This is a genomic window from Kitasatospora sp. NPDC004614 (genome assembly GCF_042873675.1).
GTDB lineage: Bacteria > Actinomycetota > Actinomycetes > Streptomycetales > Streptomycetaceae > Kitasatospora.
In genome coordinates this window covers 1-111,095 of the sequence record NZ_JBIALR010000002.1, presented here as the reverse complement: position 1 = coordinate 111,095, position 111,095 = coordinate 1, and the positions used below count along the sequence as shown (strand labels likewise).

Below are 111,095 nucleotides of genomic sequence, written 5' to 3'. Positions count from 1 at the left end.
TCAGAGAACTCCCAGGAACTGGCCCATGCCTGGGCAATTGCTTACTAAAGAACAGTCAACTGTGGAACGGCGGAAGGCTTTTGTGAATGAACAGAGTTCCGTCCGGGGAATTCAGTGAATAAGCATCAGGGGCGGCCCAGCCAGTGGCTGAGCGCGGCCCGCAGCTCGCCCCGGGTCGGATCGACACAGGCCCAGGCCGCGTAGCCGTCCGGACGGACCAGCAGCACCGTGTCGCGCAGCTTGCCGTGCGGGTCGGCGGGCGCGGCGGTGACCACCCGGTCGGACCACGAATCCGCCACCGACAGCTCGTCGTTGCTGATCAGCACGGCCTTCCCGGCGCGCAGCGCCTCGTGCAGCCGGGACGGGCCGCCGGGCACGTCCACCGCCAGGCGCAGGTCCGGGACGCGGCGGCCGGCCAGCGGGTGGGAGCCCTTCTCGGCGGGGTAGCTGTAGCCGATGCCGGAGATCTGCTTGGCGCCCAGCTCGGCCAGCGGGCCCAGCGCCCCGGCGGCCGCGCCGATCGCCGAGCGCAGCGCCCGGGTGGAGGCGTGCCGGCCGAGCGCCAGCCGCACCAGGGCGCCGGAGCTGCGCAGCACCGCCCGGCCGATCGGGTGCCGCTCGGTCTGGTAGGTGTCGAGCAGCGCGTCGGGGGCCCAGCCGCGGACGGCGGCGACCAGCTTCCAGCTCAGGTTGGCGGCGTCCTGCAGGCCGGTGTTCATGCCCTGGCCGCCGGCCGGGGAGTGGCAGTGCGCGGCGTCCCCCGCCAGGAACACCCGGCCGGAGCGGTAGCTGGTGGCCTGGCGCTCGTCGCTGTGGAAGCGGGAGGTCCAGCGGGGCTCGGACATGCCGAGGTCACGGCCCGTCACCTCGCGCAGCAGGTCGGCGAGTTCGGCGACCACCACCGGCTCGGAGTCGGGCACCTGGTGGTCGCGGTCCCAGCCGATCACCCGGTGCCAGCCGTCGCCGTACGAGGCCAGGAAGACGAAGCCGCGCTCGTGGGCGCAGGCCGTCAGCGGCTCCTCCGGCTCGTGCTCCAACTGGACGTCGGCCAGCATCACCGAGCGCACCACCGACTCGCCGGGGAACGGGATGCCCAGCAGGTCACGCACCGCCGAGTGCACGCCGTCCGCGCCGACCGCGTAGCGGGAACGCAGCCGCTGCTCGCCCTCGGCGGTGCGGACGGTCAGGGTGACGCCCTGCGCGTCCTGCCGCAGGCCGGTCAGCTCGGCGCCGCGGCGCAGCTCCGCGCCCGCCTTGACGGCCCGCTCGCGCAGCACCCGCTCGGTCCGGGACTGCGGGGTGACCAGGGTGAACGGGAACCGGGTGGGCAGCGTCGAGAAGTCCACCCGGACCTTGCCGAAGGCCTGCAGCGAGGGCAGCGTCCGGCCGGTGGCGATCAGTTCGTCGGCCAGGCCGCGGGCGTCCAGCATCTCCAGGGTGCGGGCGTGCACCGCGAACGCCCTGGTCAGACTGGACTCCTCGGCGCGCTTGTCGACCACGGTCACCCGCAGCCCGGCCGCGGCCAGATCGCCCGCCAGCAGCAGGCCGGTCGGGCCGGCCCCGACCACTACAACATCGGCGGTGAACTCCGTCTCGGACATCCGTCTCTCCCGTCGTCATCCCTCGTCGGCCGGTGCTCAACGGACCGGAGTCCCACGGCTTTCGGGTTCTCAGCGCGCTTTCAGACTGCCATCATCGCGGTCCCGTCCGGGGCTGTGAACCTCCTGACAGCCAACGGGCCCGGACGCCGTCGTGGTGGGACGGCTTCCGGGCCCGCTGGCTCTTGTGACGGTTACTTGCGGATCTCGACGGTGCGGAACCGGTTGGCGACGAACGCGGCGTCGCAGTACGCCGAGTTGGCGGCCGGGTTGGCGCCGGTGCCGTGCAGGTCGGAGAAGGCCGCGGTCTGGTTGACGTACACGCCGCCGGTGAGGTTGAGCGAGAGCGAGACGCCGGCGTCCAGGCAGGCGTCGATCAGGGCGGTCTCGACCTCGGGGTCGGTGGTGTACGCGCCGGCGGTCATCGCGCCGTGCTCGACCGTGGTGCGGTGCAGCAGTTCGACGGCTGCGGCGGTGGACTCCACGGCGACGGCGAACGCGATCGGGCCGAAGCACTCGGTCAGGAAGCGCGACAGGTCGTCCGGCTTGTCGGCGTCGGCCTTCACCAGGGCGGGCGTGCGGATGGTCGCGCCGGGGAACTCCGGCGAGGCCACCACCCGCGGCGCCAGGGCGAGTTCGCCGAGTTCGCCGCCGGCCGCGGCGGCGCTGCGCTGCAGCACCCCGGGGTTGACCACGGCGCCGAGGATGGCGGCGGCGCGGGCGTCGTCGCCGAGCAGGCCGTCGACGGCGGCGGCCAGGTCGGTCACCACCTGCTCGTAGCTGCGCTCGCCGTCCTCGGTGCGGATGCCGGTGCGCGGGATCAGCAGGTTCTGCGGGGTGGTGCACATCTGGCCGCTGTACAGGCTGACGGAGAACGCCAGGTTGTTCAGCATGCCGCGGTAGTCGTCGGTGGAGTCGACGACGACGGTGTTCACGCCGGCCTTCTCGGTGTACACCTGCGCCTGCCGGGCGTTGTTCTCCAGCCAGTCGCCGAAGCCGGTGGAGCCGGTGTAGTCGATCAGCTTCACCTCGGGGCGCACCGCCAGCACCTGGGCGATCGCGGAGCCCTCGTGCTCGGCGGCCAGGCAGACCAGGTTGGGGTCGAAGCCGGCCTCGGCGAGCACCTCGCGGGCGATCCGCACGGTCAGCGCCAGCGGCAGCACGGCCCGCGGGTGCGGCTTGACCAGCACGCCGTTGCCGGTGGCCAGCGAGGCGAACAGGCCCGGGTAGCCGTTCCAGGTGGGGAAGGTGTTGCAGCCGATCAGCAGCGCGGTGCCGCGCGGGACGGCGGTGAACTCCTTGGTCATCACCAGCGGGTCGCGCTTGCCCTGCGGCTTGGTCCACTGCGCGGAGCGCGGCAGCCGGGTCTGCTCGGCGTACGCGTACGCCACCGCCTCGACGCCGCGGTCCTGGGCGTGCGGGCCGCCGGCCTGGAAGGCCATGCCGTAGGCCTGGCCGGTGGTGTGCATCACGGCCTGCGCGAACTCGTGCGAGCGGGCGTTGATCCGGGCCAGGATCTCCAGGCAGACCGCGGCGCGGGCGGCCGGGCCGGCCTTCGCCCAGGCGGGGCGGGCGGCCTCCAGCGCGGCCAGCAGCGCGTCCGGCTCGGCGTGCGGGTAGGCGATGCCCATTTCGATGCCGTACGGGCTCGCCTCGCCAGTCACCGGCTCGCCGCCGTCGGGGTGGCCCGGCAGCTCGAACTCCCGTCCCAGCAGGGCGTCGAAGGCGGCCTTGCCGTCGGCGGCGGCGCTCTCGCCGTACGCCTTGGGGAACTCCGGGTACGGCGACCAGTAATCGCGGGACCCGGCCGCGGCTACTGCGCGGTCGAGGGTGTCCTGGTGGCGGGCGATCAGTTCGGCGACCGGCAGGGGGGTCGCAGCGGCCATGGTGCGCTCCTCACGGGGGCGGGGCGGGACACAGCTCAGCGTAACCGAACGATCGGTCGGTGCAAGAGGTTCTCGGCAGGGTCCGCCGCCCGCGCCGGATCGGGTCGCCGCCCGCGCCGGAGCGGTCCGGTACGGGCGGCGGCTCGGTCGGTTACGGAATGCCGAGCTGGAAGATGACGTAGCCGGCGAACCAGCCGGAGGACAGCGCGGCGACACCGAGCACGGTGGCCAGGTTGCGCAGCCGGACCCGGGCCAGGGCCACCGCGAGCGGGATCAGCAGCGGGAAGATCGGCAGCACGAAGCGCGACAGCGTGCCGAACATCTGCTGGCTGCCGAGCACCATCACGAGCGTGCCCAGCGTGTAGACCGTCAGCACCAGCGGCGGGCGCTTGGACAGCAGCGACACCAGCAGGATCGGCAGGGCGAGCAGCACCACGACCGCGATCAGGTCCTCGGTCGGGTAGGCGAACAGGTAGTTGGTTTCGCCGCGCAGCACGTTGGTGGCGGCCCGCAGGGTGTAGCGGCCCCAGTCGAAGAAGTGCAGCCAGCCGCCGCGCTGCAGGGTGATGTAGCCGTCCAGGTGACCCATCCGGTAGCCGACCCAGCCCAGGTAGCCCAGACAGCCGATCGGTGGCAGCACGATCGCGGTGAGCGGCCCCACCACGCCGTCGGAGCGCTTCCACAGGGCGATCGCGGCGGCCAGCGCCACACCGGCGATCAGCGGGACCGAACTCGGCCGGGCCAGGCCCGCCATGAACGTCACCACCGCGGCGCTCACCCAGTTGCGGTCGACGGCGAAGTAGCAGGCCCAGGCGGCCAGCGCCACGAACACCGACTCCGAGTAGACCGCCCACTCCACGCCGGAGCCCGGGAACGCCGCCCACAGGCCCGCCGCGATCACGCCCGCCCGGTGGCCGTACAGCCGCGACACCACGGCGAAGATGCCGGCCGCCGCGATGAACGAGGCGACGATCGACACCAGCATGCCGGCGCCGTACAGGCCGAGGCCGGTGTTCGACACCAGCCGGATCAGGCCCGGATACAGCGGGAAGAACGCGGCGGAATTCTGCTTGATGGTGAAGAAACCCTGCTCCGGAATCAGCTGCGGGTCGTAACCGAGCTGCGCGACCTTCTGGTACCAGAGGCCGTCCCAGGTACCGAGCACATCCCACGGGTGGGTGCCGCCGCCGAAACGCGGGTCGGTGGTCCGGTAGTGGCCGCTGGTTTCCAACAGCCACATGAAAGCGGCGAATCCGGCGAGTTTCACCGCGCCGAACAGGGCGAGCGCGGGCCCGAATCGCTGCGCGGTGCGGCGGAATCCGTAGCCCGCCCTGGGGTCGGCCGCCGGTTCGTCCGCCGTCTCCTGCGGTGCCCGGCCGTCGGCCTCGACCGGGGTCTCGTCCTCGGTCGTGATCCCGCTCTCGGCGGAGGTCGGTGGACGACCCGCCATCCCTTGCCGGACGACACCCACGGGCCGCCTCCATCCTGTGCCATTTCGGGCCGCCGGGGGCGGCGGTGCGGATAGTGTAAGGCTGCGTCAGACCTGGCCACAGGGCCTCGCGGACGGGTGCGTCGCCCCCGGATCGGCGGCGCCTGGGCCGCGGCCGAACCACCCCTGGTGGGGGCCGTACCAGCGCCGATCCGCGGCGTGGGCGACGGCTGCGAATCAATGCGGAGAATTCCCGCGGGAAACCCGGCACGTATTGGCAAATCCGACCGACTTGACCCGCTATTCCTGATCTTTTGGGCCGATATCGGACGGCCGGGAACCGCACCCCGGCTGACGGGACGGTGTGCGCGGCGCGATACTCGTTGCCATGGCCGAAAACCTCACGCGCGCCTCCTACACGGTCGAGTCGCTGCTCGCCGTCACGGTGCGGGTCTTCAACGAGCGCGGTTACGACGGCACCTCGATGGAGGACCTGTCCCGGGCCGCGGGGATCTCCAAGTCCTCGATCTACCACCACGTGCGCGGCAAGGAGGAGCTGCTGCGGCTGGCCGTCGGGCGGGCGCTGGACGCGCTGTTCGGCATCCTGGAGGAGCCGCGGGCGGTCGAGGGGCGGCCGGCCGGCCGGCTGGAGCACGTGGTGCGCCGCACCGCCGAGGTGCTGCTGGCCGAACTGCCGTACGTGACGCTGCTGTTGAGGGTCCGGGGGAACACCGTGACCGAGCAGTGGGCGCTGGAGCGGCGGCGCGACTTCGACCACCGGGTGGCCGAGCTGGTCCAGCAGGCCGTCGAGGCGGGCGAGCTGCGGGCCGATGTGGAGCCCCGGCTGGCGACCCGGCTGCTGTTCGGCATGATCAACTCGGTGGTGGAGTGGTACCGCCCCGGCCAGCGCGACTCGGAGGGTCTGCCGGACGCCGTCGTCCAGCTCGCCTTCGACGGGCTGCGGGCCCGCTGAGCTGCCTCAGGGCCCGTCGGTGGGGATGTGGTCGGCCTCCTCGAAGATCAGCATGGTGCGGGTGCTGAGCACCTGCGGGATCGACTGGATGCTGCCCAGCACGAGCTCGCGCAGCTCCCGGTTGTCGGCGGTGTGCACCAGCATCAGCACGTCGTAGTCACCGCCGACCAGCGCGATGTGCGCGACCCCGGGCAGCTGCAGCAGCTGCTCGCGCACGGTGCGCCAGGAGTTCTGGACGATCCGCAGGGTGACGTACGCGGACGCGGTCTGCCCGGCCCGCTCGTGGTCGACCCGGGCGGTGAAGCCGCGAATCACGCCGTCCTCGACCATCCTGGAGATCCGGGCATAGGCGTTCGCCCGGGACACGTGCACCCGCTCGGCGACCGAGCGGATCGAGGCGCGACCGTCCTGCCGCAGCAGCCGCAGGATCGACCGGTCGACACGGTCGAGTCTGGACACCTGTTCAGCCGACATGGCCCCCCACCCCTCGCGATTGGACGTGCTGGCCCCAGCAGACCGCCCTTTCGGCCGACTGTCCACCGTCTTGACGGGGATATGGTCAAGATGAACAGACGACCGAACAATCGGTAGGGAGCCCCCACCACCCCGGAGGTGCCCCACATGACCGTTCTGGACCATAGGGATCAGGCCGATCCGGGCGTCGTGCCCGGCTGGCTGCCCGGCGCCACCGCGCCCCGCACCGACCCCGCCCCGTTGCTGCCCGACGACGAACCGCTGCGCGTTCTCGGCACCCCCGCCGCCGACAAGGCCGACCCGGACCTGCTGCGCGAGCTGTACCGCCGGCTGGTCGCCGGCCGCCGCTACAACCAGCAGGCCACCACCCTCACCAAGCAGGGCCGGCTCGCCGTCTACCCGGCGTCCACCGGCCAGGAGGCCTGCCAGATAGCCGCCGCGCTCGCCCTGCGCGAGGACGACTGGCTGTTCCCCTCCTACCGCGACACCCTCGCCGTGGTCGCCCGCGGCGTCGACCCGCTGCAGGCGCTCACCCTGCTGCGCGGCAGCGCGCACACCGGCTACGACCCGCGCGCCACCCGCACCGCCCCGCTGTGCACCCCGCTGGCCACCCAGGTCCCGCACGCGGTCGGCCTCGCGCACGCCGCCCGACTGGCCGGCGACGACACCGTGGCGCTGGCCATGCTCGGCGACGGCGGCACCAGCGAGGGCGACTTCCACGAGGGCCTGAACTTCGCCGCCGTGCTGCACGCCCCCGTGGTGTTCCTGGTGCAGAACAACGGCTACGCCATCTCCGTCCCGCTGACCAGGCAGTCCGCCGCGCCGACCCTCGCCCACAAGGCCGTCGGCTACGGCATGCCCGGCCGGCTGGTGGACGGCAACGACGCCGCCGCCGTCCACCAGGTGCTCACCGAGGCCGTCGAACGGGCCCGCAGCGGCGGCGGCCCGACCCTGGTCGAGGCGCTCACCTACCGCGTCGAGGCGCACACCAACGCCGACGACGCCACCCGCTACCGGCAGTCCGATGAGGTCACCGCCTGGCAGGCGCACGACCCGATCCGGATGCTGGAGGACGCCCTGCGCGAGCGCGGCCTGCTGGACGAGGAACTGGTCACCGAGGCCGGCGAGGAGGCCGAGGCGATGGCCGCCTGGATGCGCGCCGAGTTCCATACCGACCCCGACCTCGACCCGATGTCCCTGTTCGCGCACGTCTACGCCGAACCCACCCAGCAGCTGCGCGAACAGGCCGCGCAACTGGCCGCCGAGCTGGCCGCGGAGGCCGAGGTGCACACCCGATGACCACTGCCACCCGCGAACAGTCCGGACTGCGCACCGGCACCATGGCGCAGGCCCTGAACACCGCACTGCGCGACGCGATGCGCGCCGACGCGTCGGTGCACGTGCTCGGCGAGGACGTCGGCGCCCTCGGCGGCGTCTTCCGGATCACCGACGGCCTGACCGCCGAATTCGGCGCCGACCGCTGCCTGGACACCCCGCTGGCCGAGGCCGGCATCCTCGGTACCGCCGTCGGCATGGCCATGTACGGGCTGCGCCCCGTGGTGGAGATGCAGTTCGACGCCTTCGCCTACCCCGCGATGGAGCAACTGGTCTCGCACGTCGCCAAGATGCGCAACCGCACCGCCGGAAAGCTGCCGCTGCCGATCACCGTCCGCATCCCGTACGGCGGCGGCATCGGCGGCGTCGAGCACCACAGCGACGCCTCCGAGGCGTACTACGCGCACACCCCCGGCCTGCACGTGGTCACTCCCGCCACCGTCGCCGACGCGTACGGGCTGCTGCGGGAGGCGATCGCCTCCGACGACCCCGTGGTGTTCCTGGAGCCCAAGCGGCTGTACTGGGGCAAGGCCGAGTGGGACCCGGCGGCCGGCGTGGAGCCGATCGGCAAGGCCGTGCTGCGCCGGCCTGGGACCTCTGCTGTGCTGGTCACCTACGGGCCGTCGCTGCCGGTCTGCCTGGAGGCCGCCGAGGCGGCGAAGGCCGAGGGCTGGGACCTCGCGGTGCTGGACCTGCGCTCGCTGGTGCCGTTCGACGAGGCCACCGCCTGCGAGGTGGTGCGCTCGCTCGGCCGGGCCGTGGTGGTGCACGAGGCGAGCGGCTTCGGCGGGGCCGGGGCGGAGATCGCCGCCCGGCTGACCGAGAAGTGCTTCCACCACCTGGCGGCGCCGGTGCTGCGGGTCACCGGGTTCGACATCCCGTACCCGCCGCCGATGCTGGAGCACCACCACCTGCCCGGGGTGGACCGGATCCTGGACGCCGTCGCCCGGCTCCAATGGGAGGAGTGATGGCGATGCCGGTGGTCCGCGAGTTCACGCTGCCCGACCTCGGTGAGGGACTCACCGGGGCCGAGGTGGTGCGCTGGATGGTCGAGGTCGGCGAGGTGATCGCCGTCGACCAGCCGGTGGTGGAGGTGGAGACCGCCAAGGCGGTGGTCGAGGTGCCCTGCCCGTACGGCGGGGTGGTCACCGCCCGGTTCGGCGAGGTCGGGCAGGAGGTGCCGGTAGGCGCGCCGCTGGTCACGGTGGCCGTCGCCCCCGGGCACGTGCCCGAGGACGAGGAGCCCGCGCCCGAGGCGGAGCGCCCGCTGGTGGGCTACGGGGTGGCCGAGACCCGCCGGGCCGGCCGCCGCCGGGTCGCGCCGGGCGGCGGCGCCGTCGAGGCGCCCGCGCTGCCGGTCGCGCCGGTTGCCGTGGCTGCGCCCCCCGAGGCGAAGGCCCCCGCCGTGGCGGCGGCTCCCGCCGTGCTGGCGGTGATCTCGCCGCTGGTGCGCCGGATCGCCCGCGAGCACGGGCTCGACCTGACGAAGGTGCCCGGCAGCGGACCGGACGGGCTGATCACCCGGCGGGACGTCGAGCGGGCGATCGACGGCACCGCGCCGGTTGCCGAGACGGTGGCGGTTCCACGGGGAACGGACGAGGACGAGCTGGTCCCGCTGCGCGGGCTGCGCCGCACCGTCGCCGAGAAGCTGACCCGCAGCCACCGGGAGATCCCGGCGGCGACCTGCTGGGTGGACGCCGACGCGACCGAACTGATGGCACTGCGAAGCCAGTTGAACCAGGTGCCGGGCCCGAAGGTGAGCGTGCTGGCGCTGCTGGCGCGGATCTGCCTGGCCGGTCTGGAACGCTTCCCGGAGCTCAACTCCAGCGTCGAGGGCGAGGCCGTCCGCCGGCACCGCGCCGTCCACCTGGGCTTCGCCGCGCAGGGGCAGCGCGGACTGGTGGTGCCGGTGGTGCGGGACGCCCAACTACTGGGCACCGAACGGCTGTCGGTCGAACTCGCCCGGCTCACCGAGGCGGCCCGGGACGGGTCGCTGGGCCCGGCCGAGCTGACCGGCGGGACGTTCACGCTGAACAACTACGGCGTGTTCGGGGTGGACGGCTCCACGCCGATCCTCAACCACCCGGAGGCGGCGATGCTCGGGGTGGGCCGGATCACGCCCAAACCCTGGGTGCACGAAGGCCAGTTGGCGGTCCGTCAGGTCACCCAGCTGTCGTTCACCTTCGACCACCGGGTCTGCGACGGGGGCACCGCGGGCGGGTTCCTGCGGTTCGTCGCGGACTGTGTGGAGCGCCCGGGGATGCTGCTGCGGGGCCTGTGAGCCCGCCCTGGGTGCGGCTGGTTCGTACCGGCCGCACCTGGGGCTGTCCGGCCGGGGGAAGGGTAGCGGGTGGACCCGTCGGATGTCCGGAATTTGCCGGATTCGACGGATCTGGTGTGCGGACGGTGACACTGTGCTGGCGGCGTCAGCAGACCGTCGACCGGAAGCGGAACGATTCCCTTGGCTACTCGTCAGCTCGAACTCGGCAGTAGGCCGCTCACCCCGGTGCCGGCCGTCCCGGCGAAGCCCACCTGGCCGCCGACGGTGCCCGCGCCGGCCGTGCCCGCGCCGACCGTGCCCGTGCCACCGGCGCCGGCCCGGCCCGCGCCCGTCGAGTCGCTGTTCGTGCCGGCCGCGCCGCTCAACTGGGTGGGCCCGGGCGACCGTTGGACCCGGGCGTGGGGCGTGCCGGCGGCCCGGCCGCAGCCGGTGGTGGCGGTGGAGCGGACGGCCGGGGCGGTGCAACCGCCGGACCCGGCGGAGCTGGCGCTGGTCCGGGCGGTGCTGGCGGCGGTGCAGCCGGTCGCGGACCGGGCGATGGCGCACTTCCACGCGCTGATGTTCCTGCGCCACCCGGAGCTGCGGGCGATGTTCCCGGCCGCCATGGACGAGCAGCGCGACCTGCTGTTCCGGGCGCTGCGGCAGTGCGCCCGGGACGCCGACGACCCGGCGGCGCTGCGCGGGTACCTCGTCCCGCTGGGGCGCCGGCACCGCACGTACGGTGCGCTGCCCGGGCACTACGCCGCGGCCGAGGAGTGCCTGGTGCAGGCGCTGGCCCGGTACGGCGGCGATGCCTGGGACGAGCGGGCCGAGGCGGCCTGGCGGCGGCTGCTGGCGCTGGTGTCGCGGCTGCTGGTCGAGGGGCTGGAGGAGCAGGCGCGGTCCGCCCCGCCGTGGTGGCAGGCCGAGGTGGTGGGGCAGCGGCAGGCGGCGGAGGACGTCGCGGTGCTGACGCTCCGGCCGGACCAGCCGTACCCGTTCCGGGCCGGGCAGTACGCGCCGGTGGAGACGCCGTGGTGGCCGCGGGTGTGGCGGCCGTACTCGTTCGGTTCGGCGCCGCGGGCGGACGGGCTGCTGACGCTGCACGTGCGGGCGGTGCCGGCGGGCTGGGTGAGCAACGCGCTGGTGCACCGGGCGCGGCCGGGCGACGTGCTGCGGCTGGGCCCGGCGGAGGGCGGCATGACGGTGGACCACGCGGCGGGGGAGAACCTGCTCTGCGTGGGCGGCGGCACCGGGATCGGGCCGATCGGCGCGCTGGTGGAGGAGGTCGCCGCGCACGGGGCGGCGGGCCGTCGGGTGGAGGTGTTCTACGGGGCGCGCCGGGAGTCCGGGCTGTACCGGCTCGCCGAGCTGCGTCAACTCGCCTTGCAGCACAGCTGGTTGACGGTCCGCCCGGTGTTGTCGGAGGGAGCCGGACCGACCCTGCCGGAGGTGGTGGCCCAGCACGCCCCGTGGCCCGGCTACGCGGCGTACCTGAGCGGCCCGGCGGCGATGGTGCGCGGCGGGGCGGCGGCGCTGCGGCGCTGCGGGCTGCCGGCCGGGGCCGTCCGGCACGACCCGGTGGGGGAGCAGGCCTGAGCGTCAGCCGAGGTCGTCGGCGAGCAGGGCGCGGACGCCCTCGATGTTGGCGGCGAGGTAGGCGCGCAGGCTGGGAGGGACCAGGTTGACCGAGGTGACGCCCTCGCGGGTGAACGGCACCCGGACGATCTCGTACTCGCCGTTGGGCTGCTCCACCTCGGGGCCGTGCCGGCGGGCCGGGTCGGAGTCGGTGAGCCGGCAGACGAAGAAGTGCTGCACCTTGACGCCGTGCGGGTGGGCGGGGGTGCCGTCGTCGTGGTGGGAGTGCGCGACGGTGTCGACGAAGGCGGGCACCACATCGGTGATCTTCCCGCCGAGTTCCTCGTCCACCTCGCGGTGCAGGGCGGCGACCACCGTCGGGTCGCCGGGCTCGACGCCGCCGCCGGGAGTGATCCAGTACGGGTGCGGGGAGCCGGGGCGGACCCGGCGGATCAGCACCAGTGAGGCGGGCGCGTGCGGGGCGGCCGGATCGAACTCCAGCAGGATCGCGCGGGCGGTGCGCTTGACGACAGGACGGACCGGGCCCGACATGGCTGTTACCTCCGGGGCACGAGCGTTGTGCGGGAGTCTCCCGCACACCGGTGGCCGCGAAACTCGCACACGGGACCGAATCGGTGGATTTCGTTCCGCCCGGCTCGACCACCTCGCCCGGCACCGGCCCGCCGCGTTGTTCACCATTTGAAAAAGCACGCCTTGTCCACATCGCCGCCAAACCTGGACGATGAGGTCCGAACGGGGAATTGGGGACAGAGAACCGACAGAGAACCGACAGCGAACCGACAGAAGCCCGACCCCACCGCTCGACCCTCGGCGTACCGGGCGGGCAGAACGAGAGGTACTGGCGCATGCACAGCACGGTCCAAGCCCACATGGCGATGCGCCTCGTGGTGTCGAGCGAGCTCTCCTTCCGGATCCTGGCCGACCTGGAGTACGACGGCGGCGACCCGTTCGCCGTCCGCTGCACCTTCCACCTGCCCGGCGACGAGCCGGTCACCTGGGTTTTCGCGCGCGAACTGCTGGTCGACGGGCTCAGCCGGGCCAGCGGCGAGGGCGACGTCCACATCCACCCCGTCGGCGAGGACCTCGCCGAGGCCGCCCTGGTGCTGCGCTCCCCCGAAGGCGACGCCCGGATGCACGCCGACGCCGCGCCCCTGCTGGCCTTCCTCGCCCGCACCGACCTGGTGGTGCCGATCGGCCAGGAGACGGCCGGCGGCGACCTCGACCAGGAGCTCACCGGCATCCTGTCCACCACCGGGCACGAGAACGCGGGCTGAGTGCTCGCGGCGGAGCTGAGACCGCAGCGCGGTACGGGAGTTGAGCCCGCAGCGCGGTTTGTGATCATGCTTTGAGATGACCGGCCGTCGTGCAGCAACGGGGCGCTGTCCGGTGGCCGGTCAGCCGCTCTTCCGCGGCGAGCTCAGTCGTCGTCGCCGAAGGCCAGGTGCAGGCCCCAGGAGACCAGGCTGATGATCAGCGAGCCGAGCAGCGCCGCCCAGAAGCCCTTCACGTGGAAGTCCAGGTGCAGCTGGTCCGACGCCCAGGACGTCAGCCAGAGCATCAGGGCGTTGATCACGAAGGTGACCAGGCCCAGCGTGAGGATGAACAGCGGCAGCGAGAACAGCTTCACCAGCGGCTTGATCGCGAAGTTCACCACACCGAAGATCAGCGCCACCGCGAGCACGGTGACCGTCTTGTGCTGCCAGTCGCCCCCCGCGAGCGTGATCCCGTTGACGATCCAGGCGGCAATCCAGATCGCCACCGCGTTGATGAGCGTTTTGATCACGAAATTCTTCATGCTGCGGATGGTGACAGCCCGCCCGGCCGGGCGGAAGCTCTCCCGAACAACCGTGATGTGGAGTGTTGTTGAATGGGCCCGGACCGAGAGGGGGCCGTGGCCCGATGAAACTGTTCCGGCTGGACGAACTCGACGCCGAACGCGCCGCCAATGACGGCGCGTACCTGCGCTTCCTGAAGCAGCCCACGATGTCCGCCGGGCTGTACGCGCTCTCCCCCGGCGACACCGACCCGCAGACCCCGCACGCCCAGGACGAGATCTACCTGGTGGTCAGCGGCCGGGCCGAGTTGACCGTCGGCCGGGAGACCGCCACCGTCGCCCGCGGCAGCGTGGTGTTCGTTCCCGCCGGGACGGAACACCGCTTCCACCACATCACCGAGGAACTGCGGGTGCTCGTGGTGTTCTCCCCGCCGGAGGACTGACCGTGGCCACCCGCACATCATGAGGAGCAGCCTGTGAAACTCACCGACGAACTGTGGACGGCCATCGAGCCGATCTACGGCCGCATCCTCGACCACCCGTTCCTGGCCGGCCTGACCGACGGCACCCTGCCGCGCGCCGCGTTCCGCCACTTCGTCGTCCAGGACTCGCACTACCTGCGCGACTACGCCCGGGCACTCGCGGTGTGCGCCGCCAAGGCCCCCGGCGAGGACGAGGTGCTGGCCTTCGCCAACGACGCGGTCGGCGCCATCGCCGCCGAACAGGAGATGCACGCCGACTTCCTGCACGCCTACGGCGAGGACGGCGCCGCCGCTGCCGCCGAACCCGTGCTCCCCACCACCCGCGCCTACACCAGCTACCTGCTCGCCACCGTCTACGGCGGCTCCTTCGCGGAGGCGCTCGGCGCGGTGCTGCCCTGCTACTGGATCTACGCCCGGGTCGGCGAGGAACTGCTGCGCCGCTCCTCCCCCGAACCGCTGTACGCCAAGTGGATCGCCGCCTACGGCGGGGAGGAGTTTCAGGCCGTGGTGCGCCGCGTCCTGGACCTCACCGACCGGATCGGCGAGGACCTCTCCGCGGCCGAACGGCGGCGCGTGGTCGAGCATTTCACCACCACCTCGCGGTACGAGTGGATGTTCTGGGACGCCGCCTGGCAGGGCGAGACCTGGCCGGTGTGACCCACTCGGTCTCCGGGCCCTGAGGGTTCTCCCGGGGCCCGCGTCAGGGGTCGATCTCCGGGTTCTCTCCGGGCCCGGAAGCCTCGTTTCGGCCTTCCGGGCGGCCTACGATCGAAGTGTCGAGATCGAGGGAGCGGGAACGCAGCCGGAACTACCGGCACCGACCCCGAGGGGAGAAGGTACGGACATGGCCGAGTTCTGGAAGTCGCTGCCCTCGTGGGTGCGCAACGTCGTCGTCCCGATCATCCTGCTGGTGATCGCCTGGAAGGTCTTCTGGACCATCGTGGGCACCGTGCTGGGAATCATCGGCTTCGCGGTCAACGTCCTGCTGCTGGTCGGCATCGCCGCGGCAGTGGTGATCCTGATCAAGAAGGCCGCAAGGAACTAGCACTGTCCGCCCAGTAGTCGGGCGAGATGGTGACCGAGGTCCCGGTCCGGGGTGAACCCCTGGAGCCGGGACTTCGTGGTGTCCAGCACCACCGGCCGGGCCAGCTGGTCCAGCGCGTACCCGGTCACGCCTTCGCGCCGGCCGATCGCCAACCGGGCGATGCGGTACGGGACATGGAGCAGCCGGGCGTTCCTGCCGTGGGCCGCCAGCACCCGGCGCAGCGCCTCGTCCCGCCGGTACGGGGCGGCGTCGGTGATGTTGTACGCGCCGGGCGGCCAGCCGAACGCCGCCAGGCAGGCCGCGGCCAGGTTCTCCACCGCCGTCAGGCTGAGCGGCACGTCCCTGCCGGGCAGCGCGAGCACGCCGCCGCGCACCGACGCCAGCAGCCGGGGCACCAGGTGCGGGTCCCCGGGCCCGTACACCGCGCGCGGGCGCAGCACCACCGCGCCTGCGGCGAGGGCGAGTTGGTCCGCCTCGGCCTTCGTCCGGCCGTACGCGTTCAGGTGGCCGCCGGTGGTCGGGTGCTGCTCGGTCACCGACGTCCGGTCCGGGCGCGGGTCGTAGACGCTGGCGCTGCTGACGAACACGAACGGGCGGCCGCCGGCCGCCGCCAGCAGGCGGGCCGTCGCCTCGACGTTGACGGTGCGCTGGAGCCGTTCCTGCGGGGAGCCCGGCGGGTGGTCGCCGACGGCGGCCGCGCAGTGGATCACCGCGTCGGCGCCGGACAGGTCGGGAACGTCGGGGGCGGTGGCGTCCCAGGGCAGGTGGGTGCCGTGCCGGGCCGGACGGCGGCCGAGGGCCAGCACCCGGTGGCCGCGGGCGGCGGCGAGGGCGGCCAGGTGGGCGCCGCAGAAGCCGGTGGCGCCGGTCAGGGCGAGGGTCATCGGGGGCACGGGGCGGCTCCGGGCGGGGTCAGCTGGGTCGGCGGGCCGGGATCGTTCCCAGCAGGCAGCTGCGGTAGGACGGCAGGGCGCTGCGGGAGTGTGCGGTGGTGCGCAGGACGCGGGGGCGGTGCGGGGCCAACACGGCGAGCAGGTCGGCGAGTTGGGCGCGGGCCAGGGCGGCGCCCGGGCAGGCGTGGCGGCCCAGGCCGAACGGGGCCTGGGCGGCGAGCGCGGGGTCGCCGGTGGGGGTGTCGCGGTGGGCTTCGGCGGCGTGCCGGGCGACCAGCAGCAGGCGGTTGCCCCGGCGGACGGGGTGGCCGAGGACGGTGGCGTCGGCGGCGGCCGCCCGGGGCAGGACGGGGGAGGCGGCGGTCAGCCGGAGCAGTTCGGCGGCCAGCGCCGGGGCGTCGGCGACGGCCTGCTCCCACCGGTCGGCGCGGGCGCACCAGGCGGCGGCGCGGGGCAGCGCGGCCAGTGTGGTGTTGACGGCGGCGACCGCGAGCATCGCGTCCCGGGGGTCGGGCAGCAGCGCGGTCAGCTGACCGGCGGCTCGGCGGGCCCGGCGTTCGGCGCCCGGGCGGGGCAGCAGCGTGGGCAGGTGGGTGCGGGCGGTGGCGGCGGCGGCCCGCTCTGCGGCGGCGGCCAGCGCGAGCGGGTCGGCGGTGCTGCCGGTGAGGGCGACGGCGGTGGCGCCGGCCAGCCGGCGGACCACCGGGACCAGGTCGACCGGTCCGGCGGCCAGCTCGGCCTCGAGCCCGGCCAGTACGGTCTGCCAGTGCGGGCGCAGCGCGGCGATCCCGTCGGAGCCCAGCAGGTTGGCCAACTCGCGCCGGGAGCCCCGGTGTTCGGGGCCGCTCTGGTCGAACAGCAGGCCGCCGCCGGTGAGCCGGGCCGCGGTGCCGCCGGTGGTGTGTTCGGCGGTGCGGTCCAGTGGCACCCGGGTGAGGATCTCCCGGTAGGCCTCCGGGTGGTGGACCAGCACCGTCCGGCCCAGTCGCAGCACGGGGCGGCGTCGGGTGGCCGCGAGCAGCGCGAACAGCACGGGGTGGCTGCGCAGGTAGACCGTGCGGTCGGCGGCGCGGGCGGTCAATCGGTGTGGTCGCCTCAACGTGCCCGCCCCGCCTGCCCGTTGGCCAGCCGCGAGGCGCAGTAGCGGGCGGCGGCCGCCCGGTCGGGCTTGCGGGAGCGGCCGGTGAGGGGGACGGGGCCGAGCAGCAGGGCGTCGGGGCGGGCGGAGCCCATCCGGGCCAGGGGGTCGCGCAGGGCGGTGCGCAGGCGGTGCGGGTCGGCGCCGGGGCGGGGCTGGACGAGGGCGATCAGGCGTTCGTCGCCGTCGGGGTCGGGAATGCCGACGAGCACGGCGAGTTCGACGTCCGGGAGGTGCAGCGAGGGCTCGTACAGGCCGGGGTAGATGTTCTCGGCGCGGCGCAGCACCATGTCCTTGAGCCGTCCGGCCAGCACGATCCGGCCGCGCGGATCGAGCGTCGCGCGGTCGCCGGTGCGCACCCACGGGTCGGGGTCCTCGCCGAGGTAGCGGTCGCGGGCGGCGGGGGCGGCGAGCAGCAGTTCGCCGTCGTCGGCGAGCCGGGTGCGGACGCCCGGGAGGGGGTGGCCGAGGAGGTCGCCGGGGCCGTGGTGGGCGCGCTTGTCGCTCTCCTCGACGGCTGCCGCGGGGAAGAGTTCGGTGAGCGCGTACACGCCCCAGGCCTCGGTGGCGCCCGCGTTCTTGGCGCGGCGCAGCAGGGCGGCGTCGGCGGGGGCGGAGCCGGTCCAGATGCGGCCGGTGAGGTGGGTGAGAGGTCGCAGCTGCGGGGGCGTCAGGTAGGTCTCGTCGGGGGCGAGGCGGTCGATCTGGCGCTGCAGAACGCGACTTCGGCGAGCGGGGAGGGCGACGGTGGCGCCCGCGGCGAGGGCGGGGATCAGGACGAAGGTGGTGCCGCCGAGCACGGTGCGGCCGGGGCGGGGGCGGACCAGGGCGTCGACGGCGCGCATCCCGGCGTCGAGCGAGGCCCGGGTGTGGACGACAGCGCGCGGGGCGGAGGTGGTGCCGGAGGTGAACACGATCACCGCGTCGCCGTCCCCGTCGTACGGGGCCGGGGGCGGCCCTGGGTGGTCGCCGAGGGCGCGGGCGCAGCCCGGGTGGCGGGGGCCGACGGTGGCCACCGGGGCGAGGGCGTGCAGCGGAGGCAGTTCCAGCCGGGCGCGGCGGGCCAGCGGCCGGGCCCAGCCGGCGACGGCCTGCGCGGCGGCGTCGGCCAGGATCAGCGCGGGCGGGGCGAGCGCGAGCCGGGAGCGCAGTACGTCCGGCCCGGCGCCCGGGTCGAGGACGGCGACCCGCAGTCCGAGGCGGTGCGCGGCGAGCAGCACGGCCAGCCCGCGCGGCCCCGGGCGGACGGCGACCCCGAGGGTGTCGCCCGGCCGCAGGCCGTGCCGGTGGTGCAGGGCAGCGGCCAACTGATCGGTCGCGTCGGCCAGTTCGGCGCCGCGGGCGAGGACGCGCGGGGCGCCGCCGCGGGTCGTGCCGAGCAGGACCGGGCGGGAGCCGGCGTCGCGCAGGGTGCGGTCGAGCTGGTCGAGCATCGGAACTCCTTCGGCGGTGTGGGTCAGCGGACGTCGACCGAGCGGTGTCCGGCGCCGCGTTCGAGGTACCAGCGGGCGGTGCCGCGCAGGCCGTAGGCGCGGATCCGGCGGGTGGAGTTCTGCACCACCATGTCGGGGCGGTGCACGATCGCGGGGCTGACCCGGCGGACCTGGTTGATGAAGGCGCGGTCGGTGGGGGACGGGCGCCTGGGCATGCCGCCGGACTCGAGGTAGAGCCCGGCGGTGATGGCCATGTTGTTGCCGGCGTGCATCCGGTACGGCGTCAGGTACCCGTGCCGGCGGCGGTGCGCGGGGCGGATCCGGCCGAAGAACGCGCCGAGCGCGACCAGGACGCGGAACACGGTGCGCCCCACCGGGCCGTGCTCGTCGCGGCGGGCAGTGACCTTGCCGCAGACCAGGCCGCCGCAGCCGAGCATCCCGGCCCGGGCGGCCGCCGTCCAGCCCGGTTCGGGCAGGCAGTCGGCGTCGGTGCGGGCCAGCAGGGTGGCGCCGTGGTCGATGGCGTACCGGAAGCCGGTGTCGACCGCGCAGCCCACGCCCTTGGCCGGTTCGACCAACAGCCTTACCGGGAACGGGGCTTGATCGGCGAATGCCCGTACCCGCGCGCAGGTGTCGTCGGTGGAGCCGTTGTCGACCACCAGCAGGGTGAAGTCCAGGTCGCGCTGGCCGGCCAGGGCGCGCAGGGTGCCGCCGATCCTGGCCGCCTCCTGGTAGGCGGGGACGAGCACCCAGAGCGCCGTCACGACTTCTCCCAGACCATCGTCATCAGGCTGACCCCGCCGCCCAGGCCGACCATCAGGACCCGCTCACCCGGCTCCAACTCGCCGATTGTCCGGTCGAGTTGGACGCCGATGGTGGCCGAGGCCAGGTTGCCGAGCTCGGGCACGGTGACCACCAGCTTGTCGGCGGGCACCCCCGTCAGCTCCACGAACCGCTCCAGGTACGGCAGCGTGACCTGGTGCACCAGCACCCGGGCGTAGGCGTCCCAGCCGAAGCCGGTGCGGGTCGCCACCCGGGTCAGGATGTCCGCCCCGATCTGCTCGAAAACCCCGCGCAACTCCTTGCCGCCGCCCCGGAAGTAGCTCCACTCGTCGCCGCGCGGGTGCCGCGAGCCGCCGCCCGGGATGCCGCCGACCTCCCAGTGCTCGGACGCCGTCTCGGTCTCGATGTCGAGGATGCCGCCGCGCTCCACCCGCTCCACCACCACGGCCGCCCCGCCGTCGCCGAAGGTGTAGCCCGCGAAGCCGTCGCGGAACTCCGCCAGACCGGACGGGTCGCGGCGCATCGCCCGGCTCGGCGTCTCTCCCGTCACCACCAGCGCCCGGCTGGCCCGGCCGGCCAGGATCATCGCGCGGGCGGTGTCGATGCCGTTCAGGAAGCTGTTGCAGGCGTTGGAGACGTCCAACGCGTGGGCGCAGGAGCCGAGTTCGGCCTGCACCAGGTGCGCGGTGGCGGGCTCGCAGACGTCCCGCGAGGCGGACGCGAACAGCAGCAGGTCGACGTCCCCGGGCCCGATCCCGCGCGCCGCGAGCGCCCGGCGGGCCGCGCCCAGCCCGAGCGTGGAGGCGTACTCGTCGTCGCGCGCGAAGTGCCGGGTGCGGATGCCGGTCGCCTTCTCGAACATGCCGTCGGGCAGCGGCAGCCCGGCGCCGGCGGCCACCTCGTCCTGCAACTGCCGTGAGGTGACGGTCTGTTGGGGCAGGTACGAGCCGGTCGCGGTGATGCCGATACGAGGCAGGAGGTCCATGGCTCGATGCTGGCGCGGGCCCGGCGCGCGGGCGTGAGTACGGGTACTCACCCGGGGCTGAGATGTGCGGAGGGCGGGCATGGGGCCGCCCGGGGAGGTTGTTCCCTCGCCCGGGCGGAACTCAGCTGTCGCTGAGGTGAGTTACTTGCTGTCGGCCTCGATCGGGATGACCTGCGCCGGAGCGGCGGCTGCCGGGGCAGCGGCCTTGGTGGCCTCGCCGTTCTCAGCTGCCGGGGACATCGCGGTGAGCAGCTGGCGGGCCAGGCCGAGGCCGGTCCCGCCCATGGTGAGCGCCTTGGCGAACATCTCGGACATGCCCTCGGCGCCGTTCAGCAGCACCATGTGCTCGACGTTGCCGAACGCGTCCGCGCCGGCCCGGACGATGGCCGGCCAGTTCTCGGCGAGCTGCTGGGCGACCACCGCCTCCTGGTTCTCGGCCAGCGCCGCGGCGCGGGCCTTGATGCCCTCGGCCTCGGCCAGGCCCTGCGCCCGGGTGGCCTCCGCCTCGGCGAGACCCTTCGCCCGGGCCGCCTCCGCCTCGGCCAGACCCTTGGCGGCCTCGGCGGCGGCCTGCGCCTCACCGGTGGCCCGGGTGGCCTCGGCCGCGGCCAGACCGCGGGCCTTGGTGGCCTCGGCCTCGGCCGCGGCGGCGACCTTGACCCGGTTCGCCTCGGCGGCGGTCTTCAGCTCGGTCTCCCGGGACAGCGCCTCGGCGGCGGAGATCCGGGCGTCACGGTCGGCCTCGGCCTTGGTGCGGGTCTCGTACGCGCGGGCGTCGGCCGGCTTGCGGACGTCCGCCTGCAGCTGCTGCTCCTTGCGGTGCGCCTCCAGCTCGGCGACCTTGGTCTCCTGGACCACGACCTCCTGCCGGGCGGCGGCCTGCGCGAGCGGGCCGGCCTGCAGCGCACGAGCCGCGGCGGTGTCCATCTCGGCCTGGTAACCGGCCTGCTGGATGCCGGAGTTGCGGGTTGCCTCGGCCTTGCGGGCGAACGCCTCCTGCTCGGCCTCGGTGGCCCGTCGGTCCGCCTCGGCGGCGGCGATCCGGGCGTCGCGCTGGACGGCTGCGGCGTGCGGCGCGGCCAGGTTGGTGATGTACCCGGTCGGGTCCAGGATCTCCTGGATCTGCAGCGAGTCGATGATCAGACCGAGCTTCTCCATCTCGATGCCCGAGGCGGAGCGGGTCTCACCGGTGAGCCGCTCGCGGTCGCGGATCATGTCCTCGACCGTCAGCCCACCGACGATGGACCGCAGGTGGCCGGCGAACACGTTGTGCACCCGCTGGCCCATCATCTTCTGCTGGTCCAGGAAACGCCGGGCGGCGTTGGCGATCGACACCGGGTCGTCGCCCACCTTGAAGATCACAACGCCCTTGACGTGCACGGGAATTCCCTGCGACGTCACGCACTCCACGTCCAGCGCGGCCTCGTTCAGGTCCAGCGAGAGCCGGCGCACCGCCTGGACGCCCGGCACCACGAAGGTGCCCCGCCCGGTCACCACGCGGAAGCCCAGACCCTCGCCGTGCTTGGAACCCGAGATCACCAGCGCCTCGTTGGGTTCCGCCACGCGCCACATCAGCTTGAAAAGAACGATCAGCAGAACGAGGCCTGCGACGGCGCCGCCTGCGATGCCGACCAACATCGGCAATCCCCCCTTAGGAGCACACCGGTCCCGTGCTGCGCTTGGGTCGTGCAGAACTGGCGCGGAAACCGGCGGCAGCCGCATTCTCCGCCGTTCCGGATCAGGGGGGAAGGGTCTGGACGGTGGGAACTCTCACTGTCTCAAAAGTGTTGCGACAGGTTTGTGGAGGCCGTCTGACGTGCGATCAAAAGGGCTCGACGTACACCGTGCGCGGTGGCTGATATTCGACCACCACCACCATGGTGCCCGGCTGCAGCGGCTCGCCCGGTGTGGCGCGGTACGCCAGGAACGCCTCGGTGCCCAGCCGTTCGGGCACGTGCACCATCACCTCGCCGACCAGGCCCGCGCCGATCCGCCCTGTCACCCGCCCCGTCAGTCCGATCACCCGCACGATTCTCCCACCCCGTACGGGGCGTGAACAGCTCGGGCCCACGCGGGAGTTGCCCGCAGGGGGAGGCCCGGGCGCGGGAGTGCGCCCTGGACCGGCGCCGTGACGTGCCCTACGGTGAGGAACCGAACGCAGGCGGACGACGCCTGCGCGGAACGGGAGCTCGGAGCACCGGGCTGAGAGGGCGCTGACGGTACGCGGGCCCGCGTACCACCTGCTGCGCCGACCGCAGGAACCTGACCGGGTAATGCCGGCGTAGGGAGTTGAAGGTCCGATGACCGCATTTTCCGAGTACCAGTCTGCCCGCGAGTCGGCCGCCACCGGGTACCCCACCCCCGCCTGGCGCAAGGCCTACCGCCAAGGCAGCCGCCCCGACCTGCGGGTCCCCTACCGCGAGGTCCACCTCACCGACGGCCGCACCGTCCCGCTGTACGACACCTCCGGCCCGTACACCGACCCCGACCTGCCCACCGACGTCCGCCGCGGACTGCCCGCCCTGCGCGACGGATGGATCCGGCAGCGCGGCGACGTCGAGGAGTACCAGGGCCGCGAGGCCCGCCCCGAGGACGACGGCATCAAGCACACCGCGCCGCGCGGCGGCGACCTGCGCAACCTGGACGCCGTCTTCCCCGGCCGCCCACGCCGCCCGCTGCGCGCCAGGGACGGCGAAGCCGTCACCCAACTCGCCTACGCCAAGCGCGGGTTGATCACCCCAGAGATGGAGTTCGTGGCGCTCCGGGAAGGCCTCGAACCGGAGTTCGTCCGCGAGCAGGTGGCCCGCGGACGCGCCGTCATCCCGGTCAACGTGAACCACCCCGAGAGCGAACCGGCCATCATCGGCACCGACTTCCTGGTGAAGATCAACGCCAACATCGGGAACTCCGCCGTCACCTCCTCCATCGAGGAGGAGGTGGAGAAGATGACCTGGGCCACCCGCTGGGGCGCCGACACCGTCATGGACCTCTCCACCGGCCGCAACATCCACACCACCCGCGAGTGGATCCTGCGCAACTCCCCCGTCCCGATCGGCACCGTCCCGCTCTACCAGGCACTGGAGAAGGTCGACGGCCGGGCCGAGGAACTCAGCTGGGAGGTCTACCGGGACACCGTCCTCGAACAGTGCGAGCAGGGCGTCGACTACATGACTGTGCACGCCGGCGTCCTGCTCCGGTACGTGCCGCTCACCGCCCGCCGCAAGACCGGCATCGTCTCGCGCGGCGGCTCCATCATGGCCGCCTGGTGCCTGGCCCACCACCAGGAGAACTTCCTCTACACGCACTTCGAGGAACTCTGCGACCTGCTGCGCGCCTACGACGTCACCTTCTCGCTCGGTGACGGCCTGCGGCCCGGCTCCATCGCCGACGCCAACGACGAGGCCCAGTTCGCCGAACTCACCACCCTCGGCGAGCTCGGCCGGATCGCCCGCGCCAAGGACGTCCAGGTGATGATCGAAGGCCCCGGACACGTCCCGATGCACAAGATCCGCGAGAACATGGACCTGCAGAAGGAGATCTGCGACGAGGCCCCGTTCTACACGCTCGGCCCGCTCACCACCGACGTCGCACCCGGCTACGACCACATCACCTCCGGCATCGGCGCCGCGATGATCGCCTGGTGGGGCACCGCGATGCTCTGCTACGTCACCCCCAAGGAACACCTCGGCCTGCCCAACCGCGACGACGTCAAGACCGGCGTCATCACCTACAAGATCGCCGCCCACGCCGCCGACCTCGCCAAGGGCCATCCCGGCGCCCAGGCCTGGGACGACGCCCTCTCCGACGCCCGCTTCGAATTCCGCTGGGAGGACCAGTTCAACCTGGCCCTCGACCCCGAGACCGCCCGCGAATTCCACGACGAGACCCTCCCCGCCGAGCCCGCCAAGACCGCGCACTTCTGCTCCATGTGCGGCCCGAAGTTCTGCTCGATGAAGATCAGCAAAACCATCAATGAGAAGTTCGGCAACGGCGCCGCCTCGCCGGAGTACGACGAGGCCGCCGTCGAGGGCATGAAGGCCATGTCCGAGGAGTTCGCGGCCCAGGGAAATCGGGTCTATCTCCCCCTGGCCGACTGACGGCCGACACAGAACGGCGCCGCACCGGGAGGCAGGAGGGGGTCTCCCGGCGCGGCGCTTTGCCTGTTGGCGGGACTTCTCAGGCGATGCCGTGCCCGTAGCGGGGGGTGGAGATCACCGGGACAGTCAGTGACTCAATGAGGACGCCCTGTCAGCACCGGCTCTTAGGATGACGGTGGTTGGAGCCGAACTGGCAGGGGGCTGAGTTGACCAAGGTGCGCAGCACGCGGGTGCTCGAACGAGCGGGAGTGAACCAGTTCCGCTCTCTGATGGAGTCCGCCGGCCACATCGTCCAAGAGATCGATGGCGGGAACGATCACGGCGAGGATTGTTACCTGAGTCTCACCAGGGGCGGAGAGCGAACTGGCGAGATTGTGGCTGTTCAGATAAAGAGCGGTGAAACATATCGACGTCCCGTCGGATACGGCATCCGATGCGATAGGCACATCAGAGACTGGACCCTGAGTCGAATCCCCGTCATTGGCGTTGTTTACGATCCCGAGTTGCAAAAGCTCTTCTGGGTCAACATGAGTGAATTCCTTCTCGATCAGGTCAGTCTGGGCAGGACTCCGAAGAGCGTTCCGATCGGCGAAGATGCGATCCTTGATTCGGAGACAATTCACCTCTTCATCTTTAAAGTGTCCCGATTCATATCGGAAAATGACCGCACAGGATACCGGCCGCCTCCATCTATTCGCTCATCGATCGGTTCAATCTTGGGGCGGCTGGGTGATGCGAAATCTGACGTTGACGTGCCGATTGGTGGTGTGCCGTACGTTCTGGGTGTGCCGTCTGTCGATTTCCATGAACGGAATCCGAAGTTCGATGGTCGGGCGCTGAAGGCGTGCCTCTATGCCGCGATGCTCTGTGCTTATGCTCTCGCCGGTCCGGGCTTGTATCGCGCAGCGGAGCTTGAGAGCGGTGGGGAGTGGCTGCGAAATGGGTGGCTTTGGCTCGTCTGCTACTTTGGAACGCTGTCCTACCTGTACCTGGCCAGTGTCAAGGAGCCGCGAAGGAAGAGTGCGCGGCCCCTTCTGTGGTCGGCCCAGTTCCTCCTGATGTTGGGTCTCTATATCGGCATAGGGGAGCAGACATCTGCCTGGCCTGTCAATCCTACTTTCCGGTGGATTTTCATTGACATTATGCCCGCTATTGCTCAGGCGGCAATTCTGTATCTCGGTGGGCACTATGCGGCCAAGGAGCGAGACCGGAGAAGGAGGTTGCGGGCAGCGTATCCTTCGGGAGTCCCAAAGAGTGATGCTTAGCGCGCATCGCCGGAGATGCCCCGTTTTAAAGCAAAGGGGCCCCGGGGGCAGTGCTGGAGTCGGCGGGTGCACTGACCTTGCGACCGCTTCGAGGTCCATATTCGTCAGTGTGACGCAAACTTTTCGGAACCTACCTGCCCAACCAGCTCCGTCTGACATGCTGAGGGTCCACCGAGAGGGGCCGTCGCGATGCAGTGGAAGATCCACGGGGAACGTCCGATCTACGAGAACCCATGGGTGAACCTGTGGCTAGCTGATGTCGAGCAGCCCGACGGGCACCGGTGGGAACACCACGTGGTCAAGCTGCGGCACCTCGCGGTCGCCGCCTTGGTGAACGCTGAGAAGCAGGTGTTGATGATGTGGCGGCACCGCTTCATCACTGATTCGTGGGCCTGGGAGCTGCCCATGGGCCTGATCGAAGCCGACGAGACACCCGCCGAGGCCGCCGCGCGTGAGGTGCTTGAGGAGACCGGCTGGAAGACCGGGGAGATCAAGCCGCTCATCTACGCCCAACCGGCGAACGGCATCACGGACTCCGAGCACTTCGTCTTCCGAGCCGACGCGGTCGAGTACGTGGGGCCGCCGACCGAGCGCAACGAGTCGGACCGCATCGAGTGGATTCCGCTGGCCGACCTGCGCGGCATGATCGACCGCCGCGAGATCGTCAGCAGCGGCACGCTGGTCGGCGTGCTCTACCTGCTGCTGGATGAGGCCGGCCTCTGACGTCACCGAGTCGCCAACGCGCCGATCCTGCGGACCAGCTCCGAGGCGATCGGCGCGCTCTGGTACGGGTGTAGTAGTTCGCTGAATTCCCGGAGGTGGGCGAGCACCCTGGGCGACTCCACATCCGCCGCGAGATTGAGTGCCTCCGTTGCCGTCGCGCAAGCTAACTCGACTTCATGACGCTGGAGTTGAGTGCGGGCGAGCCAGAATGTGTGGAAGGCGCGCCCCCGGTGGTTGGCTGCTGCCTCCCCCTGTAGGGCCTCGGCGATGAGTGGTTCGGCGGCCTCGGCGTCGCCCAACTGCCCGAGGGCGATGCCGGTGTCAACGGTCAGTTTGGTGCGGTCGAAGTACTGGACCCACGCCGGATCGTCGTCCGTCGGGTCGATCCGCTCGAACTGGCGGAGTGCCTCGTTGATCGCACGGTGCGTTGCCTCCTGGTCGTGCTCGGTGGCGTGGCCGAACGCCTCGCGCATGGACAGCATCGCCATCAACCTGGGAGTGCCACCGGAGAGGCGGGCGCTGTCCTGGGCAGCCCGAGCGAGCGTGATGGCCTCCCTCGCCTGGTCCTGGTAGGTCGCCTGGAGGCTGAGGCAGGCCAGGACGTTGGCGACGAACGGGCGGTCGTCGATCTCGCGCGCCAGGCGGAGTGCCTCGACGAAGTACCCCCGAGCGGTGCTGTACTGCCGTGCGTCGAAGTAGGTCCAGCCGGTCAGTCGTGCGAGTTCGGCTGCGATGCCGTGGAGGCTTCGCCGGAAGTTGGGTTCGACGGTGTCGTGCAGTATGCCTTTTACGTACCTGAGTTGGCCGATCACCGCTGGCCGGAGGGCTTCGCCGCCGTGCTCGTCGTCGCGTCGCCAATAGTCCTCGATCGACGCTTGCAGTGAGCGCAGGACGGTGGGCGTGACTCTGGTGCCAGCTGCGAGGGCGAGGATCTCGTCCAACCCGGTGCTGGGCGGCGGGGATTCCGAGGGCAAGGAGTCTGCTGCCTGCCGGGGGATCGGGGCCGGTTGGCCCGCTGGGGGAGCCGCGGGGAGTTCCCAGCTCCGAGCGGCGAGGCCGAGCAGGTGCCCCGGAATCATCAGGCCGTCTGCGATGCGCTCGATCACGGTGATGTTGGTGATCTTCGGCTTGCCGTTCATGACCTCACCCACCCTGCTGGGCGTCAGCTCGCATGCCCGCGCGATCCGTGAGGCATGGAACCCGCCTTTGCGCTTGGCGAGTTGGAAGATCAGCGCGAAGTCTCGCGCGGCACAGGCCGCGACCATCTCAGGATCGGCAAGTAGTCGGCTTGGCAGCCCCGGTGACGCCGTGGAGTCGGTCATGTCCGGCACCCCCACCACCGGGTTGATCATCGCTCAGTGTCACGTGGGATAGCAGACCGCGAGTCTACCCATGGTGGGTACACACGCTGGCCTTAATCGGGAACGGGCTGCCCGGCAATCCTGTGAGTCCACCGGGAAAGCCCGGGGCACTCGACCAGTAGGAAGGCGGCCCGTGCGCATGAGCCTCACCGACACTGCCGTGTTCCCCACCCCTCAGGGCTGGGATGTCGAGCCCGATCCTGCCGCTGTCCCGCACGCGCGTCACTTGATCAGGAAGATCGCCGAGTACTGGCAAGTCCCGCTGTCGGACGGCGCGTTGCGGGACGTCGAGCTGTGCGCGGACGAGCTGCTGACGAACGCCATCGAGCACACCAAGGAGCGATGCCGGGTGACCGTCAGGTGGACCGGTGAACGCCTGCGGGTGGAGGTTGAGGATTCGAGCTTGCGTCTCCCTGACCGAGAGGCCGCCGAGGACACGGTCACCGGTGGCCGTGGGCTCCTCCTGGTTGCGGGGCTCGCGCACTCCTGGGACTGGTACCCGGCCGGGATCGGCAAAGTCGTGTGGTTCGAGGTCGCGGCCGACCAATTGGTGACGGGGGAGAGGCGTCTCGCGGTCCTCGTCAACGCCGCCCAGGTCCGCGCCACGCCGCTCGTCCGAACCTGATCGTTCCGCCCTGGTGGCTGTTGCCACCTCCCAATTCTCCCGCTGGAACCCCGGCGGGACTGTCCCAACAGAGAGGAACACGTCATGGTGCAGGACACTCCGGCGGCCCCGGCCGCTGAGGGCGGCCTCGTGGTCGCCGCTCGGAAGATCACCGCTGCGCGGGCCCGTACCGAGCAGCCGTCCGACGTCAGCAGCGGCCGTTCCGACGGCAACGACTGATAAGGCCGCCCACGATGCGTGACGCTGCTTCGTGGGCGGCGCGTCTGGGCGGGGACACGTTCCTCGCCCAGACGCTCAACCGCTCCTACGCCGTCTTCCCCGGGGAGGCCGCCGACGTCGCCGGCCTCCTGTCCTGGGACGACCTGAACAACATCCTCGCCACCCAGCGGTTGGAGCCCCCGCGACTCCGACTGTCCATGGACGGCGAGATGCTGCCCCTGCACCGGTACGCGCTCCCGGTCACCACCCGGCGCTCCGTGACCTGGCACCGCATTCAACCGGCCGAGCTGCACGCCCGGTTGGCCGAAGGCGCCTCGCTCGTCCTGGACTCGATCGAGAAGATCCACCCCCCGATCGGGACCGCCGCCGAGGCCCTGGAACGGTTCCTCGGCACGCTGGTGCAGGTCAACGCCTACGCCTCGTGGACCGAACGGGAAGGCTTCGGTACCCACTGGGACGACCACGACGTGGTGGTGGTCCAGATGTACGGGGCCAAGCGGTGGAAGCTGTACGGGCCGACTCGGACCGCGCCGACCTTCCGGGACGTGGAGTCCCCTGAGCCACCGGAGGGAGATCCGGTCGCTGACCTCGTGCTGCACCCCGGTGACGTCCTCTACCTGCCCCGTGGTTGGTGGCATGCGGTCACGGCAGATCAGGGAACGGCTTCGCTGCACCTCACCTTCGGCTTGGTGACCCATACGGGGGCGGACCTGCTGACCTGGGTGGTGGATCAGCTGCGGTCCCGTCTTGCGCTGCGGCTCGATGTTCCTCGGTTCGCCTCGCCGGGTGAGCAGGCGGCCTTCGTGGACGGCCTGCGCTCGGAGATGCTGGCCGAACTGACCGATCCCGGGCTGGTGAGCCGGTGGACTGAGTCGGTGGACACCACCCACTACGGTCGCGCGGCCACCTCGTTGCCGTACGTCGAGGGTCTGCCGGACCGCGCCGACGTGATGGTTCGGCTGACCGCTCCCCGCGCGAAGCTCACTGAGAACGACGCCCAGGGCACGGTCACGCTCGCGGCAGCCGGAACCGCGTGGGACTTCGCCGGGCAGGCGGCTCCGATGCTCCGTGCCCTGCTGAGCGGCAAGCCTGCCGCGCTCGGCGTCCTGGCGGAGGCGGCGGGCTTGGAGGTCAAGGACGTGGCTTCGACTCTCTCCGTCCTCATCGAGGGCCAGGCCGCCTCAGTCGTCTGGGCGGCGCTGTGACGGCGGCGCTCGGGCTGGGCACGTACCGGGTTCGCACTGGTCGCCAGGCGGCGCACACTGCCCTCGGGGCCGGAGCGCTGTGGGTCGATACGGCTCCCAACTACGGCCACGGACAGGCCCATCTCGATCTCGCCCCCGTGCTCGCCGAGTACCCGGATGCTCTGGTGGCGACCAAGACCGGGTTCCACAACGGAGCCCAGCGGCGTGCCGCTGTCGAGGCTGGCCAACTGACCGAGGCAACAGCCGTCCACGGACACAGCCTCTCCCCGGCCTTCGTGAGGTGGCAGACGGAGGACTCCCTCCGTGCGCTCGGGCGGGCGGACATCGTGTTCGTCCACAATCCGGAGCACGCCGTGCGTCGACTCGGGAAGGACGCGGCTCTTCGCCAACTGAGGCAGTGTTTCGCCGAGTTGGAGTACATCGCTGACAGCGGGCGCATCGGTGGTTACGGGGTAGCGACCTGGTCGGGGCTGAACGACGGCACGTTCTCGGTCCCTGGGCTGTTGGCGCTCGCCCAGGAAGCGGCCGGATCGCCGCACCACCACTTCAACGCCATCCAACTGCCGGTCAGTCTCGTCATGGCTGACCCGATCGCGGAAGCGCTCGACGGCGCCGGGCCGCTGGCAGAGGCCCACGCGGCCGGGGTGACCACCTTCGGGTCCGCCCCGCTGCACGGCGGGGAACTGCCTGCGCTGATGACCCCCGAACTGGTGAACCTCATCAGGCCGGGCCTGACTGCCCCGGCCGCTGCCGTGCTCGTCGCCGCGTCCTGCCCCGGCCTGGATGTGGTGCTCCTCTCGGCGAGCACAGCTGCGCACTGGGACGATGCGGCCAAGGCGCTCGCAGAGCCGCTGCCCGTTGACCGAGTCAGGAGCGTGATCGATGCACTCGCCACCGGATGAGGAGACCAGAGTCCGGATGGAGGCCGTACACAAGACGGCGGCCAAGTACCTCGGGCTGACCTGTACCGGCGGTCCGGTCTGGGGATTCCAGGGATGCACGCTCAGCCGGCAGGCCGGAGACCGCTGGCTCCGGGTCTCGGCCACGGCAGCAGCGAACTTCGGGCGGAAGGAGGGGGAGGGCACTGTCGGGGCCTCGGTGCGCGTGCCGGACGACGTGCCGCGACCGAAGCTGCACGACGTGCTCGACTGGACGGAGGGCAGTTACGCATACGCGGCCGACGTCCTCGACTTCATCCCCCACCCGGTGGTCTCGCCCCATCGCCCGGACCTGGACCAGGACCCCGGCCTGTCCGACGAGTGGTGGAGCACTCTGCGTCGTGCTCTCGCGCGACTGGGCCAGGCGACCGGGGTACGGACGACGATCCGGGACAGCTGGATCGAGAAGGCGTTCCCGCAGTTCCTCGGGATTCCCGGTCCGGGGAAGGTGGAGCGGACCACCGGCCACGGTGACCTGCACTGGGGCAACATCACGGCCCCGCTGGTGATCCTCGACTGGGAGCGGTGGGGCCTGGTTCCGGTCGGCTACGACGCCGGTCTCCTGCACGCCAACAGCCTGCTGGTCCCGGACGTGGCTGCCCGGGTCCGAGCCGAGTTTGCCCCGGTGCTCGACACTCCCGTCGGCCGCATCGGCGAACTCGCAGCCCTGGCCGAGATGCTGCAAGCAGTAGCTCGCGGTTGGTACCCCGAACTGGCGCCACACCTCGGGGCCCGAGCCACCGAACTCACGGGCGTGAAGCCCCCGGCGCCCATCACGTCCGAGATCTTGGCCTGAGAGCCAAGCCTGTAGTGCCCCTGCACCCTGCTGGTGCTGGGGCACTCGGCGCTTCCGAGCACCGCACCGCCCGCGTGGGGCCGTCCATAGCGGGGCGCGAGACAGGAGCGGCGGGCGGCAATCCGGCGGCGCGCGGCTCCGCGTTCCGGGAGCGCCTCGGCGGCCCGTGCGACCCGTCGGAGCCCGGCCGCGGGCAAATCTTCCGATCGACCTGTAAGAAGTGCGGGCCGAATCGCACAGACAGGGCATCAAATGCCTAACTGGGGAGCGAGGGTGAGCGGTGATGCGGAGGAGTTCCGTGCGCTGTACACGGCCCACTACGTGGCGGTGCTGCGGTATGCCTGGCGAAGGGTCGGAGCGGAAACCGCCCCCGACATAGCCGGCGAGGTGTTCGCCGCCGTATGGCAAGGGTTCGACCGAGTGCCCCGGGGCCGGCCGTTGCCCTGGCTGTACGCGATCGCCCGCAACATGGTGGCCGGCCATCACCGCGCCCGGGCGCGCGCCGACCACTTGAACGCCCTGGCCACCGCCGCCGATGACCTGTCGGCGCGCGACGTGGGGGTCCAGGTCTCCGAACAGGACGCGGTCCGCCGGGGTTGGGCCGCGCTCAGCGAGAACGATCGGGAACTGCTGGCGCTGATCGGCTGGGAAGGGCTGTCCATCACCGAGGCGGCAGCCGCCCTCGGGTGCTCCCCCGCCACCTGCTCGGTGCGGCTGCACCGTGCCCGTGCGCGGCTGCGCCGCCTGCTCGCCCAGCAACCCGTTGTGAGCGACCACGACAAGGAGGACATGCCATGCGTGTGACCCGAGAGGTGCAGAGCCTCATGCGGCCGGCAGACCCGGCCGGGACCGAAGTGGACCTGGAGCGGGCCGAACGGGAGCTTCGACGCATCACGGCCCACCCCCCGCTCTTCACGGGTGTGCCCCGCAGGACCGCCCGACGGCCCCGCCGGCTGGTGATCACGGCTCCGCTTCTCGCGGCCGCCGTGGTCGCGGCAGTCATCGTCGTCGGCACCGACCCCGACAAGACCGGGCCGGCACCTGTCGTCGCTCTCCACACCGGCACGACCGCCGACGCGATCGGCCTGCTGGACCGGATCTCCTACGCGGCCGCCGAGAAGCCCGACCTGTCGGTCGGGGACGGGAAGTACGTCTACGTCGAGAGCAAGGTCGCCTTCATGAGGACCAGCGGTGGACCGGGCACCGGTTCCCCGTGGGCGTGGTCGATGCAGCAGCCGCACACCCGCCGGGTCTGGTTGTCCGTCGACGGGAGCCGGCCCGGACTGCTCCGTGAGGACGTGCCGAAGAGCCTGTGGGACAAGATGCTCCACGGCGACGGCCGGCACGACCTCGCGCCGAACCCCGCGCCGAGTGTGAACGCGCCCACCTACCGCTACCTCGAATCCCTGCCGACGGATCCGACGGCCCTCCTGCAGCGCATCCACGCGGAGACCGGCGGCATGGGCACAAGCCCTGATCAGGAGGCGTTCACGGCGATCGGCGACCTGGCGAGCGAGTCCCTGCTCCCCCCGAAGCTCGCCGCCGCCCTGTACCGGGCGGCACAGCAGATCCCGGGCGTGGTGCTCGCCACGGACGTGGCGGATGCGCTCGGCCGTCACGGTGTCGCCGTAGCCCGCCTGGATCCGGTGACCGGCAGCCGGACGGAATGGATCTTCGACGAAACCACTCTGGACTTCCTCGGCGAGAGGAGCGTGCAGGTGAACCGGACCGCGGACAGCCCGGAGCCCGGCACCCTGCTGGCCACCACAGCCGTGCAGACACGCGCCGTGGTCGACCGGGCCGGGACCACCCCGGCGGCCGAGGCCAGCTGAGGGCGAGCGCCGTCCCGTCCAACGCGGGACGGCGCTCGGCCCCGAGCCTCGCGGTGGCCCAGCGCCCTATGCTCGGCCCGTGACGCTCTACTTCGACCCGGGGCCGGTGCTCGGCGAGGACCGCGAGGTGTTCCGCGGCCGCTGGGAGGACCGCCTCTGGCTGAACGTCCCCGGGCCCTTCTACGGAGGCGAGACCGACACCTGCCGGACGGGCCGGATCTCCGCGCCCCAGCACGTCCTCTACGGGGGCAAGTACCTGAGCGAGTACGTCTACCGCCAGCCCCGGATCCCGGCGGAGGTCGCCCGGCTGGTCGAAGCCGCCGACTGTGACCCGTTCCTCGGCTACGGCTGCGACGGCGACGCGCACTGGACACCGGAGACGGTCCGGGAGTGGTGGCGAGACCGCGGCCGGATCTCGCAGTACCTCGCCGACCATGACTGGGACGGCATCGACTGGGCCGGGCAGGGAGTGACCGCTGCCGTCCGGGACTACGAGACCTACCTGGCCGGCAGCCTCGCGACGGACCTGCGGATCTACCTCCACTGGCTGGAGGAAGGCAGGTCTCCCGCCCCCGGCGGGCGACTGCCCGAGCTGTAGCCGACAGCACCCCGAGGCGTGGCGTCACTTCCCGCTGTCGCCGAAGACCATGCGGTGGCCGCGGGCCGTGTCCATGTACTCGCGGACGCGGTGGATCAGGCCGTCGCGGAGTTCGAAGACCAGGCAGTAGTCGTTGGCGTAGTGGTTGCCGTTGGCGAGCGTCGCGGTCATGGTCTCCTCGACGACGACCCGGTCGCCGTCGGCGTGGAACCCGCGGAACGCGACGTCCACGTCCCGGACGAACAGGCGGCCGAAGTCCTCGGCGAGGAACCGGGCGATCGCCGCCCTGCCGATCATGTGGCTGGGGCAGTCCAGCGCGACGGCCGTCGCGTTCCCGGCCGGCGCCAGCCACTCGGCGTCCTCGGTGAAGACGGCGGAGATCCGGTCCGCGTCGTGGCTGGCGAACGCCTTCCACGCGTGCTGAACGATGTCGCGGCTACGTTGAGACATGACCACGAGGCTAGGCGGCCGCGCGGCGCGCGACCGGCGGATTTCGGACGTGGTCACCCGGCGGGCAGGGCCGGTGTCTCGCTGCCCAACTGCCCTGCCATCATGGGCGGATGCTGCGCACCGAAGCGGACCTGATCGCTCTTCTCCGCCGGCTGGACGCCCCGGAGTCGCCGGAGTTCCCGCCCGGCTACGACCACAGGGCGACCAGGGCGCTCTTCGACCGCCTGGTGGAGCGGCTGGAAGCCGACTTCGCCGCCCCGTGCTGGGCCGACCGGCACGTGCAGGACGCCAGTCTGCACGGAAGGGTGGAGATACCGGCGAGTGCGACCAAGCTCGGCGAGCAGATCGTCGTCTCGGTGAGCAACTTCGGATCGATGGCGGTGATCGCTGCCGAGAACCCCGGCGTCTACACCGACACCGCCGAGGCAGTCGAGGAGGGAGCGCTCGCCCCCGCCGACCTGGAAGCGGTCGAACGGGCGCTCACCGAACTCGGTTACGTCGTACTCCCGGAGGAACTGCTCACGCGACCGTACGACGGGGTGAACGAGGGATTCGCTTCGTACTACGGGGACGGTCTCCCCTGTGAGTGGTGGATCCGCTACTTCGACTACCTCTGACCGTGCTCGGCGGCCCGGGGACTCGTCGGCCGTCGCGAGGGCCGACCGGCCGGTAGCGTGGTGACGGCTCGCGATGCGCACTCCTGGAGGACAGATGAACCCCGACCATCTCGCCTTGATCGATGAGTTCCGCAGGTCGGCGCCGTCCAACTTCAAGATCGAGTTCTCGGGTGACGTCATCATCATGCAGGCGTCACCCTCTGCGATCCACGAGCGGAACCTCGCCGTCGTCCGCCGCCAGTTCGAGGCACACGCGCCGGTCGGGTACCTCTCCACCGGGAACATGGACCTGGTGTCGCCCCAGGTGACCAAGCTGCGGAACCCGGACCTGACGTACCTTCCGGAGGCCGCCATGGCCACCACGGCGAACCAGGTTCCGGCCGACCTCGCCCTCATCGCGGTGGAGATCGTCTCGCCGTCGAACCCGGAGAACGACTGGGTCGGGAAACTCCGCGACTATCCGCTGATGCAGATTCCGATGTACCTGCTGGTGGACGCCTCACAGAAGACTGTCACCCTCTTCCGCGAACCCGAGGCCGGCCGCTACCGGATGCGGGAGGACGCCGCCTTCGGCGAAACCGTCCACATTCCCACACCCTTCGGTTTCACCCTCGACACCACCGTCCTGCTGCCGTACTGAGGCCCGTTGCACCCCATGGTGTTATCTGCATTCTGCAGACATGCGAACTAGAATGCAGGCATGACAGCCCTCACGATCCGGGATGTCCCGGACGACCAGATTCAGACCCTGAAGGTTCGTGCGGCCCAGGCCGGGAAGTCGCTCCAGGCCTACATGCAGGAGCTGATCGCCCGAGAGGCGTCCAAGCCGACCATGGCCGAGATGATGGAGCGCCTGAACCGGGAGACCACCGCCGACGTCAGCGCCGCGGATGTCCTCGCCGTGATCGATGAGGGGCGGGTCGGGCGTTGATCGTCATTGACTGCTCCGCTCTGGTCGTGGTTCTGACAGCCCACGGCCCCGATGGCGAACTTGTCCGCGGCCGGGTGGCATCAGCTGCGGAGGTATACGCGCCGACCCTGCTGGACTACGAGATCCAGTCGGCCCTGCTCGGCATGCAGCGAGGCGGCAAGCTGACCGAGAGGGAGACGGAGAGGGCTGTTGCCGCGTACCGGATGCTTCCTCTCGCCAAGCGGGAGACGCTGCCCTTCTGGGACCGGGTGAGGAAGCTGCACGCCAACCTCAGCGCCTACGACTCGCAATACGTCGCCCTGGCGGAAGCCCTGGGCGTGCCCTTGATCACCTGTGACGCCAGGATCGGCCGCAGCGGTGCTGCGAAGTGCGAGATCGAGGTCTACGGCTAGGACCATCGTCACCGATGGGTGGCGGCAGGCCCCGGCAGCTCGCGTCGGGTGCGCAGCGGGGAGCGGAAGACCGGGACCCAGACGGTGGCCAGCACCGCCGTCGCGAGCCACAACGTCGTTCGGACGGAGGCGAGTTCGGCCAGCAGGCCGGCCAGCGCGGCGCCGAGGGCGAGGGAACCGGTGAGCAGGACGCGCATGGTGGCGTTCATCCGGCCGAGCAGGTGGTCCGGGGTCACGCTCTGGCGGAAGCTCACCGTGATCACGTTGTCGATGCCGATCTTGCAGGTGATGACCAGCCAGGCACCGGTCGCGAGCCAGAGCGCGGCGCCCCGTCCGGCCAGCGCCGGCAGCACTCCGCACGGCGCGACCGCCAGGCCCATCAGCCACAGCAGCCGTCCCGCCCCGAAGCGGTGGGCCAGCCGGCGGGCCGCGACCGAACCGATGAACACGCCGAGCCCGCCGACCGCGAAGAACAGGCCGACGACACCGGCGGACAGCCCGAGTTCATCGACGAACAGCACCGGCAGCATCGTCTGGTACAGCTGGATCGACAGGTTCGTGCCCGCCCCGGCGAGCGCCACGGCCCGCAGGACCGGGTGGCCGAACACGAAACGCAGGCCCTCGCGGATCTCACCGCCGAGCCGCCCGCCGAGCCGCCCGTCGCGCCGCCCGCCGAGCCGCCCGTCGCGCCGCCCGTCGCGCCGCTCCCGCGGGGACGGCTCCGGCCGCCGGATCCGCAGCAGCAGGAGCGCCGAGACCAGGTAGCTCGCCATGTCCACCACGATCACCACCGGGGCGGACAGCGCCGCCACCAGGAAGCCGCCCGCGCTGCGCCCGCCGATCTGGGTGAGGGCGTCCACTGTCACCAGGTGGGCGTTGGCCTCGGTGAGCCGGTTGCGGCCGACCAGGCCGGGCAGTTGGCTCAGCGCGGCCACGTCGAAGAACACCGTGGCCGCGCCGGACAGCAGGACCACCGCGTACAGCTGAGGGAGCGTCAAGCGGTCGAACAGCCAGGCGAGCGGCACCGATCCGAGCAGCGCGGCCCTGGCCAGATCGGCGGCGATCATCGTGGGCCGCTTGCGGATCCGGTCCACCCAGGCCCCGGCCGGCAGGCCGATCAGCAGGAACGCGAGGGTGCTCAGCATCGCCAGCAGCCCGACCTGCCCGGGGGAGCTGTGCAGCGCCAGCAGGGCGGTCAGGGGGATCGCCAGCGAACTCACCGCGGTGCCGAGCTTGCTCGCCACCGCGGCGCCGAGGAGCAGCCGGAAGCCGGGGTTTCGCAGGGCCGACGGATCCGGATCGGACGGCGGGGCGGTCGGCGCGGGGCCGAGGCGGGAGCTGGTCATGGAGCGAGGTTCCCGGCGGGGCCGGGCGGCGGGCGAGGAATTTAGGCTGCACTGAATCCTGCGGGGACGACGACCGCGACCACCACCGCAGCCATGACCTGCCACCGCGAAAGGGCGCGCACATGCTGGATGTGACCTTCTCCGTCCGCGACCTGGCCCGTACCCGGTTCGCCCTCTCCCCGCTGTGGGAAGTGGTGGCCGGCGTAAGGGTGTTGAAGCATCCCGCCGAACACCCGTTGCACCGCCCGTGGAGCACCCGGGCGCACCGCCGCCTCGCCGATTCCGGGCTGGACTGGCGCCTGCTCGCCGACCTGGTCCCCGACCCGCCCCGGCTGATCCCGGCCTTCCTCGCGCCGCCGCCCACCACCTCCGTCCCCGACCTGCGGCTCGAGCTCTCCGTCCTGCGCGCCACCCCGCCAGAACTGGTCCGCTCGGGCCTCGACGGCCCGCGCGCGCCGCGCTCGGAACGGATCGACCGGCTGCGGGCCGAACCGCGGCGCGGACTGGCCGAACTCGCCGAACTGATCGACGCCTACTGGGAGATCGCCCTCGCGCCGCACTGGCCCCGGATCCGCTCGCTGCTCGAGGGCGACATCCTGCACCGCGCCCGGCTGTTCGCCGAACACGGCGCGGACCGGCTGCTGGGCGACCTCGGGACGGACATCACCTGGGACGAGAACACCCTCTACGTCGGCCACCGTCACACCCGGGGCACCGGCCACCTCGCCGGACGCGGCCTGCTGCTCGTCCCGTCGGTGTTCGTCTGGCCCCGGGTGTTCTCGCTCATCACCCCGAACTGGCAACCGACCCTGCGCTATCCCCCGCGCGCCGTGGCCACCCTCTGGGAACGCCGCACCGCCCTTCCCGACCCCCTCGCCGCCGTCCTCGGCCCGACCCGCGCCCGCCTCCTCGCCGAACTCGACACCCCGGCCTCCACCACCGCCCTCGCCGACCGCACCGCCCTCACCCCCGGTGCCGTCTCCCAGCACCTCACCGCCCTCCGGAACGCCGGCCTGCTCGCCGCCCACCGCACCGGCCGCTACGTGCTGTACAGCCGCACCGAAGCGGCGGAGATCCTGCTGGCCGCAGCGGCGGGCAGTCCGGGTCGGGGCACTTCCCTTTGACCGGCCCTTGGCGGGCGCCTTTGACCGGCCCTTGGCGGGCGCGGCATCGCTGTATTCAAGGTTGATGCCGGCCTTGCCGAGGCCCGGGCGATCGCGGCGGTGCTGCTGGGCGAACCCGCCGCCGCCCGCCTCTGATCCCGGCCGCTGCGGTCAGCCCCCGTCCCGCTCGGGGGCCTCGGTCTCGCTGCGGTCGCCCGTCAGACCGCCCGGTCCGGGGCTGGTGAAGTCGGGCGAGGTGTAGCGCGGTCGGCCGTCCGCGTCCGCGAGGCGCTCGGGTCCGGGGCTGGTGAACCGCGGTCCGTCGCCGCGTTTGCGCCCTTGATCGTCCGTCAGGCCCTCCGGTCCGGGGCTGGCGAAGTCGGGGCTGCTGTGGCCCGGCCCGGTGAATCCGGCCGGACGTGGCGCGCCCTGATCGCCCGTCAGGCCGCGCCGTCCGGGGCTGGTGAAGTCGGGCGCGGTGTAGCGCGGCCCGTCGGGGCGCGGCCGGCCGTCGGCGTCGGTGAGCTGCTCGGGTCCGGGGCTGGTGAAGCGCGGTCCGTCGGTGCGCTTGCGCCCCTGGTCGTCGGTGAGGCCCTCCGGGCCGGGGCTGGTGAAGTCGGGGCTGCTGTGCCCAGGGCCCGTGAACCCGGCCGGGCGCGGCCGTCGCTGATCGTCCGTCAGCCCTTCGGGCCCGGGGCTGGTGAAGCCCGGGCTGCCGTACCCGGCCCGGCTGTAGCCGGGGCTGAGCAGGTCGGGCGGCGCGGTCCGGGCGCGCGGGACGCCGGTGTCGGGGGTCGCGAGGTGGTGGGCGAGCAGCCAGGGCAGCAGGGCGCGGTCGCGCAGCGCGGTGTGCCAGGCGGCCCGGGCCGCGGCCAGCTCGGCCTGCTGGTGCGGGTCGGCGCCGAGGGCCCGGGTGGCGCCGCGGCGCGCGGTGAGGACCAGCCCGGCGCCGCCGATCAGCAGCGCGGCGGCGGCGACGGCCAGCGCGAGCAGCCCGGCGGTGACGGCGGCGCGCCCGAACGCCAGCCCGGGCGCGGTGACCCGCAGCAGCCAGCCGAGTACCAGCAGGATCAGCCCGGTCGACCCGGCCAGCAGCGGCGTCAGCACCGTCAGCGCGGGGAGCAGCCCGGCGCCGACGATCGGTGGCGCGCTGTCCGGGCGCTGCTCGGCGGCCGCGGCGGCGGCGCGCAGTTCCAGGTAGCGGGCGTACTCGGCGGCGGCGGGCGCGGCGACGGTTTCGGCGTCCGCGAGGGCCCTGGTGTAGAGCTGTTCGGTGTTGAGGTGCACGCCGGGCTCGGCCAGGGCCTGCCGGACGGCGGGGTCGCGCAGCGCTTCGTCGAGCAGCCGGCCGAAGTCGGCGCGGTCCTCGGCGAGCAGGCGCGGCGGGTGGCTCATGGGTACCCCGTTCCGCGAGGTGGACGGAAGGTCACTGGCCTCGATGGTAGGCGTGCGCGGGAGCGCGCCGACAGGCTCTTTCCGGAACTTCGGCGCGCCCAGTTCCCTTGCGCCATCGAGCAGTTGTTCAGTTCAGCGGCAGTTGTGCGACCAGCAGCCGGCCGTCCATGGTGACGCCGCCGTCCATCGCGATGGCCAGTTCGTCGGCGTAGATGTACGGGCCGGGCACGTGCGGCGGGACGCCGTCCTCGGGGTGGTCGCCGGTCAGGTAAGGGATCGGGCTGTGGCCGTGCACCACCCGGTAGCCGCCGTACATGGCGAGCAGTTCCTGCGCGGCCATGGTGCCGGCCTGGCCGCGGAACGCGAACCGCTTGGTGAACTTGCGGAAGGCGTCCCACCATTCGTCGATGCCCTCGTCGGCGAGCAGCGCGTGCACGGCGTCGTTGACGTCGGCGATGGTCTCGCCGTACTCCAGGTACGCGGTGGTGTCGGAGTGCAGCAGCAGGTGGCCGTCCTCCAGCGCCATCGCGGGCAGCCGGGACAGCCAGCTGATGTGGTGCGGCTGCAGGCGCTCCAGGTCGTGCTGCTGGCCGCCGTTGAGCCGCCAGGCGGCGAGGAACGAGGCGGTGCCGGCGGTGGACTGGACGGCCTCGTCGCCGTAGCGGGCGGCGCCCAGGAAGAGCAGTTCGTGATTGCCCATCAGGGCCCGGCAGTAGCCGCCGGCCGCGGCCGCCTCGGCGGCCAGCTGCATCACCAGGTCGATGACGCCGATGCCGTCCGGGCCGCGGTCGGTGAAGTCGCCGAGGAACCAGATCCGGGAGCGCCCGGCCGACCAGTGGCCGTCGGCGTCGATCAGGCCCTGCTGGTGCAGCGCGGCGAGCAGTTCGTCGAGGTAGCCGTGTACGTCGCCGATGACGAACAGCGGGCCGGGGCCCTCGCCGGGTTCGGGCTGCGGGTACGGGAAGTGCACCTCGACGGGGGGCACCGCCTCGATCGGCGGGCCGAGTTCGATGGTCGGCGGGTCCTCGTGCGCGTAGTGCCCGGGTGCCTGCGGGGCGGCTTCGCCGAACTGCCCGGCGGGGGCCCAGTGCTGCTCCAGGTAGTGGGCGCCGCCGTAGGTGCTGTGGGTGTCCTCGTACTGGTAGCCGGCGGGTTCGGCCGGCTCGAACCAGGAGCCTTGGGGGAGCACGTCGAGGTCCTGGCGGGAGCGGATGCCCGAGTGCGGGTGCTCGGGTTCGCGGAAGAGGTCCTCGGGTGTCATTCGCCCATCATAGGAAGCGCACTCTCCCGCCGTCCTCACCTGGTCGGTATCCGTTTTCCCGGTTGACCCGCCGGGCGGCGGGCCGGCCGCCCGGTCTGCCCCGGTCCGGGATGGTCCGGACCGCCGGCCGACGCGGGCGGCGCGCGCTCACACCTCGCCCGGCGGGCGGGGCGGACTGACCGTGGTGCGCGGGCTGCGGCGCTGCGAGGAGGCCCGCACGATCAGCTCGGTGGGCATCAGGGTGCCGGGCGGCGGGCCCGTCCCGGCGGTGCGGTAGCGCGGCGGGAACAGCCGCCCGGGGACGGAGCCCGATCCCGCGTCGACTCCTTCGATCGCGTCGATCAGCAGGTTGACCACGGTGGTGCCGATCCGACGGGGCTTCAACGACAGGGTGGTGATCGGCGGTTCGGTGTTGGCGTACACGTCGGACTCCGAGCAGCACACCAGCAGCAGGTCGTCCGGCACCCGCAGTCCGTAGCGGCGGGCGGCGGCCAGCAGGTCGGTGCCGTTCGGGTCGAACAGTCCGTACACCGCGTCCGGGCGGTCCGGGCGGGCCAGCAGCCGGTCGGCGGCGACCGCCCCGGCGGCCGGGTCGTGCGCCGGGTACGTCTCGTACACCGGCTCCTGGCCGACCCGGTCGCACCAGGCGAGGTACGCCTCGGTGGACAGCCGGGTGTAGGTGTCGGTGGACGTGCCGGTGAGCAGGCCGATCCGGCGGGCGCCGGCCTCGCTCAGGTGCTCCAGGATGCCGAGCACCGCCGCCTCGTGGTCGTTGTCCACCCAGGCGGTGACCGGGCAGTTGCCCGGTTTGCCGTCGGAGACCACCGGCACGCCGGACCGGTAGAGCTCGGTGACCAGCGGGTCCTGGTCGGGTGGATCGATCACCACCGTTCCGTCGAGCGCGATGTTGCTCCACACGTCGTGCCGGGACGACGCGGGCAGCACCACCAGGGCGTAGCCGCGGCCCAGCGCGGCGCTGGTGGCGGCCCGCGCCATCTCCGCGAAGTAGGCGAACTCGGTGAAGGTGAACGGCTCTTCGCCGTACGTGGTGACGGTCAGTCCGATCAGGCCGGACCGGCCGGTGCGCAAGGTCCGGGCGGCGGCGGACGGCCGGTAGCCCAGGCGCTCGGCGACCTCGCGGACCCGGCTGCGGGTCTCGTCGGGGAGCCGGCCCTTCCCGTTGAGGGCGTCCGAGACCGTGGTGATGGAGACTCCGGCGGCCGCCGCGACGTCCCGGATGCCTGCCCGTTCCAGGCGCCGTGAGGCGGTGGCTCGGCGACCGTTCTGATTGGCTGCTGCTGTCATGGCGGACCGATCGTATGGCGCGTCACGGCGTTCTGTGACCGGATCACTACCCGGCGTCAAAGAACCGTTTCTCCCCGGCCGGATCCGGGGTGCACCCTTCGACAGCTGCGGTTTTCCGCCTTCAATACCTCTGACATGTGCCAAAGGAACCCGGCAGAATGGCTGATCTGCACCCGTAACCCGGACGAGCATCTCACCCGCACGGGTGAGGGGCGGTCGGTATCGTTCACGGCACCCGACCGGGGAGTGATCGGCGCCGCCGCCGACGAAGAGAAACGGAGAACCCCGTGGTTCAGCGTGAGCACGGCCCCCGGCTGCGGCCGAGCCTGGACAGCATCCCCAGCTACAAGCCCGGGAAGCCCGCCGGCGCGGACTCCTACAAGCTCTCCTCCAACGAGAACCCCTACCCGCCGCTGCCCGGCGTGCTGGAGGCCGCGGTCGCCGCCGCCGGCGACTTCAACCGCTACCCGGACATGGGAGTCGGCGCGCTCACCGCCGAACTCGCCCAGCGCTTCGGCGTCCCCGCCGAGCACATCGCCACTGGCACCGGCTCGGTCGGCGTCGCCCAGTCCCTGGTGCTCGCCACCGCCGGGGAGGGCGACGAAGTCATGTTCGCCTGGCGCTCGTTCGAGGCCTACCCGATCATCACCCGGATCGCCGGCGCCACCCCGGTGCCCGTCCCGCTCACCGCCGACGAGGCCCACGACCTCGACGCGATGCTCGCCGCGATCACCGACCGGACCCGGCTGATCTTCGTCTGCAACCCCAACAACCCGACCGGCGCCGCCCTGCACCGCGAGGAACTGGTCCGCTTCCTGGACGCCGTCCCCGCGCACATCCTGATCGTCCTCGACGAGGCCTACCGCGAGTTCATCCGCGACGAGGACGTCCCGGACGGCATCGAGCTCTACCGCGACCGCCCCAACGTCTGCGTGCTGCGCACCTTCTCCAAGGCGTACGGCCTGGCCGGCCTGCGGGTCGGCTTCGCCGTCGGCCACGAGCAGGTCGCCGGCGCGCTGCGCAAGACCGCCGTCCCGTTCGGCGTCAGCCAGCTCGCCCAGGACGCCGCGGTCGCCTCGCTGCGCGCCGAGGACGCCCTGCTGGAGCGCGTGGAGGCGCTGGTCGCCGAGCGCGTGCGGGTCACCGCCGCGCTGCGCGAGCAGGGCTGGACGGTGGTCCCCTCCGAGGCCAACTTCGTCTGGCTGCGGCTCGGCGAGCGCACCCTCGACTTCGCCGCCGCCTGCGCCGAGGCCGGCGTGGTGGTCCGCCCGTTCCCCGGCGAGGGCGTCCGGGTCTCGATCGGCGAGACCGAGGGCAACGACCTGTTCCTGGGCGCCGCGGAGGCGTTCCGCAAGGAGCTCTGACGAAGCAGCGACGGGCGGGGCGGGCAACGCGGTTGCCCGCCCCGTCGGCATGACCGGCCGGCGCCCGCCGCGGGTGAACCGGGGACGGGACTTTGCTGGGAGGTTCCCGGGAGTCCGGTCAAGAGCTGGTGGTCCGCCGGACAACCGACGGGCAACCGGCGGGTGATGTGCGCCGACTTGTCCGGATCGCCGGTCCCAGCGGGCGCCCAGGAACCGCACAGGGCGGTGAAAGAGCGCGGGGCGATGCTTCTGCGCCATGAAGGTGCTTCCGCGACGGCGTGGTGCCGTCCTCGTCAACTCCGCGCTCGGCGTGGCCCTGCTGGGCGGGGCCGCACTGGCGTACACCACCCTGGACAGCGGGACCAGCAAGGCCGCCGCCGGCTCCAAGGTCCGGACCGCGACGGTCGCCAAGGGCGCGGTCCAGGCCACCGTGTCCGGATCGGGCACGCTGTTCTCGCCCTCCGACGCCGGTCAGGACTTCACCACCGGCGGCCGGTTGACGGCGGTGAAGGTCGCGGTCGGCGACACGGTGAAGAAGGGCCAGGTGCTCGCCACCGTCGACACCACCACCGCCCAGCAGCAGGTCGACCAGGCGCAGTCCGCGCTGACCGCGGCGCAGGCCAACCTGACCAAGGCCGAGGCCGGCGAGACGGTCACCACCACCGTCCCCGGCACCGGCCCGTCGGGCGCCAGTAACGGCGGCAACGGCGGCTCGTCCGGCAACGGCGGCTCGGGCTCCGCGGCGGCCACCCCGCAGCCGCAGCCGAGCACCACGACCACCGTGAAGGTCGACCAGGCGCAGGTCGCGCAGGCCCAGCAGCAGGTCGACAACGCGCAGAACACCCTGACCAACGCGCAGACCGCACTGGCCGGCACCACACTGACCGCCACCACCGACGGCACCGTCGCCGCGGTCACCGGCAAGGTCGGCGACACCGTCTCCGGCGCCGGATCGTCGGGCTCCGGCAGCTCGTCCACCACCAAGTCCGGTGCCGGCAGCGCCAGTTCCAGCACCACCCCGACCGGATTCATCGTGCTCACCAACCCCTCCGGGATGGAGGTCACCGCGAACTTCTCCGAGCTGGACTCGCTGAAGCTGAAGAAGGGCCAGACGGCGACCGTCACCCTGAACGCGCAGTCCGACACCAAGCTCGCCGCCACCGTGCTGTCGGTCAGCTCGCTGCCCTCCAGCTCCACCAACGGCGCCGTGCAGTACGGCGCGACGCTCCAGATCACCGGCGACACCGCCGCGCTGCGCACCGGGCTGAGCGCCACCATCTCGGTGGTCACCGGCTCCGCCGACAACGCCCTGTCGGTGCCCACCGCGGCCCTCCAGGGCACCGGCTCCACCCGCACCGCGACCGTGCTGCACGACGACGGCTCCACCGAGCGCGTGCAGGTGACGGTCGGCATCGAGGGCGACAGCACCGTGCAGGTCACCGAGGGCCTCACCGAGGGCGAGAAGGTCGAGCTGACCGCCACCACCGCGGGCACCGGCAACGGCTTCCCGTCCGGCAGCTTCCCCGGCCTGAACGGCGGCTTCGGCGGTGGCGGCTACGGCGGCGGGGGCGGCGGTTCCCGAGGCGGCAACGGCGGCGGCAACGGCGGTGGCGGCAACGGCGGTGGCGGCAACGGCGGCGGGGGTTCGCGCGGATGAGCCCCGGCAAGCCCCCGGTGATCCAGATCCGCCGGGTCCTCAAGTCCTACGGCCACGGCGACGCCGTCGTGCACGCCCTGCGCGGCCCGCTCGGCCCGGACGGCGAACCCCTCGGCGTCGACCTGGACATCGCCGAGGGCGACTACGTGGCGGTGATGGGCTCCTCCGGCTCCGGCAAGTCCACCCTGATGAACATCCTCGGCTGCCTGGACGTCCCCACCGCCGGCCGCTACCTGCTCGACGGCACCGACGTCGGCCACCTCGACGAGGGCCAGCTCGCGCTGGTGCGCAACCGCAAGATCGGCTTCGTGTTCCAGTCGTTCAACCTGGTGCCGCGCACCACCGCCCTCGCCCAGGTCGAACTGCCGCTCGCCTACGCGGGCGTGCGGGCCGCCGAGCGGCGCCGCCGGGCGCTGGCCGCGCTCACCCTGGTCGGCCTGGCCGAGCGGGCCGGCCACAAGCCCAACCAGCTCTCCGGCGGCCAGCAGCAGCGCGTCGCGGTGGCCCGCGCCCTGGTCACCGCGCCCGCGATGCTGCTCGCCGACGAGCCCACCGGCAACCTCGACAGCCGCTCCACCGAGGAGGTGCTGGGCATCATCGACGGCCTCAACGCGCGCGGCCGCACCGTGGTGGTGATCACCCACGAGGACGAGGTGGCCCGGCACGCCAAGCGGGTGGTCCGCCTGGTCGACGGCGCGATCGTCTCCGACGTCCGGCAGGCCCCGGTCGACGGCCCGCCGCCGGCCCTGGCCGCGGAGGTGGTCGCGTGATCGCCTGGCAGATGATCCGCTTCGCGGTCGGCGGCCTGGCCGCCAACAAGGTCCGCTCCGCACTGACCATGCTCGGCGTGCTGATCGGCGTGGCCTCGGTGATCCTGCTGCTCGCGGTCGGCAACGGCTCCTCGGTCGCGGTGAAGGAGTCCATCACCTCGCTGGGCACCAACTCGCTGACCGTCTCCACCGCGGCCTCCCGAGGCTCCGCCACCGCCGCGAAGAAGCTCACCGTGGAGGACGCCAAGGCCCTCGCCTCGGCCACCGACACCCCGGCCATCAAGTCGGTCGCCCCGGTGGTCACCACCAGCGGCACCGCGCTGTACGGGAACATCTCCTACCAGCCCGGCCAGATCGTCGGCAGCTACCCGGCGTACTTCGAGACCGCCAACCAGAAGATCGCCGAGGGCGACTACTTCTCCGCCGACGACGTGCTGAACTCCCGCAAGGTCGCGGTGCTCGGCTCCACCACCGCCAAGGAACTGTTCGCCACCGAGGACCCGATCGGCAAGAAGATCACCATCGGCGGCACCCCGTTCACCGTCACCGGCGTGCTCGCCACCAAGGGTTCCACCGGCTTCAACGACCCCGACGACGTGGTGATCGCCCCGCTGCCGACCGTGCAGAACGCGTTCACCGGCTTCGGCTCGGTCAACCAGATCCTGGTGCAGGCGTCCTCCGCCGACACCACCACCGAGGCACAGGCCGACATCACCCGGATCCTGATGGGCACCCACGCCATCAAGGACCCCACCAAGGCCGACTTCCGGATCAGCAACCAGACCTCGCTGCTGAGCGCCCGCGAATCCACCACCAAGACCTTCACGGTGCTGCTCGGCGCTGTCGCCGCGATCTCGCTACTGGTCGGCGGCATCGGCATCACCAACATCATGCTGGTCACCGTCACCGAGCGGACCAGGGAGATCGGCATCCGCAAGGCGCTCGGCGCGCCCCGCGCGGTCATCCTCGGCCAGTTCCTCGCCGAATCCACCCTGCTGTCGGTGATCGGCGCCGGCCTCGGCGTGCTCGCCGGGATCGTCGGCTCGCACTTCTCGGTGGTCGGCATCAAGCCGGTGGTGATCCCCGAATCGGTGCTCGGCGCGTTCGCCATCGCCGTCGCCATCGGCCTGTTCTTCGGCAGCTACCCCGCCAACCGGGCCGCCTCGCTGCGCCCCATCGACGCCCTCCGGCACGAGTAGAAGGAGCCCTTTCATGTCGGACGAGCAGGAGTTGCTGGCCACCGCGCCGGACGCCCGCGACATCACCGCCGAGCTGGCCGCGCCGCCGCGTCGCAAGCTCCCCTGGCCCACCCTGGCGCTGGCCGGCGGCCTGATCGCCGTGCTGTCCTTCGCCGGCGGCGTCTGGTACCAGAAGGACAACAACACCGGCGGCAACGGCACCGCCCGCGCCTCCGGAGGCCAGAACCCCGGCGGCTCCGGCCAGCAGAACGGCGGCGGCCGCCGAGGCGGCGGCCAGGGCGGTCAGAACGGCCCGGGCGGCGGCGGCTTCACCCGCGGCACCGTCAAGTCGGTGGACGGCACTACCGTCTACCTGACCGACGCCAACGGGAACACCGTGAAGATCACCACCGGCGACTCCACCAAGGTCACCACCACCAAGGAGGGCAAGGTCGGCGACCTGCAGCCCGGCCAGAACGTCACCGTGATGGGCAGCAAGGGCGCCGACGGCTCCTACAGCGCCACCCAGCTCACCGAGGGCGGCGCGGGCGGCTTCGGCGGCCGCGGCGGCGGTGGTGGCCAGGGTGGCGGAACGGCCGGTACCGGTTCGAGCACAACCGGCTGACCATCCCGTTCTTCGTCCATTTGGCGTAGCCTGCCCGGGCTAGGGTCTGTCTGACGATGCTCGGTCGGGTGCACCCGGCGGACCTCGTCCGACCGTCCCGGAAACAGCCCGGGCCGGCCATTTCGTCCCGGTCCGGGAGGCGGAGCAGATCTTGTCAGGCGCATTGCAGTCGAGCCAGCCCGGGGCGACTCCGGCGGGCGGTGAACCGTTCCTGCTGGTGGTGGACGACGAGCCCAACATCCGCGAGCTGCTGTCGGCCAGCCTGCGCTTCTCCGGCTTCCGGGTGGCCTCCGCCGCCACCGGCCAGGAGGCGCTGGACGCGATCGCCGCCGAGCGCCCCGACCTGGTGGTGCTCGACGTGATGCTGCCCGACCTGGACGGCTTCACCGTCGTCCAGCGGCTGCGCGACCAGACCCAGCGGCCGGGCAGCCCCGAGCACGTTCCGGTGCTGTTCCTGACCGCGAAGGACGGCACCGGCGACAAGGTCCAGGGCCTGGCCGTCGGCGCCGACGACTACGTCACCAAGCCGTTCAGCCTGGAGGAGCTGATCGCCCGGATCCGGGCGATCCTGCGCCGGGCCGGCGGCCCCGCCGACGACGGCCGCCTGATGGTGGCCGACCTCGTCCTGGACCCGACCGCGCACGAGGTCACCCGCGGCGGCGTCCCGGTCTCGCTCTCCCCCACCGAGTTCAAGCTGCTGCACTACCTGATGGCCAACGTCGGCCGGGTGGTCTCCAAGGCGCAGATCCTCGACCACGTGTGGGCGTACGACTTCGGCGGCGACCTGTCCATCGTCGAGTCGTACATCTCCTACCTGCGCCGCAAGCTCGACTCCGGCCCGGCGCACGGCCCCAAGCTGATCCACACGGTGCGCGGCATCGGCTACGCGCTGCGCCGCCCGCCGAACAGCTGAGATGGCCCGCTTCTCGCTGCGGGTCCGGCTGCTGGTGCTGGCGGTGCTGCTGGTCACCACGGGCCTGGTGGTCAGCGACGCCTGGGTGCTCGGCACTGTCCGCGGCCAGCTGGTGGAGCGCACCGACCAGCAGCTGGAGCGGTACGCCGAGCCGCTGGCCCGGCGCGCGCCGACCCGCCAGCAGACCCCGATGTCGGTGTTCAGCCCGCAGGCGCTGAGCCGCCGCACCGGCCAGGCGCTGCCCAGCGAGTACGTGGTGCGCTACCTGGCCGGGGACGGCACCGTGCTGTCGGTGCTGCGCCAGCCGCTGACCGACTCCGAGCCGGCCCCGCAGCTGCCCGCGCTGACCTCCGCCGCGCTGGCGCGCCGGGAGGCCGAGCCGTTCACCGAGAAGGTGCCGCGCGGCGGCGAGTGGCGCTCGATGGTGCTGCCGCTGCAGCGCACCACCGCGGGCGACTTCGGCTCGCCGCGGTACGTGCAGGTCGCGGTGCCGCTGGACGACGTGCAGTCCACCATCAGCCACCTGCGCACCACCTTCTTCACCATCGGCGGCGCCGTCCTGGTGGGCCTGGCCGGCCTGGGCGCGGTCGCGGTGCGGGCCGGGCTGCGGCCGCTGCGCCAGCTGGAGGCGGGCGCGCAGCGGATAGCCGACGGAGACCTGTCGCACCGGATGCCGGAGCTGCCGGCCCGCACCGAGGTGGGCCGGCTGTCGGCGGCGCTGAACCGGATGCTGACCGACATCGAGACGGCGTTCGCCGACCGCGCCGCCTCCGAGCGCCGGATGCGCCGCTTCGTCGCCGACGCCTCGCACGAGCTGCGCACCCCGCTGGCGGGCATCCGCGGCTTCGCCGAGCTGCACCGGATGGGCGCGCTGGACGACGTCGACCGGGCGATGGACCGGATCGAGTCGGAGGCGGTGCGCCTCGGCGCCCTGGTCGAGGACCTGCTGATGCTGGCCAGGCTGGACGAGGAACGCCCGCTGAACCTGGCCCCGATGGACCTGCGCACGCTGGCCGCCGACGCCCTGCACGACCTGACCGCGCTGGACCCGGGCCGCCCGGTGGCCCTGACCGGCCCGCACGGCGAGGGCGCCCCGCAGCCCGCGCCGGTGCTCGGCGACGAGGCCCGGCTGCGCCAGGTGGTGAGCAACCTGGTGGGCAACGCGGTCAAGCACACCCCGCCGGGCACCGCGGTGCGGATCGGGGTGGGCCGGGTGGACGACAGCTGCCTGCTCGAAGTCGCGGACCAGGGGCCGGGGTTGGCGGAGGAGCAGGCGGCGCTGGTGTTCGAGCGCTTCTACCGGGCGGACGCGTCCCGGGTCCGCCGGGCCGGCGAGGCCGGGGGAGCGGGCCTGGGTCTGGCGATCGCCTCCGCGCTGGTGTCCGCGCACGGCGGCGAGCTGACCCTGCGCACCGCGCCGGGCGCCGGCGCCGCCTTCAGGGTGGTCCTGCCGCACCAGGGCTGAACCGGGCTGAGGTAACGTCAGTGAGGTCGGTGTCAAGCGCCGTTCGGTACAGCGTCGGCGCCCCGCTCCGGCTTGTGGGCGGCCGAACCGGCGGCAGATCATTTGAGTTGTCGGAGAACACCCCCCCCCGTGCGAATGCACTGATAAGCATCATGGATACTGCTCTTGTGAACGTGTTCACGTTCACAAGCGGACAAGCTTGGGCAGGTTCAGCGCGTTACCGTGCTAGATGTGCCTTTTTTGTTCGGTTTGCACATCCTGTGAGAGAGGGCGCAGTGGACCTAGCAGTCGCTCACGAGACCATCTCGCGATGGCAGTTCGGCATCACCACCGTCTATCACTTCCTCTTCGTCCCGCTGACGATCAGCCTGGCCTCGATCGTGGCCGGACTGCAGACCGCATGGGTGCGCACGGGCAAGGAGAAGTACTTCCACGCCACCAAGTTCTGGGGCAAGCTCTTCCTGATCAACATCGCCATGGGTGTGGTCACCGGCATCGTCCAGGAGTTCCAGTTCGGTATGAACTGGTCCGACTACTCCCGCTTCGTCGGCGACGTGTTCGGCGCCCCGCTGGCGATGGAAGCGCTGATCGCGTTCTTCTTCGAGTCCACCTTCATCGGACTGTGGATCTTCGGCTGGGACAAGCTGCCGAAGAAGATCCACCTCGCCTGCATCTGGATGGTCGCGATCGGCACCGCGCTGTCCGCGTACTTCATCCTGGCCGCCAACTCCTGGATGCAGCACCCGGTCGGCTACCGGATCGACCCCGTCACCGGCAAGGCCCAGCTCACCGACATCGTCCGGGTGCTGACCCAGAACACCACCCTGGTCCAGGTCTTCCACACCCTCACCGCCGCCTTCCTCACCGGCGCCGCCTTCGTGGTCGGCATCGCCAGCTACCACCTGTGGCGCGCCAAGCGGGGCAAGGAGACCGACAAGCGCAAGACCGCCTCGATGCGCACCTCGCTGCGCGTCGGCCTGGTGCTCGCCGCGGTGGCCGGCCTCGGCACCGCGATCAGCGGCGACACCCTCGGCAAGGTGATGTTCGAGCAGCAGCCGATGAAGATGGCCGCCGCCGAAGCGCTCTGGGACACCCAGGCCCCCGCCCCGTTCTCGGTGTTCGCCGTCGGCGACGTCTCCAAGGGCCACAACTCGGTCGCCCTGGAGATCCCCGGAATACTGTCCTTCCTCGCCCACAACGACTTCTCGTCCGAAGTCCCCGGCATCAACGACATCGCCGCCGCCGAAGCCGCCCAGCACGGCGGGAACCCGACCGACTACATCCCCAACATCTTCGTCACCTACTGGGGATTCCGGCTGATGATCGGCTTCGGCATGACGTCCTTCGTCGCCGCGCTGATCGGCCTGTGGACCACCCGCCGCAAGTTCTGGCTGGCCCCCGAGCACCGCACCGGCGAGGACGAGCCGCCGAAGCTGATGCTCACCAAGAACCGGGAGATGAACGTCTTCTTCACCCGGTGGAGCTGGCGGATCGGCATCCTCACCATGGGCTTCCCGCTGATCGCCAACAGCTTCGGCTGGATCTTCACCGAGATGGGCCGCCAGCCCTGGGTGGTGTTCGGCCTGATGTTCACCCGCGACGCGGTCTCCCCCAACGTCAGCGTCGGCACCCAGGTGCTCGGCCTCACCACGCTGACCGTGCTGTACGCGATCCTCGCCGTGATCGAGGTCAAGCTGCTCGCCAAGTACGCCGCCGCCGGCCCCAACACGGACGAGAAGCCGCCCGCCAAGGACCCGACCCTGCGCGGCCCCTCGGACGAGGACTCCGACCAGCCGCTCGCCTTCGCGTACTGAGGACGGATCACATGCACCTGCACGACTTCTGGTTCATCCTGATCGCCGTCCTGTGGATCGGCTACTTCTTCCTCGAGGGGTTCGACTTCGGCATCGGCATCCTCACCCGGCTGCTGGCCCGCAACACCGCCGAACGCCGCGTCCTGATCAACACCATCGGCCCGGTCTGGGACGGCAACGAGGTGTGGCTGCTCACCGCCGGCGGCGCCACCTTCGCGGCCTTCCCCGACTGGTACGCCACCCTGTTCAGCGGCTTCTTCATCCCGCTGCTGATCATCCTGGTCTGCCTGATCGTCCGCGGCGTCTCCTTCGAGTACCGGCACCAGCGCGAGAGCGAACGCTGGCAGCGCAACTGGGAACTCGCCATCTTCTGGACCTCCCTGCTGCCGTCCTTCCTGTGGGGCGTCGCCTTCGCCAACATCGTGCGCGGCGTCGCCATCGACCAGGACAAGAACTACGTCGGCACCTTCTGGGACCTGCTCAACCCGTACGCGCTGCTCGGCGGCCTCACCACCCTGGTGCTGTTCACCTTCCACGGCGCGGTGTTCGCCGCACTGAAGACCAGCGGCGAGATCCGGCACCGGGCCCGCGTCCAGGCCACCGTGTACGGCCTGATCACCGCGGTGCTCGCGGCGGCCTTCCTGATCTGGACCCAGGTCCACACCGGCAACGGCTGGAGCCTGGCCGCGCTGATCGTCGCCGTGCTCGCCCTGGTCGCCGCCCTCGGCGCCAACCAGGTCGGCCGCGAAGGCTGGTCGTTCGGCTTCAGCGGCCTGACCATCACCGCCGCCGTCGGCATGCTGTTCCTGTCGCTGTTCCCCGACGTGATGCCCTCCACCCTCAACGAGGCCTGGTCGCTGACCGTCACCAACTCCTCGTCCTCGCCCTACACGCTCAAGGTGATGACCGTCGTCGCGGTGATCTTCACCCCGCTCGTGCTGCTCTACCAGGGCTGGACGTACTGGGTGTTCCGCCGCCGGATCGGCGTCCAGCACATCCCCGCCGCCGCCCACCACTGAGGAGCACACCCCTGATGGAACGCCAGCAGCGGATGCGTCCGATCGACCCCCGGCTGCTGGCCTACGCCCGCACCACCCGCGCCTTCCTCGCCGGCTCCGTACTGCTCGGCGGGGTGGGCGCGGCCCTGCTGGTCGCCCAGGCCGCGCTGATCGCCGACCTGGTGGTCCGCTCCTTCCAGCACGGCCAGTCCCCGCTGTGGGGGCCGCTGCTCGGCCTCGCCGCCGTCACCCTCGGCCGGGCACTGGTCGCCTGGCTGACCGAACTCACCGCCCACCGCTCCGTCGCCACCGTCAAGTCCACCCTGCGCCGCCGCCTGCTCGACCACGCCACCGCACTCGGCCCCGGCTACCTGACCGGACGCCGCACCGGCGACCTCGCCACCCTCGCCACCCGCGGCGTCGACGCCCTCGACGACTACTTCGCCCGCTACCTGCCGCAACTGGCCCTCGCCGTCGTCGTCCCACTGGTCGTCCTGACCCGGATCCTCGGCGCCGACTGGGAGTCCGCCGCGATCATCTGCGTGACACTGCCGCTGATCCCGCTCTTCATGATCCTCATCGGCTACGCCACCCAGGCCCGCACCGACCGCCAGTTCGCCGGCCTGTCCCGGCTCTCCCACCACTTCCTCGACGTGGTCGCCGGACTCCCCACCCTCAAGGTCTTCGGCCGGGCCAAGGCCCAGGCCACCGCGATCGGCCGGATCACCGAGGACTACCGCCGCGCCACCCTGCGCACCCTGCGCCTCGCCTTCGTCTCCTCCTTCGCACTGGAACTGCTCTCCACCCTCTCCGTCGCCCTGGTCGCCGTCTCCATCGGCTTCCGGCTCGTCAACGGCACCCTCGACCTGGAGACCGGCCTGCTGGTGCTGGTCCTCGCCCCCGAGGTCTACCTGCCGCTGCGCCAGGTCGGCGCGCTCTACCACTCCAGCGCCGAGGGCCTGGCCGCCGCCGGGAAGATCTTCGAGGTGCTGGAGACCCCGCTGCCCCAGCCCGGCCGCCGCCCCGCCCCCCAGGTCGCCGGCGCCGACATCCGGATCGAAGGACTCACCGTCCGGCACGACGGCCGCACCCAGGACGCCCTGCACGAGGTCTCGCTGGTGGTACCGGCCGGACGCATCACAGTGCTCACCGGGCCCAGCGGCGCCGGCAAGACCACCCTGGTGGGCGCCCTGCTCGGCTTCGTCCGCCCGGACGCCGGACGGATCCTGATCGGCGACCAGCCGCTCGCCGACACCGACCTGGCGAGCTGGCACGCCCAACTCGCCTGGGTCCCGCAGCACCCCCACCTGTTCGCCGGCACCGTCGCCGAGAACGTCCGCCTCGCCCGCCCCGACGCCACCGAGCCGCAGCTGCGCGCCGCGCTCGCCGCCGCCCGGGTCGACTTCGCCGACCCCGACACCCCGCTCGCCGAGAACGGCCACGGCCTCTCCGCCGGCCAGCGCCAACGCCTCGCCCTGGCCCGCGCACTGCTCGCCGACCGGCCGCTGCTGGTGCTCGACGAACCCACCGCCCACCTCGACCCCGTCACCGAGGCCGCACTGCTGGAGACCCTCGGCTCGCTCCGCCGCACGGTGCTGCTGATCACCCACCGGCCCGCGCTGATCGCGCTCGCCGACCACCACGTGCGGCTGCCGGGTGCTCCCGTTCCGGTCGCTGCTCCGGTCGTTGCCGAGCCCGCCGTCGAGGTTGCGCCCCGGCCCGCGTACCGGGACGAGGCGGTGGACGCCGCCGAACCGTCCTCCCGGGTCCCCGGGCTGTGGCTCGCCGTGCTGCTGGGCTCGCTCGCCCTCGGCTGCGCCGTCGCGCTGATGGGCACCTCCGGCTGGCTGATCTCCCGCGCCTCGCAGATGCCGCCCGTGCTGTACCTGATGGTCGCCGTCACCTCGGTCCGGGCGTTCGGCATCGGCCGCAGCGTGTTCCGCTACGCCGAGCGGCTGGTCTCGCACGACGCCGTGCTGAAGGCCCTCGGCGGCATCCGCACCGCCGTCTACCGGCGCCTGGAGCAGCTCGCCCCCGCCGGGCTGCCGCAGTTCCGGCGCGGCGACCTGCTGTCCCGGCTGGTCGCCGACGTGGACGCGGTGCAGGACCACCATCTGCGCTGGCGGCTGCCCGCCGCGATCGCCGTCGTGGTGTCGCTGGGCGCCTCCGCCGCGCTCGCCGCCTTCCTGCCGCTGGCCGGCCTGGTGCTCGCCCTCGGCCTGCTGCTCGCCGGGGCCGCCGTCCCCGCGCTGGAGCGCCGGATCTCCGGCCGCACCGAACGCCGGCACGCCCCCGCCAAGGGCGAGTTGGCGACCGCCGTGCTGGACACCCTGACCGGCACCGCCGAACTGACCGTCGCCGGAGCCCTCCCGGACCGGCTGCGCGCCACCCGCGGCGCCGACGCCGCGCTGACCCGGCTGGCCGGGCGCTCCGCCGCCTCCGGGGCGCTCTCCGCGGGCCTGGTGGCGCTGGTGTCCGGACTGACGGTGGTGGCCGCCGCCGCGGTCGGCGTGCGTGGCGTCGCCTCCGGCGCGCTGCCCGGCGTCTGCCTGGCCGTCGTGGTGCTGACGCCGCTCGCCGCGTTCGAGGCCGTCGCCGGGATGCCCACCGCGGTGCGGTTCCGCGAGCGCGCCCGGGCCTCCCGGGAACGCCTCGCCGAGGTACTGGCCTCGCCCCTGCCGGTCACCGAACCCGCCGCGCCGAAGCCGCTGCCCGCCGAACAACTGCCCGTCCTCGTCAGCGACTTGACCGCCAGGTGGCCCGGCGCCCCGCGCGACGCGCTGCGCGGCGTCGACCTGGAACTGCGGCCCGGCCGCCGGGTCGTGGTGGTCGGCCCGTCCGGCTCCGGCAAGACCACGCTCGCGCACGTGCTGCTGCGGTTCGTCGAACCGTCCGGCGGCTCCGTCCGATTCGCCGACACCGTGGACACCCGCGAACTGACCGGCGAGGACGTCCGCCGGGTGATCGGCCTGTGCGCGCAGGACGCGCACGTCTTCGACAGCTCGGTGCGGGAGAACCTGCGCCTCGCCCGCCCCGACGCCGACGAGACGCGGCTGCGCGCCGCACTCGGCCGGGCCCGCCTGCTGGACTGGGTGGACGGCCTGCCCGACGGCCTCGACACCATGGTCGGCGAGCACGGCGCCCGGCTCTCCGGCGGCCAGCGCCAGCGCCTCGCCCTGGCCCGCGCGCTGCTCGCCGACTTCCCCGTGCTGATCCTCGACGAGCCCGCCGAACACCTCGACGTGGCGACCGCCGACGCGCTCACCGCCGACCTGCTCGCCGCCACCGCGGGCCGCACCACCCTGCTGATCACCCACCGGCTCGCCGGCCTCGACGACGACACTGTGGACGAGGTGCTGGTGCTGGACGACGGCCGGGTGGTGGAACGCGGCCGCTGGTCGGCGCTGGCGGACCGTCCCGACGGGCGGCTGGCCGCGATGCTGGCCCGCGAACGGGACGGCGAGGCGCGCCGGGTGGCCGTCTGATCCGTCCCGCTTCGCCCGGAATGCACACTGGTGGCATGGATCAGCCGGCCGCCGAGAACGGCCCACCGCGCATTCCCGAGATCTCCTCGCTCGGGCTGGACACCCTGGTCACCGAGGTCTCGGAACGGCTCCAGTCCGCCGCCGCCGTGGCCGACCGGATGCAGCGCCTGCTGGAGGCCGTGGTCTCGGTCGGGGCCAACCTCGACCCGCACACCACCTTGCAACGGATCGCCTCCGGCGCCGCCGAACTCGTCGACGCCCGGTACGCCGCGCTCGGCGTGGTCAACCCGCACGGCGGCGGCCTGCTGGACTTCATCCACGTCGGCGTCGACGACGAAACCGCCCGGCGGATCGGCCGGCTGCCCGCCGGGCGCGGCATCCTCGGCGCCCTGATCGACGACCCCCGGCCGCTGCGGCTGACCGACCTGACCACCGACCCGCGCTCGGTGGGCTTCCCGTCCGAACACCCGCCGATGGTGTCCTTCCTGGGCGTGCCGATCCGGGTCCGCGGCGAAGTGTTCGGCAACCTCTACCTGACCGAGAAGCACGGCGGCGGCTCGTTCACCCCCGAGGACGAGCAGGTGGTGCTGGCGCTGGCCGCCGCCGCGGGCGTCGCGATCGAGAACTCCCGGCTCTACGAGGAAGGACGGCGCCGCGAACGCTGGATCACCGCCGCGGCGGCCGTCACCACCTCACTGCTGTCCACCGACGAGGCCCGGATCGCTCTGACCGTCGCCGCCGAACAGGTCCGCGAACTCGCCGAAGGCGCGCTCGGCATGGTCCTGCTGCCCGCCGGCGAGGGCCGGATGCGGGTCGCGTACGCCTCCGGGGAACGGGCCGGCTACCTGGCCGGCGAACTGCTCCCCGAGCACGGCCTGACTCCCCGCCTGCTGTCCGGCGAAGCCGTCCACCTGGACGACCCGACAGTCGCTCCCGAGGTGGCTTCGGACAGTCAGTTCGACCGTCTGGCAAGGGAGTTCGGCCCCTCCATGGCGGTGCCGATGGTGTCCTCCCGGCGGGTCCTGGGCGCGCTCTGCGTGTGGCGCGGAGCCGGCGCCGCGCCGTTCACCCGCACCGAACGGAAACTCGCCCAGACTTTCGCCTCGCAGGCCGCGCTGGCCCTGCGGCTCGCCGAGTACCAGCTCAACCAGCAGCGCCTGGCCGTGTTCCAGGACCGCGACCGGATCGCCCGAGACCTGCACGACCTCGTCATCCAACGGCTGTTCGCCACCGGCATGATGCTGGAGACCGCCGCCCGCCGGGCCGTCGTCCCCGAGGTCCAGGAACGCATCGGAAAGGCCGTCGACGAACTCGACGCCACCATCCAGGAAGTCCGCACCACCATCTACGCCCTCCAGCACGGCGACACCGACGACGAACCCGACACCCTGCGCACCCGCGTCCTGCGCGAGGGCAGCCAGGCCGCGGCGGCACTCGGCTTCCGGCCCAGCATCACCTTCACCGGCCCCGTGGAGAGCCTGGTCGGCGACCAGGCCTCCCGCCAACTCCTCGCCGCCCTGCGGGAGATGCTCTCCAACACCGCCCGCCACGCCCGCGCCTCCCGGGTCGCCGTCGAACTCGACGCCACCGTCCACCTCGGCCCCGACGGCCGCCCCGTCGCCCCCGACAGCCCCGGCCTCCCCGGCATCCTCCTCACCGTCACCGACGACGGCATCGGCATCCCCGACGGCGGCCGCCGCTCCGGCCTCCGCAACCTCACCCGCCGGGCCGAGGCCCTCGGCGGCGACGCCTGGCACGAACCCGGCCCCCACACCAAGGGCACCCGAGTCCGCTGGACGGCCCGGCTCTGAACCCGCTGGTGACGCGGGCTCAGAGCAGGGTTTCGATGACTGCGGCGACGCCGTCCTGGTCGTTGCTCACGGTGTGGCGGGTGACGGAGGCGAGGACCAGGGGGTGGGCGTTGGCGACGGCGTAGGACTGGCCGGCCCAGGCGAGCATTTCGAGGTCGTTGGGCATGTCGCCGAAGGCGATGACTTCGGTGGCGTCGATGTCGTGCTGGGCGCACCAGCGGGCGAGGCTGCTGGCCTTGGTGACGCCGGGGGCGCTGATTTCGATCAGCGGGATGGGGCTGGAGCGGGTGACCTCGGCGAGCGGGCCGACGATGGTGCGGGCGCGGTCGAGGAACTCGTCGGGGGAGAGGTCGGGGTGCTTGCCGAGCAGCTTGAACAGGCCGTCGACGCGGCCGGAGGCGAGGAGTTCGGCAGCCGGGCCGACCGGGTGGTCGTTGTCGGACTCGCCGAAGAAGACGGTGTACTCGGCCTCCCGGGCGAAGCCGTCCGGGAACTCGAACGCGAAGACGGTGCCGGGGAGTTCGGCGCGCAGCCGGTCGACGACGGTGAGCGTGTCGGCGCGGTTCAGCGGGCAGGTCTCCAGCAGTTCGCCGCGCCGGACGTCGACCACCGCGCCGCCGTTGGAGCAGATCGCCACGCCGTGGCCGCCGATGTGCGGGCCGAGGTGGCGCATCCAGCGCGGCGGGCGGCCGGTGACGAACACCACCTGCACGCCGGCGGCCTCGGCGGCGGCCAGCGCGGCCGCCGTCCGGGCGGAGACCGTTCCGCCGGGGCACAGCAGGGTGCCGTCGAGGTCGGTGGCGATCAGGCGGGGGCGCGGGGAGGCGGTCATCCGTCCATCTTCGCGCACTTGTGCGGGAAGCGGACCCGCCCCGGTGGGGCGGGCCCGGGGCGGTCAGGCGGCGACGTTCAGGGTGAGCGCCGCGGTGTGCAGGGTGCCGCCGGTCTGGAACTGCAGGAACAGCCGCCAGTCGCCGGGCTTCGGCAGCTCGGCGTGGAAGGACAGGGTCGGGCCGCCGCCCTGGGCCGTGACCTTGGTCTCCGGGTGGAGGTGCGCGAACGCCTGGTCGCCGGCGTGGAAGGCGGTCAGGTGCGCGTACGTCTCCAGGTAGGGCTCCAGGTCGGTGACGGGCTTGCCGTCCTTGGCGACGGTGACGGTCAACTCCCCGGCCGCGCCGGCCGTCGGGGCGCCGGCCACGGTGACGGTGTAGCCGTCGACGGTGCTGGTCGTGGCGGCGGCGGGCAGCGGTTCCGGGGTGGACTGCCCGGCGACGGTCGCGGTGCGGCTGAGCACCAGCCCGGTGCCCTTGCCGCTGCCCGCGCCGGGGACGAACGAGGCGTACATCCGCCAGTCGCCGGGCTGCGGGGCGGCCAGCGGGGCGGTCCAGGTGCCGTCGGCGGAGCGCGTCGGGTGCAGGTGCTGGAAGCCGGACAGGTCGGAGCGGATCGCGTAGAAGTGCATCTCCTTGGTCTGCTCCGGCTCGTACGCGGTCAGCACCTTGCCGTCCGGGCCGGTCACGGTGAACCGGTACTCGTTGCCGGCCAGGGTGCCGTCGAGGCGGTAGCCGCCCTGTTCGGAGGCCAGCCCGTCGGTGCTGTGGGCCATGCCGGGCATGCCCGCCATGCCGTCCGGGCCGTGGCTCATGCCGGGCATGTCGCCCGGCATGTCGTGCCCGGTGGCGGAGGGCGCGGCGCCGTGGTCCATGCCGGACATCGCGTCGCTGCCGCAGGCGGTGAGGGTCAGCGCGAGGGCGGCGGCGGCCGCGGCGGTGAGCAGGGGGCGGCGGGTGGTCGTGGTGGTTCGGGTCATCGGAGTTCGCTCCAGGGTGCGCGCGCAGCGGTGGTGCGCGGTCGCGGACAGGACGCGGCGCCCGGCGGCCCCTTCTCGGGTACGGCCGGGTGGCGCTCTCACCTGCGGGCGACGCAGACCCGGATCAGCAGTTCCCGCCCACTGTCGGGCGGTGCCCGGCCGCCCTCGGCGCCGCCGGCGCGCAGCGGTCCGGCCGCGGACGGCTGCGGGTGGGTCCACGGCACGGTGGCGGACGGGCCGGCCGGCGGCAGCTGGTCGCGGGCCGGGGTGGAGACGCAGTCGACCATCGCCCCCTCGTGCGCGCCCGGCGCACGGACGGCCAACCGGCCGCCCCCGTCCATGACGTGCGCCCCCATGTGTGGGGCCGCCGCGGTCGCCGTCTCCCGGTGGCACCCGGCGGCGCTCGCCGGGCTTCCGTGCATCAGGAACAGCCCGAGCAGCAGGGCGCACAGCACCGCCCACCGGGCGACCGTCCGCCCGGCCGGGTCCGTCGCCCGCCCGGTCCGCTCCATCCGCACCACGATACCCCCTCCCCGTATACCTGCAGGGTAAGTGCGCGAGCGACGGCACCCCGCTGCTGATCGGCGGCACCGCTCCGGTGCTGCTCGTCGCGGGCGCGGTCATGTTCTCCGCCCGCTCGCCGCGCCTGATCGGCCGCAGGTCAACTCCCTTCGCCCCGGCGTCGATTCCGGTGTTCGGGGCGGAGGGACGGCCGGCGTTCCGGTTCGCGTGTTCGAACCGGGCCGCCTAGAGTTCCGGCGGACAGGCAAGCGGACGGATCGGGGAGAACGTGGCGGGCAGGCGGGCGGCGGGCAGTGCGGGCGCGACCAGAGAACCGGCGGCCGGGGGAGCCGAAGCGGCGTACTGGCGGGCGATGGCGGAGGCCGACGAACGGGAGGCCAGCCGCAAGCGGACCGTCCGCATCACCGCGCTGGCCACCGGCCTGGTGGCGGTCGGCGCGATGGTCGCCGTCGCCGTGATCGTCACCGATCGTGCCGACGATCCGTCAACCACCAAGACCGCCAAGGCCGGTGTCGTCGCCTCCCCCGAAGCCAAGCAGTCCGCGAAGGCTCCCGCCGGCCAGGGCGGCTCCGGCCAGGGCGGCTCCGCCTCGGACACCGCCGGTTCGGTACCCGGGCTGAAGCTCGGCAGCGCCGCGAAGGTCGGCGCCGCCGACGGTCGCGACGGCAAGGCGCTGCAACTCACCGGCACCGGCGACGCCTACGCCGAGGCCGCCGACGCCACCGTGGACACCAGCAAGGACTTCACCGTCTCCGCCGTGGTCCGCAACGACGCCGCCAGCGCGTCGAAGGCGGCGCTGTCGCAGAACGGCGAGCAGTTCTTCTCCTTCTACCTGGGCCGCGAGGACGCCGGGGCCAACAAGAACCGCTGGGTCTTCAAGGTGCAGACCGCCAACGAGACCGGCAAGAGCGCGCTGGCGGTGTCCACCGCGACCGCCACCACCGGCCACTGGACCACCCTGACCGGCGTCTACAACGCCAAGGCCAAGAGCATCTCGCTGTACGTGGACGGCGTCCTCGCCCAGACCACCGCGGCCCCGTCGATCGTGGCCGGCACCGGCCCGCTGGAGCTCGGCCGGGCCCGCTACAAGTCGCAGTGGTCGGACGCCTGGAACGGCTCGGTCACCGGCGTCCAGGTCTGGAAGAAGGCGCTGACGGCCGACCAGGTCGCCAAGGCCGCCACCGGCAAGTCCACCGAGACCCCGGCGGCGAACCTGCTCGGCTCCTGACCGCCTTCTGACCCGGAGAGGGGGCCGGCGGACATCCGCCGGTTCCCTCTCTTCGTCGCTCAGCCCAGGCCGTTGACCTTCTTGTACTCGAGCGCGTACGCCAGCTTGCCCGGCTTGGCGTCCGAGTACGGCTTGCTCAGCTTGTCGAACTCGCCCTTGTTGGCGGCCTTTCCGGCGTTCCACTGGGCCAGCGCGCCCAGGTCGGCGGCGGTGAAGCCGCTGTCGACCACGCTGCTCTTCGGCAGCGCGGCCATCGTCTGGGTGGTGCTCTTCACGGCGGCCAGGTAGCTGGTCAGGTCCGAGCGGTTCCAGCCGGACAGGTCGACCGGCTTGGTGTCGCGGAGCCAGCTGCCCCAGTAGAACTCCTGGAACGGCACCGAGTTCTGGGTGTAGCCGATGTCGCGGCCGAAGTAGAGCAGGCTGCGGTAGGTGTCGTCCTGGAAGTTGGCCAGCCCGACCGAGGTCGGCAGCTTGTTGATCTTCACCGGGTTGCCCTGCGGGTCGTTCAGGTACACCCACTTGTTGGCCCGCATCTGCGCCCAGAAGTCCTTCTGGGTCAGCGTGGACAGGTTCGCCAGCACCTTCAGCCGCACGTGCAGGTTCGCGCCGCCGTCCGGGGTCTCGTAGAAGGACGTCAGCGTGTGGTGACCGTCCGTCAGGAACGGCTCGCCGCCCGGGCCGATCACCACGGTCTTCATCGCGGCCTCGCTGTCCGCGGTCTCCCCGCCCACCGGCAGCGTGCAGGTGAACGAGGACGGGTCGTCCAGCCGGGCGTTCGGCTTCGCGGCGACCGCCTCGATGCGGCCGTCCGCCTCGCACCAGTCGCTGAACTTCTTGTTGATCGCGTCCTTGCCGAGCGTGTACCGGCCGAGCTTGTAGTACACCTCGTCGTAGCCGAGCGACGGCTGGGTCGGGTGGACGTCCCCGATCCGCACGTCCAACAGCTCCCCGGGCTTCGCGCACAGGTAACCGGCGAACGGCGTGTGTCGGTTGTCGTGCCCGCAGAACGACGGACGCTGCCCCGGCGCGCCGGGCGCGGCCACCGCGCTCGGCGCCGTCGCGGCAACACTGACCAGGGCCGCACCGACCGCCAACAGCGGTACCGCGGAAGGAACTCGGAATCGCATGACACTCCCTGCGCGCATGACTGGATGTGGCCGTGAGCGTCCCAGCGGCGGGCCAACACCCGGCAACCCCGCCGTGGCTTCCCGGAGAACGCGGATGAACGATCCCCGGCTCAGCCGCCGGGACGGACCCGCTGCCGGAGCCGGGCCGCGGCCGGCCGCGGCGACCCCAGGTGGAAGAGAGCATCGACGCCGAGCAGACCGGCCACGGCAGTGCCGGTTCGTCGCTGTGCTGTGCGGTTCACGGGGCTCCCCCGGTTCGAGCGGGCGAACTGTCAACGGGAAGAGGACGCGGGCGCGTTGGACGTTTCCTATGACCCGCGTCACCCGAACGTGTCGGGGCCGGTTCAGAGGTGATCCTCCCCATCCACCGGTGGAGCGAGGGACAGAAGGTGTGGCGGCGGGCCGAGGAGCTGGGGTTCCACGCGGCCTACACGTACGACCACCTGAGCTGGCGGCTCGTTCACCTAGCGGCGCCTGACCAGCGAAGTAGTCGTATTTTACGAGGAACATCTGCATTACGCGCATGATATTGTGCGCTTGATGAAGATTTCTGCGCCCTCGCTGCTTCCGCTCTTCCGGTCCCAGTTGCAAGGGGACCTCCTGGCACTCGTGCTGTTGCACCCGGATCGCAGTTGGACGCTCACCGGCCTTGCCCGGGAGCTCGGGGTCTCGCACACAGCTGTCCTTCGAGAGGTGGACCGGCTGATCGGGTCGGAGATCCTCGCGGATGAGCGGGTCGGACGAACCCGAGTCATCACAGCCAGGACCGACACCGTTCTGTACCGGCCGCTGTGCGACCTGTTGCTGGTGACGTATGGGCCGCTGCCTCGCCTGAGTGCGCTCCTGGCCGACCTGGACGGCATCGACGAGGCGTACATCTACGGTTCCTGGGCAGCCCGCCACAGCGGCGTGCCCGGACCGATCCCAGCAGACGTCGACGTCCTGGTCGTCGGACGCCCCGATCCGGACGAACTCTTCGATCTCGCCGAACGTGCCTCCCGGGAGTTGCGCCGGGAGGTCAACGTCCACCGTGTCGCTTCAGAGGCATGGGCATCGCCGAGTGACGAACCCTTCCTGACCTCGGTCCGTGAGCGACCGCTGGTCCGCCTGCACCTACGTGAGGAGAACGGCGAATGAGCCGCTGGGAGCAGGGCCGGACCGTCGTTGACGACCTGATCCATCGCAAGGAGGTCGAGATGGTGCCGGCCTCGACGGAGCATGCGGAGGCGGAACTCGCCCAGGCCCGACAGCACTTGGCCTCCGCGAGGATGCTCCTCGATGTCGACCCGGTCGGTGCGTACAGCCTTGCCTACGACGCTGCGCGCAAGGCGCTTGCGGCGGTCCTGGTGAACCAGGGACTTCGCGCCACGAGCAGGGGCGGCCATGTCGCGGTCTACGAGACGGTGAAGGCGCAGCTGGACCCGCCACTCGGAGGCATCCTGCGACCGTTCAGCCGCATGCGTGTCCGCCGGAACGAGAGCGAATACCGATCTGCCGAAGCTCCGCCGGTCACCCCTGAGGAGGTCAGGGGAGATCTGCCGAAAGCACAGGCGATCATCGAGCTGGCGGAGAAGGCCATGCCGCACATGGGTCGCTACTGATCACAGAAAACCAGCCTCGGTCACGGGTGGCCGGGTCGACCCGGCACACGCCGTGTCCTGGTGAACCTCTGCCGACGGCCGCCAGCAGCGAGTTCGCTGAGACGCTCACCGATCACGGAAACGCCCGGGCGGGGCTCCTGCTCGTAGTACCGGGGCTTGCGCCGGCGCAGCAGCTCCTCGCCGTGCTCGTCCCAGGTGAATCCGGGCTTCCGCAGCAGCTTCCGGAACACCTCGTCGACGGTCTCCGGGTGGGCGGCGGCCAGGCGGCGGAGCGGCAGCGGTGCAATCGACTCCTCGCGCAGGTACACGCGCAGCAGGTCCTGGTGCTGCCTGCGGCCAGGGAGGGCCGGATCGGCGAAGAGGTCCCGCAGCATCCCGTAGTCCGCGTAGAAGTTGAGCCCGTCGACTTCGTCATAAATGGCACCGACCGTTTCCGATTCCGCGAGTCCTCGCGGCAGTTCGAAGGCCGGCAAGGCCAGGCCGGGGAGCCGCCTGCCCCGGGCCCGGTCGGGATGCTCGGCGACGGCGGCTTCCTGCCGGTGCCGGTAGTAGGCGTTGAGCCGCTCCTCGGTTTCGGCAGGGGGAAGGACCAGTTCGTCGCTGCCGCAGAACTCGATGAACGCGGTTCGGTCCTCCCGCATCGAGCGCCATCCCTGCTCGATCTTCTCGGGGTTGCGGAAGACCAATGAGGGGTGTTCGGTAGCCAGTTGGAGCGCCGCCTGGGCGATCTCGGTGGCGCTGGACTTCGGGTAGGACGACATCATTCCGGAGATCAGCCACGCCCCGTCGACCGAGTGGACGGGCACCAGGCAGGTGTGCAGGAATCCCCCCTTGGACACTCCGCGGAAGGCCACCCGCCCGACGTTCGAGTACGTGCGGTACTCCAGGTCGTCGATCAGGTTCAGAAGGACGACGGCGTCCCCATCCTTGCGCCGGATCTCGAAGATGCCCTCGACGGGGTCACGCCAGCCGAGAAGCATCTCCCGATCCGCCTCGGTCAAGCCCCGTCGTCCGGCGACGAACCGGTCCACCACGGTCGAACCGTCCGGCAAGCGGTACCGCAGGATGAAGTTGTCGATGATCCGGATCGCATCGCCTTCCTCCAACTGCCGCTGGGGCCCGGCGGCCTCCAGGAGGTGGGGCGTCAACCACCGGTCGAAGCGCGCGCTCTGGGCGAAGGCGACGAGTTCACCCTTCAGTTCGGAGCTTCGCTCGATCAGGTCTCGCAACGATGCCTCATCCTCGTTCCGTACCACGACAGCCATGCGGGCCCTCTCGATCTCGAAGGTTCCGGCGCTCACCGCGTCCAGTAGTAGCGGTACGCCTCGACCCACTCCGCTCCGTCCGGAGCCGGTTCCGGCAGCTGAAGGTCCAGCAATCCGATCGTCTGCCGGAACTCACCGCGGGTGCACAGGGCGACGATCCTTCCGTCCAGTGAGAGGTCGATGCCGCCCACGGTCACCTCGGCGCCCAGCACCGAGGTGCTGAACGGCACCGACAGGTTCTCCTCGACGGCGGTGAACAGAGCCGACAGCTCCTCGTGCTCGTCGTAGGTGTCGACCGTCGCTTCCTCGACCAGCGCGGCCAGTTCTCGCCTGCTCAACGTGCCCATGGCGCCACGCTAGCGGACCTGCTCGTGCCGACTCGCGGGCGATCCGAAGTCCCGCCGATCCGGGCGCGTATCGTCACTGCATGCGCTTGAGTACCGTTATCCTCCCCATCCACCGGTGGAGCGAGGGGCAGAAGGTGTGGCGGCGGGCCGAGGAGCTCGGGTTCCACGCGGCCTACACGTACGACCACCTGAGCTGGCGGAGCTTCCGGGAGGAGCCCTGGTTCGGGTCGGTGCCGACGTTGACGGCGGCGGCGTGTGCGACCGAGCGGATCAGGCTCGGGACGTTGGTGACGTCGCCGAACTTCCGGCACCCGGTGACGCTGGCGAAAGAACTGATCACGCTGGACGACGTGTCCGGCGGGCGGGTGACGCTCGGGGTGGGGGCCGGGGGGTCGGGGTTCGATGCGACGGCGCTCGGGCAGGAGGCGTGGTCGCCGAAGGAGCGGGCCGACCGGCTGGGTGAATTCCTGCCGCTGCTGGACGAGTTGCTGAGGGAGGACGCCACGACGCGGGAGGGCGCGTACTACTCGGCGGTGGAGGCCCGGAACATCCCCGGCTGCGTACAGACGCCCCGGGTGCCGTTCTACGTGGCGGCGACGGGGCCGCGCGGCCTGCGGCTGGCGGCGGAGTACGGCCAGGGCTGGGTGACGTACGGGGACGTGAAGGCGCCGGCCGACGTGCCGGTGGAGCAGGCGCCCGCGGTGATCGCCCGGCAGATCGCGAAGCTGACCGAAGCGTGCGAGCAACGCGGCCGGGACGTCGGCGAGTTGGAGAAGCTGCTGCTGCAGGGATCGACCGCCGAGCAGCCGTTGCAGTCGGTGGACGCCTTCGTCGACTGGGCGGGAACGTACCGGGAACTGGGGATCACCGAACTCGTGGTGCACTGGCCCGTCCCGGACTCGATCTTCGCGAACGATCCCGACGTCTTCGAGCGGATCGCCACCGACGGACTGCGGCAACTGGGTCAGTAGGAAAGGGGCAGGACCGGTCAGGGGCCGCCGCAGGCGTGGCCGGAGGGGAGTCCTAGGCTCGTCGCAGCCCGGCGCGCGTCCGGGGCGGTGGCCTCTGAAGGGGGTACGGATGAGCGGGGACAACAGAGGTCCCGGGCAGCAGCCCGGCGGGCAGTGGGGGCAGGGACAGCCCTCCGGTCAGGGGCAGTGGCCGGGGTACGGGCAGCCCGGTGCGCCCGGCGGCGGCTGGGGGCAGGGCCCCTGGGGGGCCGTGCCGCTCGCGCCCCAGCCGGGCGTCATCCCGCTGCGCCCGCTGTCGTTCGGCGAGATGTTCAGCGCGGTGTTCGACACCGTCCGCCGCTACTTCAAGGCGCTCTACCTGCCGTTGCTCGCATTGGTCGGTATCGGCGCGGTGCCGGTGACGGTGGTCGCGCTGTTCTTCGTGGGCGACCTGCGCGACGCGATCGAGCGCCTGCCCGACGACGGGAGCGCGCCGACCTGGCAGCAGCTGTGGGACCTGGTGAGCCCGGTGGTGCTGCTGATCCTGGTGCTCGGACTGGTGCTGTTCGCCCTCAACGTCGTGGTCGCCCCGCTGGCCACCGTGGTGCTGCGGGCGGCGACGCTCGGCCGTCCGATGACGGCCGGTCAGGCCTGGAAGGAGGCGCTGCCCAAGCTGTGGCCGGCCGTGCTGTCCCAGGCCGCGGTGCTCGTGCCGCTGTTCCTGCTGGAGGTCCTGGCGTTTGGCGGCCCGATCGCCCTCACGGTGCTGAACGACAACCCGCTGCCGGTGCTGCTCCTGCTCGTGCTCCTTCCGGCCGTCTCGATCGGCAGCGTGTTCGTCACCGTCCGGCTGACGCTGCAGGTGCCGGTGCTGGTGCTGGAGGAGACCACGCCGATCGGCGCGATCCGCCGGGCCTGGCGCCTCAACGCGGGCAACTGGTGGCGCAGCCTGCTGCTGGGCTTCATCGTGGCGTTCGCCGGACGGGTCGCGGCGAACATCGTGACGGCTCCGCTCGGGATCGTCCTCGGGGCCATCATGCCGACCAGCACCGTCGGCGCCTCGTCGCAGGAGCCCGTGCTCCCCAGCAGCGGTGTGCTGACCACGCTGGTGGTGCTGGGCGCGCTGGCCATGCTGCTGATCGCGGCGATGACGGCGCCGCTGACGCCGCTCGCCAACGGTGTGATGTACATCGACCGCCGGATCCGTACGGAGCGCCTCGACATCGCCCTGGCCGAGGCCGCCGGCATCCGGCTGACCGACCCGGCGGCGCCGTCCGCTCCGCCCGCTCCGCCCGCGCAGCCGGGCCCGCAGTCGACCCCGCAGCCGGGCTCGCAGCCCGCTCCGGCAGCCCCGGCGGCCCCTGCGGAACCGCCCGCGCGGCCCGCGCCGACCGCGTCGGAGGAGCGGTCCGAACCGTCCTCCGATGCCCCCGCGGGGCAGCCTGCTCCGTCCACGAAGGATGACTCGGGCACGAGCTGATTCGGACGGGGGTTGCGGTTCGGTCACGGCCTGTCCGATTGGCTCGGGATTGCGGCAAATCGGCCTGGCAACCGTGTTGTTGACGACTGCACAGGGCTCTCATAATTCGTGCACCGCACGGTGACACCTGTGTTCGGGCCGACCGGGGGGACAGCCCGTGGGGGCCGTGCGGTCGTCCACGCGCACCCTGGGGGGAGACCCTTGTCCGTTTCCGAACCGACCCCTGGTCAGGAGCCGGCCGCCGAGCCTGCCGGCCGGCCGGCGGCCACCGAGCCCAACCCCGTCACCCCGGCCCCGGCCGAACCCGAGTTGGCCGCCGAGCCTGTTACTGAGCAGCCCGGCCCCGAGCAGCCCGCCGCAGCCCGCGGGCTGCCCCGGGCGGCCGGCGTGGCCCTCGCGGTGGCCGGCCTGCTGGCCGTGACCGCGACCAGCGCGGCCGTCACCGTCGCGGTCGGCAAGCCCGACCCGGCCACCCGGGTGGCCGCCGCCCCGGCCGCCACCGCGAGCGCCTCGGCCAGTGCGAGCGCGAGCGCCTCGCCCAGCCCCTCGCCCACCCCGACCGCCTCGCCGAGTGCGGCGCCGCGCCCGTCCAGCACGCTGCAGGGCAGCGTCTCCGGCGGCAAGCACTCCGGCGACCTGCGCTACTTCCTGCTGCCGGTGCCGGACAACGCCGACCCGTACGGTTCGCCGGACGGCGCGATGCTGAGCACGGACGACCTCCAGGCCCAGTACAAGGACAGCGTCGACATCAAGGAGGTGCTGGACTCCTGGGGCTTCAAGGACGCCGCCGGCCGCACCTACCGCCTCCGGGACGGCAAGACCGAGGTGCGCTCGGAGCTCAAGCGCTTCGGCCGCACCGACCGCGCGCAGGGCTTCGCCGACCACTCGGGCTACGGCGACAACTCCTTCGACATCGACGGGGTGTCCAACGCCAAGGGCTACGTCTTCAAGCCCAAGGAGCAGGCGTACACCGGTGCGCTGATCGGTATCGGCGTGGTCGGCGACGTGGTCTATGAGATCACTGTCGAGGTGCAGGGCGACCCCGACAGGGCGCTGCTCTTCGACGCCATGAAGCGCGAGCGCGACCGCCTCACCAACGGCTGACGGCCGTCCCGAACTCTCTTTCCAGGAGTACCAGTTGAGCACCGAGTCCACGGGCGCCGCGGAGCCCGGGGCGGCCGCCGCCGTGCCGTCCGAACCCCCGACGGCCACCCCGTCCACACCCGCCTCCGCCGACGCACCCGCCTCCGTCGACGCGCCTGACGCGCCCAACGCACCCGCCTCCGCCGAGGCGTCCGACGCACCCGCCTCCGCCGAGGCGTCCGACGCACCCGACGCCCCGTCCGGCGCGCCGACCACCGAGGGCTTCGAGCACGTCGAGGTGCTCGCCGGGGGTGAGGAACCCGCGCGCAAGAAGCGGAAGTTCGGCGTGGGCGCGATGTTCCTGACCGCCGTGGTGGCCGGACCGGTGATCGGTGGGGTCATCGGTTACGGCATCCAGGCCTCCCGTCCGGCGACGCCGCTGCCCGAGCTCGCCGCGGTGAAGCTCAGCTACCCGGCCGAGCGGATCGACGCCAAGGCGCTGGCCGCGGCCGGCCCGCAGCCGCTGAACATCGACGGCGACCTGCGCGAGCTGCTGATCAAGCGTCCGGACGGTACCGAGGACGACAGCATGGGCAGCAACGGCTGGATGTCCGCCGCGGACGTGGCGAGGACCTTCGGCAACAGCGCCGAGCAGTTCTCCACGCTGCTGTCCGGTGGGTTCCGCCGGCAGGCGAACGTCAGCTGGATCTCCGGTGACGTCAAGTACCGGGTGAGCCTGCGGCAGTACCGGCCGGAGTCGGTGCACGAGGTGATGTCCGGCATGAGCCCGCGCCGCTCCGATCTGAGCCTCTCGAAGTTCGCAGGCAACGACGAGAGCATGGTCATGGTCTCCACGAAGCCCTACAAGTACGCCCGCAGCAGCGAGGAGTACTACTGGGGCGGGGCCGTGGCCCGGAAGGGCACCGTGCTGATGAGCATCGAGGTCTTCGCCAAGAACCCGGTCGACCGGAGCCAGCTGGAGGACATCGCCAAGCGACAGTGGGAGCGTCTCGCGTGACCGACATCGAATCCCCCGAGCCGGCCGCCCCCGCGCAGCCGCCCACCGCCACCCCGCCGGTCGACGCCACGTCCGCCGACACCACGTCCGCGGACACCACGGTCACCGAACCGGCTGCCGCCGCAGTCGAGTTCACCAAGCCGGACACAACGCCGGACGCCGCGCTGGACGCCGAGCCCGCGACCGCCCCGGCCGCGAAGCCGCGCCGGATCGCGCTCAAGGCGGCCGCCGCGGTGGTCGCGGCGGCGCTGGTCGGCGTCGGCATCGGCGAGGCGATCATCAAGGTCCACTACAAGGACACCCCGGCCGCGCCCACCGCGGCGGCTCCCGCCCCCTCGGCGAGCCCGGCCCAGGAGTGGGGTGCGAAGTCCAACGGCAACCACTTCGGCAGCCTGCGCGACCTGCTGCTGCCGATGCCGTCCAGCTACCACCTGGGCCCGGACTTCGGCTCGATCGGCAACGACAACGAGCTGCGTGACGCGGACCTGGACAGGGCGCTGAAGGAGACCATCGCCGACGTCCCGGAGAAGTACCGGAAGGACGCCGAGAACGCGCTGTCCTCGCTGCACATCCAGGGCATCGGCGCGCGCAGCCTGGTCACCATGGACAACCAGACCTCGGTGATGCTGGTGCTCAGCCAGTTCAACCAGCAGGCCGTGGAGGCGGAGAACAACTCGTACGGCAAGTGGTTCACCGACAACGAGCTGTACCGGCAGGGCCCGGGCGTGGCCGGCCACTCGGAGGCGCACTGCGCGCTGCCGACGCTGAAGGCCGGTGAGCAGCTCGACTTCCTGCAGTGCTACGCCGGCGTGGGCGACCTGCTGGTGCAGATGAGGGTCTCAGGGGTCGCGCCCCTCGACCAGAACAAGGTCGTCGACCTGTTCCGTCAGCAACTCGACCGACTGGCCATCCCGGGAGCCACCGCATGAGCACCGACATCACCCCGAACCCCGGTCCGGCCGAACCGTTCGAACCGATCGTGCCGGTCACCCCCGACGTCACCCCCGACGTCACCCCCGACGCCGCCACCGCCGGGAGCGGCGAGGCGCCCGGCGCCCCGGACGCCTTCGTCCCGGCCGACCAGGGCGAGTCGCCCGAGCAGCCGAAGCGTGACCGCAAGCGGCTGTGGCAGGTCGGCGGGGCGCTGCTGCTGACGGTGGTGACCGGCGCGGCCACCGCCGTCGCGGTGACCCTGCCGGACCGCACCGACCTGCCGGGTCTGGCCACGCCGAACGACGGCCGTTACGTGTTCCCGCAGTTGACGATGCCTCCGCTGCCGGTGGGCGCCTCGGCCCCGTCCGACTACAAGATCAAGACGCACGCCGCGGACCTGCGGGCGCTGCTGCTGCCGCTGCCCAACGGCGCCGTCGGCACCGGCCCGTCGGCCGCCCCGAGCGGGTCCGCGTCCGCCTCCCGGAGCGCGAGCGCGTCCGCGAGCGCCTCCGCGTCGGCCAGTGCTTCCGCGAGTGCGCCCGCGAGCCTGCCGCCGGTGGCGGGCCGCTGGGTGCCGTGCGACCGGGACATGATGCTGGCCAACGACGACCAGTACGCCCAGCGGCTGGTCAGCGACGCCTGCCGCGGCGCGGCCGCGCAGGGCTGGACCACCAAGGACGGCACCCGCACCGAGCTGCGGCTGATCCGGTTCGGCTCGGCGGACGAGGCGACCAACTTCTTCTCGTTCGCGAACCAGCTGGACGCCACCAAGGACATCCACTCCACCTCCCTGGATGTCGCCCACACCTACAAGGTGGCGCTCGGCAGCGTGAACGTCCGGCTCTCGGACGCGAAGGCCGGCGACGTGCCCACCGGCCGGCTCGGCTGGCTGCAGTGCGGCGACGTGGTCGCGCTGGTCCAGATGACCAATCCGAACGGCGTCCCGGACCAGGCGTTCCGGCAGATCCTGCTGCTGCAGAGCAGCCTGATGGTCTGAAAAACCCGCACGGACAGGTGAGTTGACGAAGCGACGAGTCCCGGCCCGCCCCCGCGACCCCTAGGGGGCGGGCCCGGAGTGTCATCCCGTGGGCGGACGGAAGCTCAGCTTGTCAGCGCATTCCGCGCCGGGGGTGACGGCACTACGTTGATGACCGTGTCCACAGTCATCAAGACGGACGGCCTCACCAAGAGGTTCCCCCGGGTCACCGCCCTCGACCGGCTCACCGTGGAGGTGCAGCCCGGCGTGGTCGGACTGGTCGGAGCGAACGGTGCGGGCAAGTCCACCCTCATCAAGATCCTGCTCGGCCTGTCCCCCGCCACCGAAGGCACCGGACAGGTACTCGGGCTGGACATCGCCACCCAAGGCGCGGAGATCCGCGAACGGGTCGGCTACATGCCCGAACACGACTGCCTGCCGCCGGACGTGTCCGCCACCGAGTTCGTCGTCCACATGGCCCGGATGTCCGGCCTGCCGGCCGCCGCCGCCCGCGAACGCACCGCCGACACGCTGCGCCACGTCGGCCTGTACGAGGAGCGCTACCGCCCGATGGGCGGCTACTCGACCGGCATGAAGCAGCGCGTGAAGCTCGCCCAGGCACTCGTCCACGACCCGCAGCTGGTGCTGCTGGACGAGCCGACCAACGGCCTCGACCCGGTCGGCCGGGACGAGATGCTCGGCCTGATCCGCCGCATCCACACCGACTTCGGCATCTCGGTGCTGGTCACCACCCACCTGCTGGGCGAGCTGGAACGCACCTGCGACCACCTGGTGGTGATCGACGGCGGCAAGCTGCTGCGGTCCTCCTCCACCGCCTCGTTCACCGAGGCCACCCAGCTGCTCGCGGTCGAGGTCACCGACCACCCCACCGACCACACCTTCGACGCCGAACAGGTGCTGCGCGAACGCCTCACCGCCGCCGGACTGACAGTGCGCGCCGACAGCGGCCGCATCCTGCTGGTGGAACTCGCCGGCGACGAGACCTACGACACCGTCCGCGACACCGTGGACGACCTCGGCCTCGGCCTGATCCGGCTCGAGCAGCGCCGCCACCGGGTCGCCGAGATCTTCAGCAGCAACTCCGACGGCGACCAGCAGCCCGCCCGGTCCGAGACGCATGACGAGCAGGCCGCGGCCGTGCCGGCAGGAGGCGAGCAGGCATGACCACCCCCGCCAACACCCACAGCGGCGTCATCCACGACATCGGCTACCGCCCCTACACCGGTCCCCGGCTGGGACGCGGCTACGCCACCCGCTCGCTGTACGTGCAGAGCCTGCGCGCTGCGTTCGGCCTCGGCCGCTCCGGCAAGTCCAAGGTGCTGCCGTTCCTGCTCCTCGGCGGCCTGGTCGCCCCGGCGCTCGCGATGCTCGCCATCGCCACCTTCGCCGGCCTGAAGCAGATGCCGCTGGACTACGCCCCGTACCTCGCCAACTTCGGGGTACTGACCCAGATCTTCCTGGCCGCGCAGGCCCCTGTGCTGATGTCCCGCGACCTGCGCCACCACGTCGTACCGCTGTACTTCTCCCGCCCGGCCAGCCGCACCGACTACGTGGCAGCGAAGTTCGCCGCCATGTTCAGCGCCCTGCTGATCATCCTGACGCTGCCGCTGCTGGTGCTGTTCATCGGTTCGATGCTCGCCAAGTTCCCGTTCGGCGACAACCTGGTCCACCTGCTGTACGGCCTGTTCGCCGCCGTCCTGTACGCGCTGCTGTACGCCGCGCTCGGCCTGCTGATCGCCGCCCTCACCCCGCGCCGCGGCTTCGGCGTCGCCGCCATCATGGGCACCCTGATGATCACCAGCGCGATCTCGGCGATCGTCCGCGGCCTGACCGGCGGCTACGACCCCGTCCCCAAGGAGTCCGCGGCCTGGGCCGAGCTGATCTCGCCCAGCGCCACCGTCCAGGGCCTGGTCAACAAGGTGTTCAACCTCGGCGGCGACGGCCCCGAGCGGCTGGCCGCCCCCGGCACCTTCGGCGTGCTGGTGTTCGCCACGGTCATCGTCCTCCTCACGGCCGGCAGCTACGCGCTGACGCTGCGCCGCTACCGGAACGTCTGAGAGGCAGCCATGGCCGTCATCACCATCGACAAGGTCTCCCGCTGGTTCGGCAACGTGGTCGCCGTCAACGACGTCACCATGAACATCGGACCCGGCATCACCGGCCTCCTCGGCCCCAACGGCGCCGGAAAGTCCACCCTCATCCACATGATGAGCGGCTTCCTCGCCCCCTCCTCCGGCGCGGTCACCCTGGACGGCGCCCCGATCTGGCGCAACCAGCAGGTCTACCGGCAGATCGGCCTGGTCCCCGAGAAGGAGTCGATGTACGACTACCTGACGGGCTGGGAATTCGTCCTCGCCAACGCCGAACTGCACGGCCTCGCCAACCCCGGCGCCGCCGCCAAGCGGGCCCTCGCGCTGGTCGAGATGGAATACGCCCAGGAACGCCAGACCGGCACCTACTCCAAGGGCATGAAGCAGCGCGTCAAGATGGCCTCCGCCCTGGTCCACGACCCGGCGGTACTGCTGCTCGACGAGCCGTTCAACGGCATGGACCCGCGCCAGCGCCTCCAGCTGATGGAACTGCTGCGCCGCTTCGGCGCCGCCGGGCGCACCGTGCTGTTCTCCTCGCACATCCTCGAAGAGGTCGAGCAACTCGCCCGCCACATCGAGGTGGTGGTGGCCGGACGGCACGCCGCGTCCGGCGACTTCCGCGAGATCCGCCGCCTGATGACCGACCGCCCGCACCAGTACCTGGTGCGCTCCAGCGACGACCGCCGCCTGGCCGCCGCGCTGATCGCGGACGGCTCCACGGCCGCCATCGAACTCGACGCCACCGCCCTGCCCCACAGCGGCTCCGCCGCGGGGGCCCTGCGCATCCAGGCGATCAACTTCCAGGGCTTCACCACCCTGCTGCCCAAGGTCGCCCGCGAGGCCGGCATCCGGCTGTACACCGTCTCCCCGGCCGACGAGTCGCTGGAAAGCGTCTTCTCGTACCTGGTCTCGTCCTGAAGGGCCCCCGATGAACACCACCGTCGCCAGGCTCACCGCGCGCGGGCTGTTCGGCCGCCGGCGCATCCTGATCCTGCTGGCCGTCCCGGTCCTGCTGCTGGTCATCGCGGTGATCGCCCGCAACAGCACCCTCGACAAGCTGGAACTCGCGCACAGCATCCTGGGCAACCTCGCCCTCGGCACCCTGGTCCCGATCACCGGACTGATCACCGGCACCGGCGTCATCGCCACCGAGATCGAGGACGGCTCGATCGTCTACCTGCTCGCCAAGCCGCTGCCGCGCTGGAAGATCGTCACCACCAAGCTGGCCGTCGCGATCGGCAGCACCTGGCTGCTCGCGACCGTCCCGACCTACCTGGCCGGGCTGATCCTCTACGGCGGCGCCGACAACGTCGCCCTCGGCTACGCCGTCGGCACCCTGGTGTCCGGCGCCGCCTACAGCGCGCTGTTCCTGCTGCTCGGCGTGGTCACCCGGCACGCCGTGATCGCCGGCCTCGCCTACGCGCTGATCTGGGAGAGCCTGATCGGCAACTACGTCGAGGGCGCCCGCACCCTGTCCGTCCAGCAGTGGGGCCTGTCGCTGACCAAGGCGATCGCCGCCGACGGCACCGTCACCGCCCCGGTCGCACTGACCACCGCGGTGTGGCTGCTGATCATCGCCGCCGTCGGCGCCACCGCGCTGGCCTCGGTCAAGCTGGCCGGCCTCACCCTCAACGGCGAGGAGTAGGCCGGAGGAACGCGAAACGGCGGGGACGGCACGCAGCCGTCCCCGCCGTTCGTCGTTCCCGAGGCAGTCGTCAGATCGTCCGGTCGCGGCCCGCGCCCCAGCCGGCCACCGCCGCCACCGCGGCCAGCACCAGCATCACGATCAGCGTCGCGTCCCAGCTGCCGGTCAGCTGCTTCAGCGCACCGCCACCGACCGGACCGGCCGCCGCCACCAGGTAGCCCACCGCCTGGCTCATCCCGCCGAGCCGGGCCGCACCCAGCGCGTTCTCGGTCCGCAGCACGATGAACGCCAGACCCAGGCCCAGCGAACCGCCCTGCGCCAGACCCAGCACCGCCGCCGAGAACCAGGCACCCGACACCGGCGCCAGCAGCAGCCACGCGATGCCCGCCGCGTTCAGCCCGGCCATCGCCAGCGCCAGCCCGCGCTGCCGGGTCATCCGGCCCGCCGCCAGCGGCACCAGGAACGCGCTGACCACCTGCACCAGGTTGCTGAACGCGAACACCAGACCGGCCTCGCCGCGCGCCATCCCGTGGTCCGACAGGATCGTCGGCATCCACGCCACCAGGGTGTACACCAGCAGCGAGGAGATCCCCATGAACGCGCTGATCTGCCACGCCAGCGGAGACTTCCACGGGCTGACGGTGACGCGCTGCGCCGCCGTCGCCGGGGCCACCCGCAGCGGCACGGTCGGCTCCCGGCGGGCCTTCAGCACCTGCGGCAGCCAGGCCAGCCCGGCGACCAGCGCCAGCACCGACCAGGCGCCCAGCGAGGCCTGCCAGCCACCGCCGAGAGCGTGCTCCAGCGGCACCGACAGCGCGGCCGCCATGGTCGCGCCGACCAGCATGGTGGTCGAGTAGACGCCGGTCATCATGGCCGCCCGGTGCGGGAACTCCCGCTTCACCAGGCCCGGCATCGACACGTTCAGCACCGCGATCGCCACACCGATCACCATGCAGCCCGCGTACAGCGTCCACACCGACGGCAGCACCCGCAGCAGCACACCCGCTCCCAGCGCCAGCACGGCGCCCAGCACCACCCGCTCGGTGCCGAACCGGCGGGTCAGCCGCGGCGTCAGCGGCGCGCCCACACCCTGGAACAGCACCGGCACCGTGGTGATCATGCCGCTCGCCGCCGCCGACAGGCCGAAGGTGCGCTGGATCTCCGCCACCATCGGCGAGACCGCCGCCAGGCAGGCCCGCATGTTCAGGGCCACCAGCACGATGCCCACCAGCAGCAGGGCGGGGTGCGCGAACTTGGCGGTTCGGGTACCGACCTTCGGATCGAGGACGGGCTGCACGGCACGGGTGACCGACGACATGGCGGGGCTGACTCTCTGTGCGGGTGGAAGAAGAAGGAGAACGGACGGGCGGCGTGGCGCTACTTGCGCGCGGCGATCTCGGCGAGCAGCTGCTCCACCGCCGCCGTCGGCTCCGCCAGCAGGGCCCGACAGGCCGCCTCGGCCCGCTCCGGGTCACGGCTCTCGATCGCGTCGACCAGCGCCGCGTGGGTGCCGATCGCCACCTCCGGCATGTCGTGGTCGCCGAACGCCGCGCGCATCGACTCCCGCACCGAGGCCCCGAAGTACCGGTACACCTCGGTCAGCGCCGGGTTGTGCGCCGCCTCCACCACCGCCGTGTGGAACTCCAGGTCGTGCTCGACGGTGGCCTCCCGGCCGGCCCGCTCCGGGTGCGCGGCCATCACTTCGGCCTCCCGGGCCAGCGCGGCCCGCATCCGGGCCAGGTCGTCCGGGGTGTGCCGCTCGGCGGCCAGCCGGGCCGCCTCGGTCTCCAGCGCGGCCCGCACCTCCAGTACGTCCCGCACCCCCGACCGCTGCACTCCGCGCAGCACCGACGCCGGATCGCTGGTCGAGCGGACGAACGTCCCCTCGCCCTGCCGGGAGACCAGCATCCCCGCGTGCACCAGCACCCGGATCGCCTCCCGCACGGTGTTGCGACCCACCCGCAGCCGCTCGGCGAGCTCGTGCTCGGTCGGGATCCGCGACCCCACCGGCCACGCCCCGCCCGCCAGCTGCTCGCGCAGCTGCTCGATCGCCTCGTCCACCAGTGAACGCCGCCCGGCCGCCTGAAGTCCCTCCACGCCGGGCTCCCTTCTCGCTCCCTGTCGGATGTCGGTCATCCTACAACTCCTTGCCCGGTCATCCTACAACCGCCCTGGCGTGCGAAAACGCTGCCGGCCCGGGCAGTCGCGAAGGGCTCTTGCGGAGGCTGTCGGGGCGCTGAAGTCACCTGTCTCACACGGGAGAACGGGAACCCCTGGTGTGAACACGTCGTTCGAGTGCTCGGAGTGGAGACCCAGGCCGTGACTTTCGAAATGATCCCTTTATATGCTCCGCTCTCTAGCTTCATCCGTCGGCCCAGCGGACGGACTGGTTGCTGAGGCGCCCGACGGCCGCCTCCGGTGAAGGGTGTACGTATGGCAGGCCAGAGGGCGGGGGCGTCCGACGCGGATGCCGGCTGGTGGGAGAACGATCCGCCGCAAGGCGGCACCTACCAGCAGGACGCGCCCCGTCGCGACGACGCGCCGTCCACCGGAGTCCCGCGCCGCCGCGCGGCGAGCCACGACGACGCTCCGGCCGCCGGCGGCCGCGCCGCGTCCCGCCGCGCCCAGGGCCGCGGCTCCGCCGCCACCCCGCCGCGCTCCGGCCGCCGCGCCGCCCCCGCCGCCGAGCCCGAGCCCGAGACCGAATCGGCGGGCGGCTCCGGCCGCGGCGGCCGGGCCGGCTCCCGCCGGGCGGCGGCCGCCCAGGGGCGCCGCAAGCCCCGCCGCACCAAGAAGATCATCATCTGGTCGCTGGTCGGCACCAGCCTCGTCGTGGTCGGCACCGGCGGCTACTTCTACTGGCGCCTGAACGGCAACATCTCCGCCTTCGACCGCGAAGGCATAGCCAAGGACCGCCCCGCGGCCGCCGAGCCCGACTCCCAGGGCCGCCGGCCGATGAACATCCTGCTGATCGGCTCCGACTCGCGCGACGGCGCCAACAAGGACCTCGGTGGCGGTCAGGAGGGCGGCGCCCGCTCCGACACCACGATCCTGCTGCACGTCTACGCGGACCACAAGCACGCCGTCGGCGTCTCGTTCCCCCGCGATGCCGTGGTCGACATCCCCAAGTGCCTGCTGCCGAACAAGAACTGGACCAAGCCGCAGACCAACGCCAGGTTCAACAGCGCCTTCTCGGTCGGCGGCACCGAGCAGGGCAACCCGGCCTGTACCCAGAACACCGTCGAAGCCCTGACCGGCCTGCGCGTCGACCACACCATGGTGGTCAACTTCGAGGGCTTCTCCGCGATGACCAAGGCCGTCGGCGGCGTCGAGGTCTGCCTGCCCAACGCCATCCACGACTACGACCTCAACCCCAACCTGCCCAAGAAGGGCGGCAAGGAGATCTACCCCAAGGGCATACAGAAGGTCGAGGGCCAGGCCGCCCTCGACTACGTCCGCCTGCGCCACGGCATCGGCGACAACTCCGACGTCGGCCGGATGAAACGCCAGCAGGCCTTCCTGTCCCAGCTCATCAAGTCGGTCAAGACCAAGGGCATGAGCCCGACCAACCTGCTGCCGCTGGCCGACGCCGCCACCAAGTCGCTCACCGTCGACCCCGACCTGGCCGGCGTCGACAAACTGCTCGACCTGGGGATGTCCCTCAAGGACATCGACCTGCACGACATCAAGTTCATCACCACCCCCTGGCACTACCAGGGGGAGAAGATCGGCCTCAACCACCCCGAGGTCGACCAGCTGTGGGCCGCCCTCAAGGCCGACCGCACCCTCGACGGCCAGGACGCCGGCGCCGGCGAGAGCCCCGCCCCGAGCGAGTCCGCCGCCCCGTCCACCAGCGCCCCGGCCGCCCCGCCCGCCAACGGCGCCGGCATCAAGGTCGCCGTCCTCAACGGCAGCGGCGCCTCGGGCCTCGGCAACAAGGCCTCGACCGCCCTGAGGGCCGCGAACTTCACCGTCACCAGCACCGGCAACGCCAGCAGCCAGAACCACGCCACCACCGTGGTCCAGTACGGCAGCGCGAGCCAGAAGGCCAACGCGCAGGCCGTCGCCTCGCTGTTCCCCGGCGCCACCGTCGAAGCCGGCTCCGGCGCGGGCATCACGGTGACCCTCGGCAAGGACTACGCCGCGAGCGCCGGCGGCGACGGCGCCCAGGGTGGCGGCAACACTCCCGCCCCCGGCCCGCTGCCGACCAGCGTCACCAACGACGCCCGCTCCGCCGACGACGACCCCTGCGCCAACGTCAGCTACGGCTGACCGGCGGACCCGCAGCACACGAAAGCGCCACCGGCACCAGGCCGGTGGCGCTTTCGCCGTCCCTGAGGGTCAGCCGTTGAGGCCGAACACCCGGTCCAGCACCACGGCGACGCCGTCCTCGTCGTTGGAGACGGTCACCTCGTCGGCCACCGCCAGCAACTGCTCGTGCGCGTTGCCCATCGCCACCCCGTGCGCGGCCCACCGGAACATCGGTATGTCATTGGGCATGTCACCGAACGCGATGGTCTCGGCCGCCGTGACACCCAGCCGCCGCGCGGCCAGCGACAGACCGGTCGCCTTCGTCAGACCCAGCGGAAGCAGCTCGACGATGCCGTCGCCCGCCATCACCACACCCACCAACTGACCCGCCACCGACCATGCCGCCTCGGCAAGTTGATCGTCCGTCAGCTCCGGGTGCTGGATGTACAGCTTGCTCACCGGCGCGGCCAGCAGCTCCTCCGGCGCGACCTGCCGCACCGGCAGCCCGGTGGCGATCCGCAGCCGGTAACCCGGCCCCGCCACCACCTCGCCGTCCAGCCCGTCCTGATTGGCGGCGACCGCCAGCGGACCCACCTCGGCCTCGATCTTGGCCAGCGCCAGCGCCGCCAGCTGCCGGTCCAGCGTGACCGAGGTGAGCAGCTTGTGCGCACCCGCGTCGTAGACCTGCGCGCCCTGCCCGCAGACCGCTATCCCGGTGTAGCCGATCTCGTCCAGCACCGGCTTCGTCCAGCCCGCCGAGCGGCCCGTCACGATGATGTGCTGCGCCCCGAGCGCCGTCACGGCGCCCAGCGCCTCACGGGTCCGGGCGGAGACGTTCTCGGCGCCGGTGAGCAGCGTCCCGTCGAGATCGGTGGCGACCAGCCGGTAGGGCAGGGCGGCGGTGCTCATGCGCGAAGTGCTCCAGGTGCTCCGGGACGACGGGACGGACGGGACGGGCAGGCGGTTACTTGGCCGCGGGCTCCAGGACGGCCTTCCCGCCGAGGAACGGCCGCAGCGCCTCGGGCAGCACCACCGAGCCGTCGGCCTGCTGGTGGTTCTCCAGCAGCGCGACGATCACCCGGGGGACGGCCACCAGCGTGCCGTTGAGGGTGGCGACCGGACGGACGCCGTCCTTGTCTCGCATCCGGATGGAGAGCCGGCGGGCCTGGTACTCGGTGGTGTTGGAGGTCGAGGTGACCTCGCGGTACTTGCCCTGGGTGGGGATCCACGCCTCGATGTCGAACTTGCGGGCGGCGGACGCGCCGAGGTCGCCGGAGGCGACGTCGATCACCCGGTAGGGCAGCTCCAGCGCGTTCAGGAAGTCCTTCTCCCACTGGAGCAGGCGGCGGTGCTCGGCCTCGGCGTCCTCGGGGGTGGTGAAGACGAACATCTCCACCTTCTCGAACTGGTGGACCCGGATGATGCCGCGGGTGTCCTTGCCATAGGTGCCGGCCTCGCGGCGGAAGCAGGACGAGAAGCCGGCGTAGCGCAGCGGCAGCTTGTCGCCGTCCAGGATCTCGTCCATGTGGTAGGCGGCCAGCGGGACTTCACTGGTGCCGACCAGGTACCGGTCGTCGTCCTCGAGGTAGTAGACGTTCTCGGCGGCCTGGCCGAGGAAGCCGGTGCCGTCCATCGCGGCGGGGCGGACCAGCGCCGGGGTGATCATCGGGGTGAAGCCGGCCGCGGAGGCCTGCGCCATCGCCATGTTGACCAGGGCCAGTTCGAGCAGCGCGCCCGGACCGGTCAGGTAGTACGAGCGGGCACCGGCCACCTTCGCGCCGCGCTCGGTGTCGATCGCGCCGAGCAGCTGGCCGAGTTCGACGTGGTCGCGGGGCTCGAAGCCCTCGGCGGCGAAGTCGCGGGGGGTGCCGATCTCCTCCAGGGTGACGAAGTCCTCCTCGCCACCGACCGGAGCGGCCGGGTCGATCAGGTTCGCCAGCGAGCGCTGCAGCCGCTCGGCCTCGTCCTTCGCCTCGCTCTGCGCGGCGTCGGCGGCCTTCACCTCGGCGGCCAGCTCCTTGGTGCGGGCCAGCAGGGCGGCCTTCTCCTCGCCCTTGGCGGCGGCGACCTGCTTGCCCAGCTGCTTCTGCTCGCTGCGCAGTTCGTCGAATCGGGTGCCGGCGGCGCGGCGGCGTTCGTCGGCGGAGAGCAGGGCGTCGACCAGGTCGACGTCCTCTCCACGGGAGCGCTGCGAGGTACGTACGCGGTCCGGGTCGTCACGGAGCAGGCGAAGGTCGATCACGGATCAAGCCTACCGGTGGCCGGTGGTCCGGTTCCGGCCATCGCAGGGCTTGGGCGGGTATGTCGCATTCTGTCCGGAAATCTGGCATCCTGCGCCCGGCCATCGGCGCGGGGGGTGTGGGCAAGCGCTCCGGGGGCTGGGGATAACTCCCGCCAACCTGTGGATAACCCCGGTGGACAACTCTTTCGAGGTCCGGTTATCCACAGGTGTGCGCCTGGGCCTGTGGACAGGAGAAAACCCATGGTCCGTGGGCCATCGAACCGGCATTTCCAGGTTTCAAACCTCGATACGGCTTCCCGAGTGAGGGAATTCGCTCGCTCGCACAGGTGATTTGTCGGCGCAGGGGTGACTCTGGTCCGATTAGTCCTCCCTATGCCCCTAGCTGATGATCTGACCGGGCCTGAGGGTGTCTTTACCGGTTTGTCGACTCCGGCCCGTCCTGTGGATAACTTCACAGCAGCTGGGGACAACCGCCCCTGTGGATGCCGGCCACCGCCCTGTGGATGAACCACCCCGCCCCGCACCCCGCACCGACGGCCCCCGGAGCACCGTCGGTGAACACCCGTCGGCCGGGCAGGTGACGTTCGGGCGTGTCGAAAATGAACGGAACGGGGCCCGGTGCGGCCCCGCCCCGGCCGAAATCGCGTTCTTGCGGTGCGGCGTGGTGTTGGGCGTCGGAGTCCGCCCGTCGGGCGTCAGAGTTCGCCCGTCGGGCGTCAGAGTTCGCCGCGGCCGTCCAGGCAGCGGGACAGCCAGTCCGCGGCGTTCGCGAAATCCAGGTCCGAGGTGCCCCGCCGGAGCGGGGAAGCGGTGCCCCGGTCGGCGCGCGGGTACGAGCCGAGGAAACGCACCTGCGGGCACATCCGCTTCAGACCCATCAGCGCCTCGCTGACCCGCCGCTCGCTCAGGTGCCCCTCGCAGTCGATCAGGAAGCAGTAGCTGCCCATGCCCTCGCCGGTCGGCCGGGACTCGATCCGCATCAGGTTGATCCCGCGCACCGCGAACTCCTGCAGCAGCTCCAGCAGCGCACCCGGGTGGTCCTCCGGCAGCCAGACCACCATCGACGTCTTGTCCCAGCCGGTCGCCGAGGACACCCGCCCCGGTCGGCCCACCAGCACGAACCGGGTGGTCGGCGCCGCCGCGTCCTGGATCTCGTCCGACAGCACCCGCAGCCCGTACAGCTCCGCGGCGAACGCCCCCGCCACCGCCGCATCGTACCGGCCGTCCTGCACCAGCCGGGCACCCTCGGCGTTCGACGCCGCCGACTCCCACTGCGCGTCCGGCAGGTTCGCCGCCAGCCAGTGCCGCACCTGCGGCTGCGCCACCGGGTGCCCGGTGACGGTCTTCACGTCGGCCAGCGCGGTGCCCGGGCGGACCAGCAGCCCGAACGAGATCGGCAGCAGCACCTCGCGGTAGATCATCAGCGCGCTGCCGTTGATCAGCTCGTCGCTGGTGGTGGTGACCGCGCCGTCCACCGAGTTCTCGATCGCCACCATCGCGCCCGCGGCCTCGCCCGCCCGCACCGCGTCCAGCGCCGCCGCCACCGACGCCACCGGCGTCAGCTCCCGCGTCCCCGCCTCCGGCAGGGTGCGCAGCGCGGCCTCCGTGAAGGTGCCCGCGGGCCCGAGATAGGTGTAACGGGTCGCCGACATGACCGCCTCCGAACGAACAGCGTGATGCGAACTGCGAGATGCGAACTCCACGGGCCCACAGGGCTCGGTCTGCCACCTTAGCCACTTCCGCGGCCCCGCCGTGCCGCCGTCCGACGGCCGGGCAGCCGGGCCGAACGGCCGTGCGACGTCGCACCGTCGCACGGCCGGGCAGCCGGGCCGAACGGCCGTGCGGCGGTGCGCGGTCAGCCCTCCAGCAGCGGCTGCCCCACGTATCCGCCCTCCGGCGCGCCCGGCGGCACCGCGAACAGCGCGCCCGCCTCGTGCCGCAGGAACCGCGACAGGCCGTCGCCGCGCGCCAGCCGCTGCTGCACCGGGACGAAGCCGCGCGCCGGATCGGCCTGGAACGCGGCGAACAGCAGACCCGCGTCGGGCGAGCCGTCGGCCAGCAGACCGTCGTGGAACGAGAACCCGCGGCGCAGCATCGCCGCCCCGCCGTTGGAGTCGGGCGCCGCCACCCGGACGTGCGCGTCCGGGGCGATCGCCAGGGTGCCGTCCGGGGCGGTCGCCGCCAGGTCGACGGGGGTGCGCTCGTCGGCGTCCGGGCCGCCCGACAGCGGGGCGCCGTCGCTCTTGCGGCGTCCCACCAGGCGTTCCTGACGGTCCGTCGGCAGCGACTCCCAGTCGTCCAGCAGCATTCGGATCCGGCGCAGCACCACGTAGCTGCCGCCGGCCATCCAGTCGGGGCCGGTGGCGAACACCTTCGCGGCGAAGTCGGCGTCCTGCGGGCTCGGGTTGTTGGTGCCGTCGACCTGGCCCATCAGGTTGCGGCCGGTCATCGGGCGCGCGGTCGCACCCGGCGTGCGGCCGAAGCCCGACATCTGCCAGCGCGGCACGGCCACCCCCGTGGCCAGCCGGCGCAGCACCCGCAGCGCGTGCACCGCGACCAGCGCGTCGTCCGCGCCGATCTGCACCCACAGGTCGCCGTCGGAGCGTGCCAGGTCGAGCGCGTCGCCGGGGAACGCGGGCAGCGCGGCCAGCGCGGGCGGGCGACGGTCGGCCAGGCCCAGCTTGTCGAACAGGCTCGCGCCGAAGCCGAAGGTGACGGTCAGCGCGTTCGGGCCCGCGTCCAGCGCGATCCCGCTTCCGCCGTCCCCGCCCGGCTCGCCGACGGCCATCCGGGCCGCGGCCGCCGACCAGTCCCGCAGCAGGCCCGCCGCCCGGTCCCGCCCGGCCCCGGCCGCCAGGTCGAACGCCACCCACTCCACCCGGGCCTGCCCGGGCTCCACGATGCCGCCCTGCCTGGGGCCGTGGAACGCCACCCGGGCGCTCCCCGGCAGCGTCTTCTTCTCCCGCGCCGACGCCCGCCCGCCCCACGCCCCGCCGACGGCGCCCACGGCCAGCCCCGCCCCGGCCCCACCGAGTACGGCCCGCCGGGAGAGTCCCGCTATCTCCGTCACTGGCCCACCTTCAGCTGCTGGGTGGCCGTCACCTGGTCGATGTCGGACGACCGGATGGTCACCGAAACCACCCACTGCCCGGCCAGCGGCAACTGCGCGGTCCCGCTCCACGCACCCGTGCCCTCGGCCTGGAGCGTGACGGGCAGCGGACCGAGGTCACGGTCGGGAAGCGTGAACGCCAACTGCAACTCGGGAACCTCGACCGGCTGCCCCGCGCCGTTGGTCAGCTTGAGCGTGACCGCATTCGGCCCCGTCCCGACCGGGTTGACGGTGACGGTGGCCGTGCCCTTGGCGTTCGGAGTGCGGCCGCCGGTGTCGTACGGCAGCTTCAACTCCTGCGTCTTGCCGGGCACCGCGGACGCCCCAGCCACCGGAGCGCCCCCACCCGCCCCGGGCTGCGCGGCAATCGCCTGCGCGACCCGCCCGGGCGGCGAGTTGGTGAGCATCGTGGTGACCACCAGAACCAGCGCGGCGACGCTCGTCTCGACCACCACACTGCGCCGCAGCCCCGCCCGCACCGGCGAACCCTCGGCCGCACGCCGCCGGTGCGCCTTCGCCAGCACCGCCTGCTGGCGGGCGAGCTGCGCGGCGCGCTCGGCGTCGGTGTCGTCGGTGGCGGCCTGCGTCTCTCCGGGGGTGGCGGCCTGCGTCTCTCCGGGGGTGGGGGCTCCGGCGGTCGTGTTCGGGGCTGCGTCGGTCGTGTCCGGGGCTGCGTTGGTCGTGCCCGGGGCTGCGTTGGTCGTGCCCGGGGCTGCGTGGGTCGAGATGGTCTGCGCGGAGATAGTCTCTGCAGGGATGAACTCGGGCGCCTGATCGCTTGTGATCGCGCCCGAATCAATTTCGGTCACGCCCGAGATGGTCTGCGCGGAGATAGTCTCCGCAGGGATGAACTCGGAGCCCTGATCACTTGTGATCACATCGGACACGATCTGCGCGGAGACAGCCTCCGCGGGCGCGGTCTCGCCGCCAGCGGCACCCGACGCCGCAGCCCTCTCGTCCGCACCGCGCAGCCGCGCCGTCCAGGAACGCGAGATCCAGGCGACGCCGAGCATCGACGCCACGCAGCCGACCTTGATCAGCAGCAGCCGCCCGTACTCGGTGTCCACCAGCGCGCCCCAGCTGCCCAGGCCGCGCCAGGACTGGTAGACGCCGGTGCCGGCCAGTACCGCGACCAGCCAGAACGCCAGCTTGGAGAAGCGTTCGACGGCGGTGGCGGGCAGGCCGTGGCGCAGGCCGGTGACGAGTACGGCGAGGCCGCCGAGCCAGCCGGCCATGGCGAGCAGGTGCAGCGAGGCGAGCGGCAGGGCCAGCGGGACCTGGATGCCGACCGAGGAGTGGTCGGCGCCGACCCAGGTCGCCGACAGTGCGATGGCCAGGGCGAGCCCGGCCAGTCCCAGCGCGAGCCGGGTGTCGCGTTGCGGGCGCTCGGAGGCGGCCCGCTCCAGCTGGCGCAGCTCCGCCTCCTCCGCGTCATCGTCCTCGTTCGGCGCGGAGCCCGTTACGGAGCCCGGCGTGGAGTCCGGCAGGGATCCCGGCGCGGGCGCGGGCGCCGGCGGCTTCGGCTGGAGGCCGAGCTGGCCGACCAGCAGCGAGAGGAAGACACCGGCGGCGGCGAGCAGCAGCAGGCGGGCGGCGAGTGCGGTGCCGATCCGCTCGTCCAGGGTGGCGCGGACCAGCGACAGGTCGAAGGCCTGGCCGAGGCCGGTGCCGCGCTCGTAGGGGCCGCGCAGCATCAGCACGGCGACGGTGGACAGCAGCAGCGCGACCCAGCCGCTCATCAGCAGCCGCTGCACGCCGCGCACGGCCGCGCCGGCGGGCCAGATCAGGATCACGAACGCGGCGGCGCCGACCAGCAGCGCGAACGCGCCGTAGGCGACGGTGCGGGCGGTGCCGTAGGCGAAGCCCACCGCGCCGTCGGCCTTGGCGCCCTGGACGGCGGCGGCGTTCACGGTGGTGTCGGAGGCCGCGCCGATGGAGAAAGTGAACGCACCGCCGATCGGGTGGGAGTCCTCCGAGACGGCCCGCCACGCCACCGTGTAGGTGCCGTTGCCGAGCCCCTGGCGGAGCGTCACCCGGGCGGTGGCGGCCTTGCCGTCCACATGGTCGGGCTTGCCGTCGTCGACGGCGGTGCCCTTCGGGTCGAGCACCCGCACCGAGTCCGCGGACAGCGACACGCCTTCGCTGAAGCGCAGCGTGACCGCGGCGGGCGCGGTCGGGACCACCGAGCCCTGCGCCGGGTCGGTGCTCTCCAGGGTGGCGTGCGCGGACGCCGTCGTCGCCCCACCGAGCACCAGGGCGAGTGCCGCCACCAGCACCGCCAGCAGGGCGCCCAGCCGCCGCCGTTTCGCCACCGTGATCACCTGTGCGCCTCTTCTCGTCACCGTGCCGTCTGCTGCCATCGCCGGGACCCTAACTTCCCGGACGGTACGTCAGTGGCTTCACCGGAATCTTGACCACGACGGTGCCCGCCTTGGCGAACTCCAGGTCCAGTTCCAGTTCGTCGCCGAGGGCCGGCTGCTTCGCCCAGTCCATGATCATCAGGTGGGTGCCGCCGCGGGCCAGGTCCAGGGTGCCGTGCGCGGGCACCGTCAGCTCGCCGACCTCCTCCATGGTCTTCTCGGTGGAGCGGTGCATGGTCACCGATCCGGCGCTCGGGCTGGTCACCTTCACCAGCCGGTCCGCACCGCCGTCGTTGCGCACCGTCAGGTAGCCCGCGCCCATCCCGCCGGGGGTGGCCGGCAGCGGTATGTACGGATCGGCCACCGACAGCTGCGGCGGCGCGGCGGAGGCGCCGTCGGAGCCCGAGGACTGGCAGGCCACCACCACGGTGCCCGCGGCCAGGGCGGTCGCCAGGCCGGCCCCGATCAGCGCGGTGCGGCGGAACGCGCGGCTCACACCGCCACCCCCTTGGCGAGCAGCTCCAGGTCGTGCCGGTAGGTGTCCACCGAGGTGCCGGCCATGTACAGCAGGTGCGCCTTGTCGTCGGTCGGCAGGAACGCCAGCACCTGCGCGCCGTGCGTGGAGGTCACCGAGCCGTTCGCGGCCACCACCGGGTCCTCGACCATGATGCCGAGCGGCTTGGCGGCGGCCTTCACCTGCGCCAGGTCGCCGGTCAGCCCGATGAAGTCCTTGCCCATCGAGTCCAGCCAGGTCCGCAGCACCTGCGGGGTGTCGCGCTGCGGGTCGGTGGAGACGAACACGATGTCGATCTTCTGCCGCTCCTCCGGCGTCAGCTTGGACATCGCCACCCCGATGTCGCCCATGGTGGTCGGGCAGACGTCCGGGCAGCTGGTGTAGCCGAAGAACAGCAGCACGGTCCGCCCGGCGGTGCGCGCCTTCAGGTCGTACGGCTGCCCGGAGGTGTCGTTCAGCACCAGGTCGGGCTTGTCGAAGTGCTTGCTGAGCGCGGTGCCCTGGTACTGGCTGGTCGAGGCCTGCTTGCTGACCTTCGCCACCCCGTTGCCCTCCCCGCCGCCCGAGGAGGACGAGGAACAGGCGGACAGCGCGAGCGAGGCGCCGAGGACGAGGGCGGCGGCCGTCAGAAGCCGGGGGCGGGTGCTGCGGAGGGGTGCCAAGGGACTTTCCGTTCCGTGCAGGTGGGCCGTGCAGGTGGGCGGTGCAGGTGGGCCGTGCAGGTGGGCGGTGCGGGAGAGCGGTGCAGGTGGGCGGTGTGGGAGAGCGGTGCGGGAGAGTGGTGCGGGAAGGCGTGCAAGAGGCGGTGCGGAAGGGCGAGGACCGGGCGGGGCCGCGGGGTGCGGCCCCGCCCGGCGGGGGTCAGTTCGCGGAGCGGCGGCGCAGCCCGGCCACGCCGAGCGCCGCGCCGATCACGCCGACCACGATGCCGACCACGCCCAGGGTGCGGGCGGTGGAGTCGGAGGACTTCGCGGCGGGGGCGGCGTCCTGCTTCGTGGTGGTGTCCGTCGACTGGTGGTCGCCGGCCGCGGCGGCCTTGGTCAGGCTGAGCACGGGGGCGGGCTTGGCCGGCTCCGGCTGCCCGTCCTTGCTGTCCTCGATCCAGCGGACCACGTCGCCGTTGTCGTAGGTCTGGAGCGCCTTGAAGGTCAGCTTGTCGGTGTCGGTGGGCAGCGCGCCCAGCGAGACGTTGAACTCCTGGTACTGCCCGGGGGCGATCTTGGTGCCCGCGTCGGCGGTCCAGGTGATCTTGGAGACGGCCTCGGTGATCTGCTGGCCGTGCGAGTCCAGCGGCTTGTCGAGCTTCGACTTCTCCAGGCTGGCCGTCCACCCCGGCAGCGGCTGGGTGCGCACCGACGCCATCGGGTGGTCCAGCGGCAGGTTGATCTCCAGCTTCACGGTGGAAGCGGTGTCGCTCTCGTTCGGCACCCGGAACGCCACGGCCGTGTACCCGCCCTGCTGGGCGCTGCCCGGCTGGACGGAGACGTGCGCGGAGGCGGGAACGGCGGACGCCAGCAGGGCACCGGCCGCCACCATGAGCGCGCCGACGGAACGACGGGCGGTACGGGCGGAAAGCGAACGCATCAGGGGACTCCTGGGGAGGAAGAGGCCACGCGACAATGCGCGGGCCACGTGGGGACAACGGGAAGAGGGGGCCCGACCGCCCCGCTCACGAAGCGGGCACGGCGGCAGGCAGCGATGCGCGCCCGAACCCCGGCCTCCCGGCCCGGCTCAGCGCGCGAACGCCACCGCGGGCGGTCCCCTGCGCAGCACGCAGTGCCGCAGTGCCGCCGCCACCGGCAGCCGCCAGTCCTCCGGCCGTCCACTCCGCCGTGCCCGCACCGGGCGCGGCCCGTCCAGCAGCAGCGCCACCAGCAGCGCCACCGCCGTCCGCAGCGGCGCCGCCCACTCGCGGGCGGTCAGCGCCACCGTCCGCACCAGCCGCCACAGCGCGGCCTCGCCGCGCCGCAGCCACCAGCCCGCGACCACCGCCGCCGCCACGTGGGCCAGCACCATGCCGGGCGTCAGCCCCAGCCAGCCCGCCGCGTGCGGCATCGCCGTCGCGTACGCCTGCGGGTCCAGGCCCGCGGCGCTCACCACCTGGTCCGCCGTGGTGGTCGCCGGGACGACCGTCAGGCCGTCGCCGGGGGTGTCGTTGCACAACAGCCGGCCCGCCACGGACGCCAGGGCGTCGGGCCCGCCGTTTCCGGCCATCGACGCGTGCGGCATCGCCATGCCGCCGACCAGGCCGTCGCCGAACCGGTGGAACAGCAGGTGCAGACCCAGTTGTCCGGCGCCCAGCGCCGCCGCGATCGCCCCCAGCGAGCGCTCCCGCCCGCCGAGCAGCGCCGCCGCCGCGCACACCGCGGCGAAGCCCGCCGCCAGCGTGTCCGGCGCCACCGCACCGCCCGCCCGGGCGTGCCCGAAGGCCGCCACCAGCGTGCACACCAGCGCGAACGGCACCGCGCGCAGCACCCGCAGATCCCAGGCAGCCGTTGAGACCCGTGCCGCGGGCAGGGCGGAGCCCCGGCGGGCGGCGGCGGTCGGGTCAGTCATGGCCGAGCCATCATCTCACCGCCTACAGTCGCTCCCGGGGCAGGCCCCGGAACCCGCCGGGAATGGCGCGAACCCGACCGGCGCACGCACCCGCCCACGCGCCGATCGGCACACCCGGCAGGGGCAGTCCATCCGCCGAACGGGCGGTACCGGCGAGTGCGGACGGTTCGCCGCGCGCCGTCGAGGAGATAGCTAGTTGTATGTGGAGCCGCAGCCAGGAGGGATCTCCCGTGGACATCTGGTGGACTCTGCACCTCAAGCGCGACCCGGCCAGCGTGCCGCTCGCCCGCCGCATCCTGCTCGGCGCCATGGACTCCGCCGGAGTCGACCCGCAGGACGCCTTCGACCTCGGCCTCGCCCTCACCGAGGCCTGCGCCAACGCGGTCGAACACGCCGGGCCCGGCCACTTCGGGGACACCTTCCAGGTCACCGCCGCGCTCAGCGGCGACCGCCTGCGGATCGAGGTCGCCAACACCGGCCAGTCCCCGGTCGCACCCACCGCCTCCCGCCCGGGCCCGCGCCGCCGTCCCGCCGCCGAACGCTCGTCCACCGAACGGCCCGCCGACCGCCTCGCGCCGCGCTGCCGCACCCGCCGGGGCCGCGCCTCCGTCCCCGCCCGGGTACTGGCCACCCGCAGCCCCGCCGCCGACCGGCCCGCCGCCCCCTACGACACCCACGTGCTGCCCGCGCTGCGCCCCGCCCTGCCGGCCACCGACCCCGGCGTGCTGCCCGACCTGACCGCCGAGTCCGGCCGCGGCCTGTTCCTCATCCACGCCCTCGCGGACCACGTCCAGCTCCGCACCCACCCGCAGCGCGGCGCCACCGTCAGCTTCGACAAGATCCTCAGCGCCCCGCTGCTGCGCACCGCTTCCTGACGGCCCACCGGCCGTTCCCCTCACCCTCTTCGCCCGAAACCCGCCGGTCAGCGGCTCGGGGCTCCCTGGGACGCGGTGTCGAGAACCGGGTCGCGGCTCCGTCTCCGGGACGATGGGACGAGACCGCCCGCACCGAGAGGAGCCGTCCGCCGTGACGCACATGCTGCAGATGCACTTCAGCCAGTCGGACACCGATGTTCCGCCGATCCCCTCCTGGGACCCGGCGGCGACCGCCGCCCACATCGCCTTCATGCGCCGCTCGGTCGCCGAGCTCACCGCCAGCGGCGAACTCGTCGAGGCCCAGGGCCTGGCGATGCCCGACACCGCGCGGATCGTCCGGGCCGGCGACGGCGGGCCGTCCGTCGCCGAGGGGCCGTTCCCGGCGGACAAGGAGTTCCTGTTCGGCTGGTGGATCGTCGACTGCGCGAGCGACGCCCGGGTGCTGGAGATCGCCGCCGCGCTGTCTGCCGCGCCGGGCCACGACGGCAAGCCGATGAACATGCCGATCGAGGTCCGCGAGGTGTTCTCCGAGCCCCCGGCGCAGCCCTGACCGGTCGCGCGAATTGCCGGGTATGTCCGGTCGGCGGACGATGGTGATCATGATGCATCAGATGCGCGCCGAGACCGGCACCGGCGGCGCCACGGACTCCGTGGTCAGCTGGCACATCGTCCGCAACGCGGACCTCACCGCCCTGTGCGGCAAGACGCTCGACGCCGCCGCCCCCGTCCAGGACGCCACCCGCTGGACCCTCGACCCCGACCACAACTGCCACACCTGCGGGGCGCTGTTCCTCCGCGAGACGCCGTACTTTCCGGACGAACACACCGACTGATCCGCCGGATGAGACGCCGAACGGCCGGCCCCGGGTGCGGGGCCGGCCGTTCCTACTGGGGTCCGACGGGCGCTCAGCCGCCGCTCTTGCGGCGGAAGGTGCGCTTGCCGCCGGCCGCGCCGGTGGTGCCGTGGATCTTCGAGTCGCCGCCGGGGCCGCCGCCGGCGCCCCGGCTGTTGCCGCCCTTGCGCTGCAGCGCGGCCAGGAACTTGGCCTTCTGGTCGTCCTGGACGGGTGCCTCGGCGGCGGTGTCGGCGGTGGCGTCGGTGGTGGCCTCCGGCGCGGGCTCGGCTGCCGGGGCGGTGTCGCTGCTCATTTCGGGACCTCCTGGACGGGAGTGGGGTGTGCTGCAGCACACCCTCCCATGCCGACCGGGGCCGCTGTCGGCCGACACCGGGGTCGGTCAGTCCCGGTGTGCCCTGCCGAGGTGGTGGGGCTGCCGCTCGTCGCGGTACTGCAGGCCGCCCATCATGAACAGCAGGGCGAGGGTCGGGAAGCCGAACGAGGCGATCACCAGTACGAAGAACTGCCAGACCATGGGACTCTCCTGTCACGAAGCCTCGGCGAGTTGCCATATTTCGCCCAATTATGTCCGAATCGCCGCGCGGGAGGCCGAACGGAAGGGTCGAACAGCCCCTGTTCGAACGACGGGTGGCCGACGCAGACTGAGAAGCATGCGGGTACAGCTGGCAGTCGACGCGCGCCGCCCGGACCGGGCCTGCGAGGACTTCGTGGTGGCCACCCCGGAGGTTCTGGTGCTGCTGGACGGCTCCAGCGCCCCGGACACCCTGGACTCCGGCTGCGGCCACGGCATCCCCTGGTACGTGCGCCGCCTCGGCGCGCACCTGGTCGCCCGGCTCACCGGCCACCCCGACCGGGACATCGCCGACTGCCTGTCCGACGCCATCGCCGACACCGCCGCCCTGCACGGCGACAGCTGCGACCTGGCCAACCCCAACACGCCCGCCGCGATGGTGGTCGCCGCCCGGCTGCGCGGCGACGCGCTGGAGTACCTGGCGCTCGGCGACTCCCTGCTGGTGCTGCACCCCAAGGCCGGCCCGCCCCGGGTGATCGGCGACAACCAGCGCTTCCACGGCGGCGAGGAACTGCGCCGCCAGGTCTGGTCGACCGTCCCCGGCACCGCCGAACGCGCCGAGCTCTACCTGCGGTACGCGATCGCCGTCCGCGCCGCGCGCAACAGCGGCCACGGGCCGTGGATCGCCGCCGCCACCCCGCAGGCCGCCCAGCACGCCGAGACCGGCGTGGTCGGGCGCGCCGACCTGCACGGGGTGGCCGCCCTGTCGGACGGCGCCGCCCGCTTCACCGAGCGCCTGGGGCTGGGCAGTTGGGCCGACGCCGTCCGACTGCTCGCCGAGGCTGGCCCCGCCGAACTGATCGCCCAGGTCCGTACCGCGGAGCGCACCGACGCCGACTGCGTCCGCTGGCCCCGCGGCAAGGCCCACGACGACGCGGCCGCGCTCTACGCCCGGCTCTGACGTCCGGGGCCCGCCTGGTCGATCTCGCCGGGCGCGCCGAGACCGACCGGACAGACCCGGGTCAGCGACCGGCCGTCAGATACACCGCACGGGCCGCCGACCCGTCCGGCGCGGTGTATCCGGCGACCACCTCGCCCGGCGCGGGCTCACCGGTGGGCCGCAGCTCCCGGCGCAGCGTCACCGCCACCTCGCCGTCGACGGCCGCGACCGTCACCGTGTCGTCCACCGCGTCGCTCTCGCTCTGCTTCTGCGGTACCGCCCGTCCGTGCAGCAGTTCGGTCAACTGGGCGCGGACCACCGGGTCCTGCTCGCCGTCGTAGAACCAGCGGGTGCCGAGTACGCCGTGCTCGGCGGTCCCGATCAGCGCGCCCTCGGGCGCCCCGTCCAGCGGCGCGCCCCGGTAGGCCATCGGCACCAGGTAGGAGGCCTGACCGTCCGTCACCACCATCAGCTCGATGCCGACCTCGCCCGCCGGGTCGTCCAGCCGGAATCCGCCGGCCCGCTCCAGCGCGCCGCCGCCGGGGCGGTACCAGTCCTGCTTCGGCAGCCAGTCGGCCAGCAGGTCCAACTTGCCCGGGTTCATGGTGGTCTGATGGATCGTCGCCATTGCCGTTTCTCCCTCTCGCGCGGTGTCCTTGCGGGGCCCAGCCTACGAATCGCGCCCCGCGGGCAGTGAATTCGCCGGACTGCTCCGGTGCTGCCCATTCGGATGAACGCGGCGCGCACTGCCGCTGGTTCGTGGTCGCCCGGTGCTAGAGATTGCCCTGCGCTCGGGACTGGGCCGAGAAAGCACCTCATGGCCGCAGGGGAATCGTGCGGCCTTGCGCACAGAACGGAAACGCCTCATGGCCCTCGCTTTCCGCAAGACGCTCGCCATTGCCACGATGGGGCTGGCCGCCTCCCTCCTGCCGACCGGCGGCGCCGGAGCGGCCGACACCAGCCACGCGACCACGCGCACCCCCGGTACCTACTGCCTCGCCAACGCCTGGAACACCCCGAACGTCGGCACCAAGCCGTGCGACGTCAACGACCAGGGCCAGCACTGGACCGTCACGGGCGAACAGATCTCCCTCACCAATGCGCGCGCCTACTGTCTCGCCGACAAGTGGGGCGCCCCGGACGTCTCCACCAAGCCGTGCGCCTCGGGCGACCCGGGCCAGTACTGGACCATCGCGGGCCAGCAGATCTCGCTCACCCTCGCCCCCGGCTACTGCCTCGCCAACGCCTGGGGAACCCCGAACATCTCCACCAAGCCGTGCGACGTCAACGACAAGGGCCAGCACTGGGTGGTCTTCGGCGACCAGATCAGCCTCGCGCTCGCCTGACCTGTCGGCACAGCTTTCCGGACAGACCCAACACGCCGTCCCGCCGGGGCAGTTGCCCATCGGCGGGACGCGGAAAACCCGCGTGCCCCGTCCGAGGACGGGGCACGCGGGTTTTCGGGCTTGTGGGTGCTTCAGGGGTGAGGAGTTGTCAGTTCTCGTCGGCGGGGATGGTGCCGAGGCGGCCGGCCTGGAAGTCCTCCATGGCCTGCTGGAGTTCGCGGTGGCTGTTCATCACGAACGGGCCGTAGTGGGCGACGGGCTCGCGGATCGGCAGGCCGCCGAGGAGGACGACCTCGAAGTTGTTGTCGCGGGAGTCCTGCTTCTCGTCGGCGCGCAGGGTGATCGAGTCGCCGTCGCCGAAGACGACGGCCTGGCCCCGGTGGAAGGGGCGGTGCTCGGTGCCGGCCGAGCCGTTGCCGGCGAGGCCGTAGGCGAGGGCGTTGAAGTCGGCGCGCCAGGGCAGGGTGATCTGGGCACCGGGGCTGATCGAGGCGTGGATCATGGTGATCGGGGTGAAGGTGGTGCCCGGGCCGGTGTGGCCGTCCAGCTCACCGGCGATGACGCGCAGGAGTGCGCCGCCGTCCTCGGTGCTGAGCAGCTTGACGCTGCCGCCGCGGATGTCCTGGTACTTCGGGGTGATCATCTTGTCCGAGGCGGGCAGGTTCACCCAGAGCTGGAGGCCGTGGAAGAGGCCGCCGGACTTCACCAGGGACTCCGGCGGGGTCTCGATGTGCAGGAGACCGGAGCCGGCGGTCATCCACTGGGTGTCGCCGTCGGTGATGGTGCCGCCGCCGCCGTGCGAGTCCCGGTGGATGAACGTTCCGTCGATGATGTAGGTGACCGTCTCGAAGCCGCGGTGCGGGTGCCAGGGGGTTCCCTTCGGCTCACCGGCCGCGTAGTCCACCTCGCCCATCTGGTCCATCATGATGAACGGGTCGAGGAACTTGGTGTTGATCTTGGCGAAGGCGCGGCGGACGGGGAAGCCCTCGCCCTCGTAGCCCTCGGGGGCGGTGGCCACGGTGAGGACCGGCCGGGCGGTGCTGTGCACCGGGTCGGGCGTGGTCACGCGCGGCAGGGTCAGCGGGTTCTCGACGGTCACGGCGGGCATGTCGGCCTCCTTCGGCGGGTCTGTGGCCTACGTCCACCACAGTAGTTCAACTCTCAACCACTCGCAAGGTTGAACGTTGAACTATGTGGACCTATTCCGGCCCGGAGAGGGGCGGGAGGAGGGGTCAGCCGTACATCCGGCGCATGGTGAAGTCGACCATCTGCTCCACCGCGCGGGCGTCGAACACCATCCGGTGCTCGCCCTCCATGTCCAGGGCGAAGCCGTAGCCGGTGGGCAGCAGGTCGAGCACCTCGGCGCCGGTCACCGAGAAGTACTTGGAGTCCTTGCCGGCGTACCGCTTCAGCTCCTTGAGCGAGCTGAACATCGGGATCACCGGCGTCGGGGTGTTGTGCAGCGCCAGGAAGCCGGGGCGGTCGCCGCGCGGGCAGTACACCTTCGAGGTGATGAAGATGGCCTGGAAGTCCTCCACCGGCATCGCCCCCGTGGTGAAGGCGCGCACCGCGTCCGCCAGCGAGGGCGGCGAGGGCTCGGGGTAGAGCGACTGCTGGGCGGCCTGCGGGTCGCCGTATCCGGCGCCCGGCATGCCGGACATCCCCTGCTGCATCTGCTGCTGGTAGGGGTCCTGGTAGGCGTTCTGCTCGTAGCCGTACACGGGGCAAGGCTATCGGGCCGGGCCCCGCTTGGGGGCGGGTGATCCGCACAATCCGGCGGTGGGCCGCATTGTGGGACGTGACCACGTTCATAGGTGCTTCGCAGCAGAGGGGTTGAACAAGTTACCGCTGGGTAGCATCATGGGGCGTACTGGTGGGTAAGCGGTGCGCCGTAAGCGGCTCGCCCGTGGAAGACGAACCGGAGATACGGTCATGGGTCACTACAAGTCCAACCTGCGGGACGTGGAGTTCAACCTCTTCGAGGTGTTCGGCCGCGACCAGGTGTACGGCACCGGTCCGTTCGCCGACATGGACGTCGACACCGCGAAGAACATCCTCAGCGAGATCTCCCGGCTGGCCGAGAACGACCTCGCCGCTTCCTTCACCGACACCGACCGCACCCCGCCGGTGTTCGACCCGGCGACCAACACCGCCCCGATCCCGGAGACCTTCAAGAAGAGCTACCAGGCCTTCATGGACTCCGAGTGGTGGCGCCTGGGCATCCCGGAGGGCATCGGCGGCCAGGTCACCCCGTCGTCCCTGGTGTGGGCCTACGCGGAGCAGATCCTCGGCTCCAACCCGGCGATCTGGATGTACTCCTCCGGCCCGGCCTTCGCCGGCGTCGTCTACGACGAGGGCACCGAGGAGCAGCAGAAGGTCGCCCAGCGCATGATCGACGGCCTGTGGGGCGCCACCATGGTGCTGACCGAGCCCGACGCGGGCTCCGACGTGGGCGCCGGCCGCACCAAGGCGATCAAGCAGGAGGACGGCTCCTGGCACATCGAGGGCGTCAAGCGCTTCATCACCTCGGGCGAGCACGACATGTCCGAGAACATCATCCACCTGGTGCTGGCCCGCCCCGAGGGCGGCAAGCCGGGCACCAAGGGCCTCGGCCTGTACATCGTGCCGAAGTACGACTTCGACTGGGAGACCGGCGAGCTCGGCGAGCGCAACGGTGCCTACGCGACCAACGTCGAGCACAAGATGGGCCTCAAGGCGTCCAACACCTGCGAGATGACCTTCGGCGCCAAGCACCCGGCCAAGGGCTGGCTGCTCGGCGAGACCGTCGACGGCATCCGCCAGATGTTCAAGATCATCGAGTTCGCCCGGATGATGGTCGGCACGAAGGCCATCGCCACCCTGTCCACCGGCTACCTGAACGCGCTGGAGTACGCCAAGGAGCGCGTGCAGGGCGCCGACATCTCGCAGTTCATGGACAAGACCGCGCCGCGCGTCACCATCACCAACCACCCGGACGTGCGCCGCTCGCTGCTCACCCAGAAGGCGTACGCCGAGGGCATGCGCGCCCTGGTCCTCTACACCGCCTCGGTGCAGGACGACATGCTGGCCGCCCGCCTGCGCGGCGAGCACGACGCCGCCGCCGAGCGCCTGAACGACCTGCTGCTGCCGATCGTCAAGGGCTACGGCTCGGAGAAGTCCTACGAGCAGCTCGCCCAGTCCCTGCAGACCTTCGGTGGCTCCGGCTACCTGCAGGAGTACCCGATCGAGCAGTACATCCGGGACGCCAAGATCGACACCCTGTACGAGGGCACCACCGCCATCCAGGGCCAGGACTTCTTCTTCCGGAAGATCGTCAAGGACGGCGGCCAGGCGCTGACCGCGGTCAACGAGCAGATCCAGAAGTTCCTCGCCTCGAACGAGGGCGGCGCCGACCTGGCCGCCGAGCGCGACCTGCTCGCCAAGTCCGCCGGCGACCTGGAGGCCATCGTCGGCAAGCTGATCGCCGACCTGACGGCCGTCGAGCAGGACGTCAAGAACATGTACAAGGTGGGCCAGAACACCACCCGCCTGCTGATGGTCTCCGGCGACGTCGTGGTCGGCTGGCTGCTGCTGCGTCAGGCCGCCGTCGCGCTCGCCAAGCTGGAGGCCGGCGCTTCCGAGAAGGACGTCCCCTTCTACCAGGGCAAGATCGCCGCGGCGAAGCACTTCGCCCGCACCGTGCTGCCGACCACCGCCGCGCAGCGCCAGATCGCCGAGGCCATCGACAACGAGCTGATGGACCTCGCCGAAGAGGCGTTCTGATCGAGCGTCGGCCGGCCGCTCACCCGACCGCCTGACCCACCCTCACGCCGCGGGGCCCGGTTCACCACCGGGCCCCGCGGTGTTGTGTCGCGCCATGCTCACTGTTGTGTCACCGTTGCGGACTTCACACGGTCCTGTCCGTGTACGGGCATATGCTCAGGGGGCGGGCCTGTTAACCCCCATCAGGCCCGGCCCGCCCTCAACCCAGGAGCAACATGTCGACCGCCGCCCGCACGGCCCACTTCGACCGGAAGCACACGGACGACCTGATCGCCTTCCTCGCCGCCTCCCCCTCCCCGTACCACGCGGTGCAGAGCGCGGTCGAGCGGCTGGAGCGGGTCGGCTTCCGCGAGGTCCGTGAGACGGACGCGTGGGACGGCGACAGCGGCGGCCGCTACCTGGTGCGCGGCGGCGCCCTCATCGCCTGGTACGTGCCCGAAGGGGCCGGCCCCGCCACCCCCTACCGGGTGGTCGGCACCCACACCGACTCGCCGAACCTGCGGGTCAAGCCCATCCCCGACACCGGCTCGGCCGGCTGGCGGCAGATCGCCGTCGAGATCTACGGCGGCGTCCCCCTCAACACCTGGCTCGACCGCGACCTCGGCCTCTCCGGCCGGCTCGTCCTGCGCGACGGCACCACCCGCCTGGTCCACCTCGACGAGCCGCTGCTGCGCGTCCCGCAGCTCGCCATCCACCTCGACCGCGGCGTCAACGACGGCCTCAAGCTCGACCGCCAGCGCCACCTGACGCCGATCTGGGGACTCGGCGACACCACCGAGGGCGCGCTGCTCGAGTACGTCGCCGAGAAGGCCGGCCTCGACGCCGCCGACATCACCGGCTGGGACCTGATGGCCCACGACGTCCAGCCGCCGTCCTACCTCGGCCGCGACCGCGAACTGCTGGCCGGCCCGCGCCTCGACAACCAGCTCTCCGTGCACGCCGCCACCGCCGCGCTCGCCGCCGTCGCCGCGTCCGGCGCCGACCTGCCCTGCATCCCGGTGCTCGCCGCGTTCGACCACGAGGAGACCGGCAGCGAGTCCGACACCGGCGCGCAGAGCCCGCTGCTCGGCAACGTGCTGGAGCGCTCCTGCTACGCCCGTGGCGGCACCGCCGAGGACCGCGCCCGCGCGCTGGCCGGCACCATCTGCCTGTCCTCCGACATGGGGCACGCCGTCCACCCCAACTACAGCGAGCGCCACGAGCCCGGCCACCACCCGCTGCCCAACGGCGGCCCCATCCTCAAGGTCAACGTCAACAACCGGTACGCCACCGACGGCGTCGGCCGGGCCGTGTTCGCCGCCGCCTGCGAGAAGGCCGGCGTCCCGTGGCAGACCTTCGTCTCCAACAACGCGATGCCCTGCGGCACCACCATCGGCCCGATCACCGCCGCCCGCCTCGGCATCACGACGGTCGACTGCGGCATCGCGGCGCTGTCCATGCACTCCGCGCGCGAGCTGTGCGGCGCAGAGGACCCGCACTACCTGGCGGGGGCCATCAAGGCGTTCCTCGAGGGCTGAGCCGGCGCGCGAGGGATGCACAACAGGGACGCGTGGGGGCACCTCCAGCCCCCCTTGGGGCTGGGGGAGAACTGCGCGAGGCGGAAGACGACCAGCTGATCGTCTCTCAATCTCGCGCAGCCCCACCTGCGGTGGCCGTACCGGACGGGTGCGCTCAGTCCATGCCCGCCAGAACGAGCGGCAGCCGCGTCGCGCCGCCCGGCACCACCTTCACCGGCACGCCCCAGTCCTGCTGGTGGACGTGGCAGGCCGGGTACTCGATCGACGGGTCGTCATCGCAGGACGCGGCCATCGCGGAGACGTGCAGCACGCCCTCCGTCACGCCCTCCGCGAGCACCAGCTCGCGGGAGAGCGCGCTGTCCGCGCCCGCGCCGGCGGCGAGCAGCCCGGGCGGGGTGGAGCTGACCAGCAGCCGGGTGGACGGGCCGTAGCGCTCGTCCAGCTTCTGGCCGGTGGGCGCGGAGAACACCACGTCCAGCTGGAGCGTGCCTGGCGCGACCTCGGTGGCGGCGCGCTGCGTGCGGTGCGCGACGGCCTCCACCCGGACGGCCTCCTCGGGCAGCCGCAGCCTGGTCAGCCGGTGCCGGGCGGACTCCACCACCACGATGTCGCCGTCCACCACCACCGCGCCGGACGGCTCCCGCAGATCGGTGGCCAGCGTGGAGACCTCACCGCTCGCCGGGTCGTAGCGGCGCAGCGCGTGGTTGTACGTGTCGCTGACCGCGACCGAGCCGTCCGGGAGCACCGTGACGCCCAACGGGTGCTGGAACAGGGCCTGTTCGGCCGCCCCGTCACGGTGACCGAAGTCGAACAGGCCCGTGCCGACGGCGGTGTGCACCTCGTGCGTGCCGCGGGCGACCCAGCGCAGCGCGGAGGTCTCCGAGTCGGCGACCCACAGCCGCTCGCCGTCCGCGGAGACCGCCAGGCCGGACGGCTGGGCGAACCAGGACTGCTCGGCGGGGCCGTCGACCAGGCCCTCGTTGGTGGTGCCGGCCGCGACCGCGACCGTCCCCGCCACCGGGTCGAACGACCACAGCTGGTGCACGCCGGCCATCGCGATCCACACCCGGCCGTCGAAGAACGCGACGTCCCACGGCGAGGACAGGTCGACGGCGGTGGCCTCGCCGGAGGTCGGCGAGCCCTGCCACCACTGCTTGCCGGTGCCGGCCAGGGTGGTCACCGAGCCGTCGGCGAGCCGCACGCCGCGCAGCGCGTGGTTGACGGTGTCCGCTACCACCACGTCGTAGCCGAGACCGAGACCCTCCGGGACCAGCGCCAGGCCCTGCGGCTCGCTGAACCGCGGCGCGGCGCCGTCCACCAGGCCGCGCACCCCGTCACCGATCCGCCGCACCACCCGCTCGCCGTCCTCCGCGAGCTCCACCAGCGCGTGGTGGCCGGAGTCCGCGACCAGGTAGTGCCCGTTCGGCAGCCGCACCGCCTTCCCCGGAAACCGCAGGTCACCCGCCTGCGGCTCGGGCGCCACGTACGGCCCGTCGCCGCGCCGCAGCGTGCCCTTCGCGGCGTGCTCCGCCTCCAACTCCTCGACCAGCCGGGCGATCGCGTGCGCATGCCCCTCACCCGCGTGCTGCGCGACGACGTACCCCTCCGGGTCGATCACCACCAGCGTCGGCCAGGCCCGCACCGCGTACTGCTTCCACGTCACCAGCTCCGGATCGTCCAGCACCGGATGGTGCACCTCGTACCGCGCCACCGCGTCCACCACCGCCCGGTGGTCCGCCTCATGCACGAACTTCGGCGAATGCACCCCGACGATCACCACCGTGTCGCGGTGCTTCTCCTCCAACTCCCGGAGTTCGTCGAGGACATGGAGACAGTTGATGCAGCAGAAGGTCCAGAAGTCCGCGATCACGATCTTGCCGCGGAAGTCCGCCAGCGACAGATCCTTGCCACCTGTGTTGAGCCATCCACCGGCGCCGACCAGCTCGGGGGCGCGTACACGTGCACGAGAAGCCATGGCCACATCCAACCCCATCGGGCTGGGGGAGCAGTCCGCTCCTGCGCTCAGACGCCGTCGGACTTGGGCCTGCGTTGGTGCTTGCCGGCCTTGTAGGCGGCTACGGACTTCCGGGACGAGCGCCACACCCCGTCCGGCCCCTGTACGGCGTTGAGCCGACCTCGCTGGGCCGCCTGCCGCAGTGCGGCCAGGGAGTGCTCGGCATCGACGAGCGCCGCAAGCGGAACCAGCCGTGCGGGGCCAGCCACGTTCGGCACGATGAAACGGTTGAGGTTGTCCTCCATGGCCCGGGCGATCAGCTCGCCGAGGGCTCCGTAGTCACTCGCGTCCGCGCGACGCAAGGCGGCCAGGTATGCCTCCCGCTGCCTCTTGAGGATGATGATCGGCGGATAACCCAGGCGGACGAGAACGAGGTTCATCACCAGACGTCCTGTTCGCCCGTTGCCGTCGAGGAACGGATGAATGCGTTCGAACCGGTTGTGGATCCCTGCCAAGACCTCCGGGAGTGGTCGGCCCAGTTCCTCATCGCTCTCGATCTGCTTGCCGAAGGCGCAGACCTCGCCGACCCACTGCTCGACATGAGCGGGAACGAGTGGCCACTTCGGAGGCGTCATGCCCTCCGCGAACGGGTGGATGTCGTGCTCCCGGAAGTTACCGGGGCCCTCCTTGTCGGTGGCTTCCGGATGAGGTGCGACATTCCAGACCGGCGACATGGCGACATAGTGGATGTGGCGGACCTCGCCAAGCGTGATCAGCCGTCCGTCATGCCATGCGTCCGGCTCAAGGGCTTGCCCGTAGACCCAACGGGCAGCATCCGCGTAGCCCTGAACCTCGTTGTACTCCCTCAGCGGCTTGGCGCCGACAGCTCGACCCTGGTCGAGTAGCGCCTCGACTTCGCGAAGGACGAGGGTGTTGCCTTCGAGCGCAGTCGAGTGGTGTGCTTCCTGGTGCCAGATGTCGTCCCAGATCTCCTGGGCCTCCCGGGGGCTGGGCAGCCCGCCGAAGCGCTCGTTCAGCTCGGCCAGAGCCCCGCCCAGCCGCTGATACACCGTGCTACGGCTGGGCCTGCCCCTGCCTGCCATGAGCACCCTCCCCAAGAGTTGATACATGCCTGCGATGGCTAATTGAACTTATCAACTCAGGGTGGGGGCCGGTGCCCGGTCGCCTCGGTGTCACTCTGAGGGGCGATCCTTCCGCCTGCGCACTCCGGCCGGCAGCGGCAGTTGCCGTGGGCTGACCGCTTCCGGTCTCCTGCGGGCGATGTGGCACCGGGCCAGGGGGTTCAGCAGCAGAAGGTCTACCTGCACGAGAAGCCATGGCCACATCCAACCCCACGATCCGGGGTCGGCATTCCGGGTGAATCCGGTGGGCCGGCGGACGGGTGCGTATTACGGTTGGAATATGAGCGAGAAGGCCAAGCTGAGCATCAGCCTCGAAGAGGAGCTCGGGGCGAGACTCCGTGCCCTCGCCGCGCAACGTCAGGAGCAGATCTCCACCGTGGTTTCGCACGCCCTGGTGGACTACTTCGCCAACGAGGAGCGTCGGCTCGACGGCCTGGCCGCCATGGCCGAGTACCAGCACGAGTACGGAGCCTTCACGGCCGAGGAACGCCGGGCTGCTTCGGAGCGGGTCGACGAGATCATGGGCTGGGCCGCGGGGCCGGAACGGCAGACCGCGTGAGCGCTGTTGTCTACGACTCCGGGGCGTTGATCGCCGCGGAGAAGAACGACCGGGCTTTCGTGGCCCAGCACGAGGCGTTTCTCTCCGCGCGGGTCCGGCCGCTGGTGCCGGCCGGGGTGCTGGCGCAGGTGTGGAACGTGCGGCCGTCCTCGGCGGTCCTGCACCGGGTGTTGCGTGGCTGTGAAGTCCTGGCGCTGACGGAGGAACGGGCCAAGGCGGCGGCCGAGCTCTGTCGGCGGGCGGGCAGCTGGGACGTCGTCGATGCGAGCGTTGTGCTGGCCGCTGTCGAGCATCTCGATGCGCCGATCCTGACCGACGACCCGGGAGACATTGGGCAGTTGGTCGAGGCCTCGGGGCATCCGCGCATCAAGGTGGCTCGCCCGTAGCCGACGCCGGGAGGTTCGGACGACGGGGTCTCACCGGTTCCCGCCGCCGTCAGCGGGCGGTTAGCCCTTGCCCCAGGTGCCGGTGGACCACAGGGCCGAACCGTTGCTGTACAGCACGAAGTTGGCGTCGTCCTGGACGGTTCCGTAGACGTCGGACGTGCCCTTGGGCGTGGCGGACCAGATGGTCTGGCCGCTGCTGTCCCGCATCCGCAGCGCGGGGTCGTTCTGCGAGTTGCTGACGACCAGGCTCGACTGCGAGCGGTTCGCGGTGTTGCTGGCCCAGATCGCGGCGCCGTCCCGCTTGCGGTAGAGCACCAGGTTGCCGTCGGCCTGGTTGACCAGCCAGACCGAGTTCGACTGGATCCACTGGCCGGCTTCGACGTTCCGGCCACTGGTGATGGAGGCCTCCGGGGTGGCGCCCCCGAAGCCGACGGCGGGCGCGAGCCCGGTACGGCTGTCCCACGGCGCGTTGCCGCCGCGCGCCGGCCACACCGTGATGTCACCCCAGTTGAGCGTCATGTGACCGCCCGGGTTGCTCCACGTCCTGCTGCTCCACAGGGCGTCGGAGCCGGCGGTGCTGCCCTGGCGGTAGACGACCAGGTTGCCGTCCTCCTGCATGTACGCGTACGCGCCCGGGTTGCCGTAGGTCCCGGTGCTCCACATCGCCGTCGACACGCGGGTACCGGTGGAGCTCTCCAAGTAGAGCACCAGGTTGCCGTCGGTCTGCATGACCAGGACGGACTCGCCGCTCTTCATGCTCTGACCCGACAGCAGCTTGTCGCCGCTGCGCAGGTCGGCGACGTCGGTCGCCGCCGAGGCGCCGGTGGCGGGCGCCATCAGGGCGATGGCGGCGGCGCCGACCAGGGCCGCGGTGGTACGTCTGAACACGTTCTTCCGCATCGGGTGGAACTCCCCCTCATTCGTGGGCCCACGGTGTGTGGGCCCACTACTTGTACACCGCGGTCGTGACGGCCGTGGCGCGAGGGTCAGTTGTTGCTCAAGTGCCGGTGCTCCACGGCGAGGTGACGTTGCCGTGGATCACGAAGTGGCCGTCGTCCCGGACGGCTCCGTGGCTGCCGGGCCGGTGGTTCGAAGGGGCGTTCGTCAGGCCCTGCCCCAGGTGCCGGTGGACCACACGGCGGTGCCGCCGTCGGCGTAGAGCACGAAGTTGCCGTCGTTCTGGACGATCCCGTAGTCGCCGTTCGTGCCCTTGACCGGGACGGACCAGGTCCGGGTGCCGTTGTCGACGCGGTAGAGGCCCAGCGCGGACCACACCGGCGATTGCGAGAGGAGCAGGCTCGACTTCGGACGGCCCCAGGTCCCGCTGGACCAGATCGGGGTGCCGTCCTGCCGGCGGTAGAGGACCAGGTTGCCGTCAGGCTGGTTGACCAGCCGGACGGTGTCCGACTGGATCCAGTGGCCGGGGTCGAGGCCCTGGGCCGAGGTGATGGCCGCCTTCGGATCGCCGTGCGGGAAGTTGAAGACGGCCGGGCCCGGCCCGGTGTCGGTCCGCCAGAACGGGCCGCTCGCGGTAGGGATCGACAGGCTGCCCTCCCACAGCATCACGATCGCGCCAGGGTTGCCCCAGGTCCCGCTGCTCCACAGGGCGTCGGACGGTTGGCTGCCGCCCTGGCGGTAGACGACGAAGTTGCCGTCCGGCTGCATGTACGCGTACGCGCCCGGGTGCCCCCAGGTGCCGCTGCTCCAGATCGCCGCGCCGTGCCCGCCGACGGACTTCTCCAGGTAGAGGACGAGGTTGCCGTCGGTCTGCATCTCCAGGATGGCGCCGATGGCCGGCTCGTAGCCCCCCGTCAGGTACTGCCCCGGCAGGAGCTTGGCGCCGCTCGGCAGATGGGGCGGTGGTATGGCGGCGGCGGTGGTGGCGGGAGCCATCAGGGCGATGGCGGCGGCGCCGAGCAGGGCGGCGGTGGCGCGTCTGAACACGTTTCTCGGCATGCGGCGGGACCCCCCGTTGTGTGCCTGCGGTGTGCAGTCCATACGACTTATACACCGGGCTCGAACCATCGGGAAGCCGTTCGACGAAGTGCTCAACTCCCCTTTGCGCAAGCGGAGATGAGGGCGACAGCGGCATCGAGCACGGCGATCTCCGCGGCGCTCAGGGTCGGGTTGGCGGCGCGGAGGGCGCGGGCCTCGGCGAGGTGGCGCTCGGCGATCGGGGGCAGGCCGCGGAGCAGCGGGACCAGGAGGGCGCGGGCCGTGTCGGGCCGGTCGTGGAGGGCCTGGGCGAGGATGACGGCGCTCATCGCGTCGTCCAGGCCCGGTTCGCCCTCGGCGGCGGTGGACCAGTCGATGACCACCGGGCCGTGCGGGGTGAGCAGGACGTTGTCGGGGTGCAGGTCGAGGTGGAGCACCCGGTCACCGGGCCGGGCGGCGGCGCGCGGCGGGATCTGGTGCAGCCGGCGCAGCAACTCGGCGAGCAGTTCGCCGGCCGCGCCCGGGCTGATCGTCCCGGCGAGGAGCGAGTCCAGCATGGTGGGGCCGGCGAGGCGTTCCATGATCAGGTCCTCGGGCCGTTCGGCGGCCCACACCGCGGGCACGGGGTAGCCGTGTTCGGCGAGGTGCGCCATCATCTCGGCCTCGCCGTCGGCGGTCAGTCCGTCCCGGTAGCGGCGCAGGACCCGCCCGTCGTTCAGTGCCCAGACGTCCGCGGTGCGGCCACTCGCGATCAGTTCGCCGATTTCCATGCGAGCAGAAGCTAGCGTCCCGGGACCGGCACGGGGAGGGGGAGCGGTGGATCGTTGCGCGTCCGCGTCCTTGATCGGACCGGGCGGCGGAAAACCGGGGGACCGGTGGTCGGCCGGTGCGCGACACTGGCCGGATGAGCGCCCGAGCACCCGAGGAAGACGTCGCCGTCCCGCCCGCCGTCGCCGAACTGGCCGGTGGCGTACCGCCGGTGGCGGTGTGGCGCAACGAGCTCGGCGGGCTGACGTTCCGGCTGGGCGACGGCCCGGGGCGGCGGTTCGCGAAGTGGGCGCCGGCCGGCAGCGGCGCGGACCTCGACGCGGAGGCCGAACGGCTGCGCTGGGCCCGCGCGTTCACCACCGTCCCCGAGGTGCTGGACGTCGGCGGCGACGACACCGGCCGCTGGCTGCTGACGGCCGGCCTGCCCGGCCGCTCCGCCGTCGACCCGGAGCTGAAGAAGCAGCCGGCGATCGCCGTCCGCGCGATCGGCGAGGGCCTGCGCGCCTTCCACGAGGCGCTGCCGGTGGCCGACTGCCCCTACCGGTGGTCCCTCCGTGACCGGATCGACCAGGCCGTCGCCCTGCGCCGCGACCCGGCCGGCTGGCACCCGGAGCTGCGCCACTACGGCACCGTGGAGCGGGCGTTGGCGGTCCTCGCCGACCCGCCGCCGCCGGACGCCGAGGTGGTCTGCCACGGCGACGCCTGCGCCCCCAACACCCTCGTCGGCGACGACGGCCGCCCCACCGGCCACGTCGACCTGGGCACCCTCGGCGTGGCCGACCGCTGGGCCGACCTCGCGGTGGCGTCCTGGAGCACGGTCTGGAACTACGGCCCCGGCTGGGAACGTCCCCTGCTGGAGGCCTACGGCGTCGAACCCGACGAACAACGCCTCGCGTACTACCGCCTGTTGTGGGACCTCACGTAGCCACTGACTGGCAGCATGTCGAGGGCCGCCCGACGGCGGGCCGGCAAGCAGACGAGGAGTCGGGTCATGGGTCGGAAGTTCGTGGTCAAGGAGCGCCTGTTCGCGTTCGGCGACGACTACTGGGTCGAGGACGAGCACGGCGAGAAGTGCTTCCTGGTGGACGGCAAGGTGATGCGCATCCGCGACACCTTCGAGCTGCAGGACGCCGAGGGCAACACGGTCGCCACCATCCGGGAGAAGGTGCTGACCGTCCGCGACGCGATGAAGATCGAGAACGCCGACGGGGACGTGGTCGCCACCGTCCGCAAGAAGCTGTTCACCCCGTTCCACGACAAGTACCACGTGGAGCTGGAGAACGGCGGCGAGTGGGAGATCCACGGCGACCTGATCGACAAGGAGTACACCGTCAAGAACGACGGGCACCGGATCGGCGAGGTCTCCCGCAAGTGGTTCAGCGTCCGTGACGCGTACGGCGTGGAGGTCGAGGGCGGCGCCGACATCCCGCTGATGATCGCCGTCGCGGTCTGCCTGGACCGCCTGGTCGAGCACAACGACTGAGCCACGCCCCGGCGGCGCCGCCGGCCCCGTGCGCTATGTTGTGCCGGTCCTCGGCACGGGGTCGGCAGGCGGACAGCAGGGGGCGGAACCGGATGAGCGACATCCTTCATCAGCTGGGGTACGCGGCGGCGTACGGCGGCGTCGGCCTGGTCCTGCTGCTGCTCGGCGTCTTCCTGGTGGACGTGCTGACGCCCGGTGAGCTGCGCCGGCAGATCTGGATCGAGCGCAACCGCAACGCCGCCGTGGTGCTCAGCTCCGCGCTGCTGTCGGTCGGCGCGATCGTCTTCACCGCCGTGATCTCCACCTATCAGGAGTTCGGCAAGGGCCTGGCCGCCGCCGCCGTCTTCGGCCTGTTCGGCCTGCTGTTGATGGCGGTCTCGTTCTGGGTGATCGACCTGGTCACGCCCGGCAGGCTCGGCGAGCTGCTGGTCGACGAGGAGCCGCACCCGGCGGTCTGGGTGACCGCCTCCACCAACCTGGCGGTCGCCGCGATCGTCTCCGCCGCCATCTACTGACGCGGCATTACCCGGCGGCCAGCCGCTCGGTCAGCCGGGCCTTCGCGGCCGGCCACTCGTCGGCCAGCATCGAGAAGAACACGGTGTCCCGCCAACTGCCGTCCACACGCTGCTTGTTGCGCCGGAACGTGCCCTCGTAGGAGGCGCCGAGTCGCTTGATCGCGTTCTGCGAGCGTTCGTTGCGGATGTCGGTGCGCCAGCTGACCCGGCCCATGCCGAGGTCCTCGAAGGCGTGCGTGAGCAGCAGCAGCTTCGCCTCGGTGTTCACCGCCGTCCGCCACGCGGAGCGCGCGTACCAGGTGCCGCCGATCTCCACCTGCTCCTCGGCCGCGCTCGCGTCGTAGTAGCAGCTCACCCCGATCGCCCGCCCGTCGGTGAGCGAGATGACCGCGTACGGCTCGCAGTGCACGTCGGCCAGCCGGGTGTCGATCACCTGGGCCATCTCCTCCAGCGTGCGCGGCAGCGGTGTCGGCACCCAGCGCCACACCTCCTCGTCCCCGCCGCCGGCGGCGAACAGGTCGGGCACGTGGGCGCGGGTCAGCGGCTCCAGCCGGATGTGGCGGCCGGTCAGGAGGACGGGTGCGGGCAGCTTCGCGGTCATGCGGCACACCGTAGAGGCAGTTTTGCACTAGGCGCAAGCGATATCTGTATTAGTGCAAACGCAGGCGGACACGCCAAAGGCCCGCACCGGCCTTGCTTGGGTTCTAGTGGTTGCTGCAACACCCCAGCTCAGGGGACGCGATGACCTTCGAGATCCGCGAGGACCGGAGCCCTCAGGGGCGGCGGAAGCT

At 72.0% G+C, this 111,095-nt stretch carries 109 protein-coding genes, 1 pseudogene and 1 riboswitch; of the genes and pseudogenes, 63 read left to right on the top strand and 47 right to left on the bottom strand.

What is annotated here, in order from left to right; all coding sequences use genetic code 11:
* Window positions 1–125: 125 nt before the first annotated feature.
* The 3 genes from ACFYST_RS05820 to ACFYST_RS05810 all read right to left on the bottom strand — a co-directional run bounded on the left by ACFYST_RS05820 (window position 126) and on the right by ACFYST_RS05810 (window position 4,934).
* The gene (locus tag ACFYST_RS05820; protein WP_387640134.1) at window positions 126–1,601 is read right to left on the bottom strand and encodes an FAD-dependent monooxygenase; all 1,476 of its coding nucleotides are present in this window, start codon (window positions 1,599–1,601) and stop codon (window positions 126–128) included.
* A 191-nt stretch (window positions 1,602–1,792) separates the two neighbouring features.
* Window positions 1,793–3,484, bottom strand: coding sequence for a phenylacetic acid degradation protein PaaN (gene paaN, locus ACFYST_RS05815; RefSeq protein ID WP_387860247.1), 1,692 nt, complete (start codon window positions 3,482–3,484; stop codon window positions 1,793–1,795).
* A 151-nt stretch (window positions 3,485–3,635) separates the two neighbouring features.
* Window positions 3,636–4,934 (bottom strand): hypothetical protein, encoded by a 1,299-nt coding sequence (locus ACFYST_RS05810; RefSeq protein ID WP_387860245.1) that lies wholly within the window; start codon window positions 4,932–4,934, stop codon window positions 3,636–3,638.
* A gap of 367 nt (window positions 4,935–5,301) precedes the next feature.
* Between ACFYST_RS05810 and ACFYST_RS05805 the strand changes: the two genes are divergently transcribed.
* Window positions 5,302–5,886, top strand: a complete 585-nt coding sequence (locus ACFYST_RS05805) for a TetR/AcrR family transcriptional regulator (protein ID WP_387860243.1) — start codon at window positions 5,302–5,304, stop codon at window positions 5,884–5,886.
* A 6-nt stretch (window positions 5,887–5,892) separates the two neighbouring features.
* On the opposite strand, the gene ACFYST_RS05800 is transcribed toward ACFYST_RS05805, so the two are convergent.
* Window positions 5,893–6,360: an Lrp/AsnC family transcriptional regulator gene (locus tag ACFYST_RS05800; protein WP_387640144.1), complete on the bottom strand. Its 468-nt coding sequence runs from the start codon at window positions 6,358–6,360 to the stop codon at window positions 5,893–5,895.
* Window positions 6,361–6,507: 147 nt separating this feature from the next.
* Between ACFYST_RS05800 and pdhA the strand changes: the two genes are divergently transcribed.
* The 4 genes from pdhA (at window position 6,508) to ACFYST_RS05780 (ending at window position 11,554) form a co-directional block, all read left to right on the top strand.
* Window positions 6,508–7,659, top strand: coding sequence for a pyruvate dehydrogenase (acetyl-transferring) E1 component subunit alpha (gene pdhA / locus ACFYST_RS05795; protein WP_387860240.1), 1,152 nt, complete (start codon window positions 6,508–6,510; stop codon window positions 7,657–7,659).
* Complete coding sequence (locus ACFYST_RS05790) at window positions 7,656–8,663, top strand: alpha-ketoacid dehydrogenase subunit beta (protein WP_387640150.1); 1,008 nt, start codon at window positions 7,656–7,658, stop codon at window positions 8,661–8,663. The genes pdhA and ACFYST_RS05790 overlap by 4 nt, the downstream gene beginning before the upstream one ends.
* A gap of 5 nt (window positions 8,664–8,668) precedes the next feature.
* The gene (locus ACFYST_RS05785) at window positions 8,669–9,976 is read left to right on the top strand and encodes a dihydrolipoamide acetyltransferase family protein (RefSeq protein WP_387861093.1); all 1,308 of its coding nucleotides are present in this window, start codon (window positions 8,669–8,671) and stop codon (window positions 9,974–9,976) included.
* Between the two features lie 180 nt (window positions 9,977–10,156).
* Window positions 10,157–11,554, top strand: a complete 1,398-nt coding sequence (locus ACFYST_RS05780) for a globin domain-containing protein (RefSeq protein WP_387860237.1) — start codon at window positions 10,157–10,159, stop codon at window positions 11,552–11,554.
* A 3-nt stretch (window positions 11,555–11,557) separates the two neighbouring features.
* On the opposite strand, the gene ACFYST_RS05775 is transcribed toward ACFYST_RS05780, so the two are convergent.
* Window positions 11,558–12,085 (bottom strand): NUDIX domain-containing protein, encoded by a 528-nt coding sequence (locus ACFYST_RS05775; RefSeq protein ID WP_387640156.1) that lies wholly within the window; start codon window positions 12,083–12,085, stop codon window positions 11,558–11,560.
* Between the two features lie 314 nt (window positions 12,086–12,399).
* On the opposite strand from ACFYST_RS05775, the gene ACFYST_RS05770 reads away from it, so the two are divergent.
* Window positions 12,400–12,828 (top strand): SsgA family sporulation/cell division regulator, encoded by a 429-nt coding sequence (locus ACFYST_RS05770; RefSeq protein ID WP_387640159.1) that lies wholly within the window; start codon window positions 12,400–12,402, stop codon window positions 12,826–12,828.
* Window positions 12,829–12,971: 143 nt separating this feature from the next.
* Here the strand turns inward: ACFYST_RS05770 and ACFYST_RS05765 are convergent, their stop codons facing one another.
* The gene (locus ACFYST_RS05765; RefSeq protein WP_387640162.1) at window positions 12,972–13,349 is read right to left on the bottom strand and encodes a phage holin family protein; all 378 of its coding nucleotides are present in this window, start codon (window positions 13,347–13,349) and stop codon (window positions 12,972–12,974) included.
* Between the two features lie 104 nt (window positions 13,350–13,453).
* On the opposite strand from ACFYST_RS05765, the gene ACFYST_RS05760 reads away from it, so the two are divergent.
* The 3 genes from ACFYST_RS05760 (at window position 13,454) to ACFYST_RS05750 (ending at window position 14,855) form a co-directional block, all read left to right on the top strand.
* Window positions 13,454–13,771, top strand: a complete 318-nt coding sequence (locus tag ACFYST_RS05760) for a cupin domain-containing protein (protein ID WP_387640164.1) — start codon at window positions 13,454–13,456, stop codon at window positions 13,769–13,771.
* A gap of 33 nt (window positions 13,772–13,804) precedes the next feature.
* Window positions 13,805–14,467 carry a thiaminase II gene (gene tenA, locus ACFYST_RS05755; protein ID WP_387860235.1) on the top strand — a complete coding sequence of 221 codons (663 nt, stop codon included), beginning with the start codon at window positions 13,805–13,807 and terminating at the stop codon, window positions 14,465–14,467.
* 187 nt (window positions 14,468–14,654) lie between these two features.
* Window positions 14,655–14,855: a DUF5326 family protein gene (locus ACFYST_RS05750; protein ID WP_387640169.1), complete on the top strand. Its 201-nt coding sequence runs from the start codon at window positions 14,655–14,657 to the stop codon at window positions 14,853–14,855.
* Here ACFYST_RS05750 and ACFYST_RS05745 read toward each other — a convergent pair.
* The 7 genes from ACFYST_RS05745 to ACFYST_RS05715 all read right to left on the bottom strand — a co-directional run bounded on the left by ACFYST_RS05745 (window position 14,852) and on the right by ACFYST_RS05715 (window position 22,110).
* Window positions 14,852–15,739 carry an NAD-dependent epimerase/dehydratase family protein gene (locus ACFYST_RS05745; RefSeq protein ID WP_387861091.1) on the bottom strand — a complete coding sequence of 296 codons (888 nt, stop codon included), beginning with the start codon at window positions 15,737–15,739 and terminating at the stop codon, window positions 14,852–14,854. The genes ACFYST_RS05750 and ACFYST_RS05745 overlap by 4 nt on opposite strands.
* 28 nt (window positions 15,740–15,767) lie before the next feature.
* The gene (locus tag ACFYST_RS05740; protein WP_387860232.1) at window positions 15,768–16,829 is read right to left on the bottom strand and encodes a cytochrome P450; all 1,062 of its coding nucleotides are present in this window, start codon (window positions 16,827–16,829) and stop codon (window positions 15,768–15,770) included.
* 14 nt (window positions 16,830–16,843) lie between these two features.
* Window positions 16,844–18,319 (bottom strand): class I adenylate-forming enzyme family protein, encoded by a 1,476-nt coding sequence (locus ACFYST_RS05735; RefSeq protein WP_387860230.1) that lies wholly within the window; start codon window positions 18,317–18,319, stop codon window positions 16,844–16,846.
* A gap of 23 nt (window positions 18,320–18,342) precedes the next feature.
* Window positions 18,343–19,083, bottom strand: coding sequence for a glycosyltransferase family A protein (locus ACFYST_RS05730; RefSeq protein WP_387860227.1), 741 nt, complete (start codon window positions 19,081–19,083; stop codon window positions 18,343–18,345).
* Complete coding sequence (locus ACFYST_RS05725) at window positions 19,080–20,087, bottom strand: 3-oxoacyl-ACP synthase III family protein (RefSeq protein ID WP_387860225.1); 1,008 nt, start codon at window positions 20,085–20,087, stop codon at window positions 19,080–19,082. The genes ACFYST_RS05730 and ACFYST_RS05725 overlap by 4 nt, the downstream gene beginning before the upstream one ends.
* Window positions 20,088–20,228: 141 nt before the next feature.
* Window positions 20,229–21,725 (bottom strand): flotillin family protein, encoded by a 1,497-nt coding sequence (locus ACFYST_RS05720; RefSeq protein WP_387860222.1) that lies wholly within the window; start codon window positions 21,723–21,725, stop codon window positions 20,229–20,231.
* 184 nt (window positions 21,726–21,909) lie between these two features.
* Window positions 21,910–22,110, bottom strand: a complete 201-nt coding sequence (locus ACFYST_RS05715; protein WP_387640186.1) for a hypothetical protein — start codon at window positions 22,108–22,110, stop codon at window positions 21,910–21,912.
* Between the two features lie 148 nt (window positions 22,111–22,258).
* Window positions 22,259–22,392: riboswitch (TPP riboswitch) on the top strand.
* On the opposite strand from ACFYST_RS05715, the gene thiC reads away from it, so the two are divergent.
* From thiC to ACFYST_RS05700, 3 genes are all read left to right on the top strand, one after another.
* Window positions 22,388–24,184: a phosphomethylpyrimidine synthase ThiC gene (thiC, locus tag ACFYST_RS05710; RefSeq protein WP_387860220.1), complete on the top strand. Its 1,797-nt coding sequence runs from the start codon at window positions 22,388–22,390 to the stop codon at window positions 24,182–24,184. (Overlaps the previous riboswitch by 5 nt.)
* A gap of 179 nt (window positions 24,185–24,363) precedes the next feature.
* The gene (locus tag ACFYST_RS05705; RefSeq protein ID WP_387860218.1) at window positions 24,364–25,449 is read left to right on the top strand and encodes a DUF4365 domain-containing protein; all 1,086 of its coding nucleotides are present in this window, start codon (window positions 24,364–24,366) and stop codon (window positions 25,447–25,449) included.
* Between the two features lie 189 nt (window positions 25,450–25,638).
* Window positions 25,639–26,172, top strand: a complete 534-nt coding sequence (locus ACFYST_RS05700) for an NUDIX hydrolase (protein WP_104817385.1) — start codon at window positions 25,639–25,641, stop codon at window positions 26,170–26,172.
* A 2-nt stretch (window positions 26,173–26,174) separates the two neighbouring features.
* Here the strand turns inward: ACFYST_RS05700 and ACFYST_RS05695 are convergent, their stop codons facing one another.
* Complete coding sequence (locus ACFYST_RS05695; protein WP_387860214.1) at window positions 26,175–27,524, bottom strand: hypothetical protein; 1,350 nt, start codon at window positions 27,522–27,524, stop codon at window positions 26,175–26,177.
* A 148-nt stretch (window positions 27,525–27,672) separates the two neighbouring features.
* Between ACFYST_RS05695 and ACFYST_RS05690 the strand changes: the two genes are divergently transcribed.
* From ACFYST_RS05690 to ACFYST_RS05655, 8 genes are all read left to right on the top strand, one after another.
* On the top strand, window positions 27,673–28,158 hold the full coding sequence (locus tag ACFYST_RS05690; protein ID WP_387860212.1) for an ATP-binding protein: 486 nt from the start codon (window positions 27,673–27,675) through the stop codon (window positions 28,156–28,158).
* 84 nt (window positions 28,159–28,242) lie between these two features.
* A complete protein-coding gene (locus ACFYST_RS05685) occupies window positions 28,243–28,377 on the top strand; it encodes a hypothetical protein (protein ID WP_350530026.1) in 135 nt (44 codons plus the stop codon).
* Window positions 28,378–28,391: 14 nt separating this feature from the next.
* Window positions 28,392–29,582, top strand: a complete 1,191-nt coding sequence (locus ACFYST_RS05680; RefSeq protein ID WP_387860209.1) for a cupin domain-containing protein — start codon at window positions 28,392–28,394, stop codon at window positions 29,580–29,582.
* Entirely contained in the window at window positions 29,579–30,484 is a 906-nt protein-coding gene (locus ACFYST_RS05675) for an aldo/keto reductase (protein ID WP_387860207.1), read from the top strand. The genes ACFYST_RS05680 and ACFYST_RS05675 overlap by 4 nt, the downstream gene beginning before the upstream one ends.
* Window positions 30,485–30,500: 16 nt before the next feature.
* Complete coding sequence (locus ACFYST_RS05670) at window positions 30,501–31,316, top strand: hypothetical protein (RefSeq protein WP_387860204.1); 816 nt, start codon at window positions 30,501–30,503, stop codon at window positions 31,314–31,316.
* A 273-nt stretch (window positions 31,317–31,589) separates the two neighbouring features.
* Window positions 31,590–32,120 (top strand): RNA polymerase sigma factor, encoded by a 531-nt coding sequence (locus ACFYST_RS05665; protein ID WP_387860202.1) that lies wholly within the window; start codon window positions 31,590–31,592, stop codon window positions 32,118–32,120.
* Window positions 32,111–33,148, top strand: coding sequence for a CU044_5270 family protein (locus ACFYST_RS05660; RefSeq protein ID WP_387860200.1), 1,038 nt, complete (start codon window positions 32,111–32,113; stop codon window positions 33,146–33,148). The genes ACFYST_RS05665 and ACFYST_RS05660 overlap by 10 nt, the downstream gene beginning before the upstream one ends.
* Before the next feature lie 79 nt (window positions 33,149–33,227).
* A complete protein-coding gene (locus tag ACFYST_RS05655; RefSeq protein ID WP_387860198.1) occupies window positions 33,228–33,746 on the top strand; it encodes a ferredoxin in 519 nt (172 codons plus the stop codon).
* A 24-nt stretch (window positions 33,747–33,770) separates the two neighbouring features.
* Here the strand turns inward: ACFYST_RS05655 and ACFYST_RS05650 are convergent, their stop codons facing one another.
* A complete protein-coding gene (locus ACFYST_RS05650) occupies window positions 33,771–34,196 on the bottom strand; it encodes a nuclear transport factor 2 family protein (RefSeq protein WP_387860195.1) in 426 nt (141 codons plus the stop codon).
* 110 nt (window positions 34,197–34,306) lie between these two features.
* Here ACFYST_RS05650 and ACFYST_RS05645 point away from each other — a divergent pair, with 110 nt between their 5' ends.
* The 4 genes from ACFYST_RS05645 (at window position 34,307) to ACFYST_RS05630 (ending at window position 36,136) form a co-directional block, all read left to right on the top strand.
* A complete protein-coding gene (locus ACFYST_RS05645) occupies window positions 34,307–34,813 on the top strand; it encodes a hypothetical protein (RefSeq protein WP_387640205.1) in 507 nt (168 codons plus the stop codon).
* 94 nt (window positions 34,814–34,907) lie between these two features.
* Complete coding sequence (locus ACFYST_RS05640) at window positions 34,908–35,453, top strand: Uma2 family endonuclease (protein ID WP_387860193.1); 546 nt, start codon at window positions 34,908–34,910, stop codon at window positions 35,451–35,453.
* 60 nt (window positions 35,454–35,513) lie between these two features.
* Complete coding sequence (locus tag ACFYST_RS05635; protein ID WP_387640210.1) at window positions 35,514–35,744, top strand: antitoxin; 231 nt, start codon at window positions 35,514–35,516, stop codon at window positions 35,742–35,744.
* Window positions 35,741–36,136 carry a type II toxin-antitoxin system VapC family toxin gene (locus ACFYST_RS05630; protein ID WP_387640213.1) on the top strand — a complete coding sequence of 132 codons (396 nt, stop codon included), beginning with the start codon at window positions 35,741–35,743 and terminating at the stop codon, window positions 36,134–36,136. Before ACFYST_RS05635 ends, ACFYST_RS05630 begins: the two co-directional genes overlap by 4 nt.
* An 8-nt stretch (window positions 36,137–36,144) precedes the next feature.
* Here ACFYST_RS05630 and ACFYST_RS05625 read toward each other — a convergent pair whose 3' ends face one another.
* Entirely contained in the window at window positions 36,145–37,482 is a 1,338-nt protein-coding gene (locus tag ACFYST_RS05625; protein ID WP_387860190.1) for an MFS transporter, read from the bottom strand.
* Between the two features lie 122 nt (window positions 37,483–37,604).
* On the opposite strand from ACFYST_RS05625, the gene ACFYST_RS05620 reads away from it, so the two are divergent.
* A complete protein-coding gene (locus ACFYST_RS05620) occupies window positions 37,605–38,606 on the top strand; it encodes a DUF5937 family protein (protein ID WP_387640218.1) in 1,002 nt (333 codons plus the stop codon).
* A 150-nt stretch (window positions 38,607–38,756) separates the two neighbouring features.
* Here ACFYST_RS05620 and ACFYST_RS05615 read toward each other — a convergent pair whose 3' ends face one another.
* From ACFYST_RS05615 to ACFYST_RS05605, 3 genes are all read right to left on the bottom strand, one after another.
* On the bottom strand, window positions 38,757–39,980 hold the full coding sequence (locus tag ACFYST_RS05615; RefSeq protein ID WP_387860188.1) for a hypothetical protein: 1,224 nt from the start codon (window positions 39,978–39,980) through the stop codon (window positions 38,757–38,759).
* A 127-nt stretch (window positions 39,981–40,107) separates the two neighbouring features.
* Window positions 40,108–41,241, bottom strand: coding sequence for a metallophosphoesterase (locus tag ACFYST_RS05610; RefSeq protein WP_387640223.1), 1,134 nt, complete (start codon window positions 41,239–41,241; stop codon window positions 40,108–40,110).
* Window positions 41,242–41,388: 147 nt separating this feature from the next.
* Window positions 41,389–42,546 carry a LacI family DNA-binding transcriptional regulator gene (locus tag ACFYST_RS05605; protein WP_387640226.1) on the bottom strand — a complete coding sequence of 386 codons (1,158 nt, stop codon included), beginning with the start codon at window positions 42,544–42,546 and terminating at the stop codon, window positions 41,389–41,391.
* 287 nt (window positions 42,547–42,833) lie between these two features.
* Between ACFYST_RS05605 and hisC the strand changes: the two genes are divergently transcribed.
* The 11 genes from hisC to ACFYST_RS05550 all read left to right on the top strand — a co-directional run bounded on the left by hisC (window position 42,834) and on the right by ACFYST_RS05550 (window position 58,626).
* Window positions 42,834–43,910, top strand: coding sequence for a histidinol-phosphate transaminase (gene hisC, locus ACFYST_RS05600; protein ID WP_387860186.1), 1,077 nt, complete (start codon window positions 42,834–42,836; stop codon window positions 43,908–43,910).
* Window positions 43,911–44,166: 256 nt separating this feature from the next.
* On the top strand, window positions 44,167–45,567 hold the full coding sequence (locus tag ACFYST_RS05595) for an efflux RND transporter periplasmic adaptor subunit (RefSeq protein WP_387860184.1): 1,401 nt from the start codon (window positions 44,167–44,169) through the stop codon (window positions 45,565–45,567).
* Window positions 45,564–46,337, top strand: coding sequence for an ABC transporter ATP-binding protein (locus tag ACFYST_RS05590; protein ID WP_387640234.1), 774 nt, complete (start codon window positions 45,564–45,566; stop codon window positions 46,335–46,337). Before ACFYST_RS05595 ends, ACFYST_RS05590 begins: the two co-directional genes overlap by 4 nt.
* Window positions 46,334–47,536, top strand: coding sequence for an ABC transporter permease (locus tag ACFYST_RS05585; protein ID WP_387640237.1), 1,203 nt, complete (start codon window positions 46,334–46,336; stop codon window positions 47,534–47,536). Before ACFYST_RS05590 ends, ACFYST_RS05585 begins: the two co-directional genes overlap by 4 nt.
* A gap of 13 nt (window positions 47,537–47,549) precedes the next feature.
* Window positions 47,550–48,140: a hypothetical protein gene (locus tag ACFYST_RS05580; RefSeq protein WP_387860182.1), complete on the top strand. Its 591-nt coding sequence runs from the start codon at window positions 47,550–47,552 to the stop codon at window positions 48,138–48,140.
* A gap of 151 nt (window positions 48,141–48,291) precedes the next feature.
* Window positions 48,292–49,053, top strand: coding sequence for a response regulator transcription factor (locus ACFYST_RS05575; RefSeq protein WP_387640242.1), 762 nt, complete (start codon window positions 48,292–48,294; stop codon window positions 49,051–49,053).
* Window position 49,054: 1 nt separating this feature from the next.
* Window positions 49,055–50,518 carry a sensor histidine kinase gene (locus ACFYST_RS05570; protein ID WP_387860181.1) on the top strand — a complete coding sequence of 488 codons (1,464 nt, stop codon included), beginning with the start codon at window positions 49,055–49,057 and terminating at the stop codon, window positions 50,516–50,518.
* A gap of 275 nt (window positions 50,519–50,793) precedes the next feature.
* A complete protein-coding gene (locus tag ACFYST_RS05565) occupies window positions 50,794–52,332 on the top strand; it encodes a cytochrome ubiquinol oxidase subunit I (RefSeq protein ID WP_387640247.1) in 1,539 nt (512 codons plus the stop codon).
* An 11-nt stretch (window positions 52,333–52,343) separates the two neighbouring features.
* A complete protein-coding gene (cydB, locus tag ACFYST_RS05560; RefSeq protein WP_387860178.1) occupies window positions 52,344–53,351 on the top strand; it encodes a cytochrome d ubiquinol oxidase subunit II in 1,008 nt (335 codons plus the stop codon).
* A 32-nt stretch (window positions 53,352–53,383) separates the two neighbouring features.
* A complete protein-coding gene (gene cydD, locus ACFYST_RS05555; protein ID WP_387861089.1) occupies window positions 53,384–56,815 on the top strand; it encodes a thiol reductant ABC exporter subunit CydD in 3,432 nt (1,143 codons plus the stop codon).
* A gap of 35 nt (window positions 56,816–56,850) precedes the next feature.
* Complete coding sequence (locus ACFYST_RS05550; RefSeq protein ID WP_387860177.1) at window positions 56,851–58,626, top strand: GAF domain-containing sensor histidine kinase; 1,776 nt, start codon at window positions 56,851–56,853, stop codon at window positions 58,624–58,626.
* Between the two features lie 19 nt (window positions 58,627–58,645).
* Here the strand turns inward: ACFYST_RS05550 and ACFYST_RS05545 are convergent, their stop codons facing one another.
* The 3 genes from ACFYST_RS05545 to ACFYST_RS05535 all read right to left on the bottom strand — a co-directional run bounded on the left by ACFYST_RS05545 (window position 58,646) and on the right by ACFYST_RS05535 (window position 60,948).
* The gene (locus ACFYST_RS05545; protein WP_387860175.1) at window positions 58,646–59,458 is read right to left on the bottom strand and encodes an HAD family hydrolase; all 813 of its coding nucleotides are present in this window, start codon (window positions 59,456–59,458) and stop codon (window positions 58,646–58,648) included.
* A gap of 63 nt (window positions 59,459–59,521) precedes the next feature.
* A complete protein-coding gene (locus ACFYST_RS05540) occupies window positions 59,522–60,436 on the bottom strand; it encodes a hypothetical protein (protein ID WP_387860173.1) in 915 nt (304 codons plus the stop codon).
* A 98-nt stretch (window positions 60,437–60,534) separates the two neighbouring features.
* Window positions 60,535–60,948 carry a DUF6153 family protein gene (locus ACFYST_RS05535; protein WP_387860170.1) on the bottom strand — a complete coding sequence of 138 codons (414 nt, stop codon included), beginning with the start codon at window positions 60,946–60,948 and terminating at the stop codon, window positions 60,535–60,537.
* A 278-nt stretch (window positions 60,949–61,226) separates the two neighbouring features.
* Here ACFYST_RS05535 and ACFYST_RS05530 point away from each other — a divergent pair, with 278 nt between their 5' ends.
* Window positions 61,227–62,186, top strand: coding sequence for a LamG domain-containing protein (locus tag ACFYST_RS05530; RefSeq protein WP_387860168.1), 960 nt, complete (start codon window positions 61,227–61,229; stop codon window positions 62,184–62,186).
* Window positions 62,187–62,245: 59 nt separating this feature from the next.
* On the opposite strand, the gene ACFYST_RS05525 is transcribed toward ACFYST_RS05530, so the two are convergent.
* Window positions 62,246–63,313 (bottom strand): ParB-like protein, encoded by a 1,068-nt coding sequence (locus tag ACFYST_RS05525; RefSeq protein ID WP_387860165.1) that lies wholly within the window; start codon window positions 63,311–63,313, stop codon window positions 62,246–62,248.
* A gap of 350 nt (window positions 63,314–63,663) precedes the next feature.
* On the opposite strand from ACFYST_RS05525, the pseudogene ACFYST_RS05520 reads away from it, so the two are divergent.
* The 3 genes and pseudogenes from ACFYST_RS05520 to ACFYST_RS05510 form a co-directional block, all read left to right on the top strand.
* Window positions 63,664–63,768, top strand: a pseudogene (locus tag ACFYST_RS05520) (LLM class flavin-dependent oxidoreductase); the annotation flags it as partial.
* A gap of 85 nt (window positions 63,769–63,853) precedes the next feature.
* On the top strand, window positions 63,854–64,450 hold the full coding sequence (locus tag ACFYST_RS05515) for an ArsR family transcriptional regulator (RefSeq protein ID WP_387860162.1): 597 nt from the start codon (window positions 63,854–63,856) through the stop codon (window positions 64,448–64,450).
* Window positions 64,447–64,914: a HEPN domain-containing protein gene (locus ACFYST_RS05510; RefSeq protein WP_387860161.1), complete on the top strand. Its 468-nt coding sequence runs from the start codon at window positions 64,447–64,449 to the stop codon at window positions 64,912–64,914. Before ACFYST_RS05515 ends, ACFYST_RS05510 begins: the two co-directional genes overlap by 4 nt.
* A 20-nt stretch (window positions 64,915–64,934) precedes the next feature.
* Here the strand turns inward: ACFYST_RS05510 and ACFYST_RS05505 are convergent, their stop codons facing one another.
* Both ACFYST_RS05505 and ACFYST_RS05500 read right to left on the bottom strand, forming a co-directional pair.
* Window positions 64,935–66,143 (bottom strand): hypothetical protein, encoded by a 1,209-nt coding sequence (locus ACFYST_RS05505; RefSeq protein ID WP_387860160.1) that lies wholly within the window; start codon window positions 66,141–66,143, stop codon window positions 64,935–64,937.
* 68 nt (window positions 66,144–66,211) lie between these two features.
* Window positions 66,212–66,526 carry a hypothetical protein gene (locus ACFYST_RS05500; RefSeq protein WP_387860157.1) on the bottom strand — a complete coding sequence of 105 codons (315 nt, stop codon included), beginning with the start codon at window positions 66,524–66,526 and terminating at the stop codon, window positions 66,212–66,214.
* Window positions 66,527–66,606: 80 nt separating this feature from the next.
* Here ACFYST_RS05500 and ACFYST_RS05495 point away from each other — a divergent pair, with 80 nt between their 5' ends.
* The 10 genes from ACFYST_RS05495 (at window position 66,607) to ACFYST_RS05450 (ending at window position 76,722) form a co-directional block, all read left to right on the top strand.
* Window positions 66,607–67,497 carry an LLM class flavin-dependent oxidoreductase gene (locus tag ACFYST_RS05495; protein WP_387860155.1) on the top strand — a complete coding sequence of 297 codons (891 nt, stop codon included), beginning with the start codon at window positions 66,607–66,609 and terminating at the stop codon, window positions 67,495–67,497.
* Window positions 67,498–67,606: 109 nt separating this feature from the next.
* Window positions 67,607–68,956, top strand: a complete 1,350-nt coding sequence (locus ACFYST_RS05490) for a hypothetical protein (RefSeq protein WP_387860152.1) — start codon at window positions 67,607–67,609, stop codon at window positions 68,954–68,956.
* 201 nt (window positions 68,957–69,157) lie between these two features.
* Entirely contained in the window at window positions 69,158–70,060 is a 903-nt protein-coding gene (locus tag ACFYST_RS05485) for a hypothetical protein (protein ID WP_387640286.1), read from the top strand.
* 34 nt (window positions 70,061–70,094) lie between these two features.
* Window positions 70,095–71,057 carry a hypothetical protein gene (locus ACFYST_RS05480; protein WP_387860149.1) on the top strand — a complete coding sequence of 321 codons (963 nt, stop codon included), beginning with the start codon at window positions 70,095–70,097 and terminating at the stop codon, window positions 71,055–71,057.
* Window positions 71,054–71,986, top strand: coding sequence for a hypothetical protein (locus tag ACFYST_RS05475; protein WP_387860147.1), 933 nt, complete (start codon window positions 71,054–71,056; stop codon window positions 71,984–71,986). The genes ACFYST_RS05480 and ACFYST_RS05475 overlap by 4 nt, the downstream gene beginning before the upstream one ends.
* A complete protein-coding gene (locus tag ACFYST_RS05470) occupies window positions 71,983–72,987 on the top strand; it encodes a hypothetical protein (RefSeq protein WP_387860146.1) in 1,005 nt (334 codons plus the stop codon). The genes ACFYST_RS05475 and ACFYST_RS05470 overlap by 4 nt, the downstream gene beginning before the upstream one ends.
* A 150-nt stretch (window positions 72,988–73,137) precedes the next feature.
* Complete coding sequence (locus ACFYST_RS05465) at window positions 73,138–74,151, top strand: ABC transporter ATP-binding protein (RefSeq protein WP_387640295.1); 1,014 nt, start codon at window positions 73,138–73,140, stop codon at window positions 74,149–74,151.
* On the top strand, window positions 74,148–75,044 hold the full coding sequence (locus ACFYST_RS05460; protein ID WP_387640298.1) for an ABC transporter permease: 897 nt from the start codon (window positions 74,148–74,150) through the stop codon (window positions 75,042–75,044). Before ACFYST_RS05465 ends, ACFYST_RS05460 begins: the two co-directional genes overlap by 4 nt.
* 9 nt (window positions 75,045–75,053) lie before the next feature.
* Window positions 75,054–75,995: an ABC transporter ATP-binding protein gene (locus ACFYST_RS05455; protein ID WP_387640301.1), complete on the top strand. Its 942-nt coding sequence runs from the start codon at window positions 75,054–75,056 to the stop codon at window positions 75,993–75,995.
* A gap of 10 nt (window positions 75,996–76,005) precedes the next feature.
* Window positions 76,006–76,722: an ABC transporter permease gene (locus ACFYST_RS05450; RefSeq protein WP_387640304.1), complete on the top strand. Its 717-nt coding sequence runs from the start codon at window positions 76,006–76,008 to the stop codon at window positions 76,720–76,722.
* Between the two features lie 70 nt (window positions 76,723–76,792).
* On the opposite strand, the gene ACFYST_RS05445 is transcribed toward ACFYST_RS05450, so the two are convergent.
* On the bottom strand, window positions 76,793–78,040 hold the full coding sequence (locus ACFYST_RS05445) for a CynX/NimT family MFS transporter (RefSeq protein ID WP_387860144.1): 1,248 nt from the start codon (window positions 78,038–78,040) through the stop codon (window positions 76,793–76,795).
* Window positions 78,041–78,099: 59 nt separating this feature from the next.
* The gene (locus tag ACFYST_RS05440) at window positions 78,100–78,858 is read right to left on the bottom strand and encodes a FadR/GntR family transcriptional regulator (protein WP_387860143.1); all 759 of its coding nucleotides are present in this window, start codon (window positions 78,856–78,858) and stop codon (window positions 78,100–78,102) included.
* Window positions 78,859–79,155: 297 nt separating this feature from the next.
* On the opposite strand from ACFYST_RS05440, the gene ACFYST_RS05435 reads away from it, so the two are divergent.
* Window positions 79,156–80,994, top strand: a complete 1,839-nt coding sequence (locus ACFYST_RS05435; RefSeq protein WP_387640310.1) for an LCP family protein — start codon at window positions 79,156–79,158, stop codon at window positions 80,992–80,994.
* 69 nt (window positions 80,995–81,063) lie between these two features.
* Here ACFYST_RS05435 and ACFYST_RS05430 read toward each other — a convergent pair whose 3' ends face one another.
* From ACFYST_RS05430 to ACFYST_RS05390, 9 genes are all read right to left on the bottom strand, one after another.
* Window positions 81,064–81,882 carry an HAD family hydrolase gene (locus ACFYST_RS05430; protein WP_387640313.1) on the bottom strand — a complete coding sequence of 273 codons (819 nt, stop codon included), beginning with the start codon at window positions 81,880–81,882 and terminating at the stop codon, window positions 81,064–81,066.
* Window positions 81,883–81,937: 55 nt separating this feature from the next.
* Entirely contained in the window at window positions 81,938–83,215 is a 1,278-nt protein-coding gene (gene serS, locus ACFYST_RS05425; protein WP_387640315.1) for a serine--tRNA ligase, read from the bottom strand.
* Between the two features lie 716 nt (window positions 83,216–83,931).
* Window positions 83,932–84,867: a prephenate dehydratase gene (gene pheA, locus ACFYST_RS05420; protein ID WP_387860140.1), complete on the bottom strand. Its 936-nt coding sequence runs from the start codon at window positions 84,865–84,867 to the stop codon at window positions 83,932–83,934.
* Between the two features lie 203 nt (window positions 84,868–85,070).
* Window positions 85,071–86,285, bottom strand: a complete 1,215-nt coding sequence (efeB, locus tag ACFYST_RS05415; protein ID WP_387860139.1) for an iron uptake transporter deferrochelatase/peroxidase subunit — start codon at window positions 86,283–86,285, stop codon at window positions 85,071–85,073.
* Entirely contained in the window at window positions 86,282–88,684 is a 2,403-nt protein-coding gene (locus ACFYST_RS05410; protein ID WP_387860137.1) for a FixH family protein, read from the bottom strand. Before ACFYST_RS05410 ends, efeB begins: the two co-directional genes overlap by 4 nt.
* Window positions 88,685–88,694: 10 nt before the next feature.
* On the bottom strand, window positions 88,695–89,180 hold the full coding sequence (locus tag ACFYST_RS05405; RefSeq protein WP_387640327.1) for a copper chaperone PCu(A)C: 486 nt from the start codon (window positions 89,178–89,180) through the stop codon (window positions 88,695–88,697).
* The gene (locus ACFYST_RS05400) at window positions 89,177–89,860 is read right to left on the bottom strand and encodes an SCO family protein (protein WP_387640329.1); all 684 of its coding nucleotides are present in this window, start codon (window positions 89,858–89,860) and stop codon (window positions 89,177–89,179) included. Before ACFYST_RS05400 ends, ACFYST_RS05405 begins: the two co-directional genes overlap by 4 nt.
* 199 nt (window positions 89,861–90,059) lie before the next feature.
* Window positions 90,060–90,782, bottom strand: coding sequence for a YcnI family protein (locus ACFYST_RS05395; protein WP_387860135.1), 723 nt, complete (start codon window positions 90,780–90,782; stop codon window positions 90,060–90,062).
* A 147-nt stretch (window positions 90,783–90,929) separates the two neighbouring features.
* Window positions 90,930–91,754, bottom strand: coding sequence for a hypothetical protein (locus tag ACFYST_RS05390; RefSeq protein WP_387860132.1), 825 nt, complete (start codon window positions 91,752–91,754; stop codon window positions 90,930–90,932).
* Between the two features lie 230 nt (window positions 91,755–91,984).
* Between ACFYST_RS05390 and ACFYST_RS05385 the strand changes: the two genes are divergently transcribed.
* The 3 genes from ACFYST_RS05385 (at window position 91,985) to ACFYST_RS05375 (ending at window position 93,462) form a co-directional block, all read left to right on the top strand.
* Window positions 91,985–92,629: an ATP-binding protein gene (locus tag ACFYST_RS05385; RefSeq protein ID WP_387860130.1), complete on the top strand. Its 645-nt coding sequence runs from the start codon at window positions 91,985–91,987 to the stop codon at window positions 92,627–92,629.
* Window positions 92,630–92,789: 160 nt separating this feature from the next.
* The gene (locus ACFYST_RS05380) at window positions 92,790–93,179 is read left to right on the top strand and encodes a YciI family protein (protein WP_387640727.1); all 390 of its coding nucleotides are present in this window, start codon (window positions 92,790–92,792) and stop codon (window positions 93,177–93,179) included.
* 49 nt (window positions 93,180–93,228) lie between these two features.
* Complete coding sequence (locus ACFYST_RS05375; RefSeq protein WP_387640339.1) at window positions 93,229–93,462, top strand: hypothetical protein; 234 nt, start codon at window positions 93,229–93,231, stop codon at window positions 93,460–93,462.
* Window positions 93,463–93,535: 73 nt separating this feature from the next.
* Here ACFYST_RS05375 and ACFYST_RS05370 read toward each other — a convergent pair whose 3' ends face one another.
* Both ACFYST_RS05370 and ACFYST_RS05365 read right to left on the bottom strand, forming a co-directional pair.
* The gene (locus ACFYST_RS05370; protein ID WP_387640342.1) at window positions 93,536–93,778 is read right to left on the bottom strand and encodes a DUF5302 domain-containing protein; all 243 of its coding nucleotides are present in this window, start codon (window positions 93,776–93,778) and stop codon (window positions 93,536–93,538) included.
* Between the two features lie 87 nt (window positions 93,779–93,865).
* Window positions 93,866–94,000 (bottom strand): hypothetical protein, encoded by a 135-nt coding sequence (locus ACFYST_RS05365; protein ID WP_387640344.1) that lies wholly within the window; start codon window positions 93,998–94,000, stop codon window positions 93,866–93,868.
* 136 nt (window positions 94,001–94,136) lie between these two features.
* Between ACFYST_RS05365 and ACFYST_RS05360 the strand changes: the two genes are divergently transcribed.
* Window positions 94,137–94,958: an integrase gene (locus tag ACFYST_RS05360; protein ID WP_387640347.1), complete on the top strand. Its 822-nt coding sequence runs from the start codon at window positions 94,137–94,139 to the stop codon at window positions 94,956–94,958.
* Window positions 94,959–95,019: 61 nt separating this feature from the next.
* Here the strand turns inward: ACFYST_RS05360 and ACFYST_RS05355 are convergent, their stop codons facing one another.
* Entirely contained in the window at window positions 95,020–95,565 is a 546-nt protein-coding gene (locus ACFYST_RS05355) for a 1,4-alpha-glucan branching protein (RefSeq protein WP_387640350.1), read from the bottom strand.
* A 238-nt stretch (window positions 95,566–95,803) separates the two neighbouring features.
* Between ACFYST_RS05355 and ACFYST_RS05350 the strand changes: the two genes are divergently transcribed.
* Window positions 95,804–96,283: a ricin-type beta-trefoil lectin domain protein gene (locus ACFYST_RS05350; protein WP_387640353.1), complete on the top strand. Its 480-nt coding sequence runs from the start codon at window positions 95,804–95,806 to the stop codon at window positions 96,281–96,283.
* A 148-nt stretch (window positions 96,284–96,431) separates the two neighbouring features.
* Here the strand turns inward: ACFYST_RS05350 and ACFYST_RS05345 are convergent, their stop codons facing one another.
* Together ACFYST_RS05345 and ACFYST_RS05340 are read right to left on the bottom strand one after the other, a co-directional pair.
* On the bottom strand, window positions 96,432–97,391 hold the full coding sequence (locus ACFYST_RS05345) for a pirin family protein (RefSeq protein WP_387640356.1): 960 nt from the start codon (window positions 97,389–97,391) through the stop codon (window positions 96,432–96,434).
* Between the two features lie 124 nt (window positions 97,392–97,515).
* Complete coding sequence (locus ACFYST_RS05340; RefSeq protein ID WP_387640359.1) at window positions 97,516–98,004, bottom strand: SseB family protein; 489 nt, start codon at window positions 98,002–98,004, stop codon at window positions 97,516–97,518.
* A 211-nt stretch (window positions 98,005–98,215) separates the two neighbouring features.
* Here ACFYST_RS05340 and ACFYST_RS05335 point away from each other — a divergent pair, with 211 nt between their 5' ends.
* Both ACFYST_RS05335 and ACFYST_RS05330 read left to right on the top strand, forming a co-directional pair.
* Window positions 98,216–100,045 carry an acyl-CoA dehydrogenase gene (locus ACFYST_RS05335; RefSeq protein ID WP_387860128.1) on the top strand — a complete coding sequence of 610 codons (1,830 nt, stop codon included), beginning with the start codon at window positions 98,216–98,218 and terminating at the stop codon, window positions 100,043–100,045.
* Window positions 100,046–100,260: 215 nt separating this feature from the next.
* A complete protein-coding gene (locus tag ACFYST_RS05330; RefSeq protein WP_387640365.1) occupies window positions 100,261–101,562 on the top strand; it encodes a M18 family aminopeptidase in 1,302 nt (433 codons plus the stop codon).
* Between the two features lie 154 nt (window positions 101,563–101,716).
* Here the strand turns inward: ACFYST_RS05330 and ACFYST_RS05325 are convergent, their stop codons facing one another.
* Complete coding sequence (locus tag ACFYST_RS05325; protein ID WP_387860125.1) at window positions 101,717–103,537, bottom strand: NHL domain-containing thioredoxin family protein; 1,821 nt, start codon at window positions 103,535–103,537, stop codon at window positions 101,717–101,719.
* Between the two features lie 47 nt (window positions 103,538–103,584).
* Window positions 103,585–104,586 carry a Fic family protein gene (locus ACFYST_RS05320; protein ID WP_387860122.1) on the bottom strand — a complete coding sequence of 334 codons (1,002 nt, stop codon included), beginning with the start codon at window positions 104,584–104,586 and terminating at the stop codon, window positions 103,585–103,587.
* Between the two features lie 352 nt (window positions 104,587–104,938).
* On the opposite strand from ACFYST_RS05320, the gene ACFYST_RS05315 reads away from it, so the two are divergent.
* Both ACFYST_RS05315 and ACFYST_RS05310 read left to right on the top strand, forming a co-directional pair.
* The gene (locus ACFYST_RS05315) at window positions 104,939–105,217 is read left to right on the top strand and encodes a hypothetical protein (protein WP_387860120.1); all 279 of its coding nucleotides are present in this window, start codon (window positions 104,939–104,941) and stop codon (window positions 105,215–105,217) included.
* Complete coding sequence (locus tag ACFYST_RS05310) at window positions 105,214–105,603, top strand: twitching motility protein PilT (protein ID WP_387860118.1); 390 nt, start codon at window positions 105,214–105,216, stop codon at window positions 105,601–105,603. Before ACFYST_RS05315 ends, ACFYST_RS05310 begins: the two co-directional genes overlap by 4 nt.
* Window positions 105,604–105,663: 60 nt before the next feature.
* Here ACFYST_RS05310 and ACFYST_RS05305 read toward each other — a convergent pair whose 3' ends face one another.
* From ACFYST_RS05305 to ACFYST_RS05295, 3 genes are all read right to left on the bottom strand, one after another.
* Window positions 105,664–106,503 carry a hypothetical protein gene (locus tag ACFYST_RS05305; RefSeq protein ID WP_387860116.1) on the bottom strand — a complete coding sequence of 280 codons (840 nt, stop codon included), beginning with the start codon at window positions 106,501–106,503 and terminating at the stop codon, window positions 105,664–105,666.
* A gap of 204 nt (window positions 106,504–106,707) precedes the next feature.
* Window positions 106,708–107,547: a hypothetical protein gene (locus tag ACFYST_RS05300; RefSeq protein ID WP_387860114.1), complete on the bottom strand. Its 840-nt coding sequence runs from the start codon at window positions 107,545–107,547 to the stop codon at window positions 106,708–106,710.
* A 104-nt stretch (window positions 107,548–107,651) separates the two neighbouring features.
* Window positions 107,652–108,308, bottom strand: a complete 657-nt coding sequence (locus ACFYST_RS05295) for a phosphotransferase (RefSeq protein ID WP_387860112.1) — start codon at window positions 108,306–108,308, stop codon at window positions 107,652–107,654.
* 134 nt (window positions 108,309–108,442) lie between these two features.
* Here ACFYST_RS05295 and ACFYST_RS05290 point away from each other — a divergent pair, with 134 nt between their 5' ends.
* The 3 genes from ACFYST_RS05290 (at window position 108,443) to ACFYST_RS05280 (ending at window position 110,304) form a co-directional block, all read left to right on the top strand.
* Window positions 108,443–109,231, top strand: coding sequence for an aminoglycoside 3'-phosphotransferase (locus tag ACFYST_RS05290; RefSeq protein WP_387860110.1), 789 nt, complete (start codon window positions 108,443–108,445; stop codon window positions 109,229–109,231).
* Between the two features lie 66 nt (window positions 109,232–109,297).
* On the top strand, window positions 109,298–109,789 hold the full coding sequence (locus tag ACFYST_RS05285) for an LURP-one-related/scramblase family protein (protein ID WP_387640381.1): 492 nt from the start codon (window positions 109,298–109,300) through the stop codon (window positions 109,787–109,789).
* Window positions 109,790–109,881: 92 nt separating this feature from the next.
* On the top strand, window positions 109,882–110,304 hold the full coding sequence (locus ACFYST_RS05280; protein ID WP_387860108.1) for a DUF350 domain-containing protein: 423 nt from the start codon (window positions 109,882–109,884) through the stop codon (window positions 110,302–110,304).
* A gap of 7 nt (window positions 110,305–110,311) precedes the next feature.
* Here the strand turns inward: ACFYST_RS05280 and ACFYST_RS05275 are convergent, their stop codons facing one another.
* Window positions 110,312–110,905, bottom strand: coding sequence for a GNAT family N-acetyltransferase (locus ACFYST_RS05275; protein ID WP_387860106.1), 594 nt, complete (start codon window positions 110,903–110,905; stop codon window positions 110,312–110,314).
* Window positions 110,906–111,095 lie beyond the last annotated feature (190 nt).

Excerpts from the sequence above, each read along its gene's own strand:
- ACFYST_RS05635 (WP_387640210.1), top strand. The coding sequence starts at position 35,514 with ATGACAGCCCTCACGATCCGGGATGTCCCGGACGACCAGATTCAGACC.
- ACFYST_RS05455 (WP_387640301.1), top strand. The coding sequence starts at position 75,054 with ATGGCCGTCATCACCATCGACAAGGTCTCCCGCTGGTTCGGCAACGTG.
- ACFYST_RS05335 (WP_387860128.1), top strand. The coding sequence starts at position 98,216 with ATGGGTCACTACAAGTCCAACCTGCGGGACGTGGAGTTCAACCTCTTC.
- ACFYST_RS05355 (WP_387640350.1), bottom strand. The coding sequence starts at position 95,565 with ATGGCGACGATCCATCAGACCACCATGAACCCGGGCAAGTTGGACCTG.
- ACFYST_RS05305 (WP_387860116.1), bottom strand. The coding sequence starts at position 106,503 with ATGCGGAAGAACGTGTTCAGACGTACCACCGCGGCCCTGGTCGGCGCC.
- ACFYST_RS05720 (WP_387860222.1), bottom strand. The coding sequence starts at position 21,725 with ATGTTGGTCGGCATCGCAGGCGGCGCCGTCGCAGGCCTCGTTCTGCTG.
- ACFYST_RS05325 (WP_387860125.1), bottom strand. The coding sequence starts at position 103,537 with ATGGCTTCTCGTGCACGTGTACGCGCCCCCGAGCTGGTCGGCGCCGGT.
- ACFYST_RS05470 (WP_387860146.1), top strand. The coding sequence starts at position 71,983 with ATGAGCACCGACATCACCCCGAACCCCGGTCCGGCCGAACCGTTCGAA.
- cydD (WP_387861089.1), top strand. The coding sequence starts at position 53,384 with ATGCGTCCGATCGACCCCCGGCTGCTGGCCTACGCCCGCACCACCCGC.
- ACFYST_RS05750 (WP_387640169.1), top strand. The coding sequence starts at position 14,655 with ATGGCCGAGTTCTGGAAGTCGCTGCCCTCGTGGGTGCGCAACGTCGTC.
- ACFYST_RS05535 (WP_387860170.1), bottom strand. The coding sequence starts at position 60,948 with ATGGAGCGGACCGGGCGGGCGACGGACCCGGCCGGGCGGACGGTCGCC.
- ACFYST_RS05790 (WP_387640150.1), top strand. The coding sequence starts at position 7,656 with ATGACCACTGCCACCCGCGAACAGTCCGGACTGCGCACCGGCACCATG.
- ACFYST_RS05490 (WP_387860152.1), top strand. The coding sequence starts at position 67,607 with ATGAGCGGGGACAACAGAGGTCCCGGGCAGCAGCCCGGCGGGCAGTGG.
- ACFYST_RS05725 (WP_387860225.1), bottom strand. The coding sequence starts at position 20,087 with ATGGACCTCCTGCCTCGTATCGGCATCACCGCGACCGGCTCGTACCTG.
- ACFYST_RS05375 (WP_387640339.1), top strand. The coding sequence starts at position 93,229 with ATGATGCATCAGATGCGCGCCGAGACCGGCACCGGCGGCGCCACGGAC.
- ACFYST_RS05580 (WP_387860182.1), top strand. The coding sequence starts at position 47,550 with ATGTCGGACGAGCAGGAGTTGCTGGCCACCGCGCCGGACGCCCGCGAC.
- ACFYST_RS05695 (WP_387860214.1), bottom strand. The coding sequence starts at position 27,524 with ATGATCAACCCGGTGGTGGGGGTGCCGGACATGACCGACTCCACGGCG.
- ACFYST_RS05785 (WP_387861093.1), top strand. The coding sequence starts at position 8,669 with ATGCCGGTGGTCCGCGAGTTCACGCTGCCCGACCTCGGTGAGGGACTC.
- ACFYST_RS05775 (WP_387640156.1), bottom strand. The coding sequence starts at position 12,085 with ATGTCGGGCCCGGTCCGTCCTGTCGTCAAGCGCACCGCCCGCGCGATC.
- ACFYST_RS05805 (WP_387860243.1), top strand. The coding sequence starts at position 5,302 with ATGGCCGAAAACCTCACGCGCGCCTCCTACACGGTCGAGTCGCTGCTC.
- ACFYST_RS05810 (WP_387860245.1), bottom strand. The coding sequence starts at position 4,934 with ATGGCGGGTCGTCCACCGACCTCCGCCGAGAGCGGGATCACGACCGAG.
- ACFYST_RS05650 (WP_387860195.1), bottom strand. The coding sequence starts at position 34,196 with ATGTCTCAACGTAGCCGCGACATCGTTCAGCACGCGTGGAAGGCGTTC.
- ACFYST_RS05430 (WP_387640313.1), bottom strand. The coding sequence starts at position 81,882 with ATGAGCACCGCCGCCCTGCCCTACCGGCTGGTCGCCACCGATCTCGAC.
- ACFYST_RS05395 (WP_387860135.1), bottom strand. The coding sequence starts at position 90,782 with ATGCGTTCGCTTTCCGCCCGTACCGCCCGTCGTTCCGTCGGCGCGCTC.
- ACFYST_RS05760 (WP_387640164.1), top strand. The coding sequence starts at position 13,454 with ATGAAACTGTTCCGGCTGGACGAACTCGACGCCGAACGCGCCGCCAAT.
- ACFYST_RS05370 (WP_387640342.1), bottom strand. The coding sequence starts at position 93,778 with ATGAGCAGCGACACCGCCCCGGCAGCCGAGCCCGCGCCGGAGGCCACC.
- ACFYST_RS05380 (WP_387640727.1), top strand. The coding sequence starts at position 92,790 with ATGCTGCAGATGCACTTCAGCCAGTCGGACACCGATGTTCCGCCGATC.
- ACFYST_RS05640 (WP_387860193.1), top strand. The coding sequence starts at position 34,908 with ATGAACCCCGACCATCTCGCCTTGATCGATGAGTTCCGCAGGTCGGCG.
- ACFYST_RS05735 (WP_387860230.1), bottom strand. The coding sequence starts at position 18,319 with ATGCTCGACCAGCTCGACCGCACCCTGCGCGACGCCGGCTCCCGCCCG.
- ACFYST_RS05365 (WP_387640344.1), bottom strand. The coding sequence starts at position 94,000 with ATGGTCTGGCAGTTCTTCGTACTGGTGATCGCCTCGTTCGGCTTCCCG.
- ACFYST_RS05280 (WP_387860108.1), top strand. The coding sequence starts at position 109,882 with ATGAGCGACATCCTTCATCAGCTGGGGTACGCGGCGGCGTACGGCGGC.
- ACFYST_RS05660 (WP_387860200.1), top strand. The coding sequence starts at position 32,111 with ATGCGTGTGACCCGAGAGGTGCAGAGCCTCATGCGGCCGGCAGACCCG.
- ACFYST_RS05765 (WP_387640162.1), bottom strand. The coding sequence starts at position 13,349 with ATGAAGAATTTCGTGATCAAAACGCTCATCAACGCGGTGGCGATCTGG.
- ACFYST_RS05330 (WP_387640365.1), top strand. The coding sequence starts at position 100,261 with ATGTCGACCGCCGCCCGCACGGCCCACTTCGACCGGAAGCACACGGAC.
- ACFYST_RS05515 (WP_387860162.1), top strand. The coding sequence starts at position 63,854 with ATGAAGATTTCTGCGCCCTCGCTGCTTCCGCTCTTCCGGTCCCAGTTG.
- ACFYST_RS05610 (WP_387640223.1), bottom strand. The coding sequence starts at position 41,241 with ATGACACCCGAGGACCTCTTCCGCGAACCCGAGCACCCGCACTCGGGC.
- cydB (WP_387860178.1), top strand. The coding sequence starts at position 52,344 with ATGCACCTGCACGACTTCTGGTTCATCCTGATCGCCGTCCTGTGGATC.
- ACFYST_RS05685 (WP_350530026.1), top strand. The coding sequence starts at position 28,243 with ATGGTGCAGGACACTCCGGCGGCCCCGGCCGCTGAGGGCGGCCTCGTG.
- ACFYST_RS05540 (WP_387860173.1), bottom strand. The coding sequence starts at position 60,436 with ATGACCCGAACCACCACGACCACCCGCCGCCCCCTGCTCACCGCCGCG.
- ACFYST_RS05350 (WP_387640353.1), top strand. The coding sequence starts at position 95,804 with ATGGCCCTCGCTTTCCGCAAGACGCTCGCCATTGCCACGATGGGGCTG.
- ACFYST_RS05620 (WP_387640218.1), top strand. The coding sequence starts at position 37,605 with ATGCTGGATGTGACCTTCTCCGTCCGCGACCTGGCCCGTACCCGGTTC.
- ACFYST_RS05550 (WP_387860177.1), top strand. The coding sequence starts at position 56,851 with ATGGATCAGCCGGCCGCCGAGAACGGCCCACCGCGCATTCCCGAGATC.
- ACFYST_RS05435 (WP_387640310.1), top strand. The coding sequence starts at position 79,156 with ATGGCAGGCCAGAGGGCGGGGGCGTCCGACGCGGATGCCGGCTGGTGG.
- ACFYST_RS05615 (WP_387860188.1), bottom strand. The coding sequence starts at position 39,980 with ATGAGCCACCCGCCGCGCCTGCTCGCCGAGGACCGCGCCGACTTCGGC.
- ACFYST_RS05770 (WP_387640159.1), top strand. The coding sequence starts at position 12,400 with ATGCACAGCACGGTCCAAGCCCACATGGCGATGCGCCTCGTGGTGTCG.
- ACFYST_RS05275 (WP_387860106.1), bottom strand. The coding sequence starts at position 110,905 with ATGACCGCGAAGCTGCCCGCACCCGTCCTCCTGACCGGCCGCCACATC.
- ACFYST_RS05745 (WP_387861091.1), bottom strand. The coding sequence starts at position 15,739 with ATGACCCTCGCCCTGACCGGCGCCACCGGCTTCTGCGGCGCCCACCTG.
- ACFYST_RS05680 (WP_387860209.1), top strand. The coding sequence starts at position 28,392 with ATGCGTGACGCTGCTTCGTGGGCGGCGCGTCTGGGCGGGGACACGTTC.
- paaN (WP_387860247.1), bottom strand. The coding sequence starts at position 3,484 with ATGGCCGCTGCGACCCCCCTGCCGGTCGCCGAACTGATCGCCCGCCAC.
- pheA (WP_387860140.1), bottom strand. The coding sequence starts at position 84,867 with ATGTCGGCGACCCGTTACACCTATCTCGGGCCCGCGGGCACCTTCACG.
- ACFYST_RS05285 (WP_387640381.1), top strand. The coding sequence starts at position 109,298 with ATGGGTCGGAAGTTCGTGGTCAAGGAGCGCCTGTTCGCGTTCGGCGAC.
- ACFYST_RS05495 (WP_387860155.1), top strand. The coding sequence starts at position 66,607 with ATGCGCTTGAGTACCGTTATCCTCCCCATCCACCGGTGGAGCGAGGGG.
- ACFYST_RS05315 (WP_387860120.1), top strand. The coding sequence starts at position 104,939 with ATGAGCGAGAAGGCCAAGCTGAGCATCAGCCTCGAAGAGGAGCTCGGG.
- ACFYST_RS05465 (WP_387640295.1), top strand. The coding sequence starts at position 73,138 with ATGACCGTGTCCACAGTCATCAAGACGGACGGCCTCACCAAGAGGTTC.
- ACFYST_RS05545 (WP_387860175.1), bottom strand. The coding sequence starts at position 59,458 with ATGACCGCCTCCCCGCGCCCCCGCCTGATCGCCACCGACCTCGACGGC.
- ACFYST_RS05590 (WP_387640234.1), top strand. The coding sequence starts at position 45,564 with ATGAGCCCCGGCAAGCCCCCGGTGATCCAGATCCGCCGGGTCCTCAAG.
- ACFYST_RS05290 (WP_387860110.1), top strand. The coding sequence starts at position 108,443 with ATGAGCGCCCGAGCACCCGAGGAAGACGTCGCCGTCCCGCCCGCCGTC.
- thiC (WP_387860220.1), top strand. The coding sequence starts at position 22,388 with ATGACCGCATTTTCCGAGTACCAGTCTGCCCGCGAGTCGGCCGCCACC.
- ACFYST_RS05360 (WP_387640347.1), top strand. The coding sequence starts at position 94,137 with ATGCGGGTACAGCTGGCAGTCGACGCGCGCCGCCCGGACCGGGCCTGC.
- ACFYST_RS05460 (WP_387640298.1), top strand. The coding sequence starts at position 74,148 with ATGACCACCCCCGCCAACACCCACAGCGGCGTCATCCACGACATCGGC.
- ACFYST_RS05690 (WP_387860212.1), top strand. The coding sequence starts at position 27,673 with ATGAGCCTCACCGACACTGCCGTGTTCCCCACCCCTCAGGGCTGGGAT.
- ACFYST_RS05700 (WP_104817385.1), top strand. The coding sequence starts at position 25,639 with ATGCAGTGGAAGATCCACGGGGAACGTCCGATCTACGAGAACCCATGG.
- ACFYST_RS05525 (WP_387860165.1), bottom strand. The coding sequence starts at position 63,313 with ATGCGATTCCGAGTTCCTTCCGCGGTACCGCTGTTGGCGGTCGGTGCG.
- ACFYST_RS05625 (WP_387860190.1), bottom strand. The coding sequence starts at position 37,482 with ATGACCAGCTCCCGCCTCGGCCCCGCGCCGACCGCCCCGCCGTCCGAT.
- ACFYST_RS05410 (WP_387860137.1), bottom strand. The coding sequence starts at position 88,684 with ATGGCAGCAGACGGCACGGTGACGAGAAGAGGCGCACAGGTGATCACG.
- ACFYST_RS05800 (WP_387640144.1), bottom strand. The coding sequence starts at position 6,360 with ATGTCGGCTGAACAGGTGTCCAGACTCGACCGTGTCGACCGGTCGATC.
- ACFYST_RS05440 (WP_387860143.1), bottom strand. The coding sequence starts at position 78,858 with ATGACCGACATCCGACAGGGAGCGAGAAGGGAGCCCGGCGTGGAGGGA.
- ACFYST_RS05295 (WP_387860112.1), bottom strand. The coding sequence starts at position 108,308 with ATGGAAATCGGCGAACTGATCGCGAGTGGCCGCACCGCGGACGTCTGG.
- ACFYST_RS05820 (WP_387640134.1), bottom strand. The coding sequence starts at position 1,601 with ATGTCCGAGACGGAGTTCACCGCCGATGTTGTAGTGGTCGGGGCCGGC.
- ACFYST_RS05390 (WP_387860132.1), bottom strand. The coding sequence starts at position 91,754 with ATGACTGACCCGACCGCCGCCGCCCGCCGGGGCTCCGCCCTGCCCGCG.
- ACFYST_RS05570 (WP_387860181.1), top strand. The coding sequence starts at position 49,055 with ATGGCCCGCTTCTCGCTGCGGGTCCGGCTGCTGGTGCTGGCGGTGCTG.
- ACFYST_RS05345 (WP_387640356.1), bottom strand. The coding sequence starts at position 97,391 with ATGCCCGCCGTGACCGTCGAGAACCCGCTGACCCTGCCGCGCGTGACC.
- ACFYST_RS05670 (WP_387860204.1), top strand. The coding sequence starts at position 30,501 with ATGGAGGCCGTACACAAGACGGCGGCCAAGTACCTCGGGCTGACCTGT.
- ACFYST_RS05500 (WP_387860157.1), bottom strand. The coding sequence starts at position 66,526 with ATGGGCACGTTGAGCAGGCGAGAACTGGCCGCGCTGGTCGAGGAAGCG.
- ACFYST_RS05605 (WP_387640226.1), bottom strand. The coding sequence starts at position 42,546 with ATGACAGCAGCAGCCAATCAGAACGGTCGCCGAGCCACCGCCTCACGG.
- ACFYST_RS05510 (WP_387860161.1), top strand. The coding sequence starts at position 64,447 with ATGAGCCGCTGGGAGCAGGGCCGGACCGTCGTTGACGACCTGATCCAT.
- ACFYST_RS05595 (WP_387860184.1), top strand. The coding sequence starts at position 44,167 with ATGAAGGTGCTTCCGCGACGGCGTGGTGCCGTCCTCGTCAACTCCGCG.
- ACFYST_RS05645 (WP_387640205.1), top strand. The coding sequence starts at position 34,307 with ATGCTGCGCACCGAAGCGGACCTGATCGCTCTTCTCCGCCGGCTGGAC.
- ACFYST_RS05450 (WP_387640304.1), top strand. The coding sequence starts at position 76,006 with ATGAACACCACCGTCGCCAGGCTCACCGCGCGCGGGCTGTTCGGCCGC.
- pdhA (WP_387860240.1), top strand. The coding sequence starts at position 6,508 with ATGACCGTTCTGGACCATAGGGATCAGGCCGATCCGGGCGTCGTGCCC.
- ACFYST_RS05445 (WP_387860144.1), bottom strand. The coding sequence starts at position 78,040 with ATGTCGTCGGTCACCCGTGCCGTGCAGCCCGTCCTCGATCCGAAGGTC.